This window comes from Achromobacter sp. GbtcB20 (assembly GCF_019091095.1).
Taxonomy (GTDB): domain Bacteria; phylum Pseudomonadota; class Gammaproteobacteria; order Burkholderiales; family Burkholderiaceae_B; genus Achromobacter; species Achromobacter mucicolens.
Genome location: NZ_JAGXJZ010000022.1, coordinates 1 through 98,469, shown reverse-complemented (window position 1 = coordinate 98,469; position 98,469 = coordinate 1). Strand labels below are relative to the sequence as shown.

Here is a 98,469-nt window from a genome sequence, read left to right as displayed (position 1 = left end):
CAGCTGTTCTGGCTGCGTGAACTCAGCCGGCGCACCGGCAGGTTGGCGTGCCTTTGTCCATAATTTGCACCAGAGCCCCGGCAACCAGTCATCGGGAGATCGTCGGAAAGAAACCTCGAAGAGCCAACGGTCCACCCGTTCGAACTTTGTCCACACCATCGGCTCGACGGAGCCGGCCTCGGACTGGGCGGCCTCTAGCACTGCCGCTCCCCGAATACACCGTTCAAGTCTCAGGAGGCCCCCTATACGGTCGTCCACGGTAACGTGGCTGGGCAGCAGAGTCCTTCCATCAAGCAAACTGACCGCCCACTCGACGCCTTCCTGGAGCTCCGGGACCGTTGTAGCCGTGTCGCCAGCAAACCTGGCCTTGTAACGCGCTTGGCTTATCCCGCCTCGCTGCCAGCCCGCTGCGTGCAGAGTTAGGGCCTTCACTTTCATCACCAACCGCGCGCGCGCAGATTGGTGCCTTCCAGTGGCTAAAGCAGCTGCCGCCACATCCCGAATTAGCTTGGCTGTGGCGTGGAAGTACGGTGCATATGACACATCGATCGCGCGCCGCCCTCCACGTTGAACCTCTTCCTTTCCGGCTGCCTGCAGAATCTTCTCCCGCGGCATCAGGACCCCGCATTCAAGGCATCGGCCTGGCCGTCTGACGGTTGGCCGTTCGGCGTGGCCTGCCTTTCAAGATTGTCGAAGAAATCATCGACGTCCTGCAGCGAGATCTGTTCGCGCGCCACGGTGTCCGGCGTCGTGGCCACAGATACGACCTTCTGCATAGTGTGCGCTCCGAGCTCGGGCTCCGGATTGCCCAGGACGCCCTCCACACGTGCCAAACCATCCAAGGAGCCCTGCTCGACACCAACGACCGTCCCGTCGTCGCTTCGCGGCGTGAGCAGCATGTTGTGGGCCTGCATTAGCGAATCGGCTATAAATGCAGCATCCTCACTCCCAGGCATGGAGTCGGGCTCGATATCGACGGCCACATCGTCGAGAGGCACCATGTCCCACACACTGGCGCCCATCGGAAGGCCTTGGTCGAGCGCGCTGGGGCTAGTAGGTAGATCTGGCGCTATCGTCAGCGGAGCCGGCACGTCTGCAGCTGCAATCGCTGAAAAGCCTCCCAGCGGACCGAGCACCGCCGGGCCTGCCTTCCGGATAAGTGCCATCGGATCAGGCGGGGCATAGCGGTCATCTTCGATCGGGCCCGCGAGTTCAGCCGCGAGCTCAGGCCGCGCGGCGAACCTGGCCGATCTCGAGCCGGATCCGGCTTCGTTGGAGCGCAGATCGTCCCCTTCCCCTTTCGGCGGGGCCGAGGTCTCCGGCGCAATTGACGACCAATCGGAGGGGAAAGCACTCGACAGACCGAGAGCAGAGCACGCTGCCTGATAGAGCAGCACTCCGCGCTCGATCCCCACCACGTTCTTGGGAATTCTGGAGGCCGCCTGAGAGACTGCCTCGATCATGGCTACGCGGGTCACTTCACCTCGCGGACTCTCTTCTCCGCGCAATATTCTCAACAACCGAACACCGCCGTCGAACTCACTTTCGACCTTTGCAGACGGCACCGCCATAGAGATCGCCCGCACGTTATCGCGGCTCGGCTTGTGTACCTGAAGAAAGCGGTTTACGTAAAACGCTTGGTTATTCAGCTTTTTCAACCAGTCTCCGACATACAGGGTGCGGATCCGTCGCAAGACACCATCGGAAATCATGATGGCCTCGCCTTGCTTCATCCGATTCATCTCCTCGAATGACACGCGGTCAACCTGCTGCACGCTCAAATCACGATTGCGCCGCCAACCAAGTTCCCCGCGCTCAAATCCACCAACTGTGGCCACCCACGCCTTGCCGATAAGAGCTGCAGCGAGCTCGTATGTCTTCTTCGCATCGTCGATCTTCTGGAACAGCTTGTTCACGGTATTGCCGAGCATCGCGCCTGCCTCTGCTGCTCGGTTGCCTTCCGTCAGCTTTTCGGTGTCCTGCGCCATGGCAATCATAGAAATGCCCAGGGACCGTGCCTGCGCAAACATCACCGCAATACCATCTGAGAAGTAATAGCCAAGCTCGTCCAAAGCTGCCGGGAAGGGATACGGCGCATTGGTGGCTTTCGAGCCGAGCAGCTTTTCGTACGATCCTTCGACGCCGGCGCCCAGGTTCTTGGCCATCATCACCCGCAGGCATGCGATGGCCAGCTTTCCGAGATTCTCAGCCTCCTGCGACGACTTCTCCAACGAGGGAATCAACATGAAGAGGACGCGGTTGTGAAGCGCGACGTCCACCATGTCGATTTCCGGGTACGTCTTGCTGAAGATGTGGCTGTAGGTCTTGTCTAGCAGATTCAGCACTGGCATCAACTGGTTGATGCGGTACGAGTGCTGTTCAAAGGCAATGTTCTCCTGCTCCAGTGAGGCTTCGGATGCGGGCGCCCCACCCTTGCTGGGCCCGCGACCTGGGGGCGCAGCTTGCTCCGCCCCGTTCGCTGCGGTTGCCTGACCGCGTCCGTGCTTCTTGAGCAGCCGATCCACTCGATAGCCGGGGCAACCCGAGTCTAGGTAGGTCTTGACGCCGACGAAGCCGTACGACCATTGGCCGCGGTTCTTCTGTGCTTCGTCGTACCCTTCAATGTAGAGTTCCTCAAACTTGGGAAGCGCCAGATACTCAATCAGCGTCGAAACCGAAATGGTCATTCCCTGCGTGTCGCGCTTGTAGAAAAGAGCGACCACCAGGACGCGCCAAACGTTGATCGCCTTCTCTTGCCACGACTTGCCATCGCCCTCCGCCTTGTGCAGAAGGTTGATCCCCATCTGTGTGCCCGTATCGGCATCAACGTCATAGAACGGGGCGAGGCCGTTGCCAATCTTGGTGCGGGACCGTGCAACCTCTTGTGGACTACGGCCGCCGAGCAAGAAGTTCAGATAGAGAATAGAGTGGTCCCGACCGAAAGCGCGGCACATCGTGTACCCGTCCGTCGGCAGCTTGTTATCTGCCTTCCCGTCCGCCACAAAGAAGCCGCTTCCCCAGCACAATGCGTTGAACATGATGCCTTTGAGGGTCTCAGTTTTTCCGCTGCCAGTGGATCCGAAGATGCCCCAATGCCGCCGAAATCCATCATCTCCCACCCACGCCTGTTCGAAGTCCTCGTATGGGGATGTGGACCGGACTGAGCCAATCAGCCCAATTCCGTCACCCTGTTTTCCCGTTACAGGGTCAACGAAGGGCTTGCCTCCCACGAATGCGGGATACCGGTAGGGGAGTCGCTTGCGCAACGTGGATACGAGGAAGTGAACGAAGAGATACAGCGCAAAAATGCCAGGCGCAAGGATTGGAGCCATCAGCATCAGGGAAGCCGTACCAATAAGAAGCAGCGCAAAGTGGCGATTTACCGTGAGCCATTCAAGCACCTTGTCCATCGTCGGGCGAACGTCCACCACCCGCTTATGGATGGGGATCTCATGCCTTGTTTCGACCTGATGGCTCATTCGGAACCCCTGGCCTCAGCCGCTGCAGCCCGTCTCAATTCTCCCCTGAGCGCTTGGTATGACACCCCCAGCGCCCCCAACCACCCGACCGCCAGTGCGCACCGCTCGCCCTCCGACCGCACCAGCCGGCCGATCCTCTCGAGGTCATAGCAGGCGCGACCGCTTGTGCGCTGCCCGCGGCCCGTCGAGATAAGGGGAGTTGCGGTCCAATCGGCAAGCAACTTGCTGCTGTAACGCGCCAACCAGGCCGCCACTGTGTGATCTCCGCCGCGCGCTGCTCGCGCAGGCGCCAGAGGGCGCAGTTCCAAGATGACGTCAGCGACAGCAGCTTCCATCGCTCGAAGGGGACCGACCAGGGCGACACGGGACAACACCACGTCTTTGACGGCGTTGGCCTTAATGCTCGCCTGCAACAGCCGCTCAGCGACCGCCTCGACGCCCAACCCGACAGTCGACGGGAGCGCGGATATCGCACGCAGGTCACCTCGTGCGAGCGTGTAAGCGACCCGGTCGAGCTTCTCCCGCCGCGCCAGCGCGGCAATGTTGGCCTCGACCCAGCCCCGCTCTATCCCTCGGAGCATCTCTCGCATTCTCAATTCCCTTTGGGAAGACCTAGCCAGTTGCGAATATCACCGGCCGAGTTCAGTGGACCCGTTAGCCTTCCATCGGCAGACACGACGGTAGGGGTTTTCTTCAGACCCAACTTCGAGAACAATGCCTGCGTCACCTGCCCCTTCTTTTTGTTCGCGGGCGATGCTGGATACCTTGAAATGAAGTCGCGCGCCCTTTCCTCATCGAACGACTGGTCCATGAAAGAACGCCACAATTCAACTGTCGGCTGCTCACTTCGATCAGCAGCCTCGAAGAAACTCGCAACAACTTCTGCAGATAGCTCTCCCCTCAACCCGATCGGAATGACAACGGGCCGATGAGGTTCTTGCAAAGCATCGATAGCCGGCTGCATTGCATGGCAATAGGGGCAAAGCGGGTCAGCGAATACGAACCACGACTCCGCCGATTGCGGTTCCCCCAGCTGGACTCCAAGGGCCTTTCCGATGGTTTGGACCGCCAGCAATTCGTCGGGATACAACTTCACTGCTGATTCCGCTCTGAGTTCCCGGCCGTCTGCCGGGGCCGGCGCTGTGGCACGGGGCTGCGGATACGCGCTCGGGCTGTCGGGCCGAGTCGTTCCCTGGTTTACAGAGCCTGAAGGCAGACTGGACGGCATGATCAGCGAGTAGACAACCAACGCCGCAACGAAAGTGCCCGCGAACCGAAGCCATGAGCCGGCCCGCCCTGATCTCTTGAAGTTTCGACGAACCCAGGCACGCGCGCGTCGATTCGCCATGCTTCCACTGCGATAGGAGCGCCCAATCTGAGCCTTCTCAAGCCCCAAGGCGACGGAGTGGGTCAGGTAGAACCTGAACTCCCCTCCCTCCTGAACTACCTCGGCGACGATCTTCGGGGTGTGTTGATCCACAGTGCCGATTTCCGCGCGATACAAGGTAGCCGACTGCCTTTCCCGAACGAAGTAGCCGGGCCATTGAGCAACGTGCACATTCCAGTTCATTTGTGGTGCATTCATAGAGATTCCTAAAGTTTTGCGCTTGCGTTGCCAGAGCCAGGAGGAGCGGAGGCGGCCAGAGCGTCTTGAAGTCGCGCATCTTCCGCGGCCTTCATCTCGCGCAGTTGCCCAGATGCGTAGTCATCAAAAGCGCTGTCCTCCGTAAGAGCTTCTGAAGGAGGCACGTCAGGGATGTCTTCTGGCGCTAGGGTTTGGCGTGCCATGGACCAAATGTCCTTCGACTTCCACATCTGATCTAAGTGATCATCATCGACGCCGCTCACCCAAGCGTCGAACTCGGCTTTGAATCCGGCAACCACCTTGTCGACGAAGATGATCGGCATCGTCTTTCCTCTTTCTCCGCGCTGCCGGTCCTTTTCATGAACTTCGCACAGGGGCAGCATCCCCTCCTCCACGCACAGTCGCTCATAGGGCGCCTGTCCCATGGCGGCTACAGCCGACTCTGCATGAGGTGTATGGCGACCGTCGGTATCGAGGGTGAAGAAAAGGATGCGATCCATCGGGCGAAGCCAGATGTACCGCCATGATCCGATCTTGGACGAGCGCCCCGCGATGTGCTGCAGTGCCAGAAGAAACGTATATTCCCAGTGGTGCATCTGAAGCAGCTGCTTGACAGCGTTGTGCTCTCTGTACTTCTCGTACATGTCCTGAACAATTGGCAGGTCAAGTCGAGCCATCCCTTCGCGTGACCCGTAAGCCGACCAGTTCAGAGCCCGAATCACCGTTTCCGCTTCTGCACGCCCCTCTGCACCGTTGAAAGCGCCGGGCGCTAGGAGAGCGAACATCGTCTTTCCGATGCTGCTCATACGGTCTACGAACGCGCGCTCTGTGTTACGGGAGTCCACAGCCAGATCGACAATCTGTCGACCGAGGAACTCGTTGTGCCGGATTCGCTCCGTTTTCCCGCCTGGGCCAGAAACCTCAATGAACGTGTATGCGCTGAGATACTCCGCTAGGCGTGCTTCGTTAAGCCGCATTCCTGGCTCAATTACCGGAATTCCCTTGACCTTCGCACGATGAAGGACTTCCATTGGGGAAACCTGCCGGCGCCACCGCTTCAACTTGTTCTGCACAAGTTGCTTTTGAATGCAGGCGATTGGCGCGATGTCCGTTGTGAAGTGCATGAGTTCCTGCACCAGCAGGTCCGGAGTCATCTTCCGCTGGAGATTTTGGGACCCGCCCCGCCGCGCGTATAGCCTGGCGCCGATCAAAAGCACCCATCCGACCAGGAATAGGGATACGGGACGCATCGCAGTGTGGGCATATCCCAACCAGTCGAGGAAGCCAATCCGCGTCGGGTAGCGTCGAGCGAGCCGGTACATGGCTTCCATGTCGAAAGCGACCTGCTCCGTGTAGCCAAATGGCAACCACCCCCAAGGCTTCGCGAGCCAATGGAACAGCGGCGCCGAATAGAAGACGATTCGATTGCTGGCGACCAGCCAAAGAGTGCCGCCCAGTATCGCAAAGCATCCGACACCGATAAGTAGCCAAAGGGCTATCGAATCCTGTTGCCTCTCACCGTTAGAGCGCGCCATTATTCGAACCGCCCTTTGGCAACGATCCGCTGGTACGCCGCCCAGACTTTGCTCACATAGACCTTTTGAATCTCACGAATCTTCGCGTTTGCGGTTGGTACCGGCAGCGCACCGCCGTGGTGATAGACCGCAACACTGCACCACACTGCATCCGCCCCCCGAAAACCACCTTTGATGCAGCGGTTCATCTCGCTGCGCAGGGCGTATGCCGATGACATGATTCCTTGGCACATGTTGTTCCTCAGAGTGTCCAAGGGAATTCCGTACTTGTTCACCATGTATTTCGCCCAAGAGTCAGTGTTCAACTGGCCCACGCCAAGATCCTTCGTTTGGTTCCGGTTGACTCCTTCAACGCCGGCCTTACCTCCGGATTCCACCTTGAAGATTGCCAACAGAATGTCGGGTCGAAGCTGATAGCGTTCAGTGGCTTCTTTCAGGCATCCCGCCGGCATCCGGGCGGGCAGCACTATTTGAGTGGGCGCTTTTTTCGCGCTCTGGTCCAGTGCCGGAGAGGCAGCGGAGTCCGGTGCTGCAGAGGCAACGGCCCCCAGCCCCGAGATGGTCAACAACAGCGCAACGAGCGCCGAAGCGGTGTGCTTCTTAAACATCTCGAGTGCGCTCATGAGGAAAACAGAAAAACCCAGCGATTCGGATGGGAGAAAAACTCATGAGCCGAGTAAAGCCGGCGCTCGTCAATCTGCGCTTGATTGATGGCGTACTGGATAAACAGCGCAAGACCCATGGCAGTCACAGCCAGTCCGATGAAGATCATTGCGATCGGAAAGTACGCGACGTAGCGCAAAGAGAGCACTCCGTACACACTCACAGCCAGGAAGACGATGGCCAACACCAGCGATGCGAACTTCGACCGGACCACGGCCTTACGCTGGTTCATGAGTGCGGGTTCTGTCCAACCGTTAGCTTCGTAGAGCCTCTCGAAAGCATCTGCAGCATTTGGCGCGTCGACAAAGTTCGAGTCCGGCCCGCTCGCCGGCGATGCCAAGGATTGACCGAGTGTCCGCAGGGTACCCCTCAGTCTCTTCACGGATTTTCCGAGCTCAATGTAGGGCCTTCCAACGACCTTTGCGGTACGTACCACGGTGCGCACCGCTAGGCCACGGCGTCGCTTCTCGGTCGCGGGTAGTTCCTGCTCGATCTGATCGTCTCCGTGTTCTGTCTGCTTAGTGGTCGTCATATCGTTCCCTCTCCAGGGCGGTAGCAAGGCGTGAAAGCGTGGAAGGCTTCAACAGATCGGAATACACCCGGGCCTGGGAGAGCGATTGCTTCCAAGAGCCAGATAGAGCGATTGCCGGGAGCAGCCGAGGGCGTCGGCGCTCGATCGTCTGCAGGATTTGAAGGACAGCACGGCCGCTTAGCTTGGGTAGCAGACGGCTGTCCACCTTCTTCAGATAAGCGGCAAGGCGAACATCGGACATGGAGTCCTTAGAGGAGAACCAAGAAACAAATTTCTCAACCGCTCGCGCCTCAATTCCCGCCCGCCCCAGCGGCGGGGGGGTGTCAAAGAGGATCTTGGCCAACTGACTGTCGAAGATGCCGCTTCCCCTGTGCGGTGCCTTGTTGGGCTGGGTCGGAGCAACGCGTTCTTTCATCCGGCTCGGGCTCGCTTTTCCAAAATTATCAGTATGTTTGATTATACTAATTCATTCTTTGGGAGACGGGAAACGTGGCAATTATCAGGAATGAAGGGGTGAAGCGGTCGTCACGGATTCCCGACGATGTCGTGGAACAGGTCAAACAGAGAGCCGACGAGAACCTCGTGGAGATTGTCGCCGCCGCTGTGCACCTGCGCAAAGCCGGCCAGAGCTTCGTGGGGCTGTGCCCTTTCCACTCTGAGAGCACGCCCTCGTTCAACGTTGTTCCGGCGAAAGGGTTCTTCTTCTGCCACGGATGCGGGGAGAAGGGCCGGGCGGTGGATTTTCAGCAGAAGTATTTCGGGATGAGCTTTCCTGACGTCATTCGGGAGTTCGCTGGCCGTTTCGGCGTACGGCTTCCCGGTGAGATCGGAGCCTTGTCGGCAGAACCGCAAACGCAACCAATTGCGCGACGCCAACCCACGCCGGCCGACGACCTCCCTCCCCCCGTTTCCTTTGAGCGGCGCCAAGAGCTGTCGGCAGTCCTAGAAGAAGCGTTGGCGGCCTATCGCTCTCCTGCTCTTGGCAATCATCCCCTGACTGACGCCCTGAAAGAATGGGTGATAGGACGGCGACTGACCGACGAGTCCATTGACCTTTTCGAGATTGGAATCTCACCGCAGGGGTGGCACGGACTTCGCGAAACGTTCGGCAACCGATACGACGATCCGCTCCTCTTGGACGCGGACCTCGTGCGCGAGACGGAAGATCAGAAGCGCCGTTTCGACACATTTCGGGACCGCATAATTTTCCCCGTGCGAGACGCGGACGGCGCGCTCGTAGGATTCGGCGGCCGTCGCTTGCAGGATAACAAGAAGGGTGAGCAGACCCCTAAATACTTGAACACCGGCACGACAGACATCTTCCACAAGGGGCACTTGCTTTACGGCCTTCATCTGGCCATGCAGGAGATCGCCGCTCGGGGATACGCTCTCGTTGTAGAGGGCTATATGGACGTCGTGATGTTGGCTCAGTACGGCTTCCGAAATACCGTTGCCGCCATGGGAACGGCTTTCCGCGGCAGCCACTTGAATCAGCTGTGCCGACATACATCGGAAGTCGTATACCTGTTCGACGGCGATGCCGCCGGCGAACGAGCAATGTGGCGAGCAGTCAAAGAATCACTACCCTACGCGGATCGGGTGAACTTCCGGTTTATCACTCTGGATGGTCAGGATCCCGATGAATGGGTCCGATCAGTCGGCTCCACCGCGGTGCAAAAGGCAATCACACACGGGGAATCACTCGCGTCTTACTTTCTGCGCCGTGTGCGCGAAATGGTCGTACAGGATGCGGCAGATTCTGCGGTGCAGGGCGACGGGAGGCAGCGGAACGGCGGGCAACAACATCGCGCCCATGAACTCAAGGGAATGTTGGCGTTGATCCCCGAACGATCCAGCCTGCGTCAATACCTTGAACGTGAAGTGAAGCGGCTTCTGATCCCGAGTGAAACATCTTCTCGAGAACGCCAAACCGCTCACCAACTGGACGGCTTGCCGCCGGTGAAACGCCTGGCAATTGCAGCGATGCTTCAACCCGATCTGGCTGGTCGCATGAGACCTGCCCTCCTTGCCCTACTCCCCCCGGAACACCCGGAAAGTTCCAAGGTAATCACGCTGTTCGATCGTGGTTTGCAAGAAGGCCGCAGCAAGAACCAACCCCAACGTACACAGTCCGATCGCGAATGGGCACGTGTTACCCTTACACACACACCTGAATTGCTAACCGAGCTGCTCGCGCCTACGGAAAGTCCCTATCAGGTCGACCAGACCAGACCACGGGATCGCTCGGCACCCAGCCAGTGAAGCGTGCGCGCGAGCTTACAAAGAGCCCCGAATGGCCACTAAGACACGCCCCCTTGTCTCACTTGATAAAGTCGATAGAGAACTGGCTCAGCTGAACGCGCAGCGCGAGAAGCTGATTCGCACGCAGCAGGACGCGATCCTGCATCAGCTTCGGATTTTTGCCGCCAAGGCTTTGGACTGTGGCATCTCGTCAAAAGTCCTTGCTGATGAGATTGCAGTCGTGGCCCGCACACAGGCGCTGCAGGCCGATGGTAAGCCTCGGCGAGGTCGTCGCCCAGTTGGCATCACCAAGGTGATGCGGCAAGCCTTTTCCAAGCGCCCCGTGGCCATTAAATATGCCTCCGCCGAGGGACAAACCTGGAGCGGATTGGGCCGTGCCCCTGCTTGGATCGCCGGCTACACCAAAGAAGAGCGCGAGCAGTTTCTCGTCGACAAGCCGCCCGCGACTCCACGCTCCAACAGCTAATTAACCTCTTTCACGAGCGTAGCCTTCTTGCTCGTCCGCCGGCGCACGCTCGGCACTGCTCGCTACGGTGCTGCTGGTTTCGAGGAGGGCGAACTGCGCCATGGCTTCGTCCCGCGACATGGTTTCGGGGCCGCTCTCATACAGGTCCGCCTGGTGCGACAGTGCACCGTCATCCGACAATGCCGGGGTATCCGAACCGACATTCACATTCGACGCGTTGTCGACTTCCGCAGACGGTTGCGGTGTGAGGTCCGCCGCCGGGCTTGGCGACGACACGTCAATTGGGTCGTCGCTCTCAGGCTCTGGCGAGCGCTCTTCCTGCAGCGGCGTTTCGCTCACAGACGGAGCGATATCCTGGGCGGGATACTCTTCTGCAGAAGCCGGATGCTCGCCGTCGACAACAGGGCCATCGTCCATCCGCTGAACCAGCTGCGCGATTTCCGCTTCATCGGGTGCTGCCCCCAACCGCTCGAGGGCAAGAGATTTTCTCCAATCTTTGCCCAAGAGGTCCGTCAATGAGCTGTCCATTTCCATGAGCAGATCTTCCTGCAAGGGAGAATCCGCAGCGCACTGATACACCTCCCTGGCTGCCTCCGTCACCGCGAGACGAAGCAGGTTCAACTCGTCCAGGTGCGGTTGATATCTGGCGGTGATTCCTTTGACATCTTCTGCGAACGCGGCAGAGACGTCTTGCGGTTGGATCACGCCGTTTTGCAGAAGCAATGTTGCGGCCGTGTGCCCACCATATGTTTGGCAGTGAGCTTGATAGCTTGCCAAGCGCAAGTTCATGGCACCTCCATAAGCCGACAGCCGATCCTCAACGAGACGAGCCATGTCCCGCAGGTCGTTCACCACGGCTGCCATGTAGACAGCGGTTTGCAGACTGGAGTTCGGCCCCACCTCATCCATGCGCCTACGCACCTCAGGGTCGATGCTCAACCGCACAATGGCCGCAGTGACAAGGTCTGCGGCGCTAGTAACGGGAGTGAGTTCTGGGGTCGAATCCACGGTCTCCGCATCGGCCGCCACGCCCCCTTCGTGTTTGTGAATCGCAGGTTGGGCGTGCTCAGGGCTGATCTGGGAGGCCGGGACGGGCTGCGCGCGGCCAGGCATCTCCGCCGGCACTGGCTCAGGAGAGCTGGGGGGAGCCGGCTCAACATCGTGAAAACGGACGTTCGCCTTAGCCTCTTGCCCGCGTTCGTCCTTTTTCTCCCCATCCTTGGTGGGCCTTTCATGCATGCCAAGCTTTTCGAACAACAATCGGAGGATCCGCATCAACGCCTGCATGAGCCGCATGATCACATTGGGATGCACGGCACCTAATTGCGGAGTCGCTGCGATGGAGCTCTCCACTTTCCGCGCGACCTTTTCGGACTGTTTGGCGGCCCAGAACTCGGCGAGGCGCCGGCCGTCCATCGCGTCAACAGGGCGCTTGATTCGATCTGCTCGAGGCGGCAGTCTCGCAGCTGAGGCCGCGCCAGGTCGCGATGAGGCACCGGGATGGGGGTTAGCGGAAGGCGGAACCGATCGAGCGACATCACCGTCAAGATCAGTGGCGAGGCGCCCTGCAGCGAATTGACGTGCGTTGCCAGCAATCGGGCGCGCCGGCTGCGCCGGCACTCGTTTCGCCTGAAATTGTCGGGCGCTGGCGTCCTCGAGGGGAGTACCTTGTCTGGCATTGTCCGGACGCGAAGCTGCACGTTCTGCCAGGTCTTCATCCGAGACGATATCCGTTTCGTCCGGCGCTTCATTTCCGTGATCGGGTTTCAACAACATTTTGGGCTCCAAATAGTTGCCAGTCGGTGGTCTAAGCTTGCTGTGCAATTTCGCGGTGCAGCTCGAGAATGATCCTGCGAGCCTCTTCCCTATGTGCCGGCGACGTGAGACTCAACAGTCGGTCGAACTGAGCGTCGCGCTCACGCGCATTGAGGCGCTCCCGTGCCCGGGGCCTCGCAAACTCCCGCATGTCTTCGAACGCGGGTTCGGCGCGCCTGTGACCGGCCGGAGCGAATTCGCGGCGCGCAGGCATGAGCCTCTGCTTCGGGTCTCCAAAGCGGCACGGAGATTCGGCAAGACGATTGCTCAATACACCCTGCATTTCGGCGTTCCACGTATGCAATGCAAGAGAGAACGCGTTCGGGATTGGATAGAGAACGTGACCTAGTTGGGCCGTAGTCGGAAAGTGAGCGTCGAGCCATCTCTCAGCATGGTTCCCGTCCCGAAATGGGCCGTACATGACAAGCGGGGCAGCCGGGTCTCCCGAAGGCATCGTGCACAGAGCGACGGTGCGTTCAACCATCGCCGCCTCATCTCCGACCCATTGGATCTCGGTAATGGCGTGCCGAGCTGGGTCAAATAATTCGTCCGCGGCAGCGAGCTGCCGAACTTGGCGCACTGATGAACCCGACACGGCGACCATCATGCAATCGATCGCGAGATCCATCGGACTTGGCAGTGGCCCTCCGGGTGCGAAGACGCCCTTCCCCTTCTGAACCAGATATAGCCGCGTAAAAAAGGGGCTATTGATGGGAATGTGCATGGCTATCCTCCCCGCGGGCGATCGCCCGTGCTTGTATGACGGCTGGCCTGGCGCTCCCGCTCATGCGCCGCATCCGCCAGTTGCGCGTACTCGCGATACATGAGGTCGAAATTGAGATGAATACCGCTCGCCCGCGCGTATTCGTGAAGCGTCGCGACCTCTGCCAGGTTCCGCTGCGCCGCTTGGCGGGCGGCCGCGAAATCCGAGTTGTGAGTCGCAATCACCGTCGCGTGGTCCTTTGGGACAGGCTCTCCAGTAAGAGGCGAAAGACTGACGTGGAAGCCCATTCGCTGTGCGGCATCAGAAAGAACACCGATAGCCCGCGCGTCAGGGGAGAGTCCCCCAGCAGCACGCTCAGCGGGCCTTGGTGCTCGCGCGGACGGCCCATCCTTTTTCTCAGATCCGTTCGCCCGCGGGCCGCCCGCGAGCAAGCGATCAGCGCTTTTGGCGAGCCTTGCAATGTCCGAGATGGACCGTCCAGCTAGGTCAATCCGCCGCTGAGCCCCTTGTGCATCGCCAATGCGTCCCAACCCTCGCGCTGCATAAGCGCCAGACGATGCCACGCTGGCGGCGCCCCTTACGACGGCCTGAGACTGGGGACTGCCGGCCGCTTCCGCGACTCCGCGGGCTACCGAGCCAACAGCCGACACCCAACCGCTGTAGTCTCCCCGAACCTTGAGCTGGAGGCCTTGCTCGGAAAGGCTGCCGGCCAGCTTCTCGTTCGCCTGCGCGAGCTGAAACAGGTCCCCCGCTCTCTCGGGTGACGAGAAATCCTGCCAACCTGCGGTATAGCGATAGGCGGTCAGCAGCAGCGCGGGATCAATCTTCTCCAACCCAGGGGAGCAATGTGCCAGCCCCTGAATGAGGTCGCGATGCTGGAGAACTTCGATGCGGGCCTCGCGTTCGGACCCTCCAACGTGTACCAAGCGCGCGAGCATCGGGTCAGGTTGGACCAGATCCCCGTTTACCCTCACCTTTGGCGGCGCAAGAGCCGAGTCCGCGATTCCCGTAGCATTCACGCCCACCGCGCCAATGGACGCGGCAAAGCCGAGGATGATGAGACGTCGACCGAGCGCGTGGGTGTCTCGAACGACGGCCCCTTTAGTTTCGACTCGAACCTCAATTCCTCTCTCGGCAGCCCGTTGAAGAAAGCCAGCGGTGCGGCTGCCAATTCCACTGAACAGTTCATTGAGGGCCATCATTAGCCTCCAGCATTCTGTTGCGTCAACATGCCATCACCCACGGGGGCGTTGGCCTCTGGATCTAGATAGACCACCAGAAGACCACCACCAAGGTGTGCAGCGATGGCGGCGTCGATTTCTACGGTCGATTCCTTCAGACCGTCTTCGGCGATCCAGTACAGGGCTTGCCCGTCATAACCGCCCGTGAGGCGTTGCCCACGACCTGTTCGGTATGCGATGGCGATTGCCACTTCGCTGCCGGCCCGCCATATCTGAACTTGCAGCGGGCCTTCATCCGGCGCACTGCGTGCGGCACGCAGGTCCGCAATGGCGCGCTCGAAATCAGGTGGGAATCGACTCAAGGAGGAGTCCATATTTGCCTCAATAGTTCGGTGTGTGCGTTCCGTGGGGAGCGCCAGCCCCTAAAGGACTCGCGGGGAAGGTGCTCGATGGTCGATCCCTCGACCAGGTCGGCATGCGCTTTGGGATGCGCTAACAGGCGATCGTGGTAAGTCCTTACGCCGTGTTCCCGAAGCCTCTCTAAATGCGCGGGATAGAGTTCATTGAATCGCTCAATGAACCGTTCGAAGGCCTTCCTGGGAGACCAGAGTTCGAATTTGGGCTCATTGCCGAAGATCGCGCCCTCTTCCATTCTTTGAAGGTTGCGATCTACGTCCTTGACTTCACTTGAGTGGTGCTCCAGAGGCAGATCGAATCGAATGCGTATCGCGCGCGTTATCCCCGCCGCCAGCGAGACGTATTGCGGAATGAGGCTTTTGATAGGCGAGGCCAGATCTCGGACATACGCCTCTTCGCCGTCGTGAAGTAAACCTTCGAACTGCAAATCCGGCGGCAACATCTCACTGGCCATCACACAATGCTGCGCGACGCTCAAAAACTCATCTGGAGGCAATTGGCCGTTCCAGCTGCATTCCTTGGACAAGCCTAAGGCGATATCGACGATGTCCACATGCCGAGGATCTGGATTTGCGAAGTCGAACGGATATCGGCTGCTCGTCCTTGCTATTGCCTTGGCCATGTATGTTCAGTCCAGTGTGGCGTGCCGTAGGGTGCATTTAGCCGCGGGGGCGCTCTTGCAGTCGTGGGAGCGATGCTTCAGTTGCTCCCTCATGGTTCTGCAAACGCTCATGCATCGCCTGCGCGCTTCGGACTGCAACGAGAATGTGCTGCCTTCCACGCATAAACGGGCTCTCTGCGCGGATCAGATTGGCGAGTGGCGGGCAGGCGTCAGGCGCAGGAAGCCTGTCCAGCGCGCCACTCATCGCCAAGTCCTGGAACATGCGCGAGGTGGAGAATGGCCTGCCGGTCACGGGAGCCAGTTCCAAGCGCTCGCGCAATTTGTGCAATTTCTCCGCTTGCTCACGGGAAAACAGTTCAGGGCTGGCGCCGGTACGCATCTATGTCGGTCCTGGTCCTGCAAGCAAGAGTGCCGACCCCGAGCGCAACCAGCGAACGTAAAAATCGACCTGGCGGACTCCGTTTAGTTGGAGTCCATTCCGGCCCGTTCCTGGAGCTGCGCAAGCCTATTTCGGCACTACCCCTCGCGTTATGTGTGCCCCCTCCATGACCTTTTTCGCTGGGTCGCTCATAGGAAAAGCAGAGGGCTTCATGGCAAATAGCCGTATGAATTGCAAGTATAGTTCATCCTTAAATGCGGGCTTGACGCGAGCTTCAAGGATGACCAGGACGCCGCGCGTGGCCCTGCCCTGTCATGCGTTCTTCTCATTTGGAGCCTTCGGGAATGTCAACTCCCCACTATCGTTATCTCAACACCGGCCTTGACCCTCGCATGGCCAGCCAACTGGCCGAGAAAGTGCGCGAGATGCAAAAGCGGGCTCCTGCCAGCCAATGGGCCAAGGCGATCCGCGCCCTTACGCAGAAAGGAGTCAAGCAAAGGGAGATTGAAGAGGCCGGGGTAGTCGAGTGGCTGGAAGCGCAAGGCAATCACCCAGTCACCCAAGAGAGCATCCTCGGGCAGTTGGCATTGCGACCAACCATTAAGGAGATCGACCTCAGCAGTCCGAAATACGCGCGATATGTTGTGCCAGGTCACGATCGGTACACCGAAACCCTGTACTGCGTGAACTCGCCTCGGAACAACGTCGAGGACCGCTTGGAAGAAATCCGCTTTGAGCTTGAAGATCTAGATTTCAATCCCGACCGTCTCCTGCGAGAACCCATGTTGGTTCATCAGCTCGACGAAGAGCGTCGGAAGCTGATGTCGGATCTCGACACTCTTCCGGATTTCAACCGGCACCACTACAGCGACATGGTGGACCCGACGACGGGATCGGCGATCAAGAATCTCTTTGCTCATACGCGAACAACGCGCCGGGGGGGACTTTTCTTCATCGACGAAATTCAGTCTGATTGGGCACAGACACGGAGACGTGCAGGCGAGCACGGGGGCGTGCCGGATGGCCCATTCATCAATCACACTGAAAGCTGGGCTGGCCTAATTCTGCGTCGCGTTATGCAGCGGGCCGCCGAGGACAACTCAATTACGGGAGTTGCCTGGATCAACGCTGAACTGCGCAACGGTGGACGTTTCGTACAAGATGACGGCCTAGATGAGTTTTACCTTCGTGTGCTCCCGTCACTTGCCAACAAGGCGCTAAAAGGAACCGGAGTGACGGTGAAGGCTATGGACGTTCAGTTGAACGCCAGCACTGCGCGTTCCCTCCCCTACGTGCCAATGACTCCTGAAGTACGCGCGAAACTCCGCGCCGTTCAGCCGGTGTACAGCATGGATTTAGTTCCGAGGTCTGCCTTTTCCTTTAGCCAGGACATGTCCCAATCTGACATGGTGCGCGAAGCTAGAGAGATGCTCGGAAGCACGATGTCCGTTCGCTTGCTCAACAAAGTGGTTCGCACTGCGAATGGCGCAGAAGAAGAAGTGGCCGCGCGCCAACTCGCCAATCTCATTGAAATTTCGGTTCGGGCACGCAGCGCGGGCCGGGCCTTCAACCATGAGGCATTCCACTATGCCGAAAGCGTTCTGATGTCCCCTCATGAGGCAGAGACTGTCCGGGCAGCCTTCGAGGATGGCAGTCCATTGAATGATCGGGTGCGCCGCGCAATGGTCGCTGCACGGATGGCGCCGGACGCGATTGCTCAGTGCTCCGATCCAGTGGAGGCTGCTGCACATGCGTTCTCGTTGTGGCGCGAGCAGCGCTTCCATTTTGACGAACGTGATGGCGAATCGACCGGAGCCACGGGACTGGACCGCACAGTTGGCCGAATCTTCCGCAAGATTGAAAGTGCATTCCAGTCGTTAGGTCAGTGGTTCCGACGAGTTGTCGGAGAGCGGAGCAGCGATCAGAACGCGCGGGTCAGCGAGCGCCTTTTCGAGGCCCTTCGTGATGGTGATCTGCAACGACGTCAAAGCGATAGCGACGATGCGTGCAGCGGAGCCCCGCGCGCGCCACAACCAGTACCGACTCCAGGTCCCTGACGAAGTAGGGACGCACCATCATGACGAACGCCGCTTAGCGGCATTTTTTTTGAATTTGCCTCTATACCACTGAATGTCATTCACTGTTCCTTGCTGCGCCTCGCGCAACAGCATTGAATGACATTCACGGTTACTGTCTGGCGGTCGAAGCAGATGATCGCGCCCGGAGGTCTTTCACCGGTGAAAGACCGCTCTGCATTCCCACGTCGGCTCCTGGCGCCAATTCGATGCGGAAGCTAAACGGCGGACTTTCACCGGTGAAAGTTCGATGCGGCAAAGCGTCGCAGATGGGCTCAATTTGAATCCGCGTACAAGCGGGAATGCTCCCCATGAGTTGGAGGCGTCTTTCACCGGTGAAAGATCGAGGTCAATGCAGGTCAAACCGCACAACAATAAGACGTCGCCCACACGTCCGAAACGCGTACGGTTTTCACCGGTGAAAGATTTTCGCGGAGGCTTCTAATTCGAATCGGCCGGCGCGAGGTTAGGTCTCGCCATCTTTCACCGGTGAAAGATGGCGAGCGATTGCCGTGGTATCCGCCCAACGAATCGCCCGCGCCTCCCGAATTTTTTGAGGAATTTCAGCGAAGTCGCATCAATTTCTTGAGATTGTTTGCTGAAGCCAATATCATCCGTACATACCATCTATCTCATCTCGAGCTCAGACCATTATTGGCTGCAGCGCCTCGGGCCGCCCCGTGCGGCGTCTTTCACCGGTGAAAGTTCATATGGCCACTAAACAGCAAGCCCAGCCTGCACCCGCACAAACGCGCATCGCTGCCTTTATCAACCAGAAGGGCGGTTGCGGGAAGACGACGTCAACAATGCAGACGGGGGGAGCGATCGCGCTCCGCGGGTACAAAACTTTGATTGTCGACTTGGACCCGCAGCAGACGGCCACGACGTGGAATGGTCAAGCACCGGAAGACCGTCCATTCCCTGCCCGGGTGACCAATTTGCACGCTATGGGAGCCAAATTTACGAGCGAGATTCAAAAGAACATTGGCGATTTCGACGTAATTCTCTTGGATTGTCCGCCGGCAATCGCGTCACCCATTCCCTGGGCAGCCCTGCAAATTGCTGATCTGTGCATCATTCCTATCATCCCCGTACTCGACAATGTCTGGGCTGCGAAAGAGGCCAAAGACATCGCACTTCGCGCGCAACGCGAGTACAACGAAGACCTCCAAATCCGCTACCTCCCGACTTTGGTGAGCCGCGGTAGGCTGTTCGATCACTGCATGCGAGTAATCGCCGAAGATGAGGAAATCCCTGCGTTCGACAGCGTTCTCTCCCGGCGCAATGCCTTTCCGGAGTCGCAAGCATACGGGGCCACTGTTCACGCTTTGGCTTCCAAATCTCCTGCTATCACTGAAGTTGAAAACCTGACCTCCCAAATCCTGGATCTTCTCGATTTGCCTCACTACGTGGGTCAGGCCGCAACGCGGAGGAAGAAGTAAATGGCACGTCGTCCAGATCTCGGAGCTGCAGTCAAGCGAGCAGCTGAAGCTACAACGCCCACCCCCGTCGCACCCACGGCCGCACCCCGGGTTTCCGTTCAAGATCGATTCGCGCGCGCAGCGAAGGTGCTCGAAGCTGTGCCTACTGGCTATCATGAGTCAGCGGACCCGTCCGCGCAGTCGCCGCGGCCGGCACTTTCATCGGAATCTTCTTCCGATGAGATTGCGCTGATGCTTCAGAACAAGTACGGAACGCCGAGGCTGGCGAACGTACCGATCTCGGAGCTCGACAGCAATCCGTACGGTGCCCGGAAGCTGTATCCGCCGCAAATCATTGAAGCAATGGCCAATTGGCTGCGCGAGGACGGGCAGCTAGCGTTGCTGATTGGCACTGAGCGTGATGGTCGGTTCATCGTGATCGACGGGGAAACTCGCAAGCTTGGCGCGCCCAGTGCCGGCTTGGCCTCGCTCGGCATGCAGGTCTTCGAAAATGTCAGCGATGAAGATCTGTATCTGCTGTCCTTCAAGTCCAATGATCGGCGCAATGGGCAAACGGCGCTGGATAACGCCCTGGCGTGGCGCCAGCTCTTGGATGCCAACGTCTTTCCTAGTGAGGCAGCGTTGGCGGCCCGCTTGTCGAAGACCGAGAATGGCCAGGTCAAGGGCTACACCGCTTCCCAGATCAACAAAACGCTCGCCATCCTGGATCTTGAAGAGGCGTGTCTCGACGTTGTTCGAACTAATCCAGCTGCGTTCAAGATTTCGGTGCTCTACGAACTGGTGCAGCTGCAGAAGGTCGCGCCGGCAAAAGTCGTACTGGAACAGGTCGAAAAGGTCCTAAACGATGAAACCAGCCGCCAGGCCATCATCAATCTGCGGGAACGGTACACCGCACGGGGCGCTGCGGCCAAGAAACCGCGGCACAATTCCCGCCAGTATCAGCTCGAAGTAGGGCAGGGCGAACAGGCCCGGTCAGTTGGCTTTATCAAGGAGTGGGACGCGGGAAGAGTCCAAATGGACATCACCCTGCCGAACAAAGCGAACGCTGGAAAGCTCGTCGACGAGCTCCGCAAGAGGCTGGGGGAGCTGTTGCAGGAAGCCGAACAGGACGGAAAGTCGTAATCTCAGAAGAAATGGCGGAAGGGTGAGGGGAATCGGGAACCTCTCCTCTTCAGGCTTAAGGCCAAAGGTGAGCCGGCGAGAGTCTGCCCGATGCTGCAAACGGGGTTTTGGGTGGTGGGGTTCCGTCCGAATAGCCCTCTGGGCTGGTTGAGAGAATTAAATTTTAAACCCATGTTAAAACCTTAAAACCGTTAAGGCTCCTGATTTCTCTTTTAAATCAATGGCTTACGTCACCTCTGGTGAGGGCTTACGGGAAGCAAGGTGAGAGCTTGCAGGATCTTAGGTGAAGATTTTCGGGATGCCTTCAGAGCAGTCAGTGAGACGCCGCGGGAACTATGGTGAGTGGATACGGGACACGTGAACGCCATAGGTGAGACGCGTCAGGGACTGAAAGGTGAGAGGTTTCGGGAAAGGCTGTTTGATGCCCCTGACCGTCAAAGGTGAGCTTCCACAGGAAGTGAATGACATTGACCTCCACTCACTGTAAGCCACTGATATAACGGCAGAATTTGCTTGTTCGCGGTACTAAAGCCATGCGAGTGTGATCCGGCGAACGCCGGTTGCGATCGCGATAGGTGAGCCGCAACAGGATTCTAGGCCCCAAAGTTCGCAGCCGACGAAGGTGAGACTCTCCGGGAACCCGAAGCCGGCGAACGGTGCTAACCGTTTGATTTTATGGAGCGTTGCCGCGTGGTTTCATTTCGGACGGCCTCCAGCATCTCGCAAAGGTGAGCCCTCACAGGAACCAGCTCTGTCTAAGGTGAGAGACAGCAGGAACCGGGGCAAGGTGAGGCAATCCAGGAACCTGCCGAAAGGTGAGAATCCGCGGGAACCCCTAGCCTTCATAAGGTGAGCCGTTACGGGAAAGGCCGCTTCAGCTGGCTCAGAGTGTTGACGAATCGCCGCGCTAAAGGTGAAAGGCACGGTTGCATTGCGCTCACCTTTCTACGAAACTATGCGCAATTCCGTACTCTCTTTCGCCAGCACCAGACCCCATGGTTTCTTCGAACAGTCGAGCGCGCCGTGCTTCGAAGGCCCCGAAGGCCGCTGAACCTACACCGGCGATGCAGAGCCAAGTTGTAGTCTTCGAAGGCGAAGACGACGACCGCACCCTAAAAAAGTCGAATGACACGATTGCCGTTCGCATCGAGAAGGGAGGTCTCTCGTCTCTCGGCCGCAAGGTGTTCAACGTGCTCATCTATCACGCCCAACAGTTGGGTGAGCCTGGGACGACCGGACCCACGGAGGTTCGAAATCACGCCAAGTATTTCTGGATTCCATTGCGGGATGTCGTCGCTGACACGCGGTACAACAGCAATGACACCGAGCTGCTCAAGCAACAGATCGACCAGCTTCAAGACGTGCGGGTGAAGATTGAAGGCCAGAAACAGTACACGTCCGAGCGACTGCTATCTTCGGCCACGCTCTACAACCCGGCCGGGTTGAACTCACGCGGTGGAGTTGTGTGGCTCGGCTATGCGTTCCCGCCGGAAATCTCATCCGAGATGCTGCGGCCGATGCAGTACACCAAGCTCTCGCTCTACTACCTCACCAGTCTGCGCACAAACGGCGGCATGGCACTCTATGAGAACTGCCGACGCTATTTGACGAACCCCAGCAGGGTGACGAATCGGCAAACGGTGCAGTGGTGGTATCAGGTTCTGACGGGGAACCCTTCGAGCGCGGAGGTCCCCGAGTACAAGTACTTCAAGCGCGACACCCTCCTGAAGGCCATTCGTGAAGTAAATGACGTCACGGACCTGGTGGTAGAACTCCTTGAGTTTAAGGAGGGACGTCGAGTTGTCGAACTGCAGTTCAAGGTGAGTCAAAAGGCCCAGGAGCCTCTGCAGCTTCCGACCCCGGCGGTCGACTCAGCGGCACACCTGACGCGACTCATGGCTTTGGGGATCTCCCAGGCCGAAGCATTGGAGTACATAGGTACGACTGACCAGGGCAAGCTTATCGCAACCCTTGAAATCGTTGAAAAGCGCCTCGAGAACAAGCAGCTCTCGCCCGTCGGTTCCCCCGCTGGATACTTTTTGCGCGCCTTGAGAGGCTCCTACGCCACCGCTCAGGACATTGCGAAGGTAACCACGCGCCGGACGGAGCGCCCAGCAGCTCCAAAGGTGCAATTAGAGGAGCTGACTCATCGTTTCTTGGCCGCGCGTGCGGAAGAGGCGATGGGCTATGTCCGCGAAATCGACGAAGAACAGCGCAATGAGTTGCTGGAGCGCTTTAAGGAGAGTTCTTCCTTTCGCGCGCTGCATGCTTCGGCAAAGAGGACTCTCGAGCCGGGGCGAGAACCTTCTCCAATGGTCAAGGCATCGTTTGGAATGTGGGTGGCCCAAGAACTGTGGGGGCAACCTACTGAACAAGATCTTTACGGGTTCGGTCTCAAGGAAATTGTGGGCGGAAACACCCTGGAGACGCAGGAGGCGTAGGGCACCTAACTGGCCGCCCCCGCCATATTTAAGGCGGCTTCGAGAACTACGCTGCCCTGTTGTCCAACAGGGTGAGGCCCATACCCCAGGCAAGGTGAGCATCTACGGGAATCAGCTCAACGCCGCCGACCGCCGAAAGGCGATTCGGCTTTCAGAGCATGTGACCGGTTCGACCTGCAGCCAGCGCCCCCAAACAGGGGGCAGCAACGGGATATAAAGCCCGCGCTGCGCCTGGCCGAAGATTGGAGCAAATGAACATGACCGCGAAACTAACGAATTTTGACCCCGCTGAGCATCTGCAATCCGATGAATCTGTCGCGGATTTTGTAGCTGCGGCTTTTGAGACGAACGACCCCGCATATGTGACGCATGCTCTTGGCGTGGTCGCCCGTGCAAAAGGCATGACGCGGATCGCCAACGAAACGGGGCTGTCCCGCGACAGCTTTACCGCTCGTTGAGCGACGAAGGAACTGCTCGCTGCGCACCGTGTTTACCGTGCTAAAGGCGCTGGGAGTCGAACTGACCGCCAAGCCCGCAACGGTTCACCGGTTCGACATGAACAAGATCCAATTGAAAGTGACGCAGTACAACCTGATCGCCCCGGTGGGCTGGGCGGGCTAGCCGTTGGCTTGATCGGTGCCTTACGGTCAACCTCGCGGGCCCGCTGCGCAGGGTAGTGGTTCGGACAATTCCTTGCATGACTCAACTGTCAACAAGACCGATCTATAACGATTTTTCGCATGCGAGAAACGCACGCTGACAAAATGAACCGCCAACGGCGGTTTTTTTTCGCATGCGAGAAATGTGACGGCCTCGGCGCTTTTCGCATGCGAAAAATGACCTGGGGGGTTTAGGTCTTTGTGGGCCTAGGCTTTTTCACCGGCTTTGCGTTCTCGTCCAACGGCCCACTGCCGGCAGCGGGCGCAGCCGTGTTGGTGTCCTGGCTCGCTTTCGTGTGGGAAGAACATCGCAGCCTTTGTCAGTGTCTGGATAACCGGCGAGAGGTCCACCTAACGAGTTAGGCATGCCGGTTGCTGAGCTCGTGGGTCCCCCATGAGAAGGAGGTCTCCATGTCAGACGATCTGAAGAATCGCGGCGCCCAGGATCGATCCCGTATCAACGTGAATGAGGCTCACGAGCTGCGTTACTGGACGAAAGAGTTGAACGTGAGTGAAGACCAATTGCGCGAGGCTGTACAGGCGGTCGGCGCCTCGGCAGCAGCGGTGCGATCGCATCTGGCCCACCAGGGCGGCAAGCGTCCGTAGCGGACGGGAAGGGCAGGACCGTGGACAACGGCCGCAGATTCATCGTCTATCGGTCCCTGATCCATCAGGAACGGTTCGATTTGTTGTTGGAAGTGGATGACGCTATGAGGTGGTGGACAGCAACCCACGGAATCCCAATCGACCCGAAGGCGAGACGCATCGCAATAGAGCAGCCAGCAGTTCACGAAGTCGGGCGAAAGAGCGGAGGACGTCCCGCGGCTCTCCCGCGAACCGGGGAACCGGTGTCTGTATGGGACGCAGGAGAGTGGTGTTCAGCTGGCGACGCATGGATATGACGCCGGCCACCTGAGATTCAGATTACGCGGGAAGCGGTTGCTCGGCCGTTGGGCCCTCGTGCGGATGTCTGGCAGCGGGGCAGTTGAACGGCCCCCTTGGCTACTCATTCTCACCTCGCTTTAAACCGACTGCGGAATTGAACCATGGGACCCCGGCTGCGAAATGGGAATGCTCGTTCGACTGGCCGTTCCGGCCGCGGTTCGAGCTCTGCTGTGGCTCTGCCCGGTGTCGCGGCAGAGCTCCCTCCGTCCCTCAAGCCCCAGCTGGCGTCCTTGGTCGACGGCGTGCCTCGGCACGGCGAGGATTGGCTGTATGAGGTGCAATGGGTGGCGCCGGTCTTAGTGTGCGAGGTGTCGTTCGCAGAATGGACGGGGGGTGGGCACGTCCGTCACGCAACCTTCCGCGGCCTTAGAACGGACAAGCCAGCGCCTGTGGTACCAGGGAGCGCGCGTTGCCAGCTAGCTCGGTGGAAAGTAAGACCAAAGTGCTGGCGCCCCCGCCGTCAACCGCACCGCGGCCATCCGCGAGGACAAAGCCCGGCAAACTATCCAATCCAGACCGCGTCATCGACCCGTCAACTGGCCTAACGAAGCTGGATCTCGCGCGCTACTACGGTTTGGTGGCGCCACTGCTCGTGCAGCATCTGAAAGCCCGGCCGGTCTCCTTCGTGCGCGCGCCCAGCGGCATTCAAGGGCAACTGTTCTTCCAAAAGCACCTTGACGCCCCCATTCCGGGCGTCGCCTCTTTGCCAAAGGGCCTTCACCCTGGCCATCCGGCCTTGCTCGAGGTACCCACGCCAGACGCGGTCATGTCGGCGGCGCAAATGAACGTCATTGAGTTTCATACCTGGAACGCTGTGAAGAGCGCCATTGAGGAGCCAGACAGATTGATCCTAGACTTGGATCCGGGAGAGGGGGTTTCCTGGCCCGTCGTTCAGCAGGCTGCCGAGTTGGTTCATGTGCTGTTGCAGGGCCTGGGCCTGGAGGGATGGTTGAAGACCAGCGGAGGCAAAGGGCTTCACGTTGTGGTGCCGCTGCGAAGGCAATACGGCTGGGAAGTCGTGAAAGGCTTCTCGGCTGCTATGGTTCGCCACCTCGCCAGGACAATCCCGCAGCTTTTTGTGGCGAAGAGCGGGCCCAGCAATCGCGTCGGAAAATATTCGTGGACTATCTTCGCAATGGCTTCGGGGCCACTACAGCCGCCGCCTGGTCGGCACGAGCGAGGCCGGGGTTAGGCGTTTAAGTACCGATATCGTGGGATGAACTGGACGGGATTACCGGGGGGGCGCAATGGACAATTTCGAACATCCCTGACCGGCTAGAGGTGGGGAACTTGCCCTGGGGCGACTACACCGCACAGTCGATCGGCACTGCCATGGCTGCGATCGGGTATGTTCCTGATCGGCAGCGGCGATAGAACGTTCAAGCGGCCGCGCCTTTGCGGAAACAGCTTATGTCGCGACGTGGCGGCGTTGTCGAGCAGCAGGAGTCAATGATCTGCTGTTTCTCAATCGAAATACGCCCTACTTACAGAGGCAAGGGCAGGGCTGGCTCTCAAGCGTATCAGGCGACGGACTCCGCGGCCCAAACCAAGCCAAACCCAGTGCAATCATCACGGGAGTAATGAGCATGCCGCACGCAAATGCGTAGGAGCCGCGAGCTACGGACTCCTTTTTCTTGGTGCCGCGCGATACGGTGAAGGGGACCGAGGCAAATAGGAAAATCGCAAGAAAAAGCGGCACTAATACGAAAAAATGCTCGGCGGCCCAGTCGCCCTTGCCCTGCCAGCCCCACACACCCAAAAACGCCATCGCGACGGTAAAGCCTGCGGCTGCAGCTGAGGACAACCCTTGGACAGCGCCAGGGACGAGATCGATTTTGTCGTGCTCGTGCTTTTCTTAGAATAAAAATCTGAAGCTTACTGTAGCGATTAGAAATATAAAAGGCGGAGGTGAGCTTATAAGCGGAATGAACGATCGCAGTCTGCCCCTTGGCAGAAGTTTGACATACTGCGCCATATGTCGGGTTTTAGTTATTGACCCGGTATAAATATACCGATTAATATACCGATATCGCGCCCTCGCATCGACCGCGCCGCCCGCCAACAGCTCAGGAACCGCCGCATGCGCACCGCCTACGACCTGCTGATGACCGCGCCCGACGACCAAATCACCCGATGCCGCCTGGCGCACACGGCCATCGGCGCCGGCGACTGGCAGGAGGCCGCGCACTTCCTGCACAATGCCGCCCGCGAGTCGGCCGGCAGCGCCTGGGTGCCAGGATGCCGCGGCGCTGGCCAGCTTCTGCCAGGCGCGCGTGGCCGCCGGTGCGGCCCCGCGCCCATGAACGCCGCAGTGGCAGGCGCCACCACCGTCACCGACGCCGGCGTGCGCCTCCCGGCCGCCTCGCGCTTTGCGGTGCTGGGCGTGACCGATGACCGGGATTTTTGCCAGTGCTGCGGCCGCCAGGGCTTGAAACGCGTGGTCTGGATCGAGGACGGCGAGAGTGGGGCAGTGCGGCACTTCGGCACCACGTGCGCCACGGCACCCGCCAATGGCTTCGGCGTGGCGCCGGCCGTCAAGGCGGCGATCGCCCGCTTCGAGGTTGCGCAGCGTCTCTTCTGGACCCGCGTCAACTTTGAGTACCGGCGCCGCGGCGGGCGCCACGTGCCCGACCCCTCCCGGCGCGGCGTGTTCGTGGCCGCCGATCCAGCGCTTAAAGACGTGGTTCTGGCCGAACTGCGCCAGGCCGCCGCAGGCTGACGCCGCACGTCTGCCTGCACTAGACTTGCCGTTATTCCTTCTATCCACCTGCCTGAAAACCCGATGACCGACTCGCCGACGCCTTCCGATATCGAGCAGCTGCCCCAGGCCTGGCGCAACCTCTGGCGCGCCCATACGGTGTTGCCCGACTCGGTGGCCAGCGACGAGCTCACGATCTTCGTGCGCGCAGGCGGCCGCGACGCCGCCCACCTGGCCGTCAAGCGTGCCTTGCACGCGATGTTCCCGGCCGCCTACCAGGATTTGGACGAGGCGTACGAGAATCTCAGTTCCGCGCCCGAACTGGTGCGTGAAGGGGTGTCCGAACGCTACGTCGACCGGCTGTTTGAGGTCGCCTGGACGGGCAACAAAGTGGACGCGTGGGTGAGCGCGCCGGTGTTCGTCGTCCCCGAGGCCGCCGCACTCTATGCCGCCTGGATCACCGCCCAACTCGACCACGCCTCGCACTATGCCTCGCGCGCGTTCGAGCCGGCCCCTCCCATTGTCGCGGATGAGGCCACGCCTACGGCGACTCAACGCAATGCGATGGCCGTGACCAAGAACGACAGCGCGCCATTGGTCCCGGTCATTCGACACGGTAACGGCTTTCTGATCGAGGGCGTTCGTTTGGTCATCAGGGTGCTCCCCTCTGGCGGCGTCGATCAGATCTGCGTGGGCATGTCGGCTACAGCCGAGGCCATCGGCGGAGACCGCGATATGAATTTGGGCTTCGCCGAGCGATTCGGATTTAACGCGGACGAGATCCGCATCGAGGGTGATGTGCTCACCTGGGCCGCCCAGGCGCCCTATATCGCCCGCTATGCTCCCGGTGTGACGGACTACCGCGAAGGCTTCAGCGTTACGTTAGAACCCGGCCAGGCCGGTGCCGTCCGGCAGGCGGTGGGGCTGCTGCGGCCCGTTCTGGCTGGCTATCGGGCTGTGCTCGACCACTTGCGGCCCTGGTTCGATCTCCTGCCGGAGCCCTGGCACGTACAAGGGCCAGTGTTTCATCTAGTCATGGCCAGGGTTCTGGATGGCGCAGATCAAGATGCTGCGATGGCGGCTTTCGACGAGGCCGCAGAGAATTGCCTACCGGGGCTCGGTCCCGCGTGGAAGCCCCGGCGGTTTGGGCGGCTCTCGATGATGCCGTCTACCGTACGCGCGAAACGTTGCGATAGAGAGTGTTCAATGAAAGATCTTACGAAGAACGCCGCCGTCCTGGCTGTCCTCCAAGAGGCTATGGCGAAGCTGGAAACCATAGGCCTCAAATGCATGGCGCTTCCTAATGACCTCCCGGGCTATGGCGCGTCGGTGTCGCTCCATGCCGGCGAGGACGACATGGAGGTCACTGCCGCTTACGTTGCAAACCAGCGAGGCAGCGAGTTTGCGCATCTGGCCGACGAGGATGCACGCAAAGGCTTCGCAAGGGAAGTCTCTGAACTCGTCGTCGCGAGGCGCCATTTCGATGACGGCTCATCGACATCTTGACCGCACACGCTGACCCCTCCCTCACCGTCATCAGCAAAAGGAATCAACCAAATGAAAGAACAGTTGTGGACGGTCGTCCGCTTCCCCGACGGTAGCTGGAGCTATGGCGGCAAGCCTGAAGATCCCGCATACGCGCGTTGCGAGAAGTGGCGACTCTTGGCAGGCGACGGCAAGCAGGCCGTGAAGCGCGCGCAAGGCCGTCGGCGGCGTATGCTGTCTGCTCGCCTTCAGGCCATTTACCAAGCGCTGTGCCCGGATGACGTGCTGCACGCGGAGGATCCGCGTCGACCGGCGATCCTCGAGGAGATGCGACTTGTCGCAGAAGCCCCGACCGACAGGGAGGCCGCCGAGGTCGTGGCATGGTGGAACAGTTGGCCGAACCCCCAGCACCTTAGTGCCACCGAGTTTGTCGTGGAGGCACGGCAATTGTTCGTCCGCGTCAACGACGGCGCCTCGCCGGCCTGAAGGAAAGGGGATCCCGGGCCATGTCTGACGTCCAGACCATCATCCTTCGCGATGCGGTAACAACCGCCATCAACTATCTGCAGCGCCTGCCGCGCGTGCCGACGACGGCCGCCGTCATTCGGGAACTGGAGGAGGCCTTGGACCGCGCAGGCGACGAGGGCACCGCACGCTTAGCTTCGGGCGCCGTCTACACGCCTGTCGGCGAACTTTTGTTGCAGGCGCTGCTGCGCGACCAGGATCTGCTCCTCACCACCGGGGTGGCTCGAGGTCGCGCTGATGTCTTATGGCAAGCCCTCGCGGGCGACGGTCTGCAGTTGCAACTTCAAAGCGACGATCAGCCATCGTCAGCCAACGTGAATTTTCCAGGCCGCTGATGGCACGCCCCAGGATTCTCCCCCTGCCTGACGAGCAGGCCCGGCTGATCGCGCGGGGCGTGCAGGCCATTGAAGCTGCCCGACCCGGTTCGAGCAACCGCGAGTTTCTGCGCGAATTTGTCCCTTTGGTTGTAAAAGTCACGGGAGAGCTGTTTGGCGCCCAGACGTTTCAGAAGCTGCTGCGGCAAATGGCTCCGCATCGCACCCCCTCTTCGACGACTGTGCAGGACGCGATCCACGAGTATCGCAGCGAAGTCGGGGCCGATGCGCAGCGCGGCGCTTCTCACGATTCGCCCCCGATCGCGGATGCGCCACCGCCGAAGCGAATGCGCGACGTTCGCAATGACAAGGCGTCGGGGATGCAAGATGAAGCTGCACTCGCGGCAGTCGAGTTGGGCAAGCTTCACCAGCTGGAGGTAGAAAGGCTGCGAGCGCGGGCCGAAATTATGGAGGCCCGCGCAGCAGCAGCTGACAAGGCCCGACAAGATGCCGTAGCGGACGCGATCGCCGCGCGAGCACAAACCGAAGGGCTGCAGGAGGCGGTAGCGAACTACCAGACGCTTATCAAGCAGCTTTCGGAGACCATTCAGATTACGCAAGAGCGCGCGGCGGCTGACAACCGGGCCAACCTGCTTCGGGTTGACGAGGTGCGCCGTGAGACTCGTGAGGCGGAGGAGAGGCTAAAAGCCGCTCAAAGCACCATTGCGCTGAGAGATCAGGCGCTTCGTAATGCCAACGCGTTGGGGGATAGTTTGCGTCAACAGTTGAATGAACTTCGCCGCAATCTGCAGGTGCGAGATGAGTGAACCGCAACGAAACCCTATCGTCATCCAGCACGCGGAGCCGGCGCATTTGCTGGGGCCCGTCGATGACGACTGGCAAGCGATCGACATCTGGCTTTCGATCCTGGCTGCCCGCCCGGTTTCGCCGGCAACCCTGGCCACCTACCAGCGTGAACAGCGGCGGCTGCGCTGGTATTGCGACCATGTGGGTAGCGCCCGTCTCAGAAGCTGGACCTACCAAGACGTCAGCGCGTACTTGACCTTTCTGAGAACGAATTCGGCAGATTTCCAATGCCCACCGGGGACGAAGCCCGGCCAGCCGGGTTGGACGCCGTTCCGCAACGGGCGGATGTCCGATCAGGCGGTGTCGGCCACCGTGCGCATTCTCAATACCCTATTCAGTTTTTGGCAACAGGCTGGATATCGCAACAACAATCCGTTTGCCGCGGTGACGCGAACCGGTCCGAGGTCCGCCGCAGGCAGCGCCTCGCGACGGGCGGTTCCGCCAGACGCGTTAGAAACGGTGCGGCGGTGCATGGACGCGCGCGAGAAAAATACGGTCCGTGATCACCTGGTGTATTGGCGCAATGCCTTCCTCTTGATTCTGCTCGAGCGAACGGGTTTGCGCGCCAATGAGGTTGCTCAGGCGAACATGGTTGACGTCCATACCATCTCCGATCCGAAGTCCGCCAGGCACTACTGGGCCCTGGCCGTGATGCACCAAAAGGGTGGTGGAACTGGCGTGGTGCCAATGGATGCCGAAGTCATGGCTGCCTTCTTTCGGTATCGCGCGGCTTTCGGCCTGCCCGAACTGCCTGAGCATGGCGAGGAGTTCGGCCTGGTTCTTTCGCCGCACACCGGTTCAAAAGACAGCGCGCCGCACTTGGCGTCTGCACGCTCTCGCCGCCGGCGGGCTATGTGGAAATCCGTGCGCACGAGGCAGAGCATTTGGGCAATTGTGCGTGAGGAATTTGATTTAGCAGCGGAATGGGTCGGCGGCAAAACACCTGAGGCCGCTATTTTGAAACGTGCCTCGACGCACTGGCTGCGCCATACCAGAGGCACGGTTCTTTCAATGCAGGGCAATGAGCTTCGCATGGTTGCCAAGGCGATGCGGCATACCGATCCGCGGACGACCATGGGCTACACGAACTTGGACTTCTTGGACGTGGTACGTGAGTTGGATCGACGCGCCACCTCGAGTGGAAGTTAACTATCCCGAACAGAGCCTGTCGTTCGGCAAAGTCCTTTCTGGTCGGAGAGCTTTGATAGGATGTTTGGGTGGTCGGGCTCAGTGGGTATCTGACAGAAGACAGGAAAAGACGATGATGTTTGAACGAATCGACGCGCTTGTGACCAAGCATGATTTTGAATTTCAGTCCTGGAACGACCGCTACAGCAAAGGCGTATGGACCGCACTCGGGCCCCGGGAGGGGGCGATTGACACTGTGCGCGGGCTGTCAAGCGCGGGCGACCTCGACATGATCCCCGCAATGAATTACGTGTTCAGCGTTGACTGGCTTCCGATGGTTACTGGCAGAACACTGGCTGAAGCGATGGCCGCGCTTGAGGCGCGGCTGGCGAGTCTGCCGCAGGACCAGCTTTGCCGCGGCTCGGACTGGAGCGCAGCCGTTTTCCGTGCGCTCGAAGATCTGCGCGATAACGCGGATGCCGCAGATGAATACGGCGCTCTGGAAGGGATGCTGCCGAAACTGCCGGCTTGGTTTGCCGGACGCTGAACAGAGCGCTTGAGTGGCCGCGTGTAAGCCACGCGGCTTGTACATCTACGGCGCGATCTTCACCCGACCGACACTTCCAATAGTTTTCCGCGCACCTCGTCCAGGCGCGGCCTGGCGTACAGGTTGACCATGATGAAGTCTGTCAGATCGCTATTGGCCCTCGTTTCAAAGTCTGGATAGGCAAAGATCGGGCCGTACACGCAGGCGAATGCCATTTCCTTAGCCGTTGCAGCCGGGTCGGCCTCGAAGTCGGCCAGGCGCGGCAGATACAGCTCATTCAAGCGCTTAAGGATCGTTCCCCGCAGGTCAAAGCCGTCGTCTTGATTTTTTGATGGGTACGTTTCATACCACTTTACTACCGCATTGAGATTGTTCTCTTCAACAAAGAAACGCATGATTCATCCTTGAAATACGGGTCTTTCATGATATCGAGCGGACGAGCATTCTTTGGCTCGGACTACGGGCAAAAGCTGGTCCATCTTTTGTCATTGTCGGACATGTCTATGCAGGTGTAGAAGTTCATTAAAGATGCAAGTTTGCTCACCCAACTTGAAACGTAACAAGTGTGTATAGGCTTGCCTAGGGCGGATTTGCGGCAAGGTCTTTCGTCGCCGCCCAACGTTGAGAACGCCGAACGGCAGCTCCCGACCGAGGCTGTGTGGAAACGCTTTTCGTCCTGACAGCCACAGCGCAATAGCCTGGTCCGCATCACCTTGGGCGCTCTTCACTTCGATTTTTCGAAGCGGGGCTCACTCTGGGCCGTTTGGGCGGCCCGGATAGGGCCTGAGGTGCGTTATGGGTCACAGAAGGGCTCAGCCGCCCATCGCCAGCACCGCTTTCATGGTCTGCTGGTAGCCCAGGATTTGCATGACCCGCTTGAGGTTATAGGCCAGCACATTCAAGCTCATTTCCGTGCTCACATTGCCCAAGCGACGAGTTAGGAAGTGCGTATAGCCCATCCAATGCTTGAACGTGCCGAACACATGTTCCACCGTGCGCCGCCGCACCTTCATCGCATCTGGCATTCGGTCTAGACGGCGCTGCGCCGCCTCAAGCACGGCCTCATGCTCCCATCGACTGATGCGCCGATACGCGCTAGGTGTGCATCGCTCCTTCATCGCGCATTGTGGGCAGGCACTACTCCAGTAGCGCCGCAATTGAAGACCATTTTCCTCCCGCGTAAACCGGTGGATGGCGCGCTGGCCCGCAGGGCACTCGTACTCATCGTCCTTCGCGATGTAAATGAAGTCCGAACGGTCGAAGCGACCTTCGGCCTTGGCATTGGAAGTCGTGGGTTTGGGCAAGATCGCATCAATACCTGTCTCTGCACATGCCTTGATCTGAGGCGCGCTGTAGTAGCCGCGATCGGCAATCGCACGCAGCCGCTTCTTGCCCATCGCTTCCCGCGCGGCTTGTGTCATCGATGCCAATGAGTCCCTGTCGTGTCCTCGGTTCGTCACTTCGTGCGCGACGATCAGATGGTGCTTGGCTTCGACAACCATCTGCACGTTGTAGCCGACCATCCCCGAGCCCCGGCCGCTGGTGGCCATCGAGCGGGCATCCGAGTCGGTCACCGACAGTTGACCGTCTGGACTGTCTTTGAGCCTCTTCTTGACGTCATCAAGCGTGCGCATTTGTTTGCGCAGACGTTCGATCTTGTCATTGAGCCGATTGGTCCTGGCCTCGATCTCGACAGGTTGCGTTCGGTCCGCTGTGTCGAGCGCCGCCAGATAGCGGTGGATGCTCTCCTCAATCTGCTGCTGACGTTTGTCTATCTTGGCAGCCGTGAAGTTCTTGTCGCGCGTGTTGACTGCCTTGAACTTGCTTCCATCAACGGCAACCAGGGCTTGGCTGAATAGCTTGAGATCTCGGCATACGGCAACAAACCGCCGGCAAACGTTGCGAATGCCCGACCCATTGTCACGACGAAAATCCGCGATGGTCTTGAAGTCTGGTGCCAGACGGCCGACCAGCCACATCAGTTCGACGTTGCGTTGGCACTCTCGCTCGAGTCGACGACTGGACTGGACCCGATTTAAGTAGCCGTAGATGTAGATCTTCAGCAGCACGGTCGGGTGATACGACGGGCGGCCGGTAGCTGCTGGCGCCGCCTTCTCAAATCCCAGCGATTCCAGGTTGAGCTCGTCGACGAATGCGTCGACTATGCGCACCGGGTTGTCGTCGGCGATGAAGTCATCCAGGCATTCCGGGATCAACGCTACCTGCTGCCGGTCCTGACCTTCGATGAATCGGGGCATGTCGACTCCCGGGATCGAGATACCAAACTCTATCTAGATCGCCGTAGCGGCGTCAAAGAGTTTTCACACAGCCTCGACCCGTTGCGGCTATTTGCTCACGTCCTCGCCCAGTACCTTCCAGGCGCTGCCGCAGTCTGGGCCGGCTGCCTCTTGCGGCAGGTGCTGTTGGGTGTCGCGGGGCAGGTGCTCGGGCAAGGGGCGGCGCTGCGGCGCCGGACGGGCTGCAGGCGCTGGCACTGATGTCGCCGGATCGCGCTCGCCCTGGTTGATGTGCAGCTCTTCGAGTTCGAGCTGCAACTGATCGATCTGGCGGGCGAGCTTCTCTGACTTCTGGCCGAACATCATGCGCTGCAGCTTGACCAGCAACAGCTTCAGGTGCTGGATCTCGTGCTTGTCGTCACGCCCGGCCTGTTTAAGGGCATCGCGCTCGCGGCGCAATGCCTGCATCTCGGCCCCGAGATCGGCCACCAAGCCTTCAAGGCATCGATGTCATCGGGTATCGGGGCACGGGTCTGCATGGCCACCGTTTTACCCGGATGAGCAGTATTACTTCATACAAATCAATGGCATAGAGCAATAATATTAGGCACTAAAGCCTTATGCCTGTGTCGGCCTGGTGGTCCTCGCCGGGCGACGCCAGTCGATGCCTTCGAGCAGCATCGAGAGCTGCGCTGTCGTCAGGTGAACGGCCCCTGACTCGGCCGCGGGCCATACGAAGTGACCCTGCTCCAGGCGCTTGGCCAGCAAGCACAGGCCGTCCCCGCTCCACCACAGCACCTTGATGCGGTCGCCCCGGCGACCCCGGAACACGAACACGTGGCCGCTGAAGGGATCTTCCGGCAGCGTGTGCTGCACGATCGAGGCCAGCCCATCGAAGCCGCGGCGCATGTCGGTCGTGCCCGCCGCCAGCCACACCCGGGTGCCCGCGGGCAGACCGATCATTGCATGGCCTCGATCACTTGGCGCAGCAACGGCGCCGTCATCGCTGCTCGGATCATCACCTTGCCCTTGGGAAGGTGCAGCTCCAGCGCTGAGCTCATCACGGGTGCTGCCGCGGGCGGCACGGTTGCCACCTCCGTCGTGGTGTCCAGGCAAACCGGCAGCAAACGGGGCGAGGCGTTCGGCGAGTCGAGCATGCCGCGCTGGTACTCGCGTCGCCAGCGCGACAGCTGGTTATAGTTCAGGTCGTGCGCGCGCGCCACGCGGGCAAGCGAACTGGGAGACGCCAATACCGTCTCGACCACCTGGCGCTTGTACTCTCGACTGAATCGACGGCGCGGTTCATTGCGAAATGAACTGGTCGCCGGCAAGGTTGCGTCTGTCATAGATCCCCATCAATTTTTAGATGGGGATCTATTCTCCTGACCTGCAGGTCTGCCTCAAGACGGTAAAGACCGGGCCGTTACCATCCGATGGACGGCTCTTCTTCTTCGACATAGGGCTCTGAGGCATTTGGCCAAGTAGCTGGTGACTCCAGCTATACAGCGTCGTCCGCGTCACACCGACAGATTCTGCGACCTCTTGTCCAGGTACCATGCGAGTATTCATCAAAATGACCGCCTGCCGCCCGACTCTTCGAATCTTTAATTCAGAGCCTGCGCAACGATGTCAGGAGAGCAGGTGCGGTGACTACCTGACTTTGCTTGTCGGGGCATGCGAGGAGAGGCAACTTCTCCGCGTTATGGACGGCGACGACTACAGGGTCTGACATCCAACGAAGCCGCCGCTCCCGGCAACCCTTTCCAAAAACTGAAGTACATCCGAAACAAAGGGAAAACCCTAATATCTAATCGTTTAGATAAGGTGGCACGATACGGTCAGAGACAAAAGTACCGCTGATGTTCCGACAAATTCCAAAAGGAGACAACCGTGAGCCGAAGTGTCAAAAATTGCATATTCCCCTCGTTGCCCTTCGGGCGCCTCATCCTTGCCGTCGGCGTTGTCTGTGCAAGCAGCGCTGCATACGCGGCTGACGTCAAGATCGGGGCGATCTTTCCGCTGAGCGGCAACTTTGCCACCTTTGGTTCACAGTGTTTCAAAGGCGTGGAACTCGCTGTCGAGGAAGCCAATGCCAATGGCGGCATCAAGGGCGACAAGATTGCGCTGATCAAGGCCGATGCCGCAGACACCAGCCAAGCCGTCAGCGAGACGCGCCGTCTGATCTCGCGCGAGGGCGTCAAGGCAATCATTGGCACCTATGCGTCGGGTCTCTCGTACGCGGCCACACCTGTTGCAGAGCTTGCCGGAGTCCCTTATTTCGAAGTGACGGGAACGGCAGACAACATCACGGAAAGAAACTTCAAGTACCTGTTCCGCGCCAGTGCCCCCGCCCGGGCGTTCGGAGAGTCCTCGATGCGTGCCCTGAACGAACTCGTGCTGCCAAACAAGAAGCTCGATCCGAAGCAGGTTCGCGTAGCCATCATCCACGAGGACAGCCTCTACGGCGCATCGGTCGCGAAAAAGCAGACTGAAATCGCGCAGGCCAGCGGCCTGAGCATCGTGGAGAATATCCCGTACTCGGCCAAGACCGTCGATCTTTCATCCGCCGTGATGCGGATGAAGCAGTCCAACGTCGACGTAGTCATGCACACGGGGTACCAGAACGATACGATCCTGCTTCACCGCCAGATGGAAGAGGCCGGCTTCAAACCGACGGTACTAGTCGGCGGTGGAGGCGGCTATTCTCTGCACGAGACGCGCAAGGCGATCGGAGACAAGCTCGACGGCACGATCACGACCGACTTCGCTCTGGTCGACATCAACCCGGAAGGGGCAAAGGGACTGACCGAGTTCGTCGAGAGCTACAAGAAGAAATACAACGAGGCTCCCACCTCGTACAGCGTGCTTGCCTATGCCGGTGCGAAGTCCTTTATCGGAGCGCTGAATGCCGCAAAGTCGTTCGACAAGGACGATATTCGGGATGCCGTCATGAAGCTCGACGAGCCCGCCGGCAGCCAGGCGACGGGATATGGCGCCAAGTATGACGAAAAAGGCCAGAACACCCGCACCACCATGATCATCATGCAGTGGCAGAACGCCGAACTCAAGGCGGTTTACCCGGAATCACTCGCCGTTTCAAAGGCTCAGTTCTAACAGCCATGCCAGTGAAGCAGCGGGCAGCCAGGCACGGCTGTTGGCTGCGCCTCTGTGGTTCTTCGAGCCCGGCAGTTCACCCGGGCTGAGCTTGCGACGGGTCGCTAACCGAACACGAATCCGAAAAGGAAAGAGCGTGGACGTTCTCATACAGCTAATTGTGAACGGGCTGATGCTGGCGGGTCTGTATATCGGACTCTCTATCGGCCTGACACTGATCTTCGGCGTCATCAAGGTGGTCAATTTCGCGCATGGCGAATTTCTGATGATTGGCCTGTACACCACCTATCTGCTGACGACGTATACCGGCCTGTCTGCCTATAGCGCATTGATTCCGGTGATCCTGCTGCTGTTCGTGCTTGGGTTCATCATGCAGAAGACGGTGATTCAGCCCTTGCTGAACGCACCGCCGCACATGCAGATCTTTGCCACGGTCGGGGTCTCGACCTTCCTGATGAATCTGGCGCTGGTCGTGTTCGGCGCAGATGTGCATCGCACTGCAGGTGCCGGCGACCTGACCCCAGTGTCGGTCATGGGCATCAGCATCGTGCCGAGCCAGTTGCTCACGCTGTGCGTATCGATTGTCGTGGCCATACTGCTGCAGCTCTTTCTGTCGAGGACGTTCACGGGCATGTCGATCAAGGCGGTATCCCAGAACCGAAACTCGGCTGCACTGATGGGCGTGAACGTGAACAGGGTCTATGCCATCACATTCGGCCTGGGCTGCGCCTGCGTGGGTCTCGTATCGGTTCTGATCGCCAGGCAGTACCCGGTATTTCCCACCGTTGGCACCTATTTCGTGCTGGTCGCCTTCGTCATCGTCGTGCTCGGCGGCCTGGGGAACGTGACGGGGGCTGTTCTGGCGTCTTTCATCATCGGCATCGTCGACAGCCTGGCCGGCTACTACGTCTCGTTGGCGCTCAAGGAAGTCGTCTATTTCTCGCTCTTCATCCTGATACTCATCGTCAGGCCCATGGGGCTGGTCGGCAAGGAAAGTGGGGCATAGCATGCAGAATACCTTCCAGAACAACAAGCTCAAGATCATCCTGGCCGCAGCCCTGCTGCTGTACGTGCTGCCCTTCATCGTCGACTCCAACTACATCTATCACATCGCGGTCCTGCTGTGCATCTTCGGCGGCCTTGCCACCGCCTGGAATATCGTGGGGGGCTATGCGGGCCAGATCTCGCTGGGTCACGCAGTGTTCTACGGCATCGGCAGCTACAGCTCGGTCATCCTGCTGAGCAAGTATGGCTGGAGCCCGTGGATCGGCATGGTGATCGGCATGGTGATCTCGGGCGTCGTCGCTGTCATGGTCAGCTGGCCGACCTTCCGCCTGAAGGGCCCGTTCTTCTCGCTGGTGACTATCGCCATCCTAGAGGTCGTGCGCCTGCTGGCCATTCATGACCAGGAGCTGACGGGGGGCTCGTCCGGCCTGACCGTACCCCTGAACATCGGCTTCGAATGGATGATCTTTCGCGAGATCGAGCAATCCTATTTGATGGCTTCGGCCTTCCTGTTCGTCAGCCTGTTCGTAGCCTGGCTGATTCGCAAACGCAAGATGGGCTTCTACCTGATGGCCATCCGGGAGCGCGAGGATGCTGCGCGCGCCATTGGCGTCAACACCGTCGGCACACGAATCTGGGCCATGGTGATCTCCGCCGTTCTCACCAGCATGATCGGCTCGTACTATGCGATGTACCTGTCCTTCATCGACCCGGACGCCACGTTCTCGCTGGGCGTGTCGATTCAGATCGCCATGTTCGCGCTCATCGGTGGACTGGGCACCGTTTTCGGGCCCTTGCTCGGGGCCATCGTGGTGCTGCCGATTGCCGAGCTCGTCCGTGGCTGGCTGAGCGCCTATGCGAACGGCGTCCATGGCGCGGTATATGGCCTGGTCCTCGTGCTGGCCGTGCTCTGGTTCCCCCGTGGCCTGATCGGCAGCCTCAAGTTCTTCTCGCCGTACGTGCGTTCCGGGGCCGAGCTGGCCCAGGAGGTCAATCTCGACAGCCAGGCCTCCACCGCCGGCAGGGACGCAGTCGTGCCGGGCAATCAGCCCATTCTCAAGGCAGAGGGGCTTGTCAAACGCTTTGGCGGGCTGCTGGCGACCAACAACGTCTCGCTGGAGCTCCGAACGGGAGAAATCCTCGGCCTGATCGGACCCAATGGCGCGGGCAAGACCACCATCTTCAACCTGCTGTCGGGCTTTCTGCGGCCCAACAGCGGCAAGGTCTCCTTGATGACCCAGGGAGGCACCTGGGAAGACATCACGACGCCTACGCAATGCGCCAGGCTGGGCATCGGGCGCACGTTCCAGATCGCGCAACCGTTTTCCGGGCTGTCGGTACTGGAGAACATCATGCTCGGCGCCTTCCTACACACGGACGACATCAGGGAAGCCCAGCAGATCGCGCTGAAGGTGGCGCACGAAACCGGCATGGTCCTGTACCTGGACAAGGCGGCGAGCGAACTCACGGTAGGCGCGATGAAACGCCTGGAGGTCGCCCGCGCACTGGCCACCAGGCCCCGCGTCCTGCTGCTCGACGAGGTGATGGCCGGACTCAGCCCCACGGATATCGATCAGGCGATTGCACTGATCAAGAACGTGCGTCAGTCGGGGGTGTCGGTCCTTCTCATCGAGCACCAGATGCGAGCCACCATGGCGCTGTGCGACCGGATCATCGTGGTCGATGCCGGCTCCATTCTTGTCGAAGGCACGCCCGACGAGGTGGTCAACAACGAGCGGGTCATCGAAGCTTACCTGGGATCGGGGTACAAAAATGCTGCTTAATGTCGAGAAGCTGGTCGTGTCCTACGGAGCGGTCGAGGTCGTGCGCGGCGTGGACTTCTCTGTGAACGAAGGAGAAGTGGTGACGGTGCTGGGCGCCAATGGCGCCGGCAAGACCACCATTCTGAAGGCCGTGTGCGGATTGCTTCCCGCAAAGGGCGGGCAGGTCATTTATCTGGGCGAGCCCATTTCGAATCTGCCGCCACACGAAATCGTGAACAAGGGCATTGCGATGGTGCCCGAGGGCCGGCAGCTCTTTCCGCATCTGTCCGTCAAGCACAACCTGATGCTGGGGGCATACCGGGATGGCGCGCGTCAACAGTGGCGCGAGCAGTATGAGGAAATACTCGATATGTTCCCGCGACTGCGCGAGCGGCTGACGCAGCATGCAGGCTCGCTTTCGGGAGGCGAGCAGCAGATGGTGGCCATTGGCCGCGGGCTCATGTCGCGCCCCAGGCTGCTCATTTTCGATGAGCCGTCACTCGGCTTGTCACCCTTGCTTGTCGAGCAGATGTTCCAGGTTATCCAGGACGTCGCCAGGCGAGGGGTCACGGTGATCATCGTCGAACAGAACGTATTTCATACCCTGCAGATCGCGGACCGCGGCTACATCCTCGAGAACGGCAAGGTCGCCTTGTCCGGCACCGGCAAAGCGCTTCTCGTGGATCCCAAGGTCAAGAAGGCCTACCTTGGGCATTGAGCTCACTCAGCAAAACTATTGAAGTCGAACAACGGAGTAAACATGGATTTCACGGGACGCAATGTTCTTGTCACGGGCGGTGCGAACGGGATTGGGCTCGCCATGACGCGGGCCTTTCTCGAGAAGGGCGCCAGGGTTGCAATGGTCGACTGCAACAGGGAGAAGGGCGAGCAATCGGAACGGATGCTGCGCGAGACGTATCAGGATATCCATTTCATCTATGCGGATGTCGGCAGCTACGACTCCTGCGTACAGGCACTAGCCGCCGCTGAGAACCTGATCGGCGACATCGATACGCTCGTCAACAACGCGGGGGTTTCTCCCAAGCGCGACGGCAAGGGCCTGCCGATCGACGAGTTGAGTGTGGAGGAGTGGACACGCGTCTGCGACGTCAACCTCCATGGCGCCTTCTACTTTTCCAAGCTGGTCTCGGCAAAGATGAAAAAGAACCGGTTCGGCCGGATCGTCTCCGTATCCTCGGTGGCGGGCAAGACCTTCCTGGGGCTCTGCGCCGTTCATTACGCGACCACCAAGGCGGGCATCATCGGCCTGACGAAGCATCTGGCGGGAGAACTGGGGCCGTATGGTATCAACGTCAATGCGGTCGCGCCAGGCCGTATCGACACGGACATGGTGGCCATGGCCGGGCCTGCGGCCAACCAGGTCTTTGTCGAGCAGACGCCGCTCAAGCGGCTCGGCACCACGCAGGAGGTTGCCGACCTCTGCCTGTACCTGGCATCGGAAAAAGAGGCAGGTTTCGTGACTGGACAGGTGGTGGACGTGTCCGGCGGATGGTTGATGACGTAGGTCTAGTTCTAAAAAAGGAGAAGGACATGAGCAATATGGCAAAACTGAACAGAAACAACGGAAATCCCGAACCTGCGGCATATCAGCACGCGCAGGCCTATGGCATCAGCGAAGGACATGTGATGCCGAACGTACTGACGAACTTCGATGATGACGAGCGTCTGTGGGTGCCCCAGGCCGACGACGTATGGTTCAAGCCGATTCTGCTGCATGCGACACAGGGCTACTTCATCAACCTGCTTCGTGTGCGCAAGTCGGGCGTACTGTCCGTCCATCATCACACGGGGCCCGTGCATGCCTTCCCGCAAAAGGGTCGCTGGTACTACCTCGAGCACGACTGGGTGGCAGAAGCCGGCGGCTATGCATTCGAGCCTCCCGGTGAAATCCACACGCTTTTCGTGCCGTCGGATGTCGAGGAGATGATCACGTTGTTTCACGCCACGGGCGGCTACATCTACCTGGACTCCGAAGGGCAGGCCATCGGATACGAGGATGTGTTCACCAAGATCGAGAAGTGCCGCGAGCACTATGAAAAGATCGGCCTGGGCTCGGATTACGTCAAGCAGTTCGTTCGCTGACGCATCCGCATGCGGGATGTCCCGTCCCGGGCTGGCGACGCAGGACGCGCCGCCTGACACACGTTGAATATAGGTGATTCAAATCATGCAGAAAGCCTTTGTCACACAGGGTCCCAAGAGCCTGAACCTCGCTCAGGTCATAGCTCCCGAGCCGTGTGAAGGAGAAGTCGCGCTTGACGTCAGAGCCGTTGGGATCTGTGGGTCGGATCACCATATCTACCTGGGGCATCATCCCTATGCGACCTTCCCCGTCATCCAGGGCCATGAGTTCTGTGCCGTCGTGCGCCGGTATGGACCCGGGTGCGAACAGAAAGTGCCTGTGGGCGAAAGGGTGGTCGTCGAACCCCTGATTCGGTGCGGTCGGTGCTATCCCTGCTCCATCGGTCGATACAACTGCTGTGAAAACCTGCAGATCGTGGGATTGCATGTGCCCGGCGCGTTCCAGGAGAGCCTGGTCGTGCCGGAGCAACTGATCCATCCCATCGGTGACCTGCCGGCGCACATCGCCACCTTCGCCGAGCCGCTGTCGATTGCCGTGCAGGCGGTAAAGCGTGGCCGAGTCGTGGCTGGCGACAAGGTCCTGATCCTCGGCGCGGGCCCCATCGGCCTTGCACTGGTACTCGCATGCAAGAGCGTGGGAGCCTCAGTGGCCATTGCCGACCTGGTAGACACGCGCCTCGAGAAAGCCAGAATGCTTGGCGCAGACCGTACCCATCGATCGGACCGGGACGATCCGCAGACGCTGCGGACATGGTCGGATGGCGGGATGACGGCCGTGATTGATGCCGTGGCGGTGGCGCCTGCCATCCAGATGGGGATCGATCTAATCCGGTCTGCCGGCCGCTTCGTGCTCGTGGGAATCAACGGCCAGCAGCTGCCGATACCCATCAGCACCATCGTCGCCAAGGAGATCGATGTCATCGGCTCGAGAAACAGCGTCCGTGTCTTTCCCGAGGCCATTGCCTTGCTGCAGGCCAACGTAGAAAAGGTCAGCAGGCTCATCCACCGTTCCAGCGGCATCGAGACTCTGCCCGAGATGATGGACTATTCCATCGAGTATCCTCACCTGGTGGAGAAAGTGGTGGTCACGATGGAAGACGCATGAGCTCGGGTGGCAGCGGGCAGGGCATGTCCCAGGCTGAATGCACCGTGTGATCACACGTTTTTTCGAACACAATGTGATGGTGAAAGCCGCTCTCCTGCGGCTTTCACTACGTTAACGGTACATCCCGCAGATTCATGGTCTGTCTTTTATATGTCTCACATGATTGCAGAACAAGACGAGAGGTCAGCCACTCGCATCAGAAAGCCGACGCTGAAGGACGTGGCGAGAATTGCCGGTGTATCGGTCTGGACGGCCTCGACGGCCTTTTCGCATCCGGAAAAGCTCAAGAAGGAAACGCTGGAAAAAATACTGTCGACTGCCGGGGCACTGCACTACATCAGGAACGGGGCCGCGGCTTCCCTCGTCTCGAAAAGGACCCGGACCATAGCGGTCACGGTTCCGACCATCAACAACCCGCTGTATTCAGATGTGCTGGCCTGCATTCAGAAAGTGCTTGTCGAACAGGATTACCTTATGTTCATTGGCTCGCACGAGTTCGAGTACGAGCGTGAGTTCGAGGTCGTCCGTTCCCTTGTGGAAAGAGGCGTGGACGGATTCATCATCCTCGGGTCTTCCCACGAGCCGCGTACCTATGACCTGCTGAGGTCTCGCAACGTGCCCTATGTGCTCGCCCTGTCCTTTGATGCAAGCGGCGAACATCACACCGTCGGCATCTCGAACTTCGACGCAAGCTACCGCATGGCCGACATGGTGGCCGGCATGGGGCATCGACGAGTCGCGCTGTGCGGCGGCTTTCATCAGAACAACGAGCGTGCCAGGGAGCGTGAGGAGGGAGCCGTCGCAGCGCTTGTCAAGTACGGCGTTAAAGTGCCGAAGCGGTGGCGGTTCCAGAGAGAGCTGACAATGGATGCAGGCCGAGAGGTCTTTCGAAAGATCTGGGCAGGAAAGACCCGGCCCACTGCCTTGATATGCAGCACCGATGTGCAAGCGCTGGGAGCGCTGGACGAGGCCAGGAAACATGGCGTAGCAGTGCCGCAGGATATATCGGTCACGGGCTTCGACGACATCGAGTTCGCCTCGATCAGTTCTCCGCCTCTGACCACGATTCAGACGCCTGTGGCTGTGATTGCCAGGCGGTCCACGTCGTACCTGCTGGATCTCATCGGCAGCAAGGAACAGATGCGCGCCGAACTGCTGGATACCTCGGTCGTGGTCAGGGAGAGTCTGGCGCCGCCTGCAACCTGATCGTGTTCGAATCCTCGGGAACGAAGGCAGGCGATGATGGCATGAATGGCCTGCCCCCGTTGTACGGCTACGCTCTTTCCTGCATGGCCTTCACTGTTCCAGCCTGATGTACAGGCTTTTGATGAGCGGCCCCCATTTTTGTCGCTCATCTGCCAGGAACTTGGCAGAGGCTTCGCCGGTGGCCTCCGGCGGCAAGAAAATGCCGCCCTTGGCTTCAAGCGTCTTCTGGTTTTCAGGGTCCACCATCGCACTGCCCACGGCAGCGCGAAGCGTCTGGACGGCATCCGCCGGGGTACCCGGGGGCGCGAAGATCCCTTGCCATGCCGTAACCGTCCCAAATTCTGGATAGCCGCTTTCTATCACGGTCGGCACGTCCGGCAAGCTTGCCAGTCGCTGCTCACTGGCCACCGCCAGAGCCTTGACCTTGCCTCCCTGGATCAGCGGCAGGGCGGTCAGCGCCGGCATGCTTCCCCCATAAGGCACGTGCAGCAACTTGACGCCCGTCTTGGTATTGAACAGTTCGCCGGCCAGATGGGTGGAACTGCCGAGTGCAGCAGACGCGAAGTTGAGCTTGCCGGGCTGTTGCCTGGCGTAGTCGACGAACTCGGAAACCGCATTGGCCGGCACCGTCTGGCTGGCCACCATCACCAGCGGAAACTGGTTGACCATGGCGACGGGCACGAGCGCTGATGGATCGTAAGACAAGGTCTCGTACAGGAAGGGGTTCATACGGGACCACGATGGTGATGGGTCAGCCATGGGCGGAATGAGTTCCCGGCAGAGGATGAAGGGCGCCGTGAGATTCACCCGGTGCACCCGTTTCCACTGCTCGGTACTCATCTCCGGCAGGGATATCGGTCCGCCGTTGCCCTTGGGCGAGATTCCGGCGCAATTCACGAGTACGTCGCAGGCGCCTTGTTCCTGCCCCAGGCACCAACGGGCAGCCTGTACGAGGTCGATCTCGTTTGCCACGTCCACCATTCTGCCCCGTACCTGCCCCGGGTAGCCGCTCAGCGACTGCGCCGCTTGCTCGACATCCTGGCTGATGTCGACCAGATAGACCCGCTAGCCTTCCCTGGCAAAGCAGGCGGCAGCGGCGTGGCCGATGCCGCCCGCGCCGCCGGTGATCAGGACCGAGCGTGTGTTGTCCTTCATTGGGCCACCTCGACTTGCGGGTGTGACGTTGCTGAAGCCGCCGGAGCCGCATCGAAGGAGGCGATGAGGGCTCTGAAGGACAGCTCGGACGAGATGTGCGCGTCTATGACGGACGGGACATCCGCGAGAAGCGCCTCGCGAAGCGCTGCAGCAAGCTCCTCGGGCGTCTCGACTCTGACGCCGTGGCAACCCATGGCGCGTCCTATCGCCGGATGGTCGAAATCGTGGAACTGCGCAGTAAAAGGCCCGCGGATGTGGGTCGACCAGCCCAGCATCTGGTTGTTGAAAATCAGCGTGATTCGAGTTGTGGGCAACTGCCACAACTCGAGGCCGAGAGGTATCGCAGGTTTTGGAATAAGGGAGTGGCAATGCGATGCATGCGGTCCTGTCCATGACAGAGACGGGAATGCGGCGCTTAACATTCTCGCGGCCAGGCGTGGCCTTCTCGCAGGAGAAACCCTACGCTGTGGTGGCTTATGAAGCCACGTCCACGCAAGCAGCAGCCATAAGCTGAGGTCGGGGAGGACGCCAACTATTTGGCTTTCGCGGCCTACGGACGGATCTTCCAGCTCATCTGTTGAGATTCCTGAGACTCTAGGAATCGACTTCAAGACGTGGCGGCCCCGGTATTAGGAGGTAGGAGATGCTGGACGCCGCCGCTCTTACAAGCGCGAAGACCCAGGGTCAGCGTCGCCACTAGGCGGCAGAAGGATGCTGGTGGCGAACTGTCCCCAGAAATTAACCCGAGTGCGGGCGCTTGCCGGGATTTTTCTCGTGGTGGGTATGCGCGCCACGCTCCTGGCTCACACGTTGGCCACGGCCTTGTGTGGTAAAGGTCATGCCCTTGGGAGCGATGGGAGGGGGAGTACGCTTGCGGTCGGCTTCAGTAACGATTTTGTTGCCCATGGAAATCTCCCTAGTTTGGTTAAGCTAGCTATTGTTTGACATTCGCTCGGTTTATTCTTGGCAGCAGAAAACAAGCAAAGGATATGCCCAGCATGCCTTAATTTGCATAGGCATTGCTGAACGGTAAGATCATCGCGGATAACCTGTCGAAATTGCGAAGCCTGTACGATTGCAGGCCACATCATTGATTGGTCCGAATCGAGTACGGTCTACCGCTTGCGGTTTGATTGTGAGACGACACTGCCCGCTAGGGTTTTCGTAACACCACTGGACCGACTGCTCTCAAGTGCACGAGACGCTTTTTGCTCCATTGCAGAACTCGTCTGCGCTGGACGGCCAGATTGCCGCAAGGCGGATCCAGCGAGCGATTTCTGAACCGTGCTTGCCGAACCGCTGGAAAGTGTCTTTCCGGCCGTCGACGCCACACGGGTGGAGGTTTGTTTCGAGTTAAATGCCATGCTCAACGCTCCTTAGGTGGAAAGAACCGAACAAGTACAGCCACTGGACTACACCCCAAACTGGCACTGTAATTATATACAGCAACAGGATCCACACTCGGACACTGGGGCAATTGCAGTCTATCTAAGTGGTGAAAGTGCCACAACGAGGCTGGAAATCGACCGGTTGGCTGCGGCAATCCGCCACGACACTTTGCAAACGAACGGGCTAAAAGTGGGAGAATTCCATGAACAGGCGCCACACGCGTATTCGCGCCTAGTCGCTCGGACCGGGATCGGAGACATATCATGGCCATACAGCAAAACGAATCTAAGGCCCGTCCTACCGTTCTCGCTCTGGACCTGGAAGGCACCCTCATCTCAAACGCGGCTAGCCAGATCCCTCGGCCAGGATTTTTTTTGTTTCTCGAATGGTGCAGGCATGCTTTTCCGCGCATCGTTATGTTCACAACCGTCGATGAACCGCGATTCCGCAAGATTGCGGCTCTGCTCGTGGAAGAGGGGCTGGCTCCCCAATGGTTTAGCCAGCTCGAGTACGTATCTTGGACCGGCGGGGTAAAGGACTTGGCCTTTATCGCACACGCTCACATCGAAGACGTTTTGCTAGTGGACGACCATGTTGGGTACGTTCATCCGGACCAGATGCAGCAATGGGTGGAGGTGGAGTGTTTTTCCTACCCCTACAGCGATCAGGACGCGGGCTTGGAGCACGTCCGTGATCGTCTGACTGCGCGGTTGCGCGGTAGAACCTAGATGGCGGTTTGCTTCATCCCGCTAGACAGAGCAGTGGCACCTGCTCACCACCGGTGAACACGCTCACTGAACAACCACAGCCAGCGCGCCGCCGGCAGACTCCAACATCCGCGGCAGGCGCGTGGCCATATAAGAGGCATAAATGCGCCTCCATTTTTGACGTAATCGGCCCAAAAGCCCCCATTACGACGAGCACAAATCCTGCGAAATGGTAGGTGACGGCTACGCGTGACAATCAGCCCGCCAGGCCATTCCGAGCCTGGCAGGCTGCCCATCAGGCCATTGCCCCGGACGCTTTTGTCGAATGTAGATGTGGCCCGACGATCAGGATGGCGCGACCGGATCAACGCCCCACAGCGAAGCGGCGCCGTGCTGGTCGTGGCATAGTAAATGAGCACCACCGTGTCGGCATGGTTTGGGTCCATGCCGGCCCCGTGGATGGGCTGCCGGTTTCAGGATGCTGGAAGGGTGTGGAGATTGACGTCGTGCAATCATCAGGCGTAACGTAAATCGATGACCCTCGAAGCCCAGTTTTTCGCCTAAGAGGAACTCAGTGTCTGCAAACTCAGCGGGTTGTTTAACACATGGACGTTCCTAACCATAATTCCTATAATTCATTGCGCTGGCTTCAACCTTCGAGTGAGTGCAAACAATTCGGCTTGGTAGATGGCATCCTGGAGTGCGTCGTGATTTCCCCTTTTTTTAGGTAGAAGTCGATTTTGCATCATGCTGGACCGCGTGTCTCTCCAAGAACAGCCCGTCACCCCCATAAAATAAGCCTTAATGTCCAGAGCGGAAAATCCAAACGGGTTCTTCCCATGAAAACGGTGAAAGTAATAGTTGACGAACGACCAATCGAAGGGAGCGTTCAACCCCACGAACACCGGGATCTGATGGTCGGCACAAATCACTTCATTGATCCACGCATCAAACTCAGCCATCGCCTGACGAGGCGCCTTTCCCGTCTGTTCGAGTTCCAAAAGGGAGAAGTTCGTGACTGCCAGTGCTTCCGGATCTGCATTCCGATTCAAGGGCTTTAATCTACACTCGAAATTACTTTCAGGAGCTTCGACAAGGCAAGCTCCAATGGAGAGCATGCTGTACTCACCCGGAATTGGACCTGAGGTTTCAACATCTACCGATACAAAAACTTCGGTCCGGGTTTCCATCTGGATTTCCTCCATCGGCAGGCGGGCTATCTTTCAAAGAGGGCGAACGGTGAGCCATCGAGCGTCCGACTGTCTTTATCGTAGAGATTGGCGTCCGGATTCTAATATCGGCAGCGAGCCGCTGCACTCCATCCAACGAAGCCAGGCACCGCATTTTTCAGCAGACCAGACCGTCATCTCGGGGGAGGCGCCGCGGTTTCCAATGATGACACTCAGATATTGAGCTCGGTCCTGGCCAAACGCATTTAGGTAGTCTTCCGTAGATTTTTGGTCTAGTCCTGAGGGGCTGGGATATTGTTCGGGATGAGTGTGCCACAAACCGACAGCGTGCCGGTTATTCTCATATTGCGTTTCACGCGCACGCGTCGCTGCATGCACATCCGGATTGTACGAGCGCCGAGACCGTCGGTCATTTGGATGAGGGCCGGTCACCGTATCGACCAAAAGCCTAGGCGAGTAAGGGGAAGGCGAGAATATCTCACCCCCAGCCTCAGTTTGGCGCCATGTCCGTTGTGCATGCGCGTACATATGCCGAAGTACGCTTTCAGTGAACAAAACGTAGCGGCTCATATCTGGCGAAAAGTAGGTCCGACAATTCATCGGAACGGCCGTTCCTTTACTACAGCATAGTGCCTTTCTGCATCAACCGCCCAGCCTCGAAGCGTCAGATTTGGCCATTGGCGGTCCAAGAACTGTTGCCCTCGAACCCAACTTATAACTTTGGAGAGATCGAGTCCGCCGTCCACCACTTTGAGCGCATTTTCCGCGACCAATGCGACTGCGTAAGCCGCATTTGCGGAGGTATAAGCCTGAAAGCGACTGCTGCACCCAGGGACTTGCCGAATAACCGCCTCTGGCCAATCCACCGCCTCGAGTGACTTGAGCGGGTCATGGTTGAGAGCCTCGTCGGAAAACCACAATGTTTCTGTCGTCAACAAGCAGGCGTGTGCTGCCGCGACGAACGGTTCCATCCATCCGACAATTAGCGCGCATGGATGTGCTCGTCGAGCTTCATTTAGGCACCAACGCACTTCTGGCTCGCCAGTCAAATCCAATACTGCGTGAATCCCGTCGAGCGAGTTCTCTAATAGCCATCTTTCAGCAGTACATATATAAGGTTTGACGATACATGAGGGATGGCTTTTGTTCACGGCTTCCGCAACCGCCGCAACTTTTGGGTGGTTGACATAGTGCATGCCAAGCAAATGCCGCCCTATGTTGTTCGCCTCCATTTGATCCGGATCCACAATCGTGATGTGCCCCACACCCGCTTTCGCCAGTTCCTCGATCACTTGGCTGCCAAGGGCTCCCGCTCCGAATACAACAACACGCTTTCTTTGCCTAGTCGCGACCTCAGGCGACTGATCTCGCCCCACAGTCCACTGAGGATCTACGCGTTCTACCCTCAAGGCTTGAATACCTGAACGCGCGTGGCTCCGCCGTCCGCGGTATGGGCTTAGGGCAGGATTCACCGTCGGTGGACCGCCAGGTAGAACAAACGCGTATGCGCCATCGGTAGTCCGGAAGAGAACCATCCGATGCTCGGTGAAACGCCTTCGGCGAAGACTTCGGTGAAGGAAGCGCTGAAGTTCAGGCGTGTTCAGCCGAGCTTTCAAGAGTCGCAGCAACGCGTCCATATTTCTCGGCCAAGTCGCTGGTACAAAAGAGTGTGAGATAGGAATGTCTGCGATGAGGACTCGGACCCGCTGCTTTGCGCGATAGCCGAGCGACATAATGATGCGTTGCACGAAGAGATTATCACCGTCGCCCGCTACAATTAGTCTGGTTGGAAGTAGCAAAAGGCCTTCGCGGACATGAGCCCTCCGTGGGACATCGTCTACTGTCCAAACCAAACGCGCAGTATCATCATAAGTCCGAAGTCGCGCGACATTAACGCTCCAATAGTTTTGCGGCTCCTTAGCAAAATCCCCGTCTAGTTCGCCGTTACGCCATGGATCAAGGAACTCATTGTAGAAGTTATAAATCAGAGTCCGAATGCGGTCATTTGTGTCGAGGCCTCTTCCGGGACCCGGATCACCATCTATACATAGGAGCCCGTCGAGCTCCACATGAGGAACTCGTAGCAGACAATCGGTTGATAGACGTATTCGAGCAATAGCTCGGTCCGGGAAGCCCTTTGGAAGCACGACCACCGCGCCGGAAATGGCCCTCCCCACATCGAGCTCTGGAAGCATGAGCTGATATGTGATGTCACCATTCCAATGCCGCAATGGTGGTCCCATCAGCACCCCCGCTAAAGAGCTGGAAAGCGCAGTGAGGTCGACGGACATTAGTTAAGCCAACCCCGATGTACGGGGGGCCGGTTTTGGCGGTGGTGCGAGCGCCGTGATCGGCTCCGAGCCGCCATTCCCTCCGCCAGGGCCACGTTCGGCCGCCGTGCACCCGAACACTTCGAGCGTCTTTTCTTTAATTTTCTCCGCGTCGCTCAGAGCTGCAATAGACAGGAGATCTGCGCGTAAGAGACCGCACCATGTCTGGAAAGCTTCAGCTCGTTCGCCTTCATCATCATTCCACCGCTCGGCGAAGTTCTCATCTACCACAGTCGGGTTGGCCAGATAATAGCCAAGGTCCGGATACCTGGAAATCATTTCTGGCAGCAAATCTGCCAAAGCAACGAGCGCATCCATAACGTGAAAGTACGGATTTCGGTAGCGTCCTTCGATCAAATCTGCGAGACCGTCGTAGCATATAGTCAGGAGGGTAACCAAAATAATTGAAATTGGCTGGACCTCCGAGGTCAGCAGGCCTCGATGAACGCACATATCACGATGTCGTTTGAATAGACGAATGGCCACTCGAAGTGTTTCTTCGACATCGACACTTTGTTTTCCGACCGGTTCAATATTTGCACGCACGGCACTGTCATATGCCTCCAATGTCAATGCAAGTACGATTTTTCTTTCAGCAACGCGATTGACCCAGTCGCGAATACCCAGCGGGTTCGAGGTTTTCCAATCTTGCGTTGGAGTATTCACCACAGCCAACGCTGTACCTAAGAAGGCAGGCTCTGCATGCTTGAGACCATGTGACTGGCGCCGTGTCAAAGGGACCTTTGCCAACGGAACGGAAGGAGTGAACTCTACATAGAACGGCTTATCTAGAATGTTGATGCTCCAGCAGCGGCGCCTTTTCTCAACCTTTAAGCCCTCCAAGGCATCGCCGATCGCGTTGAAGAATGCCATAGGGTCTTGCGCCTCAACTTGCGATAAGTCGATCTCGCAAACTGCGTCAATATCGAACTTGCGGTTTCCGACAGTTCGAATCAGCGTTTTAGTGCTCGCCGACCCTTGCGGAAAGACCTTAATCGCGCCGGGAGGCCAATCGAGCCGCGACACCAGGCGGTCCGCAATTTTCTCGTAGCTAGTCGCCGCATCATCGATAATCTCTTGCTTTACCGTGATGTGGTCATTCACTATCGATAACGCGTGAGCGTAAGGTTCACGTTTTCTTCGGATACGAACGCGTTCTTCCGGGCGCTGTTCAGTCTCCGTTAAGACCACACCGAATCCCTCCATTGCAGGGGACATGGCTTTCGTAAGATAGACAACGGGATCGCGACGTTGAATCGCCGCTTCAACAAGCTGAGCATTCTTAGTCATTGTCATGCTAGTTTCCTTCAGCGAATCGAAATAGAAATCTGGTCTGCACCAGCAGGTGAAATTACGCTGTAGCCATTGATAGTGAAAGCTTCCCTAAATGGGGTTTCTCGGTTAGGGCGGTCATACAAGACGAAGGCGGCATGGTGGCCTGCCTGCATGAGCTGACCAAGGCTAAAGGCCGCGCTGGCAGGGCACAGTGCTATCAGATGCACTCGCTGTGCACGCATCTGGTCCTGAATAGAATTGATGGCAAGACGGGCCGCGTCCAGTACCAGCGCTAGATCCTCTTTTCTCTGAAGGCATTCACCACTAGGGTTATCCGTCGTAACCCGAATTCTTGGTAAATCGCCACGGGTCACCAAAGCGGCGAGACTGGCGGGGAGGGCATCCTCATCGAGATGAGCAGTCAACTCCACCGTCAACAGCACTTCGGCAGCTGCCGTGCTCGTGAGCCCCGTGACCTTAAATGTGTCTGCCTCACGTAGCGGAGCGGCCGTATTCCACATCCACGATTTACGCGTTCGAGAAGGTTGGAATATAAGCACTTTTCTCGCTTCCCCGACGATGCGACCGGCAAGCACTAAGGTAGGCGTGTGGTGTAGGGGAAAAATAGCGAGCCGATCGGGAGAATGTGCTCCGCCCCGACTGAGTTCCCGAACCATCGTCCCAATGGCAAGCTCCATTTCCCGGAGATAGTTTGCCCAAAATCCAGCTGTGGTTCGGTCATCCCGGTTATGGTACGTTAGGTGTCTCTTAACCTCAGCATGCATCGCAAATCCTTCGGCGAGAAGGGTTTCCATAAACTCACTGTCAGGGCAATGTGTTGGTATGCCTGCGAGGTCAGCGAAAAAAGTCATCACTTGAGCGACCGGCAATCTCATTGCAATGCGATATCTGTTGACCATCTCCGTGTGTTCGCGCCGCATTTGACGCAGTCGAGCGGCATCGAACCTTCCCGGAGAGAAGCAGTCAATCAATCGATGATGTGCATCGCACATCAACATGATGTTCTCGGGATTGTTCGAGAGCCTGTGCGAGTCCGCTTCATTACCACGTGGTCCACGCGGGTCAGACGCAACAATGTGAGCGAGGTAGCCGACGCGCGCCCCTGAGTTATGAAGAGGAACGGTGCTCAAATCGGCCGCGCAACCTTTAAACATGCAACACCCGCCTGCGTCGGCCCAGACCCGATTGGCGGTTTCAAGGCTGATGGAATCCCCACGCCCGTTCACACGCCCAAGACGGACTTTGCGTTGCTCGAGCAAGTCGTCGACATGTTGAGCGGATGCCGCCGTAGGCACCCATGAAGCGCTAGCCATCGACGCTCCTGCCAACTGTGAGGGCGTAATCTCGAGCGTGAAGAGTCTATTCTGATTGGCCAATGCCTTAAAGGCACTTTTCGCTTTGCCTTCGGGGTCCGCAGGCAGCAAGTTGCCACGGACGTCAGACTTCTCATATACATGGCAGGTGGTACCCGCGTATACGAGAACGACATCCTTTTTATCCCGCTTTTTTTCCTTGAGCCAGTCAGCGAGCTGCATATCGCCCAATCCAGCGAGTGCCGCGTAGCCGTGGTCAGTAGCGGTCGAACAGGGGAGTGTGGCCATAGCGCCTTTGACACATCGAGGGTTCGAGTTTGATGCATAGTATACCCAGATGTAATGGGCCGTAATTTTTATCAAATCTGGCAGACGGCGGCGTCCTGGTTCAAAGGCGGGGTGTGACCGCCGATTCAGCGCTACTTGAGGCAGCGGATCAACGGATCTCCGCCAATCAGTCGGCTCTAGACGAGCACTACGGCCGCCAGGATCAGGCGTCCACAAATAGCCGAGTGGATGGAGGGGGCCTATGCGTATTTTTCGGGAGCACGACGTGGACTTGTAGGAAGTCCTTGGTCGATTGGCTGCGACATAAGGAGCCAGGCGGCGGTCATCGACCACAGTCCTTGGGAGGATCCACGCATGGCCAGTCCGAGCGCGAATATCAGGCTGGTGCTGACCAAAACAACACGACCGCCGTGCCGGTCGATCGCTTGCCCGGCCCGCGGGCCTACCGTGGAACCATTGTGGATAACACACTAACGCTTCAGAGCTCCATGACACGATCACCTACATCCCAACACCTGCATTCCGTAAGGGGCATAAAAATGCCTCTTAGGTCAATTTTTCTTGTATAACCGGCACATTTACGCCTCTTACTGCAAATAGACATAGCAAGGCCTAGACGTCGTCCGAGTCCTTAATCCGCATGCTCTCGATCGGTATGGTCGGTTGACCTTGCCGCCTTAGAATGCCGGCAAGGTCGGCAACCCTCCGGTTCATAGCCCGCAATACAACTGATCCATCGCTGAGAATCGAAAAAGAAACCCTGTCGCCAGGCGCGAGGCGAAAGTGCTGCCGGATTTGCTTTGGGATGGCCAGCCGGCCATCTCGTGTCACCGTGGAGTGGGTTGGCATGAGAAGCTCCCAAAAGACGAAGGCCTGCGCCAAACCGAAAGCGTCTCACTATGAACATGGACGCGAGGGAAGTATCAGCGTAGCGTAAATTGATTGGCTTTCGTGGGCCCAGTATTGGGCTAAGAAGGGACGCAGTGTCCATGAATTGGCTGCTGTCTTTAAATTTGTCCACGAATTGTCTTTAACGAACGGCCAAGCTATTAAAAGCGGTTTTGTCATAGCTATACTTTACATAAGAAGGATTATGCGCAAATTTAGAACGTGACCGGGTGACGTTCTTCACATGGAACGAAGGGGGCGCGAGCTTCGAGTTCAGTCGGCGGACTTAAAGTTGTGCCAATAGCTGAAATATCGATCCCTCAAGACTGAAAAAGTTGGAACTCACTTATAAAGCTAGCTTCGCGTCCTTCGAAGTGGACACGAAGTTTGTGGAAAGAGCGAAATCGGACGTAAAGATTGTCTAAAAAGTGACCAAAGGACGTAAAGATTGCGAAAAGTTGGAGGCCTATTAGCGTTGAACGGCCCGCACTGGGCACAAATCTGATCGTTGAAGATTGCACCGATGCTCAGTGGCCTTCCAGTCAAAGGCCAGATGGGCCAGTGCTTCCCCGCGAGAGTTCGCGCACCAACTCGGCGGCTACTGAGTCGTAGGGCCTCAACCCGATAGACCAAAGCTCCAACATCCTGGCAATAGCGGCCTTGGTTGTTGTGTCGACGTTTGCCAGCCTCCTATCTTTGGTCGTTTCTCTGGCGGCGTCTACGAGTGCTGTCACCAGGCGGTCAACCCAAAAGGCTTCGCGTTCATGCGACACTTTGCACCGTCGAGCGAGGCCACTCAGCATGGCTGGCGCAGGCCACCGACGGCTTCCGTTGAGAGTTAAAGCCATCCCATCATCGGCATCTCCGTCATTACGTTTTGGTGCGTAAACCGCCATGCTAAGCATGTCGTAGACAGGCGAAAGCGTTGCTGGACAAGTCTGTCCGTACAACAATCCAAAATTCTTGAGATGTGCGTCGCCGTTCCGGATGACGCTGGCCAGCAGGTACTGAGCAAAGAATCCATCCAGGCTGCAGGCTACTGTCGACGAATCACAAGCCGCTTCGAGCATGCCGACGATTCGTTCGGCCGAACTGGCGTACTTGTCAGCTGCGGGCGAGCCGCTGATTGCACACAGATCGGCGAACCCAAGTTGCTCGCCTGTGGCGTCCAGGTCGAACCGCTCGACCATGTAGCGCGAGTAATCATCTGAGATTTTCGTCTCAGGAACCACCAGTCCCATCGACCTTGCGGCGCACATCCCAAAGTATTCGATAGCACACAGCCAGGGTCGGTTGCCATCCGCTAGCTTGACGATCCAATGACGATCGCGTTCCAAAGGTGCCGCTGCAGGGCTGGTCACGAAGAGCTTCATGAAACCGCCAGAGATGCCTGGCACCCCGGTAAAAGGTTGAGATGATCGTCGCCTCCGTTATGACGCAATGGCACAGAGGGTGTCGCAAGCCTGTGTAGCGTGACACACCACTTTGCATGCCCGTCCCCGGCGTAAACACGGGCGAACCAACCTGGCACAGTCTTTGCATCTCCGTCTGTACATCCCACCAACCGAGTGGGAAGGTACAAGGAGACAGTCTTCATGAACATGCCCATTCCGGGTCTCAAAGAGGCCATGCGCAATGTGCCCTCCACGGTCGCGCTGATCACAAGCCGCGACACGGCTGGGACACCTCACGGTATGGCTGCTTCCGCGGTGATCTCAGTCACCGTCGATCCGCCCGCCGTCCTCGTTGCCGTCAACCGCACTGCGGGAATCCACCCCGTCCTGGAAATGAGTGGCCGGCTGTGCATCAATTTTCTGGCCAAAGACCAGGTTCACTTGCTGGACGCGTTTTCTCGTTCTGACCTGCGTGCGGAACGGTTTACGCAGTCTGACTGGCACGATGTCCAGGATTTGGGCGGCAGAGGCCTGCCATGGCTGCCCGCCGCGCGGGCCGTGCTCTTCACCGAGATTGACCAAACGATTCCGTACAGCACGCACACCCTATTCATCGCACGGGTTCGAGAGGTTGTGCTGCCCTCACCCGCCGCGACCGAAGATCATCCGCTGGTCTGGTTGGGCGGACGCAGTGTTCCGCTGGCGACGCTCAGCGCATGATTTCACCCCAGCGGCATCACTGATGCCGCGCAAGTACCTAAAGCAAAACAAGGAGACAGGTTATGAAACTCGGCATGTTCGCAATGCCCTTGCACCCGCCTGGCCGCCCGATGGCCGAAACGCTTGAAGAAGACGCAGACAAGGTTGTGTACGCGGACCAACTCGGCTTTGACGAGTTTTGGGTCGGCGAACACATGTCTTGCACCACGGAACCGATCTCGGCGCCGCTCATGTTTCTCGCTTCGCTGATTCACCGAACCAAACGCATCAAGTTCGGCACTGGCGTCATTGCCCTGCCCAACCACCATCCGGCCGTCGTCGTCGCCGAGGTCGCCCAGTTCGACCACTTGAGCCGCGGGCGCCTCATGTTCGGGATCGGGCCTGGTGGACTTGCGAGCGACATGGAGCTGTTCAAGGTCCTGGATGGGGAATACCGAAACGAGCGGATGATGGAGGCGATCGACACGATCCTGCAACTGTGGCGCCAGGATCCGCCCTACGACATCCAGGGAAAACACTGGCAGATCTCGCTCAAGGATATGGTCATTCCCGAGCTGGGCGTTGGCTATATCCCCAAGCCTTATCAGCGGCCGCACCCCGAGATCACCATGACGGCGATGTCTCCCTATTCGAGCAGCGTCAAGGTGGCCGCGCAACGCGGCTTTGGTCCGATGAGCGCCAACTTTTGCCCGGAGTATGTGGTTAAGAGCCATTGGCAGAAGTATCAGGAAGGCTGCGAACTGGCCAATCGTCCGGCGACCGGCGAAGACTGGCGCGTGTCCCGCAACATTCTCATCGCACCGACGGATGCCGAGGCCCGCGACCGGGTGATGAACCCGGAAGGCAGCAACTACTACTACTTCGACTACCTCTGGCGCGTCCTCAAATCCGCCAACTACACGGCCGTCATGAAAACGGATCCGAAGCAGCCCGACGAATCTGTGACGGTGGAGAGCTTGATCGAGAGCATGGTGATCTTCGGCTCGCCGCAAACCGTGACTGACAAACTGTTGTCCTTCCGTCAGAACGTCGGTCCATTTCATGGTCTGCTGATGGCGTCCATGGACGGGGCCGGCGCAAATCGTGCCTGGGAATGGGAGACGATGTCGCGGTTGGCATCGGAAGTCATGCCAGCCGTGCGCAAGGCGATCGCGCGTTAAGGCCGTCGTGACTCCGGCCCGGCTGGCCGCGCCTGCCGGGCCTTCTTCTATACTCGTCCGAACGAATTCTCTTCGGAGTTTTGCCATGAGCGCCCTCGTCTCCCCCCAGACGCAGCCCTTCCCAATGGACACCGCACCATTGATCCACGACTCGTGGCAACGGTGTTATGAGCGTTACGGTCTGTCCCCTGATCGGGTGCCGCGCCCGGACGTGCTCACACAGGCAGAGCTCGATGCCGCTCGTGCACCTACCGAGAGCCTGGAAACGCTTGCCCGTGGCGAACTCGGCCGGATGCTGGGCCAGCTTGGGAGCCATGTGCAGTTGCTCATGCTGGCAGACGCTGGGGGGACGCTCATGGTGGTCCAGTCCGACCCAACCCTGGACGACGTCTGCCGATCGGCGTTGATTCAACCCGGAGCGATGTTTTCTGAGTCTTCGCAGGGGACGAACGGAATTGGCCTGTGCATTCAGACGCGTAGACCCGTGTCCGTGGTGATGGAAGACCATTTCGCACAGCGATTGTCGGGTCTGTCATGCACCGTCGCCCCGATCTTTGGTAATCAGGGCGAACTCGCCGCCGTGCTGAACGTGACCTCATTGCAGCCATCCAACCGCATGGTGCATGAGATTGCCCGCCGTGTGGTGGAAGCGTCGGCCCGCCGTATTGAGAATCGCAGTTTCGATCTAAGGCATGCTGGCCGGGTCTTGGTGCGCCTGTCGGCCTCTGGCGATTTCTGTGACCCCGCCGGAGAAGGCCGTCTTGCCCTGGACGATACCGGCCGCGTGCTGGATGCGACACCCTACACCCTGGAGATGCTTGGCGCCGGTCCGCGCATCTTTGGCGAACGCCTTCCCGGCATGCATGATATCGATACGCTGCTGCGGATTGCGCAAAGCGCTTCACCCTTCATCGACCACTCTGGACGACGCTTAAGTGTTCAGATTGACTACCGGGAACGCGGGCGTTCCACCGCACCGATTGCGACCGGCGCGCCGGCGGCGCGGGCACCGTCTCCGGCCGGCCGAAGCGCCGCTCCAACGGTAGCCCAGATCGCAGGTGCCGACACCGAAACGCAAGAACAGATGCGAATTGCGCAGCGTTTATATGCCCGCGGCCTGCCTATTTTGCTGCAGGGAGATAGCGGCTCGGGAAAGTCGGCGTTGGCACGCGCGCTTCACGAGGCCGGGCCCCGCCGCGGGGGCTCGTTTGTGTCGATCAATTGCGCCGCAATCCCCGCCGAACTGATCGAGAGCGAATTGTTCGGCTATCGTGCCGGCGCCTTCACCGGCGCGTCAAGAACGGGTGCCCGCGGGAGAATCCTCGAGGCGGACGGAGGTACGCTTTTTCTGGATGAGATCGGCGACATGCCGCTGGCGTTGCAGAGCCGATTTCTACAGGTGCTCTCCGACAAGGAATTCGTCCCCGTGGGCGCGTCGCAACCGGTTCGGGTGGACTTCAATCTGATCGCGGCCAGCTTTCGTGACATTGAGGGGATGGTACGCGACAAGACTTTCCGCGCCGATCTGCACTTCCGAATCCAGGGCGCAGCCGTACGACTGACACCGCTGCGGTCGCGCGACGACCTCAACGCGCTGATTGATCATGCGTTCCAGGAGGCCGCGATTTCGGCTGACGTGCCCTGCCCTCGCCTGTCGGCGGCCGCACGCGCCGCGCTGCTGCGCCATGAGTGGTCCGGCAACATTCGTGAATTGCATCATGTGGCGCGCTACGCGCTGGCGCTCTGCGACGCAGATGAGGTTTCACTTGAATGCTTGCCGCCCGCCTTGAGGCCCGGCGTAGCCAAGGCCCTCGATTTGGAATCGAGGTCAGAATTGGACCTGGCGGGCGTGTTGGACCGGTTTGAATGGAATGTCACGCTGGCCGCCAATTGGCTGGGAATCTCGCGTTCGACCCTACATCGCCGGATGCGCGCACACGGGATTCATCGACCCGACTGACCCACTGCGACCGTCATAATCATGCGGCCCGGCGGCACAGGGCGGCCGGCCGCGCCTACGACAACGCGGCATGTGCGTCAGAATCATGCCGCGATGCCAGCGAACGCAAATAATCGCAGTAGCGTTAACTGTGGGCGGGATAATCCGTATACCCCGTTTCCGTGCCACCAAAGAACGTGGCAGGATCGGGCTCGTTCAGCGCGAGTCCCTCACGGATTCGTCGAGGCAGATCCGGGTTGGCAAGGAAGGGGCGTCCAAACGCGATCATGTCCGCTCGTCCTTGACCCACCGCCTCGGCGGCCGATTTCGGATCGTACCCACCGGCAAGGATCAGGACACCAGACCATCGGGATCGAAGATCGCGAATGATCTGATCCCATTTTGGATCATGGTTTTCGTCTTTGACGGTGCCGACGACAGCCGGCTCAACCAGATGCAGGTAGGCCAGGCCAAGAGAGTTGAGCTCATCGACGATGTAGCCGAACGTGTCTTGCGGCGTGTCGTCTCCCATGCCCATGAATCGCCCCATCGGCGTCAGCCGGACGCCGACCCGTTCAGCGCCGATCTCTTCTGCGACGGCTCGCGTCACCTCGAGCAAGAAGCGTGCACGGTTCTTGGGCGATCCTCCGTAGGCATCGGTTCGATGGTTGCTGTTGCTATTGATGAACTGGTCGAGCAAGTATCCATTGCCAGCGTGAATCTCGACGCCATCCATCCCGGCATTGATCGCATTGCGTGCCGCCACCCGGTAATCGTTGACGATGCCTGCGATTTCTTCGGTCGCAAGCGCGCGCGGAACCGGTACATCACCCCAAACGCCCTCGCCGTTTTCATTCACGATGAACGTCTTGCCCGGTACGGGCAAAGCGCTGGGCGCGACGGAAAGTGCCCCGCCGGGCTGGAAGCTGGGGTGGGAAACGCGCCCTACATGCCAAAGTTGCATGAAGATTGCCCCGCCTTCCTTGTGCACTGCGTCGGCGATATGGCGCCAGGCTTCGACCTGGGCATCGCTGTAGATACCCGGCGTCCACGCGTAGCCCTGCCCTTGCTTGGATATCTGCGTTGCCTCGGTGATCAGCAACGCGGCGCTGGCCCGCTGTCGGTAGTACTCCATATTCAAGGCGGTAGGAACGTCTCCGGGCTGACCCGCCCTGGAATGCGTGAGCGGCGCCATGGCGACTCGGTGTGAGAGTTGATATGGACCGACCGACATCGCTTCGAACAGAGCTTCTGACATGATGAACTTCCTGTTTTTACGAGGGTGTGAATGATGTGAGGGATCTAGACCCGTCACCCGATCAAAGTGGCCTTCGATCGGCCGAAGAGCAGTGAATCGCCAATCTGAATTCCGTGCTGCATAAGGCGTTTACCCACCGCTGCTTGTGCTGGATTCCAAGCAGCCAATGCTGCATCGACGTCCACTGGAAACTGGGTCAATGCGTCCGAAAGCGCCAGCGCGTTCCCCGCGGCCTTCGACGTGCTGGCGGCGGTGTGCGGACGCGGAATCGCTGCTGCGTCGCCCAAGAGTGCAACCCTGCCGTCGACAAGATCCTCGACGGCCAAATCACGGATGGCCTGGGCGAACGGATGCTCGGTGGCCTTCACGATTGCCCGAAATGCAGGAGGCAAAAGGCGGTCGGCGTCAGCATGCAAATGACCCGCCCAACGGGTTGCGAGCTTCCCTTCCGGCACCGAGGACGCTCTTTGACGGCCGTCAGCGTCAAGCATGATGTCGTGCAGCAGCGATACATCCGCGACGCGGTACCACACCCAGTTGTATAGACGGTGGCCCGGGCGCATATCGTTGCCATCGCCTGGCACCAGGTAGCCGAGCATATGCGAGCCGTCGTTGTGGGCGAACGCGAAGTCGCCAGCTAGCGTCTGCCGCGCGATGTCAGGCATCGCCGCTTCAGGAACCAGTCCCCGCCATGCAAGGTAACCGGCATAGGCAGGCTGGATACCCGGCCATCGAAGGCGACGCACAGTCGAGTCGCCGCCGTCCGCGCCGATGAGCAGTGCGCCGGATGCCGATTCGCCGTCGGCAAACGTTGCAGTGATTCGACCTGCAGACGTGTGTGACTCGATACCTACCAGTTGCTTGTCCTGATGATAGTGTCGTGACTCCATTCCCCCGCGCAAGGTGTTGTAGATGAGCGACCAGGACGTCTGAATTTGAGGAGAATAGTTGCGCGATTGAACAGAGCCGTCCGGGCGGAATACGGTGCGATAGGCGCTCGCCACGCCAAGCACGGTTTGATCCAACGCCAGTCCTGTCCGCTGCAAGACTTCAACGACCTCGGGCTGCAGCACGATCCCTCCCCCGCGCGCATCCAGCGAGTGCAGCGATCGTTCATACACGTCGACGTGCCAACCGGTCTTACGAAGCAGCGTTGCGGCGAAGAGTCCGCCCAAAGATCCGCCGATGATGATCGCGCGTCGCTCGGCATCGGCATCGATGAGGTCGTGATTTGAGGCGTACATGATGGCTTCCGTTGTGGATGCCTGTACTTTGCCGGGTTATCGGCGGCTTGATAATCACCTGATAAACGGCAACACCTTTGCGTGCCGCGCAAAGATGATAGGTGCCTCCCGGGCGCTATTACGCTGAGCCGTCGCGCTGAGCGATGACGAAATCGTCCCAGTAAGGACTGGGGCCAAAGCGCTCCGCCAGGAACTCAATCAGGACGGTCAGCTTGCGGGATCCACGCCGACTGCGCGGATAAACGGCCCAGATGGCCCCCTCCCCGCCGCTGATCGATGGGGTCCAGTCAGAAAGCACACAGCGCAGCCGCCCGGTTCGCAGATCCTCGCCGACTAGCCAGGTCGGCATCAACACCAGGCCTGCCCCGCCAAGGGCCGCGACTCGCAACAGTTCGGAACCGTTGGCGCGTAGATTCCCTGTTACGGGAATTTCGTGCGACGCGTCGCCTTTGGACAATGTCCAGGCGGCCCGACCGGCAAGGTAGTCGAACAAGAGGCAATTGTGATCGCTCAGTTCGTGGGGCTCCGCCGGCGTACCGTGCGCTTCGAGGTAGGCCGGGCTCGCGCAAATTACCCGACGATGCGGAGCCAGACGCTTCGCAATCGTCGTATCAGGCGGCTGGGCGCCCAAGCGGATCGCCATATCCATCCGCTGCTCGGCAAGATTCACCACCGCATCGGTCAATTGGATGTCCAAACGCACTCCCGGGTACGCGGCCAGGAACGCGGGAAGGAATGGGGCCACATGCAGGCGCCCGAATGCGACGGGTACGCTCAGCCTAAGCACTCCTTTTGGAGGGCCGGTCAGCTCACCAGCCGATTGATCCGCGCGCTCCAGGTCTCCCAGAACACGGCGGCCATCGTCGAAGTACTGCTCCCCCACTTCAGTCAGCGTAAGCGCCCGAGTCGAACGGTTCAACAATTGCGTGCCCAGCGAGCGCCCGAGCGCGTTGACCTGCCGCGTCAACGATGACGGAGCGACGCCCAACCGTCGCGCGGCCGGCGAGAAGCCGCCGTTTTCGACAACAGCGATGAAGGCGGCCAATGCCGCGAATCGGTCCATACTGCGCTCCGGGAAAGTGCAAACCTGCGCCTGCAATTCTAAAAGATCGCCATCGGTGCGCCCTGCGCCCTCGCATTGACCCTCCGAACAAGGCGTCACGCCTAGCGCAAGAGCGCCACGACGAGGGCGATGGTCACGATAGACAGCAAGGTCGAGCCAGCGATCACCCGAGCCGGCAGCGCTGCATCGAATCGGTAATGCCCCGCCAGCATGAACGAGCCGGTGCCCGTAGGCAACGCGGCCATCAGTACGGCAACCAGAACGGTCTCAGCATCGAGATTAAAGACGTATCGCGCGAACAGCCAGGCGAGCAAAGGCTGCAGCAGGAGCTTGCCACCGATCAGTGCTGCAACGCCGGTGGTCTCGTTGGTGCCATTTTCGCCTTTGGCCCGAACCATAAACAGTCCAATTGCAGCCAAGGCGCAGGGCGCCGCCGAGGCCGCCAGCAGGCTGGCCAGAGAAGCGATCGGACCCGGAACAGCCAAATCCGCCAGCGCGAATGGCAGGCCGCAAGCCGGCGCCACGATCAAGGGGTGTCGCAAAACGGCTTTCGTAACTTTCTTGCCCACAATCCACACCCCGGCCCCCGCATTCAGTCCGAGCTCGACCAATACGATGGTCAAGGCGAAAAACACGCACATCGTGAGAATGGCGGCGATGGTCGTCGGAACCAGCGCTGCAGGCTCGAGTAGCGCCACCGCCAACGGGAATCCCATGAAACCCACATTAGGGTAGCTCGCGTTGAGACTGTCGATCGCCGACTGAGCCAACGCGCGGCGGGCAAAGATTCGGGCCGCCAGCATTGCAACGGCTAGCGTCACGAGGCCGCTCAAGCAAAATGACGCAATGAACCCTGGTTGCAAAAGGGCATCCCAGCGGGCATCGGCCACGGTCTTGAACAAGAGGGCCGGCAGCGCCAGCCAGGTCACATATCGATTGAGCGCATCACCCGCCTCATCGGCAAGAACCTTGGTGCGCGCAGCGATTGCACCCGCAGCGATCAGACCAAAAACAGGCAGGCTCGCCAGGAACGTTGCGAACATCGCGACCAACATGTCGGCCTTTCGATCAACCGAGTTCGTCAGACCGGCGTCGGATGGCCTCAATCACGGACACCATGTCATTGCGGCCGTTACCCAGAGTCACCGTCTCCCCGTACAGCGCCAGACTCATGTGCAGGAGCGGCGATGCGATGTTTTTAGACCGCGCAGCCTCGGCAATGAGCTGGCAACTCGCCCAGGCGTCCGACGACGCCGCTTGAACGGAAAAGTCGTTCGCGGTCAGCTTGGGCATCTTCACCCGCGTTACATCGCATGCCATGGGACCGGCGTCGATGGCGGCCTGGAGCACGGCAAGATCAAGTCCCTGCCTTTCGGCAAAGTTCACCGCTTCCGCCAGGCCGGCCAGCATCGTGTTCAGGTAGAGGTTGACGGACAGCTTCATCAGAAGCGCATAGCCCGCGCCATCGCAGGCAACGATCTCCCGGCACATGGGCGCAATCCAACTGCGAACGCGCTCGACGTCTTCTTCCCGGCCGCCGATCAGCCCCACCAGTTGACCGGCCTTGGCGGGCTTGCGTGATCCGGAGACCGGACACTCCACATAGCGACCGCCGGCGGCCTCGATGTCCGCGCAAAGGCCTCGCGCGTAATCCGGCGCAACGGAGCTCATGCTGACAATCGTCTTGCCTGCGACGCGTGCGGCAAACGCCGGGGTACCTCTTCCAAACACGGCGTCGATCGCCGCGCTGTCGACCAGCATGACAATGGCCAGTTCAACCTGACCAAGCAAGGTGTCGACGTCGGGCGCAACGTGGGCGCCGGCGGCCGCCAGCGGCGCCGTGCGCTCCGGACTGCGATTCCACACGATCAGCGGCACACCGGCGCGCGCCAGATTCAGCGCCATGGGTTGACCCATGACGCCCAAACCTATGAAGCCAACCAGAGACGCTGCGTGTGTGAAGTCGCGTCGTTCATGCTGCATAACCACAATCCGTTGAGTCGTGAAAAGAGAAAAATTATCCGCCAAGCGAGATGGAATTTGACGTCTTCTCGTGCCCAAACGAACTCAATAATTGGCATCTAATGCCATTAAAGTATCAATTATCGGCTTCAGATTTCATCCCGATAAGACGATGATCGGAATGGTCCACTTTTCCTCCCCGCTTCCGCCATGACACCATCGCTCGACAAGATTGACCGAAAGATCCTCAACGCCCTGCAGGACGATGGGCGGCTTCAGAACGTGGAACTGGCAAAGATCGTGGGCCTCTCGCCCTCCCCTTGCCTGCGTGGTGTCAAATTGCTTGAAGACGCCGGCTAGATCCAGCGGTACGCCGCCATTCTCAATCCCGCCATGGTGGATGCCGCGCTGACGGTGTTCGTACGCGTCTGGCTCACGGGTCAGGATGAAAAAACCGTGGAGGCGTTCACCCGAGAGGTCGCGCTGATGGATCAAATCACCGAGTGCCATCTCATGGCCGGCGATTGCGATTTTTTATTGCGCGTCGTCGTGTCGGACCTGGCCGCCTATCGCGAGTTTCAGGTGAAGCACCTCACGGTCCTGCCCATCGTCCAAAGTGTCAAAACCGAAATTCCGATGCAGGTCGTGAAATCTACCTCCAAGATCGCGCTGTAGCCGGCCGCTGCGACTGGCGGCCGGCGACTCATTTCGCGGATATTCGGCGCATCAGGCCGATGGGATGACGGGAAGCAGCACATACGGTGCGGCTTCTCCGTCAAAGTGCAGGCTGCAGCGCCCACCGTAAATGTGCGCTGGCCGATCTCCCTCATCGTCGTGCAGGAACGGTCCGCAGCCGCGCATGACGTTCTTCATGTTCGACAACGAGGCCCCCTCCCCGGCGTGTTCGTAGTCCTTGCCGAGCACGGATAAACCAATACGGTAGCCCGCCGGCACCACGACGGACGTCGGCAAGACTTCCACGTCGAGTTCCACGGGCACGCCTGGTTCCAGTGGTTGCACGTTCGCGTGCGTGTGATACGGGCGATACGGCAGGCTGCGTTGTGTATCGAGTTCACGCTGTGACGCCCGCAACCAACCTTGAGCAATGGGCGTGTGGGGATCGAGCGCACCCTGGAAGGTGACCTCCTCGCCGGCGGGATCGATTAGATGCAGCACGATGAAAACGTCTGCGTCCTCGGTTTGCGAGGACAGAAATAGCTTCACTGCGGACGGTCCAGTAATCTCCGTCGTTTCGCTGAAAGGCGCCGAAACGAACCGCTGGCCGGAGGCCAGGGGCTCGTATTCGAGCCGCGCCGTGCCAGATGGCACGTCTTCCTGCAGACTGCCATCCGGATGCAGGTAGAGACGCTGCCACTGGGTACGCGCGAGAGGCCACTCGTATTCGAATCGTTCGACGAAATGATCAATATGGCGCACTTGCAGGCGTACCGCAGGCGTGGAGTCCCAGTCGTTATCCGCGCCTTTAAGGAAACGATCGAAGAAGCGGCGTTGCAGTTCTACAGCATAGTCCGTGTAGTAGACCGCCCAATGCGTACCCCCGTGCATTTCCAGCCATTTCTGACGGCTTCCAGCCTGCAAAAAGCCCTCGACGTTGCCCCGCAGGTGCAAGCCCTGCCCCCCCCAGTTGCCGCACGACAGCAGCGGCACATCGATATCTTCGAGCTTGGCGGTGCGCTCCTGATAGACCGGCCCATCGAGACGTTCACGCTGGAACGCTGGCCACAGGTTGGCGCGTTGGGCGGCAAGCACGTCCTCCGCAAGCGTCTCGGGTCCGGCCACAAGTTCGCCGGTAATTGCGCTTCGGGCACCCCGCTCGCCACGGCCATGCTGAACGGTACGAACCTGCATTTCAGCCCAGTTTCGCGAGAAAGAACACAACATGCCGCCGTGGCGCGTCGCATCTCGATAGCGATCGTGATAACCCTCCCACACGCAGATTGCCGCCAGCCCCTGCGGACGCCGCGCGGCGGCACGCCATTGGTTGGACGCGTAGTACGAGATTCCGCTCATCCCGACCTTGCCGTTACTCCAAGGCTGTTGCGCCGCCCAGGCGATGCACTGCACGATGTCGTCGATCTCGCGCGGCGAATGAGGATCAAGGTAGCCCGGACTGCGGCCGGCGCCCCGTGAGTCAATGCGCAAGAGCGCGTAGCCATGCGGAACCCATTTCTCCGGATCCGCGGTCTCCCAGTTCTGATAACGGTTGCTCGTGCCAGTGACTGTGTCGGGATGTTCTCTGGCCATGATCTCCCAGGCCGTCGGATATCCCTCCTGGAATGCGAGCCCCTTGCCGTATGGCCCGTAGCTCAGAAGTACGGGAACGCGCTCGTCTCCGCGCGGGCGAAACACGTCTGCGCGCAGCGTCAATCCATCGTCCATCGCGATGGCGACGTCCCATTCCACAATCATTTGTTCTTGGTTCTGCACAGTCAATTCCTCGCGCTTAGTCGATCTGCAGGTTTTTCACTCGGATCACGTCGCGCCATTGCGCTTGCTCATGAAGGATGCGCTCGGCGAATTCCGCGGGAGAGCCGGCGGCGTTGTCGGCGCCGTCCTGTTTCATGCGCGCGGAAAACTCGGGAGATTTCAGCGCCTTGATCAGCGCCTCGTTCAGCTTGGCCTGGATCGGCTGTGGCAGACCCGCGGGTCCGAGCACTCCCGTCCATACGTACGCAGAGACCGCCGGCAATCCGGCCTCGGCGACTGTTGGCACGTTAGGAGCTCCGTTGGTGCGGCGGTCTCCGAGAACGACTAATGCGTGCAGTTTGCCCGCGTCTGCCATCTTTTGGCTGCCCCCCACACTGTCAAACGTCATGTCCGCTTCGCCGCTGATCACGGCCATTTGCGCCGGCGCCGCGCCTTTGTAGGGAACATGAAGAAGCTCGATGCGGTTAGCCAGCGCAAACTGCTGGCAGGCCAGATGCCCTACGCTTCCGATCCCAACGCTGGCGCAGGTCATCGGAGTACCTCGGGTGCGCGCGAGTGCGACCAGTTCCGAGGCCGACGTCACAGGCAGTCCCGGGTGGCTGTACAGCACGACTGGATACTCGATCACTCGTGTGATGGGCGTGAAATCCTTGACCGGATCGAATGCCGGTTTGCGCGCCATCAATGGCGCCAGGACTTGTGCGCTACTGGATGTATAGAGCAAGGTGTAGCCATCCGGCGCGGCGCGGGCTACTCGGTCGGATCCGATCTGACCGGTGGCGCCCGCCACGTTTTCCACGATGACAGGTTGCGCCAGTTGTTCCGTCAGATTGCGAGCAAACATGCGCGCATACGTATCTGTCGGCCCGCCAGCCGGAAAAGGAACGACGATCCGAATGGGCTGCTCAGGGTATTGCGCTGCCGCCGGAACCGCGCCTGCGATCGCCAACATGGCGCCTGCGGCAACGATGAGCCGCGTCTTGAAAACATTCACGATTTAAGTCTCCTCGATTTATGACCAGGAGCGTACGGGCTTTAGTCCCATAAATGAAATATCATTTGTCGATCGAATCCATAACACAGTGGCATGACAGACTTCCCTCGCCGCGTTGCTTAGCCCATGGACCTGACCCAACTGAAGTATTTTCTGAAAGTGGTAGAACTGCGGAGCATTACCAAGGCGGCTCAAGCCCTTCATATCGCGCAGCCCGCCATTACCCGTCAGATCCGTCAACTCGAGGAGGAACTCGGCGTTGAACTGCTGCTCAGGCATAGCCGGGGCGCAGAACCCACCGAGGCGGGGCTACAGTTACAGGCTGGCGCGGCGGCGATGCTGCGGCTTGCGGCTGAGACCCGCTCTACCGTGCAGGCAAGCTCGCAGCAGGTGGTCGGCACGGTGCGTGTGGGCTTTCCCCCATCGGTCGGGGCGTCCCTGGTGGCGGAGGCCGCCACGACGTTTCGACAGGCGCATCCGATGGCCGACCTGGTGCTGGACGAGGGGTACAGCACGCAACTGCGGGATGCGCTTCTGTCGGATCGGCTGGACATGGCTGTCCTCACAGACGCGCCAGCGAATCCGCTGCTGGATCAAAGCCCCCTGTACGAAGAGAGCCTGTGGGTGTTCTATCATCCCGGCCATAAGGTTGCGGGTTCGCGCAAAGCGAGTCTGGCGGTCCGATCGTTGCGCGACCTGGCGCTCATTCAGCCAAGCCCGGACAACACCTTGAGACGCCTGCTCGAGCACGCGGCGCGTGCGGAGGGATTCGCACTAAACGTCATCATGCAATCCGAATCACTTGCAGTCACCCGAGGCCTGCTCGCCAATGTGGCTGGAGCGCATGTGTCGCCCTACACGGCGCTACAGGACGACCTCGGGGCGGGTACGCTAGAAGGCCGGCAAATCGATGGTTTGTGGGTGACCCGCAGTCTGGCTCGCCGGGTAGACCGGCCCATGACACTTGCGCAGCAAAAATTCATCATTGCGCTGCAGGATGAGGTCGGCGCTCTCAGGTCGAGCGCCCCAGACATGATTCGGACCAGTTGACGGTCAGGCGCTGCGGCTGGCCCTCAGCGCACGCATGGCAGGCGGCGCGCCATGCAGGAACATGTCTACTTTCTGGCGCACGACCTGATCCAGGTCGGCGGGGACCTTCAAGCCGTAGATCCATTTACGCACGCCAAGATAGAAAATCGCAGCGTGCAGACTCCAGATCATCTCGATCTCCGCCTCCACTTCTGCGCGGTCCCGTGGCTCGTCCACCCCGAATTCGGCGCGCAACTCGGCCAGCACCGGCAAGAAAACCTGCGTACGCAGACGTGAGAGGTATCGGTTGTTGATGCCGTCGCGCGTCAGGCCCGCGAAAATGAAAATGCGGATCCACTCCTCACGCAGGATTACGGTGGAGTAATCCATATAGAACGCATGTAGCCGATCACGCAGAGGCACGGATCGGTCCTTGATCTGCGCCTCCCATTCGCGCCGCCATTGAAAGACTTCGGTATACACCCGCTCGATCAGGGCCTCTTTGCTCGAAAAATAGCGATAAAGAAGCGGCTGCGTGACGCCGATCTGCTTGGCCAGCTCGCGCGTGCTGCCTTCAAACCCGTTTCGGGTGAAGTGTTCGATCGCCTTTTCGACGATCTGCTGCTCGCGCTCTTCGGGCTGAAGGCGGCGGCCTTGTTTGCTTGGTGCGTCCAGGTCTGTCTCCTTAGGCATCCTTCGGAGCGTGACCTCCGAGGTGTCATGCGATTCTAGCAATCCGCCGCGCCTACCCGGGCGGCGGGCTGCAGCTCTCGTCAAACGGAACAATAACGCTCCTGCATCGCTTCGTCCGCGAGCATTGATCGTGCGGTATCCGTATGCACGATCTCTCCCTGGTCGAGGATGTAGGCGCGATCCGCAATCTTCAGTGCAAGCTCGACGTTCTGCTCAATCAACAGAATCGTGACCCCGGAGGCTTTCAACGATTCGAAGTAGCGAAACATCTCGTCCACCAGTACCGGCATGATGCCTTCTGACGGCTCATCCAGCATGATGAACTTCGGGCGCGATGCGGTGGCGCGTGCAATGGCAAGCATTTGTTGTTCACCGCCGGACATGGTTACGGCCTGTTGGTCCAACCGCTCCTTGAGTCGGGGAAAGGTCTCAGCGATTTCATCGATGATTTCCTTTTCACGCCGATGCAACGGAGATTGCATCAAACCCAGTTGAATGTTCTCTCGAACGGTCAAGCCCGGGACGATGCGCCGCTCCTCCGGGACATAGGCCAATCCCATGGCGTAGCGGGCATGGGCGGGCATGCCGAGGATGTCCTTGCCCTCAAAGCGCACAGTACCTCGGGTTTTGGGGATCAGGCCGGCGACGCTTTTAACCGTGGTAGTTTTGCCGGCGCCGTTGCGCCCGACAAGGCAAACCAGCTCCCCTGCCCCGACTTCGAGATTGACGCCCTGCAAAATATGGCTGCCGCCATACCAGGCATGCAAATTTTCGATTTTCAGCATGATCGACCTCAATGATTTCCCTGGCCAAGATAGACACGCTTGACGGTCTCATTGGCGCGAATGTCGTCCGGAGTACCCTCAGCGAGCAGTTCACCGTGATGAAGCACGACGATCCTGTCGCTGATTCCCATCACCAACTTCATCTTGTGTTCAACGAGGATCACGCTGCGCTCCTCTACGAGGCGGCGTATCAGCGCCATCATGGCGCGCGTTTCCTCTGGACTCATCCCCGCGGTGGGTTCGTCCATCAGCATTAACGATGGATCGGCCGCCAGGGCAACAGCGATCTCCAGCGCCCGCTGCTGGCCATGTGCAAGCTCCCGCGCCGGCACTCGGCTCTTCTCGGCCAGGCCGACGGTCTCGAGCAGGGCCATGGCGCGATCATGTAGTTCGGCGAGGCTGTCTCGACGACTCCAGAGGTTGTAGCGCGAGACGTGTGCCTGGAGCGCAATCCGCACATTCTCGAGCGCGCTGAAGCTTGGGAAGAGATTGGTGATCTGGAACGATTTTGCGATCCCGCTGTGCGCGAAGCGGTGGCCAGGTAGCCCGGTGATATCGCGCCCTTCGAAGTAGATCTGGCCTTCGCTCGGCGAGAACGCACCCGACAACAGATTGAAGTAAGTGCTCTTTCCTGCGCCATTGGGGCCAATAATCGAGGTGAGCTGACCGCGAGGAATCCGCACCGAAACGTCTTTTAGTGCTACGAAGTCGCCAAACCGCTTGCTTACGGCCCGGGTCTCGATAATGGGATCAGCGTTCATGACGAATCCTTTCCAACAGCGTTCCCCAGACACCCTTAGGGAAGAAGAGAACGAAGAAAACGAAGACGGCCCCCACGTAGAGCTGCCAGTTTTCCGTGTATTCGGAGGCAACGTCCTGAATGAACAGAAACAACGCCGCGCCCACGAACGGACCAAAGTACGTGCCCATGCCACCCAACAGGCAGAGCATGACCACCATGCCGGATGTGGTGTAGGCAAGCGTTTCGATCGCGACACTGGACAGATGAATGGCATTCAGGGCGCCAGCCAGTCCGCAGAACGCAGCCGACAGGACGAACGTCAGCAGCTTGCTGCGGTCGACGTCGAAGCCGCAGGCGCGCGCCCTGGATTCGTTCTCCCGGATGGCCTCAATCACGCCGCCGAAGGGTGACGCCAGGATGCGCGACAGGACGGCCATCGCAATGGCGACGAAGCCAAGGATGAAGTAGTACTTCTGCATTGGATCAAGCAGATTCAACTTCAGGCCGAACAGGGAAACTTCCGCCACGTTTACGCCGCGCAGGCCGTTTTCACCGCCGGATGCCGGCAGCTGGTAGACGAAGAAGTAGACACACTGCGATAAAGCCAACGTCACCATCGCGAAGTAGATTCCGCGCGTTCTTATGGCCAAGAGGCCCATGATCAGCGCGATCACGGCCGACATTGCGACGGCCGCCGGAACGGCCCACCACCAGGCGGCGCCGTACTGCGAGATGAGAATGCCGGCCGTGTACGCGCCTGTACCCAGAAAGGCGGCGTGTCCGAATGACAGCAGGCCCATGTACCCAAACAGCAGGTTGAAGCCCAACGCATAGAGACCGAAGATCAGCACGTTGATGGCGACGGACTGGTACGGCATGATCCATGGGAACACACAGAAAAATGCAATCGACGCCAGCACGCGGTGCCGCGACACCGCCGCGACGAGACCGGTGCTGCGGACTGCCGGCTTTGCGGCAGCAAATGACAGTGAATTCATGATTTTCATTCCTTATGCCATCAGACCAGAGCGTCCGAACAGCCCCTGCGGCCGCCACAGCAACACCGCGGCCATGATCACGAACATCGACACCTTGGCGGCTTCCGGGAAGAACAGCACAGACATGCTTTCCGCGACCCCGACCAGCAGGCCTGCTACGACCGCGCCCATCAAGGAGCCCATACCGCCGACAACCGTCACGACAAAAGCGACGATCAACACCGACGTTCCCATTTCCGGAGACACCCCTTGTAGCGGTGCGGCGAGTACGCCTGCCAGCGCGGCGATGCCCGTCCCCAGGCCGAACACGAGTAGCCAGACTCGCGACACATCCACGCCCAGCACCCGCACGATGACCGGGTCACGGGCGCCCGCCCGGACAATCAAGCCGAAGGACGTCTTCTCGAGCAGCAACCAAAGCGCCAGCAGCAGCACAGCGGTGACCGCGATGATGAAGAGTCGGTAGGTGGGAAAGTCGAAAAATCCGAGGTTGGTGAAACCGCTCAGGGCCTCGGGTGCATCAAACGGCAGACCGGCTCGACCGAACACCATGCGCACCGCTTCCACGAGCATGTAGGCAAGACCAAAGGTCAGCAACAGCGGATAATCGATGCCACGCCCGTAGAGTGGCCGGATCAACCACCGCTCGCAGATCATTCCGATACCCGCGACGGCGATCGGCGCAAGGACCATTGCCGCCCAAAAGTTCTGAGTCCAGTCCAGCACCAGTACACCGGCATAGGCGCCCAGCATGAAAAATGCACCATGGGCAAAGTTGACGACGGTAAGCATGCCGAAGATCAGCGACAGGCCCACCGCCAGCAACACATAGATTGCTCCGAGCGCAAGACCGGTGAACAGCTGGAGCAACACAAGATCGAGAGTCATACGTATCCCCTGCTCCACCGAAGCGCGGACCTCGGCGGAGAGTTGTTCTTACTTGAACCCAAGCGTTTCGCAGCTGCGCAAGATCTGCTCGCTTGGAGCCTCGGTGTGCAACACTTTGAACACCTCATCGGGATGCGCGCTGTCCTTGCCCACCGACTGGATCACCAGCACCGACTGCACCGATTGCTGGTCGCAGGCGCGGTAGTACTGAGGGCCCTTGTAGGTGTCGTACTTCAAGTCGCGCAGTGCTGCCGCCACTTTGTCGGTCTCCGTGCTGCCCGCCGCTTTCACTGCCAGCAAGAGCGACTTAACCGCCGAATAGGCCATCGCACCGTAGTCCGAAGGGAAACGTCCCTTGTTCTCTGCCTGGAAGGCGGCGTTGAATGCCTTGGCGGACGGAAGTCCGTCCTGGATGGCCCAGTAGTACTGCGTGCCACCAATGACGTCTTGATACGTCGACGGCCCGCCAGAGATACGCGCGGTATAGGTCAGAATCGGCGTCACGAACTTGATGTTGCGCTTCATGCCAAAGTCAGCCGCCTGCTTGATCGAGATACGGTTGTCGGCGCCGAAGTTGTTGAATACCAGGACGTCGGGGTTCAATGCCTTCAGCCGCGGCAGGAAAGCGGAATAGTCGCTGGCGCCCAATGGGTGCTTGACTTCACCAACCACGACGGCACCCTGCTGGCGCGCGACTTCAGTGAATCCTCGCGTCATCTCATGGCCATAGGCGTAGTCCGCAGTCAGGAATGCGACTTTCATGCCCGGTTTGAACACATATTTGCCCACTGCCTGCGTCGTCATGTGCGGGTTCAGCGCCTCATGAAACGTATACGGGCTGGCGTCGCTTGCCTCGTTGATCGCGTCGGACTGGCTGATGGAGATGTAGAGCTTCTTGCGCTGCCGGGTCACATTGTTGATCGACAACTGCGTCGCCGCGGACAGGCCGCCCACAATGAAATTGACCCCGTCCTTCTCGATAAGCTCAAGCGCCCGCGTCGCGGCCTCTGCAGGATTCAACCGGTCGTCACGAACCAGCAGTTCGGCCTTCTGGCCGTTGAGCCCGCCCGCGTCATTGAACTGCTTGACCGCCAGCTCGGCATTACGAACCTGGTCCTGCGCCTCCGCGCCATACGGGCCGCTCAGGGGAACTGGTAGACCGATCTTGATGTTCTGAGCCTGGGCCCCCGCTGCTGAGAGCATCGCACCCAGCAGCAGAGATCCAAGCATGCCCGACGTTCGCATGGTCATCGAAGTCTCCTCGTATCACGAATCTGAAATTCGTTGTTTATCGTTCGATAACTTTGATCCAGGTCATGGCCAATGTCAACGAAATCCATTAAGGGGAAAACCCCAGTGGTTCTTTCGCTGAATTGAGCTTGTTTATTGATCGGTCGATCATTAGTATTTATCAACCGATCACTAAAAAAGGAGGAGCAACATGCCTATCCGCAAGCTTGCCCACTATTCGGTGCGAACCACCTCCCTTGAGGCGTCGCGCCACTTCTACACCACGGTCCTGGGATTCAAGGAGGGCTTTCGGCCAGCGTTCAACTTTCCTGGCATCTGGCTCTACCAAGGCGGCGACGAGGCGGATTTCGGCGTCGTCCATATCATCGGCATCGACCCCAACGATCCTAAGGGGCTGTCTGACTACCTCGGCGATAAAGAAGAATCCAGTCTTCAAGGTAGCGGTGCCGTGGACCACCTGGCCTTTCTGGCCTCCGACCTCGCCGACATGCGGGAGCGCCTGACCGGTGCCGACCTTCCGTTCCGCGAACGGACGGTGCCCGGCCTCGGTTTGCATCAGGTATTCGTCGAAGACCCGTCGGGCGTCACGATCGAACTCAACTACCCTGCCGCAGAGGCCATCGCGCTGGCAAATTCCACACAATCGATGGAGGCCAAACATGGCGACGACGCGTAAGGCTGCGGTGGTCGGGGGATCGCTCGGCGGTTTGTTCGCTGCGAACCTGCTATTGCGTGCAGGCTGGGACGTCGACGTGTACGAACGCGTCGGAGATGAGTTGGCGGGACGCGGAGCGGGCATCGTGACACATCCCGAGTTGCTCGACGTGCTCGACCGTATCGGGGTCGAGTCGGATGAATCGGTCGGCATCGAGGTCGCCGAGCGCGTTACGCTGGCCCTTGACGGGAGCGTGCTGGCAAGCCGGCCCTTGCCTCAATTGCTGACGGCATGGGGACGGTTGTACAGCATTCTGAAAGCGCGTTTCCCAGAGTCCCGCTATCACCGGGGGCACGCCTTGGAGCGCATCACGCAGGACGAGCACACGGCGACCCTGGAGTTCGTTGGCGGCGCACGCGTCTCGGCTGATCTGGTGATTGCCGCGGACGGGCTTCGATCAACTATCCGCCAAGCGCTACTTCCTGAGGTTCGACCCGAGTACGCCGGGTACATCGCCTGGCGCGGCCTGGTGGAAGAATCCGCCCTAAGTCCGCGCACCCGACAAGAACTCTGCCCCTATTTTGCGTTCGGGCTGCCCCCGCACGAACAGATGATCGCGTATCCCGTAGCGGGATCCGCCGACGCCGAGGCAGGCGCGCGCCGTTTCAACTTCGTTTGGTATCGCCCTGCAGATGCCCAGACCACCTTTCGCGACATGGTGACCGACAGCCAGGGGCAAGTCTGGATGGACGGCATACCCCCGCCTCTCATTCGGCCTGAGATTGTGCAGCATGCGCGCGACGCGGCTCATTCGGTGTTGGCGCCGCAGTTCGCCGAAGTCGTTGAGAAGACGGAAAATCTGTTCTTCCAGCCGATCTTTGACCTGGAGAGCCAGCGCTTGGCGGTCGGCCGGATCGCCCTGCTGGGCGACGCGGCCTTTGTCGCCCGGCCCCACTGTGGCATGGGCGTGACTAAGGCGGCGGGCGACGCAAGCGCTCTGGTGGATGCGTTGGATGGCACCCAGGACGTGATCCACGCATTGCAGGACTACGAGCGCGAACGGCTAGCGTTCGGCAAGTTTATCGTCGGCCATGCCCGCGATCTGGGCCGTTACATGCAGGCCCAACTCCGCGACGAGAAAGAGCGGGAGATGGCCGAACGATACCGGACACCCGAAGCGATCATGCGCGAGACCGCAGTTGCGCCGGCTTGGCATTAGGACGCCTTTCGCGCGGCGCGTCTTCCCCAATTTTCGGCTGTGGAAGACGCGCCGTGGTCTCACTCGACTTCCACCCAACCGGGCACGTAACGCATTTCATTGATCTGCCATCCCTGCCCCGCCGTTTTCCGCGCACCGATTTTGTAATGGGCGCCGAAGAGACGCTTGCCCGACTCTGTCCGCGTGCGGCCAGGTATCAGCCGTCCCATAATCATGGTCGCCGCGCTGCCATCGTGTTCAATCGAGATCGGCTCCCCGTAGTGCTTCATCCAAGGCCAGGGCATGCGGAAGGCTTTAAGCGTGCCCACCAGCGTGTGCTTGCCGGCCAGCGTTCCCATCGGCGTCAGCTCCGCCGTCGCATCCGCAGTGAATACCGCGTCGAACAACGAGTAATCAGCTTGATCCAGCGCCCATGCATAGCGGTACCAGGCATTTGCTATAGCCTCAACGTCAGTAAACGTGAGGTTGCTTTGCGGCACATGGCGCCACGGCGCATCCAGCTCGCTGACGATCGCCGGCGCCGTGTCGCCCGGCTCCCAAAGCCGCCGCATCACTGGCATCGCCCAATCGGGGGTCTGCTTCAGGTCTCCTTCCGTCCAGTTCATCTGAATCTGGATGCGAGTGATACGCGCCGCGTTGGCGGCGTTCTTCACCGTGAGGAGCAGAACGCCGCCAAAAGCCAACGTCCTCCCCTGGGAGGCCGATCCTTGGCCATAAAAGTACGCGCCAACAACGCCTTCATCTTCAGTCGCGGCGAGCACCGGATTGCTGTGTGCAATCTCCAACGCCTCGAAGGAAGATCTTTCCGCAGCTAGCCAAGCCGTCACGGCGTTCCGGCCTTGCGCCGCAGCGCGGTGGCTGGAGACAAGTTCGACTTCCTCGGACAAATCGAGCAGCGAGAGCCGCGCAGGTACGCTTTGCCAAGCCTGGATAAATGCGTCCACGGCGGCAATCAAGGCGGGGCGAGTAATAGCATTCGACATGGTGAGTCACCTCATTCGGAAGGAAATTGCGGCAGCACGAACTCCGCCAATTCGGCCAACGCGTCCTCGGCAGGCCGGCGCAAGGCTTTCAGGTTGAACGCCACATGGCTCACACCGTGCTCTTGCTGATGCGCCAACAGCGCAATCAACGCGTTGCGGCCGGATCGCAAACCATTGCCCACGTATTGCATTGGCGCATTCGGGTTATCGAGCAAGTCGAAGAAAGCCCCATACCCGTAGGGGCGCAGCCAATTTTCACCGTGTACCGAACGCCATTCCTCAAGCATGGCGGGCAACTGCCGGAAATCACTCAGATGCCAGAGCCAGGCGTCGCTGTTCTGCGCGATCCAGGAGAAGGTCTGGCGCGCCCTGCCCACAACGATCATGGGCAGCCGCTGCCTGATCGGTTTCGGAATGAGATCTATAGCGCCCTCGAGTTGGCCATAGTGCTGGGTGCGGGCGACCGGGAAGGCGTTTTCGGTGACCGTTTTGATAAGGCCAAAGCCCTCCTGAAACCGCTCTGCGCGATTCTCGTAGTCCAAGCCGAACGCGGGATACTCGACGCTTCTATCGCCGGTGGAAAGCCCCAGCAGCAGTCGGCCCTCCAGCAGATGATCGGCAGAAGTGGCTTGCTTGGCGACGATGAGCGGATTTCGGAGCGTCAACACGATGCCAGCGGTGCCCAGCGCGATGCGCCGCGTATGGGCGGCGAGATAGCCCAGATAAACCATGGGGTCCAGCATCTGTCCGGTGTCGCCAAAATTCGGGTCATAGAACGGCACGTCGCGCATCCAAAGCGCGGAGAACCCGGCCTCGTCCGCGATTCGGGCCATGCGTGCATGGTTTTCAAGAGTCGGAAACGGCGAATCCGGATAACCCTCCAGCGGCATGATGAAGCCGAAGGTGAGTTGTCCGGGTTTAAAGACACGGGAATAGGCGGGGTGGGACTGCAGTTCTGGCGGCAGGGGGCCAATTAGCGGAGCAGACATGGCATTGGAACTCGTGGTGGGTGGCCGGTGAAGCGCTCAGCACCCGAGGTGATGGCGGCTATACGGGCCTTGATTCGACAAGTTCGAATACTATTTCGTTTATTGGGGAAATGGATTCCCATGTTTAGCGCCCACTTGGGGCGTGACGTTTTGGTGATCAGACCTATGGAACCCAATCGATTCGGCGACATCCTCGCCTTCGTTTCCGCGGTGAAGACCGGCAGTTTTACCGCGGCTGCCGCCTCGCTCGGGCTGACACGGTCGGCCGTTGGAAAGAGCGTCGCGCGACTGGAGGCGCGGCTTGGCGTTCGTCTCATGCACCGCACCACTCGCAAACTCAATCCAACGGACGAGGGGCTGGTCGTATTCGATCGATGGAGCCAGATTCTTGAAGACCTGGACGAAGTTGACGCAACGATGGCGCAGCGCCGCGGCAAGCCGGGGGGCATCCTGCGCTTGACTGCCCCGCTATCGTTCGGCCAGCGCCATATCCTCCCGGTGCTGAACGCGTATGTGAAGACTTGGCCGCAAATCCAGGCAGACGTCTGGTTCACCGACCGCTATATCGACTTGATTGAAGAAGGAATAGATGTGGCGGTGCGCATCGGTGGCGTCAAAGACGATGCCCGCATCCTGTCCCGAACCATCGGCGGACAGCAGTTTGTCACCTGCGCGTCACCAGGCTACTTGGCGGATCGGGGTGTGCCCGCCACGCCAGCGGATCTGGCGCAGCACGACACGATCTTTTTCCTTAGTGGTCAGCGTCCGATGCCTTGGCGCTTTCTGCATGACGGCGCGATCGAAGTATGCGACGGGCCAGGGCGTATGAACATCGACAGTTCCGAGGCGCTGCGTGAGGCAGCCTTGTCGGGATTTGGACTTATCCATCTGCCGACTTACATCACCGGAAAGGACCTGCAACGGGGTGACCTCGTTGAAGTCCTGGAATCCTACCGGCCGCCGGCCGATCCCATACGGCTCATTTACCCCAGCAAGCGCCATCTGTCGCCGCGCACCCGCACCTTCATCGACCTGCTCGTGGATCAATGGCGCGACGGCATGCCGTGGGAGCGGTTTGATCCGTCGGCGTGAGAGAAATATCTCCCTTTGGGGAAATTAATTCCCGAGTCTTGCGCTTTTAAGATGGTTTATCGATAGCGAGGATTCAATCAGACTGCGTTCATCGCTCTGATTGGAGGTCCAGTCTCATGGACACCCCCGACTTCGCTTCATTGACCGCCCTCACGGCTCCGGACCTGGCAGCGCATCCCGGCTTTCGCCGCCTTTACCGCCCAGGCCACCTGACGCTCGGCCTGATCCTTCCGCTTGAAACGCATCCCGGTCGGCCAGCGCCCACCATGGAAGGTCATGTTCAGACGGCGCAGCGCGCTGAAGCCTTGGGCTTTGGCGCGCTCTGGATGCGCGACGTGCCGTTTCATGATCGTGCCTATGGCGACGTTGCCCAGGTTTTCGAGCCGATGGTCTACATCGGTTATCTTGCCGCCGCGACAAAGCGGATCGCCCTTGGCACGACCGGCATCGTACTGCCCACGCACGAGCCGATGTATTTGGCCAAGCAGGCCACATCTCTGGACCAATTGAGTGGCGGTCGCATGATGCTGGGTTTGTCCTCTGGCGACCGCCAAAGCGACTATCCAATGCTGGGCATCAACTACGACACCCGGGGAGAACGCTATCGCGATGCCTACGGCGTTTTGCGCACTCTCACCGAACAGCGCTTTCCCTCATTTCGATCGGCGCGCTTCGGAGGGTCGGCCGGCACGCTGGACTTGGTGCCGAAGCCCCTGTATGGCCGCGTGCCTGCGATCGCCGTGGGCACGGCCCAGCAGAGTATGGCCTGGATCGCCGAACACATGGATGGACTGGTTACCGGCGCGGTTTCACCCGAACGCCTCCCTCAACTGGCGCAAGAATGGACCGAGCACGTTGCCCAGTCGAACCCGGAGCAGGTATTCAAACCGCTGGGATTGGGCGACTATTTCGACCTCAGCGCCGATCCCAACGAGCCCTTTCAACGAATCCGGGGCGGCTTTCGTGCCGGACGAAATGGCCTATCCGCCTATCTCGACCAGGCGCGCGCGGCAGGCGTCTCGCACGTTGCGCTGAATCCGAAGGTCAGCCGGCAGACCTATAGCGAAATCCTCGACGAACTCGCTGAGTTCGTGCTCCCGCAGTATCCCTCTCACGATTGATTGGAGCGCTCACATGAATCCCCTCTTCTCTTCGTACCAGTTGGGCGCTCTGACGCTTTCAAATCGCGTGGTCATGGCTCCAATGACCCGCGCTCGAGCACTGGACTCTGTGCCCCCACCCAGCATGGCCGAGTACTACGCCCAGCGCGCGAGCGCAGGATTGATCATTACTGAAAGTGCTCAGGTTTCTCCGCAAGGCCGCGGCTATTTATGCACGCCCGGTATCCATACGCCTGCACAGATCGCCGGATGGCGCAGGGTCACCGATGCGGTCCACAGCAAGGGCGGCCGGATTTTTATCCAGCTTTGGCATGTCGGCAGGCTTTCACACCCTAGCTTGCTGCCGAACGGCCAATCGCCCGTCGCTCCAGTGGCAGTGCAGGCTGAAGACTCGCTCGTTCAAGGCTACGACGATGCCGGCGAACCCGCGCAGGTTCCGGCAAGCCTTCCACAAGCCCTCGATATCGCGGGGATCCGGCGCATCATTGCGGATTTTCGGCAGGCCGCTCAAAACGCCATCGAGGCGGGGTTCGACGGTGTCGAAATCCACGCTGGCAACGGCTTCCTGTTCGAACAGTTCATCAATGCGGGGTTGAATACACGTGAGGACCAATACGGCGGTCCAACCATCGCAAACCGGCTCAGGCTCTTGCTGGAAACGGTCGATGCCGTCTCCTCTGCAATCGGCCCCGAGCGTGTCGGCGTCCGCGTCTCTCCGTTTGCCCACTTAGGCGATTTGCACGCCTTCGACTCGGATAAGGCCACGTGGATAGGCTTGGCGGGCGCGCTTTGCCAACGCGAGATCGCGTACTTGCATGCCAGTCATCTGGGGTCGGCGCAGTTCCAACGCGATATTCGAAGAGCTTTCGGAGGCACGTTCGTACTGGCGGGAGGCTTTACGGCGCAGACCGCCGAAGAGGCGCTCGTCGCTGGCGACGCCGACCTCGTAGTCTTTGGCCGGCCGTTCATTGCAAACCCGGACCTCGTCGAGCGATTCCGCCAAGGATGGCCACTAGCTGAGGCTGGCAAGGAAGCGTTCTACGGCGGAGACGAACGCGGATACACAGACTATCCGCCGTATCGCGCCCAGCAACAGGCGGCATAACCCATTTCCCTCAACCAACTATTTGTTCGAAACCACAGGACCTTGATATGACAGCCTTATCCGTTCTCGACCTCTTGATGATCGGCGAGGGAAAAGACCTTGCCACCGCAATCGGGGAGTCCAAACAGCTCGCACAGCACGTGGAGCAAAACGGATATTCTCGCTACTGGATCGCCGAGCATCACGACATGCCCGGCATCGGCTCCGCGGCGACGTCGCTCATTATCGATCAGATCGCCGCGGCAACATCTCAAATCCGCGTGGGCTCGGGCGGCATCATGCTCCCCAACCATGCCCCCCTTGCCGTTGCGGAACAGTTTGGCACCTTGAACGCCCTCTACCCAGGCCGGATCGACCTCGGCATGGGACGAGCTCCAGGCAGCGGCGGCGCCGCCGTTCGTGCTTTGCGGCGCAGCGGCATTGATAATGACTTCGCCGAAGACGTCACTGAAGTGATGGACTACCTGGCCAACAACGGCCGGCGACCTGCCCATGGTGTGCCCGGTGTTCACGATGTGCCGGTCTGGATTCTGGGGTCGAGCATGTTCGGCGCCCAACTCGCTGCAGCGATGGGCCTGCCTTATGCCTTTGCCTCCCACTTCGCTCCCAGGATGCTTGACCAGGCGGTCGACTACTACCGAAAGACCTTTCGTCCGTCGAAGTGGCTGGCGGCGCCTTACGTGATGGTTGGCGTGAACATCTTTGCCGCCGACTCCAACGAAGAGGCGGATTTCCTTGCGAGTTCCCATCGCCAATGGATGCTCAATTTGCACATGGGCCGGCTTGGGTTGCTGCCGCGCCCGGTTGAGGGTTATGTGGAAAGCCTGCCCGAGAACGAACGCCGCGTGCTTGACGAGGTTCTTGCCATGACGGTGGCAGGCGATCAGCAAAAAGTGCGCGCCTGGATCGAGAGCGTGGTAAAGCGCACCGGCGCAGATGAACTGATGATAGACAGCCGGATCTACGACCCGCAGCAACGTTGCCGCTCTCATGAGCTGGTCGCAAGTGCGATTCGCTGATTCAGCGTCCTTTGCTGAATTCCTCGGACCGCCAAGCTGACGCGCCTACTTGACGTATTTGGAGGACTCCCTCACTCGCTGGGGGGATCCACAATTCCCATGTGAGCGACCTTTCGCGCCGGGTCAGAGAACTAGCTGAATGACAGAATGCCAAAAATTTCATGGACTTCGCAATCGGCTGCCAATCCAGCCGCACAATAACGCCCTAAGCGCAACCCGATTTCGCGGCCTATTGGGCATACTTTCATGCGCTCTTTCGCGATGTGCGGATTCCTCGGTCGACCAATGTTGTGTGTACGAGCCGAGGCGCAAAAGCCAGTACCTGAATGTGCACTACCACTATGAAAATTGAGACATTGGTGATCTGCGGTATCGCAGAACTTGAACAGAACAAGTACGAGGGCGTGTCCCACGTACTCTCGTTGCTGGATCCGGGCACACCTGTTGTCGCCGCGGTAGCGAGCTTGCCTGTCAAGGCGCATAAGACGTTATGGTTCCACGACATTCTGTCCCCAGAGCCCGGCAAGACAATGCCCTCCCCGGCGGACTTGGCGGAGATTCTCGCGTTCGCTGAGCTTGCACGTGCGGAAATGGCAAGCACCCCCGCGCGGATGCTGATCCATTGCCACCAGGGAATATCCCGATCCACCGCAGCGATGCTCGCGATTCTCGACGCCAGTCAACCAGAACTGCAAGATGAGGATCAACTGTTCGCGCAGCTACGAGCCATTCGCCCTCGCGCGTGGCCGAATTCCACGATGGTGGGATGGATCGATGATCTTTCCGGGCGAGCGGGACGGCTGTCTGCAGCGCTTGCGCGTCACTACGCCTACCAGTTGCATCATCTGCCCTCTCTGGGCCGGTTACTGGAGAGCGTGGGTCGAGGCGTGGAGGTCGACTTAGGAAAGCGGACGCCCCATCAGTCGCCTCCTCACGCCTGAATCTGCTAGCTAAGTGCGAAGTTCAGCCGAGGCTCTGACTTTTCCTGCAATGCCTCCGGCGTGACGCCGGGCGCCAGCTCTTTTACAACCAGCCCTTCTTCGGTGATGTCCATCACCGCCAGGTCGGAGATGATTCTGTGCACCACGCCACGACCGGTCAGTGGTAATGAGCACTGATCCAGGATCTTCATCGCGCCGTCACGCGTATTGTGTTCCATGAGCACGATGACGCGGCGTGCGCCGCCAACAAGGTCCATCGCGCCGCCCATGCCTTTGACCATCTTGCCGGGGATCATCCAGTTTGCAAGGTCTCCCTGCGTGCTGACTTGCATGGCGCCCAAGATCGTAAGATCCATATGGCCGCCTCGGATCATGGCGAACGACATGGAAGACGAACAAATGGATGCGCCGGGCGCTGTCGTCACCGTCTGCTTGGCCGCGTCGATAAGATCGGGGTCTATTTCGTCCTCATAAGGGGGCGGTCCGATGCCGATCAGTCCGTTTTCAGATTGCAGCCATACCTGCATGCCGTCAGGCACGTATTGCACCACTTTCGTGGGCAAACCAATTCCCAGATTCACATAGTCGCCGTCGTGCAGTTCCTGTGCGGCGCGCGCTGCCATTTGGTCATGAGTCCAAGCCATCGCAAATTCTCCTTACTGGGGCCGCGAACGGAAACTCTTGCGCTCGATGCGCTTTTCCGGATTGGGTACGACGACGATCCGATCGACGAAGATTCCTGGCAGATGCACATCGTCAGGATCGATCTCGCCCTCTTCCACCAGTTCTTCCACTTCGGCGATCGTCACCGCTCCCGCCATTGCCACGTCGGGATTGAAGTTTCGCGCAGTGCGTGCAAAGACTAGGTTGCCCGCTCTATCGGCACGCTTCGCTTTCACCAGCGACACATCCGGCCGCAGCGCCAACTCCATGATGTAAGTTTGGCCCCCGAACTGCCTCGTCTCCTTGCCGTCTTCGACGACCGTGCCCACCCCAGTTCTGGTGAAGAACGCCGGAATGCCTGCTCCGCCCGCGCGCAAACGTTCCGCAAGCGTCCCTTGCGGATTGAACTCAAGCTCCAGTTCCCCGCTCAGGTACTGTCTTTCGAACTCTTTGTTCTCGCCAACGTATGACGCGATCATGCGCTTGACCTGCCGCGACTGCAAAAGCAGCCCCAATCCGAAGTCGTCGACACCGGCGTTGTTGCTGATGCAAGTCAGGTTGCCGACGCCGCTGTCACGCATCCCTTCTATCAACGCTGAGGGAATGCCGCAAAGGCCGAAACCTCCGACAGCTATCGTTTGGCCGTTTGTGATGACCCCTTCCAGGGCGCCGGCCACATCTCCATATATCTTTCTCATTCTCTAACCGAAGTAAATGGGGTTGAGTGGGTGGTAACCCCCCAGATACTAGGGATTCGACGAAGTCGGAACAATGGATTTGCCGCAACCTTATTGTGCAATTCTGCACAGCAATCATGCCGGGGGGTGGAACAGGTCCGGCTGTGATTCGACCTGCTCACGAATAAATCGCCAAGCAAATTGATAGCGTTTGATCCGCAGCAGATCTTCGGGCGCCGCGATCCATAAGCTGCGCGTAATCAGCGGCCTATCGGGGAAAACGCTAACGAGGTCGCCGCTCTTCACATTTGCGACATAGGGCGTGAGCAGTACAAGCCCCAGTCCCGCCGCCGCGGCCGAGCGCTGCGCAAGCACGCTGTTCGAGCTGAAACATCTATTCGGTTCGAGGACAAGTTCTTCAAGCACGCGATAGCGCTCACTGACCGACCCATCGTGGATGTAGTCCAGGAAATCGTGCTGAGCGACGTCGCTGAGTTCACGTATTGGAGGATGGGTGTCCCGGTAGGCAGGAGAGCAATAAAGGAAATAGTCGATCTGCGCCAGCTTCGCGACCTTGTATCTGCCCATCTCTGGCGGATCAAGCGTGACGAGGATCTCGACTTCCCTGGTCACAAGGCTGGGAAATTGCGGTTGGGCCATCAGCTCGATGCGCAGTCCAGGATGCTTCTGGCGCAACTGCGCCATCCCGGGCGCAAGCACGTGGATGCCAAACGCCTCCGGTGTTCCAACGCGCACATTACCTTTGATGAAGTCGGCCGCCTCCAGGCTTTCTTCCACGGCGGCAAGCAGCGCGCTTTCCATTTTTTCTGCGTGTGGAATTAGCGCATGGCCAGCATCGGTCAGCGAGTAGCCGCTACGGCGTCTGTCGAACAAGACCACACGCAACGTTGTCTCCAGCCGGTCAATCCGCCGCGAGACAGTGGAGTGCTCGATCCCGAGCTTCTCCCCGGCATCCGAGATCGTTCCCAGCCGAGCGACAGCCAGAAAAACTTTGAGGTCGTTCCATTCGGGGTGCGTATCCATGGCTCATTGTGCATCAGCGCACACTAAGGGTGCAACGGTGGTCTTTGATAAAGTAAATGCGGATCGCACAATTGCGCCAGCAGTTACGCAGCAAAGCGCGCGTCGAATCGGCGCAAAAGAACGCGGATGGCTGACAACCGGCCGTCCAATCACGTACCTGAAGTTGGAGTCGAGGATGACAGTAAGCCTTCGTTATCAGAACTACACGGCGATTGAATTCGACCGTCCGCTTGACCGCGTTCTGCGCCTGACGCTGAACAACCCAGAGCGCATGAATTCACTGGATTCCCGGGGGCACGCCGAACTGGCGGAGGTATGGCGGGAGATCGACACCGATCCCGAGGTCAGCGCCGTGATCATCCGCGGAGCCGGACGTGCGTTCTCGGCTGGCGGTGATTTCCGCATGCTCGAAGAGATCAACGACGACTTCAAGGCCAGGGCCCGCGTTTGGCGAGAAGCCCGGGACCTGGTCTACAACATCATCAATTGTTCCAAGCCCATCGTCTCCGCCATTCATGGCCCGGCGGTTGGCGCTGGTCTGGTGGCGGCCCTGCTGGCCGACATCTCGATTGCGGCGAAATCGGCCCGCATCGTGGACGGCCACACCAAATTGGGCGTCGCCGCGGGCGACCATGCGGCCATCATCTGGCCCTTGCTTTGCGGGATGGCAAAGGCCAAGTATCACCTGATGTTGTGCGAACCCGTGAGCGGCGCGCAAGCCGAAGCGCTGGGTCTCGTGTCGTTGTGCGTTGAGGACGACGCGCTTCAAGACAAAGCCCTTGAGATCGCCGGGAAGCTCGCGGCGGGCGCGCCGGGCGCGATGCGGTGGACCAAATACGCCCTGAACAATTGGCTGCGTCAGGCCGGGCCCATTTTCGACACCTCGCTGGCACTGGAATTCATGGGCTTCGGAAGCCCCGAGGCACGGGAGGGCGTGAGCGCATTGCAAGAGCGCCGCGCTCCCCGCTTCGGCCTGGACCTGGGTGTCTAGGCGGAGCAGCGCTTATGAAATCCATCAAGACAGTCGCCTTCATCGGCGCCGGCAACATGGGTGCGCCAATGGCGCGCTGCGTTCGTCGTGGAGGTTTCGACCTCATCATCTGCGACCGCAGTCCTGCCGTACGCCAGAGCTTTGCCCGGGAAGGCGTCGCTACAACTTCTGAAGTGAAGGACTGCGCGGAGGCGGACGCGATCATTGTGCTGCTCGCCAATGACACCCAAATTACAGACGCCCTGCTCGGCGACCGCGGACTGGTCCACGCGATTCCCAGCGGCCACCAACCCATCGTGTGCATGATGAGCACCACCCTGCCCGATACCCTGCGCACGCTGGAGGGGCCGCTCGCCTCAGCCGGCGCACGCCTGCTCGACGCGCCTGTGAGCGGCGGCATCGTCGGCGCGCAAGAAGGAACGCTCACGATCATGCTGGGCGGCGCCCCAAGCGACGTCGAACGTGCGCGGCCGCTGATGCAAACCATGGGCAGCCGTATCTTCCACTGCGGCGCATTGGGATCCGCGCAGGTCGCCAAAATCATCAACAACATGGTCTGCGTGGCGAACATCTATTTGACCGCAGAAGCCATCGAATTGGCTCAGGCGCATGGCGTTTCACTTGAGAGCTTCGCGCCCATCCTGGACGTCAGCACCGGAAGGAACTTTCTGACTGCCGATGCGGCTCTTGGCCGCGCGCAATTTCACGCGTGGTCGCCGACAGAAGATGCTTACGCGGACATCCACCGCATTGTCTCGAAGGATCTGCATCTGGCCTTGAAACTCGGCGAGCAGGCCGGCATTGCGCCCGGGCTGCTCAAGCAGGTTTCGGGCTACGTGGACAACCACGGTCCGGATGAAGCCGCACGCTGGACCAGCGCCGGACGAACGCCTCACTCAGCCTAACGACATACCGGGAATCCGGTAAAAGCCGGCACACACCGGCAATCACCACACCTATAAATACGGAGAAGACAAGATGAAGAACCTCAACAGCGTTCTTACGGCTGTGACTTTGGCGACGGCGTCGCTCACGTCCGGCGCCGCTTTTGGACAAGACACCAAGACCTTGATATTGGGCCTATCGGCACCGATGTCTGGCGCCGCTGCAACATGGGGGCTGGGACAGGAATGGACCGCCAAACAGGCCGCCAAGGAAATCAACGACGCCGGCGGCGTGAAGATTGGCGGCACCACCTATAAATTTGAAGTCCGCGCCTACGACAACAAATACAACGCCGCGGAAGGGACCAAAGTCGCGCAGAACATCGTGAATCGCGACAAGTCCCGCTACGTGGTCGGCAGCATCGGCACCGCGCCGATTCTCGCGTTGCAGTCGTTGACCGAGCGGAACCAAGTCATTCTGTTCACCTCGGCCTGGGGTAAGACCGTCAAGGGACCGACCAAGCCCTACACCTTGACCCAGTCGACGACGCCGTTCGAAATTCTGGAACCCCTGTATGCCTACGTGAAGGCCAAACACGGCTCCATCAAGACGGTTGCCATGCTCAATCCCAACGATGCGACCGGCAAGGAGACCGAACCGGTCGCCCAGAAGGCATGGGAGAAGCTTGGCGTGAAGGTGGTGTCGGTCAACTGGTACGAACGCGGCACCACGCAGTTCCAGCCCATTGCGCAAAAACTCGCGGCGGTGAAGCCGGACGTCATTGACCTGGGCGTTGCTCCCCCAGCGGATGCGGGCGTGCTGTTCCGTGAACTGGCCGTACTGGGTTGGGACGGCGTCAAGGTTCAGCCGGTGGGCACGGGTGCGGCACAGCTCGTGGACATTGGCGGCAAGGCGGCTGATGGCGTTTACATGGGCTTTTCGGGCGATTACGCCGGACAGCAGGCAACCAGCAAGCAACGTGAGCTCAACGAAGGCATGAAAAAGGCCGTCGGGGAATCGCTCAATCCGCTGCAGCTCGCACCTTACGACTCTGTGTACGCCCTCAAGGCGGGCATGGAAGCCGCGCAAAGCATCGAGCCGTCCGAGATCCTGAAGGTCATGCCCAAGATCGTCTTTGACACGTCGTACGGCAAGACGGCGTTCGGTGGCGAAACGACCTACGGATCGCCTCAGCAGATGCTCATCCCGGTCATGATCACGCAGATTCAAGACGGCAAGCTCGTGGAAGTTGAGCGCGTGGTGCCGGAAGAGCTCCGAAAACGCCTGGAGCAAGGCAAGTAATCAGAACGCCGGACGGCAATACGTCGGGGGAGATAAGTTGGACGTTTACATGCAATTAATCATGAACAGTATGCAGATCGCCGCGGCGTACATCCTGTTCTCGTTGGGCTTGACGCTGATCTTTGGCGTCATGCGAATCGTCAACTTCGCACACGGAGAGTTCTTTACGCTGCCGCTGTTGGTGATGGGAGTGACAGTCCCATTCCTGATCAGCGAGCAGTTACCGCTCTTTGCGTCTTATGCATTGAGCGGTGTACTTGGGATCGCCTTGACGCTGCTACTGGGCGGTGTGATCTACAAGTTCGCCCTGCAGCGGTTCCAGCGTGACATGACCGGCTCCTTTGTGGTGTCGGTCGGCCTCTCGCTGTTGCTGCAAGGCATATTCCTGGAATCCTTCGGCGGCGTTCCCAACAAGCTCCCCGCGTTGGTCGAAGGAACGGTGAACATCATGGGCGCCTACATCACCATCCAGCGCCTGATCATCACCTGCTGCGCACTGCTGGTGGCCGCTCTCATGTGCTGGACGATCGCGTCCAGCCGGCTGGGAAAGGCACTGCGCGCGGTCTCGGAAGACCATGAGGCTGCGATGCTGCAGGGCATCCCGTACCGCCGGATCGCCCTGGCCGGCTTTTTCATCGCGACCTCACTCGCGGCGACCGCTGCAGTACTGCTATCGCCCGTGACCGTTTCCAGCCCGATCATCGGCAGCGACTATCTCATTCGGGGTTTCATCGCGATCGTCATCGGCGGTCTGGGCAGCATACCCGGCGCAATCCTGGGCAGCCTCTTGATCGCCGTCATCGAAAGCCTGGGCGGCTACTACTTCGATCCCACCTGGGCCACGATCACGATGTTCGCCCTGACCATGTTTGTACTTCTCGTTCGTCCGAAGGGAATTCTCGGCAATGGCTAAATCGCTACTCACCCCTGCAATCGCCTCGGTCGGCCTGGTGGTGCTCGCCGCCAGTCTGCTTCAGGGCGGCGGCCTGGCCGCCAGCTTGGTCCTGTGGCTGGCCGTCAACGTGCTGATAACCGCCAGCTTCCGCTTCGTCACCCTGATCGGCGAACTGAACTTTGCCGTCGCCGGCTTTGTGGGCCTAGGCGCCTATATGGCTGGTGTCGGAAGCGTCACGTTCAACTGGCCCTTTCTGCTCACACTGGTGGCAAGCGCAGTCTTCGCCGGCCTCATCAGCCTTGTGTTCGGCTACATCACGCTGCGCGCTAAAGGTCCCTACTTCATGCTGATCAGCTTCGCTTTCACCGAAGTGATCCGCATGATCTACACCAAGACCGAAGCCATCGGAGGGAGCTCCGGCATGGTGGGTATCTTTCCGCCCGCCTACCTGGACGGCTACTTGCCTGCCCTGGTCGTCGCCGTGGTGCTCGCACTGCTCTGGGCGCTCTGGTTCATCGAGAAATCCGATTTCGGCAAAGTCCTTGTGGCCATCCGCAATAACGACGCCATCGTGGAGACCGTCGGCATCAACGTGCATCTGACCAAGGTGCTGTGCCTGGGTGTTTCTTCGTTCGTTGCCGGCATTGCCGGTGCGCTGCTGGCTTACTCGAACAACGTCATCAGTCCTGGGGATTTTGGCTTCCTGCTTGCGGTGTACGCTCTGGCCTATCTGAAGGTGGGCGGCGAATCCCACATTATGGGCGCTGTGGTCGGCGCCATCGTTCTGACGCTGCTCGGCCAGTTCGCCCTGAGCTTCGGCCCCTACGAGCACATCTTCTACGGAGCCGCCATCGTGATCTCGGTACTGCTGATGCCGGGGGGCCTGATCGGCCTGGGCCGCCACCTCAACAAGCGCGCGCCCAGGCTGACTGCCGCGGCGAAGCCCCAAGCCTGAGGCCTTCATGGAAAACCTAGTACTACTTAAAGTCGATGGCCTGAGCCGCCGCTTTGGCGGCCTGGTGGCGGTCAAGGAATTGAGCTTCGAAGTCCGCAAAGGAGAAATCCTTGGACTGATCGGCCCCAATGGCGCCGGCAAAAGCACCACGTTCAACGTGGTAAGCGGCTACTACAAGCCGTCTGGCGGCAAGTTGACCTTCATGGGCCAGGACATTACCGGCCAGAGCGCCGCTCGGATTTCCCGGCAGGGTCTGGTCCGCACGTTCCAGCACGACAGCATGCTGCGCGACATGACCGTCTACGACAACATCGTCGTCGGTACGTTCGCGACAATGCGCCATAAAGCGGAACGGGACGCACGCGTTCGAGAAACCGCGGCACTTATGGGCCTGTCGGAAGTCCTGGACGAAGTTGCGGGCAATCTATCGCACGGCTTGCAGCGGCTGGTCAGCATCGCGATCGCTTTCGCGGCCCGGCCGAGCCTGCTCTGCCTGGACGAACCTCTGACCGGCCTGAACCAGACGGAGGCGTCGTCGGTGCTGGCGATCTTCCGCAGAATGCGCGAGGAGTACGGCGTTTCGATGCTGCTCGTGGAACACAACATGAAGGCGGTCATGGATATCTGCGATCGCATCGTGGTGCTGGACTATGGCGTCTTTCTAGCCACCGGCACCCCGGCCGAGATCCAGCGGGATCCGCGCGTGATTTCGGCCTATCTGGGGAAGCGGCATGAACAATAACGAAAATGTGCTCGACGTCGAGCGACTGTCGGTGATGTATGGCATCGTGCCGGCGGTGAGCGCGGCGAGCTTCACGGTGAAGCGGGGATCCATCTCCACCATCGTCGGTTCCAATGGCGCCGGAAAATCGACCATCATGAAGGCCTTGACCGGCCTGGTCGCGCCCTCTTCCGGACGTGTCCGCCTTTATGGAGAAGACATCACCGGACTGGCACCCGATGCCCTCGTCTCCAGGGGCCTCGTCCTGGTGCCCGAAGGCCGGCGCCTGTTCAAAGCCATGACGGTAGGGGAAAACCTGGAACTGGGCGCCTACCGCGAGAAAAGCAAGAATGCCATTCAGCAGGGAATGGCAGACGTGCTGGAACGCTTTCCCGCTCTGAAGACAAGGCTCAAGTCACCGGCGGGTAGTCTCAGTGGCGGCCAGCAACAGATGGTTGCTGTCGGCCGCGCCCTGATGGCCAAGCCGCGGCTACTGCTGCTTGACGAGCCCACAATCGGGCTTGCGCCCGCCATCGTCGACACCATCGCCCAGATCATCCAGGACATCGCGGCGGAAGGCGTGGATGTGATGCTTGTGGAACAGAACGCAGAGATGGCACTGGAGATTGCGACCCACGCCTTCATCCTCGAGCGCGGTGAGATTCAGTTGCAAGGCCTGGCGTCGGAGCTGGCCAGCAGTGAAGCGGTGCGCAAAGCCTATCTGGGCATTTGACCCCCACGCATCCCTCATCCACTTATCCGTTTTTTGCGAGGTATTTATGCATCGACTCGAAGGAAAAGTCGCCTTCATCACCGGCGGCGGCGCCGGTATCGGCCGTGCCAGCGCATTGCTATTCGCCCAGGAAGGCGCCCAGGTCGTTATCGCCGAGCGTGACACCGCCGCGGGCGAGCAGACCGCCGCCATCGTCGAAAAATCGACGGGCCGCCCTGCCCGCTTCATCCACACCGACGTCACCGAACCCGAAAGCCTGGAGGCGGCGGTCAAACGGACCGTGGCGGAGTTCGGACGATTTGACGTGCTGTACAACAATGCCGGAGGCTCGACCGTGCGCGACAGCCGCGTGACGGACGCTCCGGTGGACGAGTTCTGGTCCAAGATGAAACTCGACCTGTTTGGCACCTGGTTGGGATGCCGCTACGGCATCCAGGCCATGATGGACGCGGGGAACGGCGGGTCCGTCATCAACAGCACATCCATCTTTGCCCTGATCGGCACTCACGGCAAGGACGCCTACACGGCGGCCAAGGGCGCAGTCAGCGCGCTGACCCGGTCGATGGCTGTGGAATATGCACAGTACCGAATTCGCGTGAATGCGGTGGCTCCCGGAGCGACGGCGACAGAGCGCGTGCTAAAGCTGCTGAAAGACGATGGCGTCACCAGCAAATCGCTGGACGGCCAGCTTTTTGGGCTGGTGCAGCCCGAAGATATCGCCCACGCCGCGTTGTATCTGGCTTCCGACGAGTCCCGCTCCACGACCGGTCACATCCTCGCCGTCGACGGCGGGTTGACCATTTCCTGATCGATCGGAGCCATCATGTTTCGACATATTGTCATGCTCAGCTTCAACGCCCCGCTCACCAGAGAGGACCACGAAGACATCGTCGGCATGTGCCAGACGATCAAGAAAGAGATCCCGGGTATCCTGGACCTGCGCATTGCCACCAATGCGTCGGATCGCGCCCATTCCTACACCCACGCATTCGTGGCGGACTTCGTGGACTCAGCCGCCCACGACCACTACCAGCAGGCTCCCGCCCACGTGCCGCTGAAGCAGAAAGTCGCGGCACTAAGCCGGCAGCTCATCGTGCTGGACTACGAAGCCTGATCCTCCGCCATGACACAACGATCCGAAACGAGGAACCTCATGCGGGACACCAAACTGTTTACCCCGTTCAAACTGCGCGGCGTCGAGTTGCCCAATCGCGTACTCATCTCTCCGATGAGCCAGTACTCCGCCATCGACGGACTGGTCCAGGACTGGCACCGGTTCCATACCGCCGGCCTGGCCCGGGGCGGACCCGGCAGCGCAATGATTGAAGTCGCGGCTGTCACCCGCGATGGCCGGGGAACCCTTGGCGACCTGGGAATCTGGAGCGATGAGCAGATCCCAGGACTTGCGGAACTAGCACGCATCATGACCACGCACGGCGTGGTGCCGTCGATTCAGATCGGTCATGCCGGCCGCAAGGCAAGCACGGGCAGGCCCTGGGAAGGCAATCGGCCGTTGGCACTGTCTTCGGAAGATCAGGCCTGGGAGACCACGGCGCCCTCTTCCGTGCCGATACAGGAAGGCTGGCCCGTGCCTCGCGAACTTGAGGCCAGCGAACTGGCTGGCATCGGCGCCAGCTTCCGCGACGCGACAGTCCGCGCAGTCAGCGCGGGATACCGGTTTGTCGAAATTCACGCCGCGCATGGCTACCTGCTGCACAGCTTTCTTTCGCCCGTCACCAACAAGCGGCAGGACGAGTATGGCGGGTCGCTAGAGAACCGGATGCGCTTTCCCCTTCAGGTCGCGGCCGCCGTCCGGGACGCCCTGCCCTCCGACATTCCGGTATCTGTGCGGATATCGGCCGTCGACGGTATTGAGGGCGGGTGGCAGTTGTCAGACAGCATCTTGTTTTCCCGCGAATTGAAAGCACTGGGCGTTGATCTGATCGACTGTTCATCCGGTGGCATACAGGCGCCTGCCACGGCGGGACAAGGTCCGCAGGCCGTCAAGCGCGGGCCGGGGTTCCAGGTTCCCTTTGCGCAGGCGGTCAAGCAGGAGGCTGGCATCGGGACGATCGCAGTGGGGTTGATCGTTGATCCGGAGCAGGCCGAGGCGATTCTGGTTGGGGATAAGGCCGATTTGGTGGCTGTCGGGCGGGAGGCCCTTCTCAATCCGAATTGGCCCCTGCACGCCCGCTTGGCTCTGCAGGCCGATCCAGAGTTTCTGGCTTGGCCAGAACAATACGGCTGGTGGCTAAAGCGTCGTCCGAAGGTCTTTTAGGGAGCGTTCGACGGTTAAACCAAGCCCATATCACGGGGCTTGCCTGTAGAATCGAGTCTAATTTCATTTTGATGACTCGATGGATACATCCGCTGATTCGTACTCCGAAAAGCCAGGCATTCCCCAAGTCCGGGTGCTGTCGCGCGGGTTGACCGTTCTCTCGGCGTTCGAACCGAACAATGACTGGTTGAGCAACTCCGAAATCGCGGCGCTCACCGGCCTGCCCAAGCCGACAGTATCCCGCCTCACGGCCAATCTGCTGGAAGCAGAATACCTGCAATATTCGGCCCAGCGAGCCGCCTATCGCCTAGGCGCGGCCGTGCTTGCGCTTGGGTTCATCGCGGCCTCGCACCGGGACTTTGTCATGCTAGCGAGGCCGCTGATGCAGCAGTTCGCCGACCAGCATCAGGTCTCCGTCGTGCTCGCCTCACCCGATGCCAGCAGCATGGTCTGCAACGAGGTTGCTCATAGCCGAGACATGATTTTCACCTTGCGGGTGCGCGCCGGTTCGCGCCTTCGCATTGACCGCTCGGCCCTGGGCAGGGCACTGGTCGGCGCAATGGGCGATGCCGAACGCACGGCATTCCTCGAAAAGCTTGGCACGGCTGACCCGCAAGCTTGGGAGCTCTTGAGCCGCGAAGTGCCGACCGCCATTTCTCAAATGGCGAGCGACGGCTATTGCATCGCGGCCGGCACCCTTGAGGCCGGCACCAACGGCGCCGCAGTGGTCGTCGACACGCCAGAAGGTCCACACACCTATGCCCTGGGCTGCGCCGCACCGTCGAATTCCCTGGAGTTGCCGCGGCTGAAGCAGGAAGTTATCCCGGACCTGCTCGCCCTCAAAAACCGACTTGAAGCCGAACTCAGCAATATGCAGGCGGAATAATAATGGTACGGACTCGCCAATTGACACCGGGCACGCCGCGCGACGACGGCCAGGTGGATTCGCTGCGTCGGGGCCTGGAGGTGCTGCGTCTGTTCGACCTGCGCCACCGCAAACTCACGCTGGCAGACATCGCTCGCAAACTTGAGCTGTCCCGCCCGACGACCGAAAAGCTCGTCCAGACGTTGCAGGCCCAGCATTTTCTCCAGGCCACAGGCGACAGCTACGAACCCCATATTGCCTGCCTAGCGCTGGGTCGAGCTGCCAAGAAGGGTCTGGCGGTTGGCCAGGCAGCCAGGCCGCTTATGCGCGAGCTGTCGCAGCGCTTCGGCGTCCATGTCACGCTGAGCACGCGCGACCGGCTGCATATGCTGGTAGTCGAGCACTGCGTTCCCGCCGGCCGGGTACAGCTGGGCCTGACTAGCGGCGCTCGTTTTCCTATGGCCGTCTCGGCCTCCGGCCGCGCCTACCTATGGGGACGACCGAAGGAACAACGCGATGAATTACTCCGAATGATCGAGGCTGACGCGCCCTCCGGCGTGTCGCGACCGCTCGACGAAGTCTACGCCGCGTTCCGAGATCTGGAAAAAACGGGCTGGTGTTACCTGGCCGCGCCCGTGGCCACGCACACCGCCTCCATCGCCACCCCGGTAAGGGCGGGCTCGGAGTTCGCCCTGGCCGCCATGGCCGTGAGTGTGGATGTCACGGAAGCGGTGTTGCGGGGCCAGGTTGCAGCGTCGCTGCTGGCCATCGCCGAGCGTATCGCCCTAGCCGCCGAAGACGAAGACTAACGAGGTTTCCCCAGGGCGCCAACCGCGTCGCGCACCGCCCGCAGGTGGTCTTCAGATGCGTGTGCGATCGCTTGAAATGCGGCCACCACGTCCAGATGAGTTGCCAGTGTGTGCTGTTCGGCGTCTCGCAGCAGGCGTTTGTGCATGCGCAACGCCGCGGAAGGATGCCGCGCAATCTTCCGCGCCAATTGCGCGGCGCGCTGGCCCAGCCCATCGTCCGGCGCCACATCCGACACGAGACCGATGCGTAGCGCCTCCCGGGCATCGATGGACTCCGCGGTGAAAGCCAGTTCCATGGCCTTGGAACGGCCAACGAGCCGCGGCAACATCCAGGCTCCACCATCGCCAGCCACAATGCCAAGGCGGGCAAAACTGACCGAAAAGCGCGCGCTCTCTGCGGCGATCCGGATATCGCAAAAGCACGCCAGATCGCAGCCCGCCCCGTAGGCCGCGCCATTCACTGCAGCAATGGTCGGAACATCCGCTTCGGCCAGCGCTGCTGGCAATTGGTGCACGGTTTCGCGGTAGCGCGCTTGCACCTGGGCAACGTCCCCAGCGGCAAACCCCTCTCGTTCCGCCATGTGCCGCAGATCTCCGCCCGCGCAAAACGCCTTCCCCGCTCCCGTGATGAGCAGGACACGAACCGCCGGATCCGCATTGGCCCTGCGCACGTGCGCAGCCAGTTCAAGGAACTGCGAACCATCAGAGAAGCGATTGAGTGTGTCGGGATGGTTTAGCGTGAGCGTGACGACGCCGTCATCGTCGTCGCGCCGGACAAAAGCCGAAGCGCCGTCCATCGTCACGCCCCGATCCAGCGCGGCGCCCTTTTCTCGGCGAAGGCCCGAGGCCCCTCGATTGCGTCAGCGCTCGAATAAACGCGCTCATGGTACCGGCAGGCCGCCTCCAGACCGCGCTCGCAGCCAAGGTCCATTGCCGCCCCGATGCTCTTCTTGGCTGCCCAG

95 protein-coding genes and 3 pseudogenes are annotated in these 98,469 nt (G+C 59.7%); 52 read left to right on the top strand and 46 right to left on the bottom strand.

All coding sequences use genetic code 11. The features are described 5' to 3' along the window. Positions 1-614: 614 nt before the first annotated feature. The 6 genes from KVT32_RS23305 to KVT32_RS23280 form a co-directional block, all read right to left on the bottom strand. Positions 615-3,479, bottom strand: a complete 2,865-nt coding sequence (locus tag KVT32_RS23305) for a TraM recognition domain-containing protein (protein ID WP_152385703.1) — start codon at positions 3,477-3,479, stop codon at positions 615-617. 592 nt (positions 3,480-4,071) lie between these two features. Continuing rightward, complete coding sequence (locus KVT32_RS23300) at positions 4,072-5,064, bottom strand: thioredoxin fold domain-containing protein (protein WP_152385701.1); 993 nt, start codon at positions 5,062-5,064, stop codon at positions 4,072-4,074. 8 nt (positions 5,065-5,072) lie between these two features. Further along, complete coding sequence (locus KVT32_RS23295; protein WP_152385700.1) at positions 5,073-6,599, bottom strand: hypothetical protein; 1,527 nt, start codon at positions 6,597-6,599, stop codon at positions 5,073-5,075. Next, entirely contained in the window at positions 6,599-7,222 is a 624-nt protein-coding gene (locus KVT32_RS23290) for a lytic transglycosylase domain-containing protein (RefSeq protein WP_152385699.1), read from the bottom strand. Before KVT32_RS23290 ends, KVT32_RS23295 begins: the two co-directional genes overlap by 1 nt. Beyond that, the gene (locus KVT32_RS23285) at positions 7,219-7,794 is read right to left on the bottom strand and encodes a hypothetical protein (RefSeq protein WP_152385698.1); all 576 of its coding nucleotides are present in this window, start codon (positions 7,792-7,794) and stop codon (positions 7,219-7,221) included. The genes KVT32_RS23290 and KVT32_RS23285 overlap by 4 nt, the downstream gene beginning before the upstream one ends. Beyond that, positions 7,781-8,209, bottom strand: a complete 429-nt coding sequence (locus tag KVT32_RS23280) for a hypothetical protein (protein WP_152385697.1) — start codon at positions 8,207-8,209, stop codon at positions 7,781-7,783. Before KVT32_RS23280 ends, KVT32_RS23285 begins: the two co-directional genes overlap by 14 nt. Positions 8,210-8,283: 74 nt before the next feature. Here KVT32_RS23280 and dnaG point away from each other — a divergent pair, with 74 nt between their 5' ends. After that, a complete protein-coding gene (gene dnaG / locus KVT32_RS23275; RefSeq protein WP_152385696.1) occupies positions 8,284-10,056 on the top strand; it encodes a DNA primase in 1,773 nt (590 codons plus the stop codon). Between the two features lie 31 nt (positions 10,057-10,087). Then, positions 10,088-10,522, top strand: coding sequence for an H-NS family nucleoid-associated regulatory protein (locus KVT32_RS23270; protein WP_152385695.1), 435 nt, complete (start codon positions 10,088-10,090; stop codon positions 10,520-10,522). Here the strand turns inward: KVT32_RS23270 and KVT32_RS23265 are convergent, their stop codons facing one another. From KVT32_RS23265 to KVT32_RS23240, 6 genes are read right to left on the bottom strand one after another with little or no spacing between them, the layout of a single operon-like run. Continuing rightward, positions 10,523-12,298, bottom strand: a complete 1,776-nt coding sequence (locus KVT32_RS23265) for a hypothetical protein (RefSeq protein WP_152385694.1) — start codon at positions 12,296-12,298, stop codon at positions 10,523-10,525. Between the two features lie 31 nt (positions 12,299-12,329). Beyond that, on the bottom strand, positions 12,330-13,061 hold the full coding sequence (locus KVT32_RS23260) for a hypothetical protein (RefSeq protein WP_152385693.1): 732 nt from the start codon (positions 13,059-13,061) through the stop codon (positions 12,330-12,332). A gap of 2 nt (positions 13,062-13,063) precedes the next feature. After that, complete coding sequence (locus KVT32_RS23255; RefSeq protein ID WP_227741413.1) at positions 13,064-14,263, bottom strand: hypothetical protein; 1,200 nt, start codon at positions 14,261-14,263, stop codon at positions 13,064-13,066. Beyond that, the gene (locus KVT32_RS23250; protein ID WP_193725392.1) at positions 14,263-14,616 is read right to left on the bottom strand and encodes a hypothetical protein; all 354 of its coding nucleotides are present in this window, start codon (positions 14,614-14,616) and stop codon (positions 14,263-14,265) included. The genes KVT32_RS23255 and KVT32_RS23250 overlap by 1 nt, the downstream gene beginning before the upstream one ends. Next, positions 14,601-15,281 carry a hypothetical protein gene (locus KVT32_RS23245; protein ID WP_152385692.1) on the bottom strand — a complete coding sequence of 227 codons (681 nt, stop codon included), beginning with the start codon at positions 15,279-15,281 and terminating at the stop codon, positions 14,601-14,603. The genes KVT32_RS23250 and KVT32_RS23245 overlap by 16 nt, the downstream gene beginning before the upstream one ends. Before the next feature lie 37 nt (positions 15,282-15,318). Continuing rightward, on the bottom strand, positions 15,319-15,660 hold the full coding sequence (locus KVT32_RS23240) for a hypothetical protein (RefSeq protein WP_152385691.1): 342 nt from the start codon (positions 15,658-15,660) through the stop codon (positions 15,319-15,321). Positions 15,661-16,004: 344 nt separating this feature from the next. Between KVT32_RS23240 and KVT32_RS23235 the strand changes: the two genes are divergently transcribed. From KVT32_RS23235 to KVT32_RS23165, 16 genes and pseudogenes are all read left to right on the top strand, one after another. Further along, complete coding sequence (locus KVT32_RS23235) at positions 16,005-17,717, top strand: hypothetical protein (RefSeq protein WP_193725391.1); 1,713 nt, start codon at positions 16,005-16,007, stop codon at positions 17,715-17,717. 728 nt (positions 17,718-18,445) lie between these two features. Continuing rightward, the gene (locus KVT32_RS23230) at positions 18,446-19,177 is read left to right on the top strand and encodes a ParA family protein (protein WP_054458006.1); all 732 of its coding nucleotides are present in this window, start codon (positions 18,446-18,448) and stop codon (positions 19,175-19,177) included. A gap of 231 nt (positions 19,178-19,408) precedes the next feature. Continuing rightward, a complete protein-coding gene (locus tag KVT32_RS23225) occupies positions 19,409-20,299 on the top strand; it encodes a hypothetical protein (RefSeq protein ID WP_254636994.1) in 891 nt (296 codons plus the stop codon). A gap of 995 nt (positions 20,300-21,294) precedes the next feature. Then, positions 21,295-22,740: a RepB family plasmid replication initiator protein gene (locus KVT32_RS23220; RefSeq protein WP_152385689.1), complete on the top strand. Its 1,446-nt coding sequence runs from the start codon at positions 21,295-21,297 to the stop codon at positions 22,738-22,740. Between the two features lie 257 nt (positions 22,741-22,997). Continuing rightward, positions 22,998-23,198, top strand: coding sequence for an addiction module antidote protein (locus tag KVT32_RS32185; protein WP_254636993.1), 201 nt, complete (start codon positions 22,998-23,000; stop codon positions 23,196-23,198). Between the two features lie 28 nt (positions 23,199-23,226). After that, positions 23,227-23,361: a hypothetical protein gene (locus KVT32_RS32510; protein WP_256450093.1), complete on the top strand. Its 135-nt coding sequence runs from the start codon at positions 23,227-23,229 to the stop codon at positions 23,359-23,361. A gap of 449 nt (positions 23,362-23,810) precedes the next feature. Further along, positions 23,811-24,005, top strand: a complete 195-nt coding sequence (locus KVT32_RS23210; RefSeq protein WP_217618892.1) for a DUF3606 domain-containing protein — start codon at positions 23,811-23,813, stop codon at positions 24,003-24,005. Between the two features lie 20 nt (positions 24,006-24,025). Continuing rightward, on the top strand, positions 24,026-24,301 hold the full coding sequence (locus KVT32_RS32660) for a DNA polymerase ligase N-terminal domain-containing protein (protein ID WP_152385687.1): 276 nt from the start codon (positions 24,026-24,028) through the stop codon (positions 24,299-24,301). A gap of 324 nt (positions 24,302-24,625) precedes the next feature. After that, positions 24,626-25,718: pseudogene (ligD, locus tag KVT32_RS23205) on the top strand (non-homologous end-joining DNA ligase); the annotation flags it as partial. Positions 25,719-26,424: 706 nt separating this feature from the next. Next, on the top strand, positions 26,425-27,063 hold the full coding sequence (locus tag KVT32_RS23195) for a hypothetical protein (RefSeq protein WP_227741412.1): 639 nt from the start codon (positions 26,425-26,427) through the stop codon (positions 27,061-27,063). 63 nt (positions 27,064-27,126) lie between these two features. Beyond that, positions 27,127-28,548 carry a hypothetical protein gene (locus KVT32_RS23190; RefSeq protein ID WP_152385686.1) on the top strand — a complete coding sequence of 474 codons (1,422 nt, stop codon included), beginning with the start codon at positions 27,127-27,129 and terminating at the stop codon, positions 28,546-28,548. 51 nt (positions 28,549-28,599) lie between these two features. After that, positions 28,600-29,013 (top strand): hypothetical protein, encoded by a 414-nt coding sequence (locus KVT32_RS23185; protein WP_152385685.1) that lies wholly within the window; start codon positions 28,600-28,602, stop codon positions 29,011-29,013. A gap of 20 nt (positions 29,014-29,033) precedes the next feature. Then, complete coding sequence (locus tag KVT32_RS23180) at positions 29,034-29,387, top strand: hypothetical protein (RefSeq protein ID WP_054457997.1); 354 nt, start codon at positions 29,034-29,036, stop codon at positions 29,385-29,387. After that, the gene (locus KVT32_RS23175; RefSeq protein ID WP_152385684.1) at positions 29,387-30,193 is read left to right on the top strand and encodes a hypothetical protein; all 807 of its coding nucleotides are present in this window, start codon (positions 29,387-29,389) and stop codon (positions 30,191-30,193) included. Before KVT32_RS23180 ends, KVT32_RS23175 begins: the two co-directional genes overlap by 1 nt. Further along, the gene (locus KVT32_RS23170; protein ID WP_193725389.1) at positions 30,186-31,382 is read left to right on the top strand and encodes a site-specific integrase; all 1,197 of its coding nucleotides are present in this window, start codon (positions 30,186-30,188) and stop codon (positions 31,380-31,382) included. Before KVT32_RS23175 ends, KVT32_RS23170 begins: the two co-directional genes overlap by 8 nt. A gap of 112 nt (positions 31,383-31,494) precedes the next feature. After that, entirely contained in the window at positions 31,495-31,908 is a 414-nt protein-coding gene (locus KVT32_RS23165) for a hypothetical protein (RefSeq protein ID WP_152385682.1), read from the top strand. 59 nt (positions 31,909-31,967) lie between these two features. On the opposite strand, the gene KVT32_RS23160 is transcribed toward KVT32_RS23165, so the two are convergent. The 5 genes from KVT32_RS23160 to KVT32_RS23140 form a co-directional block, all read right to left on the bottom strand. Then, positions 31,968-32,303 carry a hypothetical protein gene (locus KVT32_RS23160; RefSeq protein WP_152385681.1) on the bottom strand — a complete coding sequence of 112 codons (336 nt, stop codon included), beginning with the start codon at positions 32,301-32,303 and terminating at the stop codon, positions 31,968-31,970. 417 nt (positions 32,304-32,720) lie between these two features. Beyond that, on the bottom strand, positions 32,721-34,166 hold the full coding sequence (locus KVT32_RS23155) for an IS1182 family transposase (protein ID WP_152385680.1): 1,446 nt from the start codon (positions 34,164-34,166) through the stop codon (positions 32,721-32,723). Positions 34,167-34,253: 87 nt separating this feature from the next. Then, a complete protein-coding gene (locus KVT32_RS23150) occupies positions 34,254-34,634 on the bottom strand; it encodes a hypothetical protein (protein WP_152385679.1) in 381 nt (126 codons plus the stop codon). A gap of 129 nt (positions 34,635-34,763) precedes the next feature. After that, positions 34,764-35,108 carry an IS66 family insertion sequence element accessory protein TnpB gene (gene tnpB / locus KVT32_RS23145; protein WP_152385678.1) on the bottom strand — a complete coding sequence of 115 codons (345 nt, stop codon included), beginning with the start codon at positions 35,106-35,108 and terminating at the stop codon, positions 34,764-34,766. Further along, positions 35,105-35,491, bottom strand: coding sequence for a transposase (locus tag KVT32_RS23140; RefSeq protein ID WP_152385677.1), 387 nt, complete (start codon positions 35,489-35,491; stop codon positions 35,105-35,107). The genes tnpB and KVT32_RS23140 overlap by 4 nt, the downstream gene beginning before the upstream one ends. A gap of 544 nt (positions 35,492-36,035) precedes the next feature. On the opposite strand from KVT32_RS23140, the gene KVT32_RS23135 reads away from it, so the two are divergent. The 8 genes from KVT32_RS23135 (at position 36,036) to KVT32_RS23100 (ending at position 44,441) form a co-directional block, all read left to right on the top strand. Further along, complete coding sequence (locus KVT32_RS23135) at positions 36,036-37,259, top strand: ABC transporter substrate-binding protein (RefSeq protein WP_227741411.1); 1,224 nt, start codon at positions 36,036-36,038, stop codon at positions 37,257-37,259. Between the two features lie 136 nt (positions 37,260-37,395). Then, positions 37,396-38,265, top strand: a complete 870-nt coding sequence (locus KVT32_RS23130; protein ID WP_152385676.1) for a branched-chain amino acid ABC transporter permease — start codon at positions 37,396-37,398, stop codon at positions 38,263-38,265. Between the two features lies 1 nt (position 38,266). Further along, positions 38,267-40,048, top strand: a complete 1,782-nt coding sequence (locus KVT32_RS23125) for a branched-chain amino acid ABC transporter ATP-binding protein/permease (RefSeq protein ID WP_152385675.1) — start codon at positions 38,267-38,269, stop codon at positions 40,046-40,048. Continuing rightward, the gene (locus tag KVT32_RS23120; RefSeq protein WP_371825610.1) at positions 40,041-40,745 is read left to right on the top strand and encodes an ABC transporter ATP-binding protein; all 705 of its coding nucleotides are present in this window, start codon (positions 40,041-40,043) and stop codon (positions 40,743-40,745) included. The genes KVT32_RS23125 and KVT32_RS23120 overlap by 8 nt, the downstream gene beginning before the upstream one ends. Positions 40,746-40,787: 42 nt before the next feature. Further along, complete coding sequence (locus tag KVT32_RS23115) at positions 40,788-41,552, top strand: SDR family NAD(P)-dependent oxidoreductase (protein ID WP_152385673.1); 765 nt, start codon at positions 40,788-40,790, stop codon at positions 41,550-41,552. Between the two features lie 122 nt (positions 41,553-41,674). After that, a complete protein-coding gene (locus tag KVT32_RS23110; RefSeq protein ID WP_254636998.1) occupies positions 41,675-42,130 on the top strand; it encodes a 2,4'-dihydroxyacetophenone dioxygenase family protein in 456 nt (151 codons plus the stop codon). Positions 42,131-42,215: 85 nt separating this feature from the next. Then, positions 42,216-43,235 (top strand): alcohol dehydrogenase catalytic domain-containing protein, encoded by a 1,020-nt coding sequence (locus tag KVT32_RS23105; protein WP_152385672.1) that lies wholly within the window; start codon positions 42,216-42,218, stop codon positions 43,233-43,235. Positions 43,236-43,394: 159 nt separating this feature from the next. Beyond that, the gene (locus tag KVT32_RS23100; RefSeq protein ID WP_193725388.1) at positions 43,395-44,441 is read left to right on the top strand and encodes a LacI family DNA-binding transcriptional regulator; all 1,047 of its coding nucleotides are present in this window, start codon (positions 43,395-43,397) and stop codon (positions 44,439-44,441) included. A 90-nt stretch (positions 44,442-44,531) separates the two neighbouring features. Here KVT32_RS23100 and KVT32_RS23095 read toward each other — a convergent pair whose 3' ends face one another. Together KVT32_RS23095 and KVT32_RS23090 are read right to left on the bottom strand one after the other, a co-directional pair. Further along, entirely contained in the window at positions 44,532-45,497 is a 966-nt protein-coding gene (locus KVT32_RS23095) for a tripartite tricarboxylate transporter substrate-binding protein (RefSeq protein WP_256450094.1), read from the bottom strand. 95 nt (positions 45,498-45,592) lie between these two features. Beyond that, positions 45,593-45,910: a thiamine pyrophosphate-dependent enzyme gene (locus KVT32_RS23090; protein WP_227741410.1), complete on the bottom strand. Its 318-nt coding sequence runs from the start codon at positions 45,908-45,910 to the stop codon at positions 45,593-45,595. 10 nt (positions 45,911-45,920) lie between these two features. On the opposite strand from KVT32_RS23090, the pseudogene KVT32_RS23085 reads away from it, so the two are divergent. Next, a pseudogene (locus tag KVT32_RS23085) lies at positions 45,921-46,076 on the top strand (zinc ribbon domain-containing protein); the annotation flags it as partial. 258 nt (positions 46,077-46,334) lie between these two features. Here KVT32_RS23085 and KVT32_RS23080 read toward each other — a convergent pair. Continuing rightward, entirely contained in the window at positions 46,335-46,502 is a 168-nt protein-coding gene (locus tag KVT32_RS23080; RefSeq protein WP_193725387.1) for a hypothetical protein, read from the bottom strand. 746 nt (positions 46,503-47,248) lie between these two features. Between KVT32_RS23080 and KVT32_RS23075 the strand changes: the two genes are divergently transcribed. After that, positions 47,249-47,713: an NIF family HAD-type phosphatase gene (locus KVT32_RS23075; protein WP_152385667.1), complete on the top strand. Its 465-nt coding sequence runs from the start codon at positions 47,249-47,251 to the stop codon at positions 47,711-47,713. A gap of 614 nt (positions 47,714-48,327) precedes the next feature. On the opposite strand, the gene KVT32_RS23070 is transcribed toward KVT32_RS23075, so the two are convergent. From KVT32_RS23070 to KVT32_RS23040, 7 genes are all read right to left on the bottom strand, one after another. After that, entirely contained in the window at positions 48,328-48,882 is a 555-nt protein-coding gene (locus KVT32_RS23070; protein WP_152385666.1) for a 3'-5' exonuclease, read from the bottom strand. A gap of 75 nt (positions 48,883-48,957) precedes the next feature. Further along, the gene (locus KVT32_RS23065; protein ID WP_227741435.1) at positions 48,958-49,452 is read right to left on the bottom strand and encodes a Mov34/MPN/PAD-1 family protein; all 495 of its coding nucleotides are present in this window, start codon (positions 49,450-49,452) and stop codon (positions 48,958-48,960) included. Positions 49,453-49,478: 26 nt separating this feature from the next. Continuing rightward, on the bottom strand, positions 49,479-50,417 hold the full coding sequence (locus KVT32_RS23060; protein ID WP_152385789.1) for a ThiF family adenylyltransferase: 939 nt from the start codon (positions 50,415-50,417) through the stop codon (positions 49,479-49,481). Positions 50,418-51,176: 759 nt separating this feature from the next. Further along, positions 51,177-52,508: a nucleotidyltransferase gene (locus tag KVT32_RS23055; protein WP_152385664.1), complete on the bottom strand. Its 1,332-nt coding sequence runs from the start codon at positions 52,506-52,508 to the stop codon at positions 51,177-51,179. Between the two features lie 11 nt (positions 52,509-52,519). Further along, positions 52,520-54,043 (bottom strand): SAVED domain-containing protein, encoded by a 1,524-nt coding sequence (locus KVT32_RS23050; RefSeq protein ID WP_227741409.1) that lies wholly within the window; start codon positions 54,041-54,043, stop codon positions 52,520-52,522. 678 nt (positions 54,044-54,721) lie between these two features. Next, complete coding sequence (locus KVT32_RS32655) at positions 54,722-54,958, bottom strand: AbrB/MazE/SpoVT family DNA-binding domain-containing protein (protein WP_152385662.1); 237 nt, start codon at positions 54,956-54,958, stop codon at positions 54,722-54,724. 581 nt (positions 54,959-55,539) lie between these two features. Continuing rightward, entirely contained in the window at positions 55,540-56,370 is an 831-nt protein-coding gene (locus KVT32_RS23040; RefSeq protein ID WP_152385661.1) for a type II toxin-antitoxin system HipA family toxin, read from the bottom strand. A gap of 222 nt (positions 56,371-56,592) precedes the next feature. On the opposite strand from KVT32_RS23040, the gene KVT32_RS23035 reads away from it, so the two are divergent. The 3 genes from KVT32_RS23035 to KVT32_RS23025 all read left to right on the top strand — a co-directional run bounded on the left by KVT32_RS23035 (position 56,593) and on the right by KVT32_RS23025 (position 60,231). Beyond that, positions 56,593-57,111, top strand: coding sequence for a flavin reductase family protein (locus KVT32_RS23035; protein ID WP_152385660.1), 519 nt, complete (start codon positions 56,593-56,595; stop codon positions 57,109-57,111). A gap of 62 nt (positions 57,112-57,173) precedes the next feature. Then, a complete protein-coding gene (locus KVT32_RS23030) occupies positions 57,174-58,271 on the top strand; it encodes an LLM class flavin-dependent oxidoreductase (protein WP_152385659.1) in 1,098 nt (365 codons plus the stop codon). 85 nt (positions 58,272-58,356) lie between these two features. Then, a complete protein-coding gene (locus KVT32_RS23025) occupies positions 58,357-60,231 on the top strand; it encodes a sigma-54-dependent Fis family transcriptional regulator (RefSeq protein WP_152385658.1) in 1,875 nt (624 codons plus the stop codon). A gap of 124 nt (positions 60,232-60,355) precedes the next feature. Here KVT32_RS23025 and KVT32_RS23020 read toward each other — a convergent pair whose 3' ends face one another. The 5 genes from KVT32_RS23020 to KVT32_RS23000 all read right to left on the bottom strand — a co-directional run bounded on the left by KVT32_RS23020 (position 60,356) and on the right by KVT32_RS23000 (position 65,758). Then, positions 60,356-61,468: an alkene reductase gene (locus KVT32_RS23020; protein ID WP_152385657.1), complete on the bottom strand. Its 1,113-nt coding sequence runs from the start codon at positions 61,466-61,468 to the stop codon at positions 60,356-60,358. A gap of 53 nt (positions 61,469-61,521) precedes the next feature. Then, positions 61,522-62,712: an FAD binding domain-containing protein gene (locus tag KVT32_RS23015; RefSeq protein ID WP_152385656.1), complete on the bottom strand. Its 1,191-nt coding sequence runs from the start codon at positions 62,710-62,712 to the stop codon at positions 61,522-61,524. Between the two features lie 118 nt (positions 62,713-62,830). Beyond that, positions 62,831-63,775, bottom strand: coding sequence for a LysR family transcriptional regulator (locus KVT32_RS23010; protein ID WP_152385655.1), 945 nt, complete (start codon positions 63,773-63,775; stop codon positions 62,831-62,833). Between the two features lie 101 nt (positions 63,776-63,876). Then, a complete protein-coding gene (locus KVT32_RS23005; RefSeq protein WP_217618891.1) occupies positions 63,877-64,830 on the bottom strand; it encodes an AEC family transporter in 954 nt (317 codons plus the stop codon). Between the two features lie 13 nt (positions 64,831-64,843). Then, positions 64,844-65,758 (bottom strand): NAD(P)-dependent oxidoreductase, encoded by a 915-nt coding sequence (locus KVT32_RS23000; RefSeq protein WP_152385654.1) that lies wholly within the window; start codon positions 65,756-65,758, stop codon positions 64,844-64,846. A gap of 189 nt (positions 65,759-65,947) precedes the next feature. Between KVT32_RS23000 and KVT32_RS22995 the strand changes: the two are divergent. Beyond that, a pseudogene (locus KVT32_RS22995) lies at positions 65,948-66,412 on the top strand (winged helix-turn-helix transcriptional regulator). Positions 66,413-66,463: 51 nt separating this feature from the next. Here KVT32_RS22995 and KVT32_RS22990 read toward each other — a convergent pair. Both KVT32_RS22990 and KVT32_RS22985 read right to left on the bottom strand, forming a co-directional pair. Continuing rightward, positions 66,464-68,185, bottom strand: coding sequence for a CocE/NonD family hydrolase (locus tag KVT32_RS22990; RefSeq protein WP_152385653.1), 1,722 nt, complete (start codon positions 68,183-68,185; stop codon positions 66,464-66,466). A gap of 16 nt (positions 68,186-68,201) precedes the next feature. Then, positions 68,202-69,179 carry a tripartite tricarboxylate transporter substrate binding protein gene (locus tag KVT32_RS22985; RefSeq protein WP_152385652.1) on the bottom strand — a complete coding sequence of 326 codons (978 nt, stop codon included), beginning with the start codon at positions 69,177-69,179 and terminating at the stop codon, positions 68,202-68,204. Positions 69,180-69,305: 126 nt separating this feature from the next. Here KVT32_RS22985 and KVT32_RS22980 point away from each other — a divergent pair, with 126 nt between their 5' ends. Further along, on the top strand, positions 69,306-70,229 hold the full coding sequence (locus tag KVT32_RS22980; protein WP_152385651.1) for a LysR family transcriptional regulator: 924 nt from the start codon (positions 69,306-69,308) through the stop codon (positions 70,227-70,229). A 3-nt stretch (positions 70,230-70,232) separates the two neighbouring features. Here KVT32_RS22980 and KVT32_RS22975 read toward each other — a convergent pair whose 3' ends face one another. The 6 genes from KVT32_RS22975 to KVT32_RS22950 all read right to left on the bottom strand — a co-directional run bounded on the left by KVT32_RS22975 (position 70,233) and on the right by KVT32_RS22950 (position 75,565). Beyond that, positions 70,233-70,901: a TetR/AcrR family transcriptional regulator gene (locus KVT32_RS22975; protein WP_227741408.1), complete on the bottom strand. Its 669-nt coding sequence runs from the start codon at positions 70,899-70,901 to the stop codon at positions 70,233-70,235. Positions 70,902-70,981: 80 nt separating this feature from the next. Further along, positions 70,982-71,686 (bottom strand): ABC transporter ATP-binding protein, encoded by a 705-nt coding sequence (locus KVT32_RS22970; protein ID WP_152385650.1) that lies wholly within the window; start codon positions 71,684-71,686, stop codon positions 70,982-70,984. Between the two features lie 8 nt (positions 71,687-71,694). After that, positions 71,695-72,447: an ABC transporter ATP-binding protein gene (locus KVT32_RS22965; protein ID WP_152385649.1), complete on the bottom strand. Its 753-nt coding sequence runs from the start codon at positions 72,445-72,447 to the stop codon at positions 71,695-71,697. After that, entirely contained in the window at positions 72,437-73,426 is a 990-nt protein-coding gene (locus KVT32_RS22960) for a branched-chain amino acid ABC transporter permease (RefSeq protein ID WP_152385786.1), read from the bottom strand. The genes KVT32_RS22965 and KVT32_RS22960 overlap by 11 nt, the downstream gene beginning before the upstream one ends. A 12-nt stretch (positions 73,427-73,438) precedes the next feature. After that, on the bottom strand, positions 73,439-74,314 hold the full coding sequence (locus tag KVT32_RS22955; protein ID WP_152385648.1) for a branched-chain amino acid ABC transporter permease: 876 nt from the start codon (positions 74,312-74,314) through the stop codon (positions 73,439-73,441). A 48-nt stretch (positions 74,315-74,362) separates the two neighbouring features. Then, a complete protein-coding gene (locus KVT32_RS22950; RefSeq protein WP_152385647.1) occupies positions 74,363-75,565 on the bottom strand; it encodes an ABC transporter substrate-binding protein in 1,203 nt (400 codons plus the stop codon). Between the two features lie 190 nt (positions 75,566-75,755). On the opposite strand from KVT32_RS22950, the gene KVT32_RS22945 reads away from it, so the two are divergent. Continuing rightward, the gene (locus tag KVT32_RS22945; RefSeq protein WP_152385646.1) at positions 75,756-76,241 is read left to right on the top strand and encodes a VOC family protein; all 486 of its coding nucleotides are present in this window, start codon (positions 75,756-75,758) and stop codon (positions 76,239-76,241) included. Further along, positions 76,225-77,439 (top strand): FAD binding domain-containing protein, encoded by a 1,215-nt coding sequence (locus KVT32_RS22940; RefSeq protein ID WP_152385645.1) that lies wholly within the window; start codon positions 76,225-76,227, stop codon positions 77,437-77,439. Before KVT32_RS22945 ends, KVT32_RS22940 begins: the two co-directional genes overlap by 17 nt. Before the next feature lie 59 nt (positions 77,440-77,498). On the opposite strand, the gene KVT32_RS22935 is transcribed toward KVT32_RS22940, so the two are convergent. Continuing rightward, positions 77,499-78,422, bottom strand: coding sequence for a nuclear transport factor 2 family protein (locus tag KVT32_RS22935; RefSeq protein WP_152385644.1), 924 nt, complete (start codon positions 78,420-78,422; stop codon positions 77,499-77,501). An 11-nt stretch (positions 78,423-78,433) separates the two neighbouring features. Beyond that, on the bottom strand, positions 78,434-79,411 hold the full coding sequence (locus KVT32_RS22930) for an LLM class oxidoreductase (protein WP_152385643.1): 978 nt from the start codon (positions 79,409-79,411) through the stop codon (positions 78,434-78,436). Between the two features lie 165 nt (positions 79,412-79,576). Between KVT32_RS22930 and KVT32_RS22925 the strand changes: the two genes are divergently transcribed. From KVT32_RS22925 to KVT32_RS22905, 5 genes are all read left to right on the top strand, one after another. After that, positions 79,577-80,503 (top strand): LysR family transcriptional regulator, encoded by a 927-nt coding sequence (locus KVT32_RS22925; RefSeq protein WP_152385642.1) that lies wholly within the window; start codon positions 79,577-79,579, stop codon positions 80,501-80,503. 116 nt (positions 80,504-80,619) lie between these two features. Next, positions 80,620-81,624 (top strand): LLM class oxidoreductase, encoded by a 1,005-nt coding sequence (locus tag KVT32_RS22920; RefSeq protein WP_152385641.1) that lies wholly within the window; start codon positions 80,620-80,622, stop codon positions 81,622-81,624. Positions 81,625-81,637: 13 nt separating this feature from the next. After that, the gene (locus KVT32_RS22915; protein WP_152385640.1) at positions 81,638-82,729 is read left to right on the top strand and encodes an alkene reductase; all 1,092 of its coding nucleotides are present in this window, start codon (positions 81,638-81,640) and stop codon (positions 82,727-82,729) included. 47 nt (positions 82,730-82,776) lie between these two features. Next, complete coding sequence (locus tag KVT32_RS22910) at positions 82,777-83,748, top strand: LLM class flavin-dependent oxidoreductase (RefSeq protein ID WP_152385639.1); 972 nt, start codon at positions 82,777-82,779, stop codon at positions 83,746-83,748. Between the two features lie 341 nt (positions 83,749-84,089). Continuing rightward, positions 84,090-84,689: a tyrosine phosphatase family protein gene (locus KVT32_RS22905; protein ID WP_152385638.1), complete on the top strand. Its 600-nt coding sequence runs from the start codon at positions 84,090-84,092 to the stop codon at positions 84,687-84,689. Positions 84,690-84,694: 5 nt separating this feature from the next. Here KVT32_RS22905 and KVT32_RS22900 read toward each other — a convergent pair whose 3' ends face one another. From KVT32_RS22900 to KVT32_RS22890, 3 genes are all read right to left on the bottom strand, one after another. Next, entirely contained in the window at positions 84,695-85,333 is a 639-nt protein-coding gene (locus KVT32_RS22900) for a CoA transferase subunit B (protein WP_152385637.1), read from the bottom strand. Between the two features lie 12 nt (positions 85,334-85,345). Continuing rightward, positions 85,346-86,050, bottom strand: coding sequence for a CoA transferase subunit A (locus KVT32_RS22895; protein ID WP_152385636.1), 705 nt, complete (start codon positions 86,048-86,050; stop codon positions 85,346-85,348). Positions 86,051-86,164: 114 nt separating this feature from the next. After that, complete coding sequence (locus KVT32_RS22890; RefSeq protein ID WP_152385635.1) at positions 86,165-87,073, bottom strand: LysR family transcriptional regulator; 909 nt, start codon at positions 87,071-87,073, stop codon at positions 86,165-86,167. 175 nt (positions 87,074-87,248) lie between these two features. Here KVT32_RS22890 and KVT32_RS22885 point away from each other — a divergent pair, with 175 nt between their 5' ends. From KVT32_RS22885 to KVT32_RS22830, 12 genes are all read left to right on the top strand, one after another. Beyond that, positions 87,249-88,064, top strand: a complete 816-nt coding sequence (locus KVT32_RS22885) for an enoyl-CoA hydratase/isomerase family protein (protein ID WP_152385785.1) — start codon at positions 87,249-87,251, stop codon at positions 88,062-88,064. Positions 88,065-88,078: 14 nt separating this feature from the next. Then, positions 88,079-88,969 carry an NAD(P)-dependent oxidoreductase gene (locus KVT32_RS22880; protein WP_152385634.1) on the top strand — a complete coding sequence of 297 codons (891 nt, stop codon included), beginning with the start codon at positions 88,079-88,081 and terminating at the stop codon, positions 88,967-88,969. 73 nt (positions 88,970-89,042) lie between these two features. Continuing rightward, positions 89,043-90,251 (top strand): ABC transporter substrate-binding protein, encoded by a 1,209-nt coding sequence (locus tag KVT32_RS22875; protein ID WP_152385633.1) that lies wholly within the window; start codon positions 89,043-89,045, stop codon positions 90,249-90,251. Between the two features lie 49 nt (positions 90,252-90,300). Further along, positions 90,301-91,164 carry a branched-chain amino acid ABC transporter permease gene (locus tag KVT32_RS22870; protein WP_152385632.1) on the top strand — a complete coding sequence of 288 codons (864 nt, stop codon included), beginning with the start codon at positions 90,301-90,303 and terminating at the stop codon, positions 91,162-91,164. Continuing rightward, on the top strand, positions 91,157-92,101 hold the full coding sequence (locus KVT32_RS22865) for a branched-chain amino acid ABC transporter permease (protein WP_152385631.1): 945 nt from the start codon (positions 91,157-91,159) through the stop codon (positions 92,099-92,101). Before KVT32_RS22870 ends, KVT32_RS22865 begins: the two co-directional genes overlap by 8 nt. Positions 92,102-92,108: 7 nt before the next feature. After that, positions 92,109-92,843, top strand: coding sequence for an ABC transporter ATP-binding protein (locus tag KVT32_RS22860; RefSeq protein ID WP_152385630.1), 735 nt, complete (start codon positions 92,109-92,111; stop codon positions 92,841-92,843). Beyond that, on the top strand, positions 92,833-93,555 hold the full coding sequence (locus tag KVT32_RS22855; RefSeq protein WP_012248159.1) for an ABC transporter ATP-binding protein: 723 nt from the start codon (positions 92,833-92,835) through the stop codon (positions 93,553-93,555). The genes KVT32_RS22860 and KVT32_RS22855 overlap by 11 nt, the downstream gene beginning before the upstream one ends. Before the next feature lie 46 nt (positions 93,556-93,601). Beyond that, on the top strand, positions 93,602-94,363 hold the full coding sequence (locus tag KVT32_RS22850; RefSeq protein ID WP_152385629.1) for an SDR family NAD(P)-dependent oxidoreductase: 762 nt from the start codon (positions 93,602-93,604) through the stop codon (positions 94,361-94,363). A 15-nt stretch (positions 94,364-94,378) separates the two neighbouring features. Then, positions 94,379-94,669, top strand: a complete 291-nt coding sequence (locus KVT32_RS22845) for a Dabb family protein (RefSeq protein WP_012248157.1) — start codon at positions 94,379-94,381, stop codon at positions 94,667-94,669. 39 nt (positions 94,670-94,708) lie between these two features. Then, the gene (locus KVT32_RS22840; protein WP_152385628.1) at positions 94,709-95,833 is read left to right on the top strand and encodes an NADH:flavin oxidoreductase/NADH oxidase; all 1,125 of its coding nucleotides are present in this window, start codon (positions 94,709-94,711) and stop codon (positions 95,831-95,833) included. Between the two features lie 79 nt (positions 95,834-95,912). Next, positions 95,913-96,719: an IclR family transcriptional regulator gene (locus KVT32_RS22835; protein ID WP_152385627.1), complete on the top strand. Its 807-nt coding sequence runs from the start codon at positions 95,913-95,915 to the stop codon at positions 96,717-96,719. Positions 96,720-96,739: 20 nt separating this feature from the next. Beyond that, positions 96,740-97,507: an IclR family transcriptional regulator gene (locus tag KVT32_RS22830; protein ID WP_227741407.1), complete on the top strand. Its 768-nt coding sequence runs from the start codon at positions 96,740-96,742 to the stop codon at positions 97,505-97,507. On the opposite strand, the gene KVT32_RS22825 is transcribed toward KVT32_RS22830, so the two are convergent. Continuing rightward, the gene (locus KVT32_RS22825) at positions 97,504-98,304 is read right to left on the bottom strand and encodes an enoyl-CoA hydratase-related protein (RefSeq protein WP_152385784.1); all 801 of its coding nucleotides are present in this window, start codon (positions 98,302-98,304) and stop codon (positions 97,504-97,506) included. The two genes, KVT32_RS22830 and KVT32_RS22825, sit on opposite strands and share 4 nt — an antisense overlap. Between the last annotated feature and the right edge of the window lie 165 nt (positions 98,305-98,469).

Coding starts and splice junctions, on each gene's coding strand:
- KVT32_RS22870 (WP_152385632.1), top strand. CDS start 90,301: ATGCAATTAATCATGAACAGTATGCAGATCGCCGCGGCGTACATCCTG.
- KVT32_RS23225 (WP_254636994.1), top strand. CDS start 19,409: ATGCTTCAGAACAAGTACGGAACGCCGAGGCTGGCGAACGTACCGATC.
- KVT32_RS23235 (WP_193725391.1), top strand. CDS start 16,005: ATGTCAACTCCCCACTATCGTTATCTCAACACCGGCCTTGACCCTCGC.
- KVT32_RS22890 (WP_152385635.1), bottom strand. CDS start 87,073: ATGGATACGCACCCCGAATGGAACGACCTCAAAGTTTTTCTGGCTGTC.
- KVT32_RS22930 (WP_152385643.1), bottom strand. CDS start 79,411: ATGTCTGCTCCGCTAATTGGCCCCCTGCCGCCAGAACTGCAGTCCCAC.
- KVT32_RS23290 (WP_152385699.1), bottom strand. CDS start 7,222: ATGAGCGCACTCGAGATGTTTAAGAAGCACACCGCTTCGGCGCTCGTT.
- KVT32_RS22900 (WP_152385637.1), bottom strand. CDS start 85,333: ATGGCTTGGACTCATGACCAAATGGCAGCGCGCGCCGCACAGGAACTG.
- KVT32_RS23190 (WP_152385686.1), top strand. CDS start 27,127: ATGACCGACTCGCCGACGCCTTCCGATATCGAGCAGCTGCCCCAGGCC.
- KVT32_RS22970 (WP_152385650.1), bottom strand. CDS start 71,686: ATGCTGAAAATCGAAAATTTGCATGCCTGGTATGGCGGCAGCCATATT.
- KVT32_RS22955 (WP_152385648.1), bottom strand. CDS start 74,314: ATGACTCTCGATCTTGTGTTGCTCCAGCTGTTCACCGGTCTTGCGCTC.
- KVT32_RS23155 (WP_152385680.1), bottom strand. CDS start 34,166: ATGCCCCGATTCATCGAAGGTCAGGACCGGCAGCAGGTAGCGTTGATC.
- KVT32_RS22835 (WP_152385627.1), top strand. CDS start 95,913: ATGGATACATCCGCTGATTCGTACTCCGAAAAGCCAGGCATTCCCCAA.
- KVT32_RS23065 (WP_227741435.1), bottom strand. CDS start 49,452: ATGAGCCGCTACGTTTTGTTCACTGAAAGCGTACTTCGGCATATGTAC.
- KVT32_RS23035 (WP_152385660.1), top strand. CDS start 56,593: ATGAACATGCCCATTCCGGGTCTCAAAGAGGCCATGCGCAATGTGCCC.
- KVT32_RS22960 (WP_152385786.1), bottom strand. CDS start 73,426: ATGAATTCACTGTCATTTGCTGCCGCAAAGCCGGCAGTCCGCAGCACC.
- KVT32_RS23230 (WP_054458006.1), top strand. CDS start 18,446: ATGGCCACTAAACAGCAAGCCCAGCCTGCACCCGCACAAACGCGCATC.
- KVT32_RS23255 (WP_227741413.1), bottom strand. CDS start 14,263: ATGATGGCCCTCAATGAACTGTTCAGTGGAATTGGCAGCCGCACCGCT.
- KVT32_RS23175 (WP_152385684.1), top strand. CDS start 29,387: ATGGCACGCCCCAGGATTCTCCCCCTGCCTGACGAGCAGGCCCGGCTG.
- KVT32_RS22950 (WP_152385647.1), bottom strand. CDS start 75,565: ATGACCATGCGAACGTCGGGCATGCTTGGATCTCTGCTGCTGGGTGCG.
- KVT32_RS23020 (WP_152385657.1), bottom strand. CDS start 61,468: ATGTCAGAAGCTCTGTTCGAAGCGATGTCGGTCGGTCCATATCAACTC.
- KVT32_RS22865 (WP_152385631.1), top strand. CDS start 91,157: ATGGCTAAATCGCTACTCACCCCTGCAATCGCCTCGGTCGGCCTGGTG.
- KVT32_RS23210 (WP_217618892.1), top strand. CDS start 23,811: ATGTCAGACGATCTGAAGAATCGCGGCGCCCAGGATCGATCCCGTATC.
- KVT32_RS23160 (WP_152385681.1), bottom strand. CDS start 32,303: ATGCGTTTCTTTGTTGAAGAGAACAATCTCAATGCGGTAGTAAAGTGG.
- tnpB (WP_152385678.1), bottom strand. CDS start 35,108: ATGATCGGTCTGCCCGCGGGCACCCGGGTGTGGCTGGCGGCGGGCACG.
- KVT32_RS23180 (WP_054457997.1), top strand. CDS start 29,034: ATGTCTGACGTCCAGACCATCATCCTTCGCGATGCGGTAACAACCGCC.
- KVT32_RS23280 (WP_152385697.1), bottom strand. CDS start 8,209: ATGAAAGAACGCGTTGCTCCGACCCAGCCCAACAAGGCACCGCACAGG.
- KVT32_RS23270 (WP_152385695.1), top strand. CDS start 10,088: ATGGCCACTAAGACACGCCCCCTTGTCTCACTTGATAAAGTCGATAGA.
- KVT32_RS23265 (WP_152385694.1), bottom strand. CDS start 12,298: ATGTTGTTGAAACCCGATCACGGAAATGAAGCGCCGGACGAAACGGAT.
- KVT32_RS23115 (WP_152385673.1), top strand. CDS start 40,788: ATGGATTTCACGGGACGCAATGTTCTTGTCACGGGCGGTGCGAACGGG.
- KVT32_RS23285 (WP_152385698.1), bottom strand. CDS start 7,794: ATGACGACCACTAAGCAGACAGAACACGGAGACGATCAGATCGAGCAG.
- KVT32_RS22850 (WP_152385629.1), top strand. CDS start 93,602: ATGCATCGACTCGAAGGAAAAGTCGCCTTCATCACCGGCGGCGGCGCC.
- KVT32_RS23000 (WP_152385654.1), bottom strand. CDS start 65,758: ATGCAGCATGAACGACGCGACTTCACACACGCAGCGTCTCTGGTTGGC.
- KVT32_RS23220 (WP_152385689.1), top strand. CDS start 21,295: ATGGTTTCTTCGAACAGTCGAGCGCGCCGTGCTTCGAAGGCCCCGAAG.
- KVT32_RS22935 (WP_152385644.1), bottom strand. CDS start 78,422: ATGTCGAATGCTATTACTCGCCCCGCCTTGATTGCCGCCGTGGACGCA.
- KVT32_RS23240 (WP_152385691.1), bottom strand. CDS start 15,660: ATGCGTACCGGCGCCAGCCCTGAACTGTTTTCCCGTGAGCAAGCGGAG.
- KVT32_RS22940 (WP_152385645.1), top strand. CDS start 76,225: ATGGCGACGACGCGTAAGGCTGCGGTGGTCGGGGGATCGCTCGGCGGT.
- KVT32_RS22895 (WP_152385636.1), bottom strand. CDS start 86,050: ATGAGAAAGATATATGGAGATGTGGCCGGCGCCCTGGAAGGGGTCATC.
- KVT32_RS23040 (WP_152385661.1), bottom strand. CDS start 56,370: ATGAAGCTCTTCGTGACCAGCCCTGCAGCGGCACCTTTGGAACGCGAT.
- KVT32_RS23060 (WP_152385789.1), bottom strand. CDS start 50,417: ATGGTTCTCTTCCGGACTACCGATGGCGCATACGCGTTTGTTCTACCT.
- KVT32_RS23075 (WP_152385667.1), top strand. CDS start 47,249: ATGGCCATACAGCAAAACGAATCTAAGGCCCGTCCTACCGTTCTCGCT.
- KVT32_RS23295 (WP_152385700.1), bottom strand. CDS start 6,599: ATGGCGCGCTCTAACGGTGAGAGGCAACAGGATTCGATAGCCCTTTGG.
- KVT32_RS23300 (WP_152385701.1), bottom strand. CDS start 5,064: ATGAATGCACCACAAATGAACTGGAATGTGCACGTTGCTCAATGGCCC.
- KVT32_RS23140 (WP_152385677.1), bottom strand. CDS start 35,491: ATGACAGACGCAACCTTGCCGGCGACCAGTTCATTTCGCAATGAACCG.
- KVT32_RS23305 (WP_152385703.1), bottom strand. CDS start 3,479: ATGAGCCATCAGGTCGAAACAAGGCATGAGATCCCCATCCATAAGCGG.
- KVT32_RS22860 (WP_152385630.1), top strand. CDS start 92,109: ATGGAAAACCTAGTACTACTTAAAGTCGATGGCCTGAGCCGCCGCTTT.
- KVT32_RS23250 (WP_193725392.1), bottom strand. CDS start 14,616: ATGGACTCCTCCTTGAGTCGATTCCCACCTGATTTCGAGCGCGCCATT.
- KVT32_RS23100 (WP_193725388.1), top strand. CDS start 43,395: ATGATTGCAGAACAAGACGAGAGGTCAGCCACTCGCATCAGAAAGCCG.
- KVT32_RS22910 (WP_152385639.1), top strand. CDS start 82,777: ATGACAGCCTTATCCGTTCTCGACCTCTTGATGATCGGCGAGGGAAAA.
- KVT32_RS32185 (WP_254636993.1), top strand. CDS start 22,998: ATGACCGCGAAACTAACGAATTTTGACCCCGCTGAGCATCTGCAATCC.
- KVT32_RS23050 (WP_227741409.1), bottom strand. CDS start 54,043: ATGCAGCTCGCTGACTGGCTCAAGGAAAAAAAGCGGGATAAAAAGGAT.
- KVT32_RS23055 (WP_152385664.1), bottom strand. CDS start 52,508: ATGACAATGACTAAGAATGCTCAGCTTGTTGAAGCGGCGATTCAACGT.
- KVT32_RS22825 (WP_152385784.1), bottom strand. CDS start 98,304: ATGGACGGCGCTTCGGCTTTTGTCCGGCGCGACGACGATGACGGCGTC.
- KVT32_RS22980 (WP_152385651.1), top strand. CDS start 69,306: ATGGACCTGACCCAACTGAAGTATTTTCTGAAAGTGGTAGAACTGCGG.
- KVT32_RS23110 (WP_254636998.1), top strand. CDS start 41,675: ATGCCGAACGTACTGACGAACTTCGATGATGACGAGCGTCTGTGGGTG.
- KVT32_RS23030 (WP_152385659.1), top strand. CDS start 57,174: ATGAAACTCGGCATGTTCGCAATGCCCTTGCACCCGCCTGGCCGCCCG.
- KVT32_RS22905 (WP_152385638.1), top strand. CDS start 84,090: ATGAAAATTGAGACATTGGTGATCTGCGGTATCGCAGAACTTGAACAG.
- KVT32_RS23105 (WP_152385672.1), top strand. CDS start 42,216: ATGCAGAAAGCCTTTGTCACACAGGGTCCCAAGAGCCTGAACCTCGCT.
- KVT32_RS22845 (WP_012248157.1), top strand. CDS start 94,379: ATGTTTCGACATATTGTCATGCTCAGCTTCAACGCCCCGCTCACCAGA.
- KVT32_RS32655 (WP_152385662.1), bottom strand. CDS start 54,958: ATGCCAACCCACTCCACGGTGACACGAGATGGCCGGCTGGCCATCCCA.
- KVT32_RS23025 (WP_152385658.1), top strand. CDS start 58,357: ATGAGCGCCCTCGTCTCCCCCCAGACGCAGCCCTTCCCAATGGACACC.
- KVT32_RS22875 (WP_152385633.1), top strand. CDS start 89,043: ATGAAGAACCTCAACAGCGTTCTTACGGCTGTGACTTTGGCGACGGCG.
- KVT32_RS22855 (WP_012248159.1), top strand. CDS start 92,833: ATGAACAATAACGAAAATGTGCTCGACGTCGAGCGACTGTCGGTGATG.
- KVT32_RS23005 (WP_217618891.1), bottom strand. CDS start 64,830: ATGTTGGTCGCGATGTTCGCAACGTTCCTGGCGAGCCTGCCTGTTTTT.
- KVT32_RS23010 (WP_152385655.1), bottom strand. CDS start 63,775: ATGGACCGATTCGCGGCATTGGCCGCCTTCATCGCTGTTGTCGAAAAC.
- KVT32_RS22920 (WP_152385641.1), top strand. CDS start 80,620: ATGGACACCCCCGACTTCGCTTCATTGACCGCCCTCACGGCTCCGGAC.
- KVT32_RS22945 (WP_152385646.1), top strand. CDS start 75,756: ATGCCTATCCGCAAGCTTGCCCACTATTCGGTGCGAACCACCTCCCTT.
- KVT32_RS23070 (WP_152385666.1), bottom strand. CDS start 48,882: ATGGAAACCCGGACCGAAGTTTTTGTATCGGTAGATGTTGAAACCTCA.
- KVT32_RS23245 (WP_152385692.1), bottom strand. CDS start 15,281: ATGGCCAAGGCAATAGCAAGGACGAGCAGCCGATATCCGTTCGACTTC.
- KVT32_RS22915 (WP_152385640.1), top strand. CDS start 81,638: ATGAATCCCCTCTTCTCTTCGTACCAGTTGGGCGCTCTGACGCTTTCA.
- KVT32_RS22880 (WP_152385634.1), top strand. CDS start 88,079: ATGAAATCCATCAAGACAGTCGCCTTCATCGGCGCCGGCAACATGGGT.
- KVT32_RS23185 (WP_152385685.1), top strand. CDS start 28,600: ATGAAAGAACAGTTGTGGACGGTCGTCCGCTTCCCCGACGGTAGCTGG.
- KVT32_RS23170 (WP_193725389.1), top strand. CDS start 30,186: ATGAGTGAACCGCAACGAAACCCTATCGTCATCCAGCACGCGGAGCCG.
- KVT32_RS22885 (WP_152385785.1), top strand. CDS start 87,249: ATGACAGTAAGCCTTCGTTATCAGAACTACACGGCGATTGAATTCGAC.
- KVT32_RS22975 (WP_227741408.1), bottom strand. CDS start 70,901: ATGCCTAAGGAGACAGACCTGGACGCACCAAGCAAACAAGGCCGCCGC.
- KVT32_RS23195 (WP_227741412.1), top strand. CDS start 26,425: ATGCGCACCGCCTACGACCTGCTGATGACCGCGCCCGACGACCAAATC.
- KVT32_RS22840 (WP_152385628.1), top strand. CDS start 94,709: ATGCGGGACACCAAACTGTTTACCCCGTTCAAACTGCGCGGCGTCGAG.
- KVT32_RS23165 (WP_152385682.1), top strand. CDS start 31,495: ATGATGTTTGAACGAATCGACGCGCTTGTGACCAAGCATGATTTTGAA.
- KVT32_RS23015 (WP_152385656.1), bottom strand. CDS start 62,712: ATGTACGCCTCAAATCACGACCTCATCGATGCCGATGCCGAGCGACGC.
- KVT32_RS23260 (WP_152385693.1), bottom strand. CDS start 13,061: ATGCACATTCCCATCAATAGCCCCTTTTTTACGCGGCTATATCTGGTT.
- KVT32_RS23080 (WP_193725387.1), bottom strand. CDS start 46,502: ATGGGCAACAAAATCGTTACTGAAGCCGACCGCAAGCGTACTCCCCCT.
- KVT32_RS23125 (WP_152385675.1), top strand. CDS start 38,267: ATGCAGAATACCTTCCAGAACAACAAGCTCAAGATCATCCTGGCCGCA.
- KVT32_RS22965 (WP_152385649.1), bottom strand. CDS start 72,447: ATGAACGCTGATCCCATTATCGAGACCCGGGCCGTAAGCAAGCGGTTT.
- KVT32_RS22925 (WP_152385642.1), top strand. CDS start 79,577: ATGGAACCCAATCGATTCGGCGACATCCTCGCCTTCGTTTCCGCGGTG.